At 69.2% G+C, this 112438-nt stretch carries 105 protein-coding genes, 1 tRNA gene, 1 pseudogene and 1 riboswitch (2 of these 108 cut by a window edge); of the genes and pseudogenes, 57 read left to right on the forward strand and 50 right to left on the reverse strand.

What is annotated here, in order from left to right:
* Nucleotides 1–1199, reverse strand: the 5' portion of a protein-coding gene (locus tag ACFSCV_RS16085; protein ID WP_378800577.1) for a ligase-associated DNA damage response DEXH box helicase. Its footprint begins 1336 nt before the window's first position; 1199 of the gene's 2535 nt are visible here — the first part of the coding sequence; the start codon lies at nucleotides 1197–1199; its stop codon lies off the left edge, out of view.
* Nucleotides 1200–1282: 83 nt separating this feature from the next.
* Here ACFSCV_RS16085 and ACFSCV_RS16090 point away from each other — a divergent pair, with 83 nt between their 5' ends.
* Both ACFSCV_RS16090 and ACFSCV_RS16095 read left to right on the forward strand, forming a co-directional pair.
* On the forward strand, nucleotides 1283–2320 hold the full coding sequence (locus tag ACFSCV_RS16090; protein WP_378800578.1) for a CobW family GTP-binding protein: 1038 nt from the start codon (nucleotides 1283–1285) through the stop codon (nucleotides 2318–2320).
* Nucleotides 2321–2446: 126 nt separating this feature from the next.
* Entirely contained in the window at nucleotides 2447–4258 is a 1812-nt protein-coding gene (locus tag ACFSCV_RS16095) for a long-chain-acyl-CoA synthetase (protein WP_378800579.1), read from the forward strand.
* 1 nt (nucleotide 4259) lies between these two features.
* Here ACFSCV_RS16095 and ACFSCV_RS16100 read toward each other — a convergent pair whose 3' ends face one another.
* Nucleotides 4260–4964, reverse strand: coding sequence for a L,D-transpeptidase (locus tag ACFSCV_RS16100; RefSeq protein WP_378800580.1), 705 nt, complete (start codon nucleotides 4962–4964; stop codon nucleotides 4260–4262).
* Nucleotides 4965–5177: 213 nt separating this feature from the next.
* Here ACFSCV_RS16100 and ACFSCV_RS16105 point away from each other — a divergent pair, with 213 nt between their 5' ends.
* From ACFSCV_RS16105 to ACFSCV_RS16115, 3 genes are all read left to right on the forward strand, one after another.
* On the forward strand, nucleotides 5178–5756 hold the full coding sequence (locus ACFSCV_RS16105; RefSeq protein WP_378800581.1) for a DUF924 family protein: 579 nt from the start codon (nucleotides 5178–5180) through the stop codon (nucleotides 5754–5756).
* A gap of 73 nt (nucleotides 5757–5829) precedes the next feature.
* On the forward strand, nucleotides 5830–8499 hold the full coding sequence (locus ACFSCV_RS16110) for a GNAT family N-acetyltransferase (RefSeq protein ID WP_378800582.1): 2670 nt from the start codon (nucleotides 5830–5832) through the stop codon (nucleotides 8497–8499).
* A complete protein-coding gene (locus tag ACFSCV_RS16115) occupies nucleotides 8496–9449 on the forward strand; it encodes a cupin-like domain-containing protein (RefSeq protein WP_378800583.1) in 954 nt (317 codons plus the stop codon). The genes ACFSCV_RS16110 and ACFSCV_RS16115 overlap by 4 nt, the downstream gene beginning before the upstream one ends.
* 123 nt (nucleotides 9450–9572) lie before the next feature.
* Here the strand turns inward: ACFSCV_RS16115 and ACFSCV_RS16120 are convergent, their stop codons facing one another.
* A complete protein-coding gene (locus tag ACFSCV_RS16120) occupies nucleotides 9573–11186 on the reverse strand; it encodes an AMP-binding protein (RefSeq protein ID WP_378800758.1) in 1614 nt (537 codons plus the stop codon).
* A gap of 87 nt (nucleotides 11187–11273) precedes the next feature.
* Between ACFSCV_RS16120 and ACFSCV_RS16125 the strand changes: the two genes are divergently transcribed.
* A complete protein-coding gene (locus ACFSCV_RS16125) occupies nucleotides 11274–11786 on the forward strand; it encodes a hypothetical protein (protein WP_378800584.1) in 513 nt (170 codons plus the stop codon).
* Here the strand turns inward: ACFSCV_RS16125 and ACFSCV_RS16130 are convergent.
* From ACFSCV_RS16130 to ACFSCV_RS16200, 15 genes are all read right to left on the reverse strand, one after another.
* A complete protein-coding gene (locus tag ACFSCV_RS16130) occupies nucleotides 11783–12289 on the reverse strand; it encodes an RNA pyrophosphohydrolase (RefSeq protein WP_378800585.1) in 507 nt (168 codons plus the stop codon). The two genes, ACFSCV_RS16125 and ACFSCV_RS16130, sit on opposite strands and share 4 nt — an antisense overlap.
* Complete coding sequence (locus tag ACFSCV_RS16135) at nucleotides 12289–13512, reverse strand: divergent polysaccharide deacetylase family protein (protein ID WP_378800586.1); 1224 nt, start codon at nucleotides 13510–13512, stop codon at nucleotides 12289–12291. The genes ACFSCV_RS16130 and ACFSCV_RS16135 overlap by 1 nt, the downstream gene beginning before the upstream one ends.
* A 118-nt stretch (nucleotides 13513–13630) precedes the next feature.
* Nucleotides 13631–14965, reverse strand: a complete 1335-nt coding sequence (locus tag ACFSCV_RS16140; RefSeq protein ID WP_465264212.1) for a S41 family peptidase — start codon at nucleotides 14963–14965, stop codon at nucleotides 13631–13633.
* On the reverse strand, nucleotides 14962–16230 hold the full coding sequence (locus ACFSCV_RS16145; RefSeq protein WP_378800588.1) for a murein hydrolase activator EnvC family protein: 1269 nt from the start codon (nucleotides 16228–16230) through the stop codon (nucleotides 14962–14964). Before ACFSCV_RS16145 ends, ACFSCV_RS16140 begins: the two co-directional genes overlap by 4 nt.
* Before the next feature lie 85 nt (nucleotides 16231–16315).
* Nucleotides 16316–16798 (reverse strand): 23S rRNA (pseudouridine(1915)-N(3))-methyltransferase RlmH, encoded by a 483-nt coding sequence (rlmH, locus tag ACFSCV_RS16150; RefSeq protein ID WP_378800589.1) that lies wholly within the window; start codon nucleotides 16796–16798, stop codon nucleotides 16316–16318.
* Between the two features lie 14 nt (nucleotides 16799–16812).
* Nucleotides 16813–17160, reverse strand: coding sequence for a ribosome silencing factor (gene rsfS, locus ACFSCV_RS16155; RefSeq protein WP_378800590.1), 348 nt, complete (start codon nucleotides 17158–17160; stop codon nucleotides 16813–16815).
* 183 nt (nucleotides 17161–17343) lie between these two features.
* Nucleotides 17344–17913, reverse strand: coding sequence for a nicotinate-nucleotide adenylyltransferase (locus ACFSCV_RS16160; RefSeq protein ID WP_378800759.1), 570 nt, complete (start codon nucleotides 17911–17913; stop codon nucleotides 17344–17346).
* 56 nt (nucleotides 17914–17969) lie between these two features.
* Nucleotides 17970–19253, reverse strand: a complete 1284-nt coding sequence (locus ACFSCV_RS16165) for a glutamate-5-semialdehyde dehydrogenase (RefSeq protein ID WP_378800591.1) — start codon at nucleotides 19251–19253, stop codon at nucleotides 17970–17972.
* Between the two features lie 96 nt (nucleotides 19254–19349).
* A complete protein-coding gene (gene proB / locus ACFSCV_RS16170) occupies nucleotides 19350–20474 on the reverse strand; it encodes a glutamate 5-kinase (RefSeq protein WP_378800592.1) in 1125 nt (374 codons plus the stop codon).
* 76 nt (nucleotides 20475–20550) lie between these two features.
* Complete coding sequence (gene obgE / locus ACFSCV_RS16175; RefSeq protein WP_378800593.1) at nucleotides 20551–21597, reverse strand: GTPase ObgE; 1047 nt, start codon at nucleotides 21595–21597, stop codon at nucleotides 20551–20553.
* A 215-nt stretch (nucleotides 21598–21812) separates the two neighbouring features.
* A complete protein-coding gene (locus tag ACFSCV_RS16180) occupies nucleotides 21813–22940 on the reverse strand; it encodes a GNAT family N-acetyltransferase (RefSeq protein WP_378800594.1) in 1128 nt (375 codons plus the stop codon).
* Nucleotides 22941–23071: 131 nt separating this feature from the next.
* Nucleotides 23072–23347 (reverse strand): 50S ribosomal protein L27, encoded by a 276-nt coding sequence (gene rpmA, locus ACFSCV_RS16185; RefSeq protein WP_378800595.1) that lies wholly within the window; start codon nucleotides 23345–23347, stop codon nucleotides 23072–23074.
* A gap of 25 nt (nucleotides 23348–23372) precedes the next feature.
* Entirely contained in the window at nucleotides 23373–23696 is a 324-nt protein-coding gene (gene rplU, locus ACFSCV_RS16190; protein ID WP_378800596.1) for a 50S ribosomal protein L21, read from the reverse strand.
* A gap of 231 nt (nucleotides 23697–23927) precedes the next feature.
* Nucleotides 23928–24434, reverse strand: a complete 507-nt coding sequence (locus ACFSCV_RS16195; RefSeq protein ID WP_378800597.1) for a prolyl-tRNA synthetase associated domain-containing protein — start codon at nucleotides 24432–24434, stop codon at nucleotides 23928–23930.
* A gap of 53 nt (nucleotides 24435–24487) precedes the next feature.
* Nucleotides 24488–24862 carry a hypothetical protein gene (locus tag ACFSCV_RS16200; RefSeq protein WP_378800598.1) on the reverse strand — a complete coding sequence of 125 codons (375 nt, stop codon included), beginning with the start codon at nucleotides 24860–24862 and terminating at the stop codon, nucleotides 24488–24490.
* Between the two features lie 172 nt (nucleotides 24863–25034).
* Here ACFSCV_RS16200 and ACFSCV_RS16205 point away from each other — a divergent pair.
* Nucleotides 25035–25109, forward strand: a tRNA-Gly gene (locus tag ACFSCV_RS16205).
* A 297-nt stretch (nucleotides 25110–25406) separates the two neighbouring features.
* Here the strand turns inward: ACFSCV_RS16205 and ACFSCV_RS16210 are convergent.
* The gene (locus ACFSCV_RS16210) at nucleotides 25407–26165 is read right to left on the reverse strand and encodes a GntR family transcriptional regulator (RefSeq protein ID WP_378800599.1); all 759 of its coding nucleotides are present in this window, start codon (nucleotides 26163–26165) and stop codon (nucleotides 25407–25409) included.
* A gap of 158 nt (nucleotides 26166–26323) precedes the next feature.
* Here ACFSCV_RS16210 and ACFSCV_RS16215 point away from each other — a divergent pair, with 158 nt between their 5' ends.
* From ACFSCV_RS16215 to ACFSCV_RS16265, 11 genes and pseudogenes are all read left to right on the forward strand, one after another.
* Nucleotides 26324–27331, forward strand: a complete 1008-nt coding sequence (locus ACFSCV_RS16215) for an ABC transporter substrate-binding protein (protein ID WP_378800760.1) — start codon at nucleotides 26324–26326, stop codon at nucleotides 27329–27331.
* Nucleotides 27331–28152 carry an ABC transporter permease gene (locus ACFSCV_RS16220; protein WP_378800600.1) on the forward strand — a complete coding sequence of 274 codons (822 nt, stop codon included), beginning with the start codon at nucleotides 27331–27333 and terminating at the stop codon, nucleotides 28150–28152. Before ACFSCV_RS16215 ends, ACFSCV_RS16220 begins: the two co-directional genes overlap by 1 nt.
* Nucleotides 28153–28156: 4 nt before the next feature.
* On the forward strand, nucleotides 28157–28924 hold the full coding sequence (locus ACFSCV_RS16225) for an ABC transporter ATP-binding protein (protein WP_378800601.1): 768 nt from the start codon (nucleotides 28157–28159) through the stop codon (nucleotides 28922–28924).
* A gap of 31 nt (nucleotides 28925–28955) precedes the next feature.
* Nucleotides 28956–29684 (forward strand): maleate cis-trans isomerase family protein, encoded by a 729-nt coding sequence (locus ACFSCV_RS16230; RefSeq protein WP_378800602.1) that lies wholly within the window; start codon nucleotides 28956–28958, stop codon nucleotides 29682–29684.
* Entirely contained in the window at nucleotides 29681–30715 is a 1035-nt protein-coding gene (locus ACFSCV_RS16235; protein WP_378800603.1) for an NAD-dependent epimerase/dehydratase family protein, read from the forward strand. The genes ACFSCV_RS16230 and ACFSCV_RS16235 overlap by 4 nt, the downstream gene beginning before the upstream one ends.
* Entirely contained in the window at nucleotides 30712–31506 is a 795-nt protein-coding gene (locus ACFSCV_RS16240) for an SDR family NAD(P)-dependent oxidoreductase (RefSeq protein ID WP_378800604.1), read from the forward strand. Before ACFSCV_RS16235 ends, ACFSCV_RS16240 begins: the two co-directional genes overlap by 4 nt.
* Before the next feature lie 314 nt (nucleotides 31507–31820).
* Nucleotides 31821–33035 carry an MFS transporter gene (locus tag ACFSCV_RS16245; RefSeq protein ID WP_378800605.1) on the forward strand — a complete coding sequence of 405 codons (1215 nt, stop codon included), beginning with the start codon at nucleotides 31821–31823 and terminating at the stop codon, nucleotides 33033–33035.
* Between the two features lie 227 nt (nucleotides 33036–33262).
* Nucleotides 33263–33772, forward strand: a complete 510-nt coding sequence (locus ACFSCV_RS16250) for an RNA polymerase sigma factor (protein WP_378800606.1) — start codon at nucleotides 33263–33265, stop codon at nucleotides 33770–33772.
* Between the two features lie 81 nt (nucleotides 33773–33853).
* A complete protein-coding gene (locus ACFSCV_RS16255) occupies nucleotides 33854–34792 on the forward strand; it encodes a FecR family protein (protein ID WP_378800607.1) in 939 nt (312 codons plus the stop codon).
* Between the two features lie 277 nt (nucleotides 34793–35069).
* Nucleotides 35070–37430: a TonB-dependent siderophore receptor gene (locus ACFSCV_RS16260; protein ID WP_378800608.1), complete on the forward strand. Its 2361-nt coding sequence runs from the start codon at nucleotides 35070–35072 to the stop codon at nucleotides 37428–37430.
* A 55-nt stretch (nucleotides 37431–37485) separates the two neighbouring features.
* A pseudogene (locus tag ACFSCV_RS16265) lies at nucleotides 37486–37682 on the forward strand (DUF4287 domain-containing protein); the annotation flags it as partial.
* 198 nt (nucleotides 37683–37880) lie between these two features.
* Here ACFSCV_RS16265 and ACFSCV_RS16270 read toward each other — a convergent pair.
* Both ACFSCV_RS16270 and ACFSCV_RS16275 read right to left on the reverse strand, forming a co-directional pair.
* Nucleotides 37881–38072, reverse strand: a complete 192-nt coding sequence (locus ACFSCV_RS16270; protein ID WP_378800609.1) for a hypothetical protein — start codon at nucleotides 38070–38072, stop codon at nucleotides 37881–37883.
* A gap of 186 nt (nucleotides 38073–38258) precedes the next feature.
* Nucleotides 38259–39125 carry a LysR family transcriptional regulator gene (locus ACFSCV_RS16275; protein ID WP_378800610.1) on the reverse strand — a complete coding sequence of 289 codons (867 nt, stop codon included), beginning with the start codon at nucleotides 39123–39125 and terminating at the stop codon, nucleotides 38259–38261.
* A gap of 169 nt (nucleotides 39126–39294) precedes the next feature.
* On the opposite strand from ACFSCV_RS16275, the gene ACFSCV_RS16280 reads away from it, so the two are divergent.
* Both ACFSCV_RS16280 and ACFSCV_RS16285 read left to right on the forward strand, forming a co-directional pair.
* Nucleotides 39295–40146 carry an oxidoreductase gene (locus tag ACFSCV_RS16280; RefSeq protein WP_378800611.1) on the forward strand — a complete coding sequence of 284 codons (852 nt, stop codon included), beginning with the start codon at nucleotides 39295–39297 and terminating at the stop codon, nucleotides 40144–40146.
* A gap of 42 nt (nucleotides 40147–40188) precedes the next feature.
* The gene (locus ACFSCV_RS16285; RefSeq protein ID WP_378800612.1) at nucleotides 40189–41670 is read left to right on the forward strand and encodes an MFS transporter; all 1482 of its coding nucleotides are present in this window, start codon (nucleotides 40189–40191) and stop codon (nucleotides 41668–41670) included.
* A gap of 456 nt (nucleotides 41671–42126) precedes the next feature.
* Here ACFSCV_RS16285 and ACFSCV_RS16290 read toward each other — a convergent pair whose 3' ends face one another.
* Entirely contained in the window at nucleotides 42127–42777 is a 651-nt protein-coding gene (locus tag ACFSCV_RS16290; protein WP_378800613.1) for a TetR/AcrR family transcriptional regulator, read from the reverse strand.
* 168 nt (nucleotides 42778–42945) lie between these two features.
* Here ACFSCV_RS16290 and ACFSCV_RS16295 point away from each other — a divergent pair, with 168 nt between their 5' ends.
* The 8 genes from ACFSCV_RS16295 to ACFSCV_RS16330 all read left to right on the forward strand — a co-directional run bounded on the left by ACFSCV_RS16295 (nucleotide 42946) and on the right by ACFSCV_RS16330 (nucleotide 50405).
* Nucleotides 42946–44001 carry a putative urea ABC transporter substrate-binding protein gene (locus ACFSCV_RS16295; RefSeq protein ID WP_378800614.1) on the forward strand — a complete coding sequence of 352 codons (1056 nt, stop codon included), beginning with the start codon at nucleotides 42946–42948 and terminating at the stop codon, nucleotides 43999–44001.
* Nucleotides 44002–44026: 25 nt separating this feature from the next.
* Nucleotides 44027–44845: an ABC transporter permease gene (locus ACFSCV_RS16300; RefSeq protein WP_378800615.1), complete on the forward strand. Its 819-nt coding sequence runs from the start codon at nucleotides 44027–44029 to the stop codon at nucleotides 44843–44845.
* Between the two features lie 4 nt (nucleotides 44846–44849).
* Nucleotides 44850–45665, forward strand: coding sequence for an ABC transporter ATP-binding protein (locus ACFSCV_RS16305; protein WP_378800616.1), 816 nt, complete (start codon nucleotides 44850–44852; stop codon nucleotides 45663–45665).
* Nucleotides 45666–45667: 2 nt separating this feature from the next.
* Complete coding sequence (locus tag ACFSCV_RS16310) at nucleotides 45668–46981, forward strand: NtaA/DmoA family FMN-dependent monooxygenase (protein ID WP_378800617.1); 1314 nt, start codon at nucleotides 45668–45670, stop codon at nucleotides 46979–46981.
* 19 nt (nucleotides 46982–47000) lie between these two features.
* Nucleotides 47001–47531, forward strand: a complete 531-nt coding sequence (locus ACFSCV_RS16315) for a flavin reductase (RefSeq protein WP_378800618.1) — start codon at nucleotides 47001–47003, stop codon at nucleotides 47529–47531.
* A 3-nt stretch (nucleotides 47532–47534) separates the two neighbouring features.
* A complete protein-coding gene (locus ACFSCV_RS16320; RefSeq protein ID WP_378800619.1) occupies nucleotides 47535–48938 on the forward strand; it encodes an amidase in 1404 nt (467 codons plus the stop codon).
* A gap of 214 nt (nucleotides 48939–49152) precedes the next feature.
* Nucleotides 49153–49626: an NADPH-dependent F420 reductase gene (locus ACFSCV_RS16325; RefSeq protein WP_378800620.1), complete on the forward strand. Its 474-nt coding sequence runs from the start codon at nucleotides 49153–49155 to the stop codon at nucleotides 49624–49626.
* Between the two features lie 11 nt (nucleotides 49627–49637).
* Complete coding sequence (locus ACFSCV_RS16330) at nucleotides 49638–50405, forward strand: SDR family NAD(P)-dependent oxidoreductase (RefSeq protein ID WP_378800621.1); 768 nt, start codon at nucleotides 49638–49640, stop codon at nucleotides 50403–50405.
* 186 nt (nucleotides 50406–50591) lie between these two features.
* On the opposite strand, the gene ACFSCV_RS16335 is transcribed toward ACFSCV_RS16330, so the two are convergent.
* The 8 genes from ACFSCV_RS16335 to ACFSCV_RS16370 form a co-directional block, all read right to left on the reverse strand.
* Nucleotides 50592–50813: a hypothetical protein gene (locus ACFSCV_RS16335; protein ID WP_378800622.1), complete on the reverse strand. Its 222-nt coding sequence runs from the start codon at nucleotides 50811–50813 to the stop codon at nucleotides 50592–50594.
* Nucleotides 50810–51217: a helix-turn-helix domain-containing protein gene (locus ACFSCV_RS16340; protein ID WP_378800623.1), complete on the reverse strand. Its 408-nt coding sequence runs from the start codon at nucleotides 51215–51217 to the stop codon at nucleotides 50810–50812. The genes ACFSCV_RS16335 and ACFSCV_RS16340 overlap by 4 nt, the downstream gene beginning before the upstream one ends.
* 374 nt (nucleotides 51218–51591) lie before the next feature.
* Entirely contained in the window at nucleotides 51592–52155 is a 564-nt protein-coding gene (locus ACFSCV_RS16345) for a hypothetical protein (RefSeq protein WP_378800624.1), read from the reverse strand.
* A 60-nt stretch (nucleotides 52156–52215) separates the two neighbouring features.
* On the reverse strand, nucleotides 52216–52794 hold the full coding sequence (locus tag ACFSCV_RS16350; RefSeq protein ID WP_378800625.1) for an alpha/beta hydrolase: 579 nt from the start codon (nucleotides 52792–52794) through the stop codon (nucleotides 52216–52218).
* Between the two features lie 96 nt (nucleotides 52795–52890).
* Entirely contained in the window at nucleotides 52891–54267 is a 1377-nt protein-coding gene (locus tag ACFSCV_RS16355; protein WP_378800626.1) for an NTP/NDP exchange transporter, read from the reverse strand.
* Nucleotides 54268–54388: 121 nt separating this feature from the next.
* Nucleotides 54389–55426 carry an NAD(P)H-binding protein gene (locus ACFSCV_RS16360; RefSeq protein ID WP_378800627.1) on the reverse strand — a complete coding sequence of 346 codons (1038 nt, stop codon included), beginning with the start codon at nucleotides 55424–55426 and terminating at the stop codon, nucleotides 54389–54391.
* 273 nt (nucleotides 55427–55699) lie between these two features.
* Nucleotides 55700–56671 (reverse strand): AraC family transcriptional regulator, encoded by a 972-nt coding sequence (locus tag ACFSCV_RS16365; protein ID WP_378800628.1) that lies wholly within the window; start codon nucleotides 56669–56671, stop codon nucleotides 55700–55702.
* Between the two features lie 417 nt (nucleotides 56672–57088).
* Nucleotides 57089–57988: a LysR family transcriptional regulator gene (locus ACFSCV_RS16370; protein ID WP_378800629.1), complete on the reverse strand. Its 900-nt coding sequence runs from the start codon at nucleotides 57986–57988 to the stop codon at nucleotides 57089–57091.
* Between the two features lie 218 nt (nucleotides 57989–58206).
* Here ACFSCV_RS16370 and ACFSCV_RS16375 point away from each other — a divergent pair, with 218 nt between their 5' ends.
* Nucleotides 58207–58701: a lipocalin-like domain-containing protein gene (locus ACFSCV_RS16375; RefSeq protein ID WP_378800630.1), complete on the forward strand. Its 495-nt coding sequence runs from the start codon at nucleotides 58207–58209 to the stop codon at nucleotides 58699–58701.
* A 72-nt stretch (nucleotides 58702–58773) separates the two neighbouring features.
* On the opposite strand, the gene ACFSCV_RS16380 is transcribed toward ACFSCV_RS16375, so the two are convergent.
* Nucleotides 58774–59706: a LysR family transcriptional regulator gene (locus ACFSCV_RS16380; protein WP_378800631.1), complete on the reverse strand. Its 933-nt coding sequence runs from the start codon at nucleotides 59704–59706 to the stop codon at nucleotides 58774–58776.
* 168 nt (nucleotides 59707–59874) lie between these two features.
* Here ACFSCV_RS16380 and ACFSCV_RS16385 point away from each other — a divergent pair, with 168 nt between their 5' ends.
* The gene (locus tag ACFSCV_RS16385) at nucleotides 59875–60867 is read left to right on the forward strand and encodes an MBL fold metallo-hydrolase (RefSeq protein ID WP_378800632.1); all 993 of its coding nucleotides are present in this window, start codon (nucleotides 59875–59877) and stop codon (nucleotides 60865–60867) included.
* A gap of 135 nt (nucleotides 60868–61002) precedes the next feature.
* Here ACFSCV_RS16385 and ACFSCV_RS16390 read toward each other — a convergent pair whose 3' ends face one another.
* Both ACFSCV_RS16390 and ACFSCV_RS16395 read right to left on the reverse strand, forming a co-directional pair.
* Entirely contained in the window at nucleotides 61003–61176 is a 174-nt protein-coding gene (locus tag ACFSCV_RS16390; protein ID WP_378800633.1) for a hypothetical protein, read from the reverse strand.
* A 69-nt stretch (nucleotides 61177–61245) separates the two neighbouring features.
* Nucleotides 61246–61941 carry a GntR family transcriptional regulator gene (locus tag ACFSCV_RS16395; protein ID WP_378800634.1) on the reverse strand — a complete coding sequence of 232 codons (696 nt, stop codon included), beginning with the start codon at nucleotides 61939–61941 and terminating at the stop codon, nucleotides 61246–61248.
* A gap of 270 nt (nucleotides 61942–62211) precedes the next feature.
* Between ACFSCV_RS16395 and ACFSCV_RS16400 the strand changes: the two genes are divergently transcribed.
* From ACFSCV_RS16400 to ACFSCV_RS16445, 10 genes are all read left to right on the forward strand, one after another.
* Nucleotides 62212–63570, forward strand: a complete 1359-nt coding sequence (locus tag ACFSCV_RS16400) for an SLC13 family permease (RefSeq protein WP_378800635.1) — start codon at nucleotides 62212–62214, stop codon at nucleotides 63568–63570.
* A gap of 133 nt (nucleotides 63571–63703) precedes the next feature.
* Complete coding sequence (gene mdcA, locus ACFSCV_RS16405; RefSeq protein ID WP_378800636.1) at nucleotides 63704–65356, forward strand: malonate decarboxylase subunit alpha; 1653 nt, start codon at nucleotides 63704–63706, stop codon at nucleotides 65354–65356.
* Between the two features lie 7 nt (nucleotides 65357–65363).
* Nucleotides 65364–66317: a triphosphoribosyl-dephospho-CoA synthase gene (locus tag ACFSCV_RS16410; protein WP_378800761.1), complete on the forward strand. Its 954-nt coding sequence runs from the start codon at nucleotides 65364–65366 to the stop codon at nucleotides 66315–66317.
* 4 nt (nucleotides 66318–66321) lie between these two features.
* Nucleotides 66322–66609 (forward strand): malonate decarboxylase subunit delta, encoded by a 288-nt coding sequence (locus ACFSCV_RS16415; protein WP_378800637.1) that lies wholly within the window; start codon nucleotides 66322–66324, stop codon nucleotides 66607–66609.
* Entirely contained in the window at nucleotides 66606–67448 is an 843-nt protein-coding gene (locus ACFSCV_RS16420) for a biotin-independent malonate decarboxylase subunit beta (RefSeq protein WP_378800638.1), read from the forward strand. Before ACFSCV_RS16415 ends, ACFSCV_RS16420 begins: the two co-directional genes overlap by 4 nt.
* Nucleotides 67445–68251, forward strand: coding sequence for a biotin-independent malonate decarboxylase subunit gamma (gene mdcE, locus ACFSCV_RS16425; protein WP_378800639.1), 807 nt, complete (start codon nucleotides 67445–67447; stop codon nucleotides 68249–68251). The genes ACFSCV_RS16420 and mdcE overlap by 4 nt, the downstream gene beginning before the upstream one ends.
* Nucleotides 68242–68853 carry a malonate decarboxylase holo-ACP synthase gene (locus ACFSCV_RS16430; RefSeq protein WP_378800640.1) on the forward strand — a complete coding sequence of 204 codons (612 nt, stop codon included), beginning with the start codon at nucleotides 68242–68244 and terminating at the stop codon, nucleotides 68851–68853. Before mdcE ends, ACFSCV_RS16430 begins: the two co-directional genes overlap by 10 nt.
* Nucleotides 68847–69779 (forward strand): malonate decarboxylase subunit epsilon, encoded by a 933-nt coding sequence (mdcH, locus tag ACFSCV_RS16435; RefSeq protein WP_378800641.1) that lies wholly within the window; start codon nucleotides 68847–68849, stop codon nucleotides 69777–69779. The genes ACFSCV_RS16430 and mdcH overlap by 7 nt, the downstream gene beginning before the upstream one ends.
* A gap of 335 nt (nucleotides 69780–70114) precedes the next feature.
* Nucleotides 70115–70759 (forward strand): DUF47 domain-containing protein, encoded by a 645-nt coding sequence (locus ACFSCV_RS16440; RefSeq protein WP_378800642.1) that lies wholly within the window; start codon nucleotides 70115–70117, stop codon nucleotides 70757–70759.
* 2 nt (nucleotides 70760–70761) lie between these two features.
* Complete coding sequence (locus ACFSCV_RS16445; protein WP_378800643.1) at nucleotides 70762–71769, forward strand: inorganic phosphate transporter; 1008 nt, start codon at nucleotides 70762–70764, stop codon at nucleotides 71767–71769.
* Between the two features lie 130 nt (nucleotides 71770–71899).
* On the opposite strand, the gene ACFSCV_RS16450 is transcribed toward ACFSCV_RS16445, so the two are convergent.
* A complete protein-coding gene (locus tag ACFSCV_RS16450) occupies nucleotides 71900–72661 on the reverse strand; it encodes an SDR family oxidoreductase (protein ID WP_378800644.1) in 762 nt (253 codons plus the stop codon).
* Nucleotides 72662–72691: 30 nt separating this feature from the next.
* The gene (locus tag ACFSCV_RS16455; RefSeq protein ID WP_378800645.1) at nucleotides 72692–73852 is read right to left on the reverse strand and encodes an MFS transporter; all 1161 of its coding nucleotides are present in this window, start codon (nucleotides 73850–73852) and stop codon (nucleotides 72692–72694) included.
* Between the two features lie 112 nt (nucleotides 73853–73964).
* Here ACFSCV_RS16455 and gcvA point away from each other — a divergent pair, with 112 nt between their 5' ends.
* Nucleotides 73965–74867 (forward strand): transcriptional regulator GcvA, encoded by a 903-nt coding sequence (gcvA, locus tag ACFSCV_RS16460; RefSeq protein ID WP_378800646.1) that lies wholly within the window; start codon nucleotides 73965–73967, stop codon nucleotides 74865–74867.
* Nucleotides 74868–75090: 223 nt separating this feature from the next.
* Here gcvA and ACFSCV_RS16465 read toward each other — a convergent pair whose 3' ends face one another.
* From ACFSCV_RS16465 to ACFSCV_RS16485, 5 genes are all read right to left on the reverse strand, one after another.
* Nucleotides 75091–76047 carry a FecR family protein gene (locus ACFSCV_RS16465; protein ID WP_378800647.1) on the reverse strand — a complete coding sequence of 319 codons (957 nt, stop codon included), beginning with the start codon at nucleotides 76045–76047 and terminating at the stop codon, nucleotides 75091–75093.
* A gap of 99 nt (nucleotides 76048–76146) precedes the next feature.
* Nucleotides 76147–76719 carry an RNA polymerase sigma factor gene (locus ACFSCV_RS16470; protein WP_378800648.1) on the reverse strand — a complete coding sequence of 191 codons (573 nt, stop codon included), beginning with the start codon at nucleotides 76717–76719 and terminating at the stop codon, nucleotides 76147–76149.
* A gap of 313 nt (nucleotides 76720–77032) precedes the next feature.
* Nucleotides 77033–77161 (reverse strand): hypothetical protein, encoded by a 129-nt coding sequence (locus ACFSCV_RS16475; protein WP_378800649.1) that lies wholly within the window; start codon nucleotides 77159–77161, stop codon nucleotides 77033–77035.
* Nucleotides 77162–77262: 101 nt separating this feature from the next.
* The gene (locus ACFSCV_RS16480) at nucleotides 77263–79548 is read right to left on the reverse strand and encodes a TonB-dependent receptor (protein WP_378800650.1); all 2286 of its coding nucleotides are present in this window, start codon (nucleotides 79546–79548) and stop codon (nucleotides 77263–77265) included.
* Nucleotides 79549–80045: 497 nt separating this feature from the next.
* Nucleotides 80046–80726, reverse strand: a complete 681-nt coding sequence (locus tag ACFSCV_RS16485; protein WP_378800651.1) for a GntR family transcriptional regulator — start codon at nucleotides 80724–80726, stop codon at nucleotides 80046–80048.
* A gap of 338 nt (nucleotides 80727–81064) precedes the next feature.
* Between ACFSCV_RS16485 and ACFSCV_RS16490 the strand changes: the two genes are divergently transcribed.
* The 6 genes from ACFSCV_RS16490 (at nucleotide 81065) to ACFSCV_RS16515 (ending at nucleotide 87490) form a co-directional block, all read left to right on the forward strand.
* On the forward strand, nucleotides 81065–81625 hold the full coding sequence (locus ACFSCV_RS16490; RefSeq protein WP_378800652.1) for a TRAP transporter small permease: 561 nt from the start codon (nucleotides 81065–81067) through the stop codon (nucleotides 81623–81625).
* Nucleotides 81622–82908, forward strand: a complete 1287-nt coding sequence (locus tag ACFSCV_RS16495; protein WP_378800653.1) for a TRAP transporter large permease — start codon at nucleotides 81622–81624, stop codon at nucleotides 82906–82908. Before ACFSCV_RS16490 ends, ACFSCV_RS16495 begins: the two co-directional genes overlap by 4 nt.
* A 62-nt stretch (nucleotides 82909–82970) precedes the next feature.
* Complete coding sequence (locus ACFSCV_RS16500) at nucleotides 82971–84089, forward strand: mandelate racemase/muconate lactonizing enzyme family protein (protein ID WP_378800654.1); 1119 nt, start codon at nucleotides 82971–82973, stop codon at nucleotides 84087–84089.
* A gap of 90 nt (nucleotides 84090–84179) precedes the next feature.
* Nucleotides 84180–85148, forward strand: a complete 969-nt coding sequence (gene dctP, locus ACFSCV_RS16505; protein WP_378800655.1) for a TRAP transporter substrate-binding protein DctP — start codon at nucleotides 84180–84182, stop codon at nucleotides 85146–85148.
* Between the two features lie 105 nt (nucleotides 85149–85253).
* Nucleotides 85254–86066, forward strand: coding sequence for an enoyl-CoA hydratase/isomerase family protein (locus ACFSCV_RS16510; RefSeq protein ID WP_378800656.1), 813 nt, complete (start codon nucleotides 85254–85256; stop codon nucleotides 86064–86066).
* A complete protein-coding gene (locus tag ACFSCV_RS16515; protein ID WP_378800657.1) occupies nucleotides 86066–87490 on the forward strand; it encodes a class I adenylate-forming enzyme family protein in 1425 nt (474 codons plus the stop codon). Before ACFSCV_RS16510 ends, ACFSCV_RS16515 begins: the two co-directional genes overlap by 1 nt.
* Nucleotides 87491–87532: 42 nt before the next feature.
* Here ACFSCV_RS16515 and ACFSCV_RS16520 read toward each other — a convergent pair whose 3' ends face one another.
* From ACFSCV_RS16520 to ACFSCV_RS16535, 4 genes are read right to left on the reverse strand one after another with little or no spacing between them, the layout of a single operon-like run.
* A complete protein-coding gene (locus ACFSCV_RS16520) occupies nucleotides 87533–88513 on the reverse strand; it encodes a FecCD family ABC transporter permease (RefSeq protein WP_378800658.1) in 981 nt (326 codons plus the stop codon).
* Nucleotides 88510–89391 carry an ABC transporter substrate-binding protein gene (locus ACFSCV_RS16525; protein WP_378800659.1) on the reverse strand — a complete coding sequence of 294 codons (882 nt, stop codon included), beginning with the start codon at nucleotides 89389–89391 and terminating at the stop codon, nucleotides 88510–88512. Before ACFSCV_RS16525 ends, ACFSCV_RS16520 begins: the two co-directional genes overlap by 4 nt.
* Nucleotides 89392–89396: 5 nt before the next feature.
* Entirely contained in the window at nucleotides 89397–91562 is a 2166-nt protein-coding gene (locus tag ACFSCV_RS16530) for a TonB-dependent receptor (RefSeq protein ID WP_378800660.1), read from the reverse strand.
* Complete coding sequence (locus ACFSCV_RS16535; RefSeq protein WP_378800661.1) at nucleotides 91559–92350, reverse strand: methyltransferase domain-containing protein; 792 nt, start codon at nucleotides 92348–92350, stop codon at nucleotides 91559–91561. Before ACFSCV_RS16535 ends, ACFSCV_RS16530 begins: the two co-directional genes overlap by 4 nt.
* A gap of 98 nt (nucleotides 92351–92448) precedes the next feature.
* Nucleotides 92449–92649, reverse strand: a riboswitch (cobalamin riboswitch).
* 437 nt (nucleotides 92650–93086) lie between these two features.
* Here ACFSCV_RS16535 and ACFSCV_RS16540 point away from each other — a divergent pair.
* From ACFSCV_RS16540 to ACFSCV_RS16570, 7 genes are all read left to right on the forward strand, one after another.
* The gene (locus tag ACFSCV_RS16540) at nucleotides 93087–94718 is read left to right on the forward strand and encodes an ABC transporter substrate-binding protein (protein WP_378800662.1); all 1632 of its coding nucleotides are present in this window, start codon (nucleotides 93087–93089) and stop codon (nucleotides 94716–94718) included.
* Nucleotides 94715–95650 (forward strand): ABC transporter permease, encoded by a 936-nt coding sequence (locus ACFSCV_RS16545; RefSeq protein ID WP_378800663.1) that lies wholly within the window; start codon nucleotides 94715–94717, stop codon nucleotides 95648–95650. Before ACFSCV_RS16540 ends, ACFSCV_RS16545 begins: the two co-directional genes overlap by 4 nt.
* Nucleotides 95647–96540: an ABC transporter permease gene (locus tag ACFSCV_RS16550; RefSeq protein WP_378800664.1), complete on the forward strand. Its 894-nt coding sequence runs from the start codon at nucleotides 95647–95649 to the stop codon at nucleotides 96538–96540. Before ACFSCV_RS16545 ends, ACFSCV_RS16550 begins: the two co-directional genes overlap by 4 nt.
* Nucleotides 96537–98225, forward strand: coding sequence for a nickel ABC transporter ATP-binding protein NikE (nikE, locus tag ACFSCV_RS16555; protein WP_378800665.1), 1689 nt, complete (start codon nucleotides 96537–96539; stop codon nucleotides 98223–98225). Before ACFSCV_RS16550 ends, nikE begins: the two co-directional genes overlap by 4 nt.
* A gap of 12 nt (nucleotides 98226–98237) precedes the next feature.
* Nucleotides 98238–99572 (forward strand): LLM class flavin-dependent oxidoreductase, encoded by a 1335-nt coding sequence (locus tag ACFSCV_RS16560; protein ID WP_378800666.1) that lies wholly within the window; start codon nucleotides 98238–98240, stop codon nucleotides 99570–99572.
* A 35-nt stretch (nucleotides 99573–99607) separates the two neighbouring features.
* Nucleotides 99608–100453, forward strand: coding sequence for a nitroreductase family protein (locus ACFSCV_RS16565; protein WP_378800667.1), 846 nt, complete (start codon nucleotides 99608–99610; stop codon nucleotides 100451–100453).
* A 104-nt stretch (nucleotides 100454–100557) separates the two neighbouring features.
* Nucleotides 100558–101664 (forward strand): LLM class flavin-dependent oxidoreductase, encoded by a 1107-nt coding sequence (locus tag ACFSCV_RS16570; protein ID WP_378800668.1) that lies wholly within the window; start codon nucleotides 100558–100560, stop codon nucleotides 101662–101664.
* Nucleotides 101665–101734: 70 nt separating this feature from the next.
* On the opposite strand, the gene ACFSCV_RS16575 is transcribed toward ACFSCV_RS16570, so the two are convergent.
* The 6 genes from ACFSCV_RS16575 to ACFSCV_RS16600 form a co-directional block, all read right to left on the reverse strand.
* A complete protein-coding gene (locus tag ACFSCV_RS16575) occupies nucleotides 101735–103654 on the reverse strand; it encodes an iron ABC transporter permease (protein WP_378800669.1) in 1920 nt (639 codons plus the stop codon).
* Entirely contained in the window at nucleotides 103651–104508 is an 858-nt protein-coding gene (locus ACFSCV_RS16580) for an ABC transporter substrate-binding protein (protein WP_378800670.1), read from the reverse strand. The genes ACFSCV_RS16575 and ACFSCV_RS16580 overlap by 4 nt, the downstream gene beginning before the upstream one ends.
* Nucleotides 104505–106964 (reverse strand): TonB-dependent siderophore receptor, encoded by a 2460-nt coding sequence (locus ACFSCV_RS16585; RefSeq protein ID WP_378800671.1) that lies wholly within the window; start codon nucleotides 106962–106964, stop codon nucleotides 104505–104507. Before ACFSCV_RS16585 ends, ACFSCV_RS16580 begins: the two co-directional genes overlap by 4 nt.
* Before the next feature lie 105 nt (nucleotides 106965–107069).
* Nucleotides 107070–107996: a FecR family protein gene (locus ACFSCV_RS16590; protein ID WP_378800672.1), complete on the reverse strand. Its 927-nt coding sequence runs from the start codon at nucleotides 107994–107996 to the stop codon at nucleotides 107070–107072.
* Between the two features lie 66 nt (nucleotides 107997–108062).
* On the reverse strand, nucleotides 108063–108557 hold the full coding sequence (locus ACFSCV_RS16595; RefSeq protein WP_378800673.1) for an RNA polymerase sigma factor: 495 nt from the start codon (nucleotides 108555–108557) through the stop codon (nucleotides 108063–108065).
* Between the two features lie 273 nt (nucleotides 108558–108830).
* Nucleotides 108831–110012: a thiolase family protein gene (locus ACFSCV_RS16600; RefSeq protein WP_378800674.1), complete on the reverse strand. Its 1182-nt coding sequence runs from the start codon at nucleotides 110010–110012 to the stop codon at nucleotides 108831–108833.
* A gap of 70 nt (nucleotides 110013–110082) precedes the next feature.
* Here ACFSCV_RS16600 and ACFSCV_RS16605 point away from each other — a divergent pair, with 70 nt between their 5' ends.
* The 3 genes from ACFSCV_RS16605 to ACFSCV_RS16615 all read left to right on the forward strand — a co-directional run.
* Nucleotides 110083–110718 carry a TetR/AcrR family transcriptional regulator gene (locus tag ACFSCV_RS16605; RefSeq protein WP_378800675.1) on the forward strand — a complete coding sequence of 212 codons (636 nt, stop codon included), beginning with the start codon at nucleotides 110083–110085 and terminating at the stop codon, nucleotides 110716–110718.
* On the forward strand, nucleotides 110715–112100 hold the full coding sequence (locus tag ACFSCV_RS16610; protein WP_378800676.1) for an MATE family efflux transporter: 1386 nt from the start codon (nucleotides 110715–110717) through the stop codon (nucleotides 112098–112100). The genes ACFSCV_RS16605 and ACFSCV_RS16610 overlap by 4 nt, the downstream gene beginning before the upstream one ends.
* A gap of 280 nt (nucleotides 112101–112380) precedes the next feature.
* Nucleotides 112381–112438 carry the 5' end (the start) of an efflux RND transporter periplasmic adaptor subunit gene (locus tag ACFSCV_RS16615; protein WP_378800677.1) on the forward strand. The gene runs 1028 nt beyond the window's last position, so the window shows 58 of its 1086 coding nt (coding positions 1–58); its start codon is at nucleotides 112381–112383; its stop codon lies off the right edge, out of view.

Consider the following 112438-nt stretch of genomic DNA (forward strand, 5'->3'; position numbering starts at 1 on the left):
GCGGCCTCCGCGTCCTGCTCGCCCGCGAGCGCCGCGGCCCGCGCCGCCTCGCACTCGATCACCTCGAAGCGGTTGGCGGGCACCATGATGGCCTTCGAGGGCTCGTCGAGCCGGTGGTTGGCGCGGCCCGTCCGCTGCAGCAGCCGCGAGGCGCCCTTCGGCGATCCCATGTGGACCACGAGGTCGACGTCGCCCCAGTCGATGCCGAGGTCGAGCGTGGAGGTCGCGACCACCGCCTTCAGCCGGCCCTCGCCCATGGCGGCCTCCACCTTCCGGCGCTGGCCGACGTCCAGCGAGCCGTGGTGGAGCGCGATCGGCAGCGTGTCGTCGTTGATGCGCCACAGCTCCTGAAACGTCAGCTCGGCCTGCGCACGGGTGTTGGCGAAGATCAGCGTGGTCCTGTGGCGCTTGATCTCCTCGTAGATGGCCGGCAGCGCGTGCCGCCCGCCGTGCCCAGCCCAAGGCAGGCGCTCGCCGGTCTCGTGGATCGTGATGTCCGGCGCCGCGCCGCCGCCGATCTCGACCAGTTCCGACATCGCGTGGCCGCTGCGCGGATCGACCAGCCAGCGGCGGAGCTCGTCCGGATCGCGGACCGTCGCGGACAACCCGGCGACGACGACGCCCGGCGCCAGCGCCCGGATGCGGGCGAGCGCCAGAGCCAGCTGGTCGCCGCGCTTGGTGGGGCCGAGCGCGTGCAGCTCGTCCACCACCACGCGCTTCACCGTCTCGAACAGCCGGCCCGCGCTGGGATCGCCGATCAGCAGCGCGATCTGTTCCGGGGTCGTAAGCAGGATGTCCGGCGGGCGCTCCTTCTGCCGCTTGCGCCGGGCGGCGGGCGTGTCGCCGGTCCTGCCTTCCACGCGGATGGGCAGACCCATCTCCGCGATCGGCCGCTCCAGATTGCGCGCGACGTCGACCGCGAGCGCCTTCAGCGGCGAGACGTAGAGCGTGTGGATTCCCGGAACGCCGATGTTCGAACGCCCGCCGGTCTCGGCTAGCTCCACCAGCGTCGGCAGGAAGCCGGCGAGCGTCTTGCCGGCCCCGGTCGGCGCGATCAGCAGCGCGGCGCGGCCGGCGCGGGCATGGGCCAGGAGTTCGAGCTGGTGGACGCGCGGCGTCCAGCCCCGCCCGGCGAACCAGCGCGCGAAACGGTCGGGCAGGACGGCGGCGGCGGCGGCGGGAGGCTGAAACGCGGTCACGCGCCTGAGATAAGCGCGCCGCGCGCGACGGGGAGTGGCGATGCGCGCTTCTCGCGGCGTGCGGCGCTTGTTACGACCGCGGCATGAACGATCCCCGCCGTCCGGCTCCCATTCCGCTCGTCCTGCTGACCGGCTTCCTCGGCGCGGGCAAGACGACGCTGCTCAACCGCATGCTGCGCGACCCGGCCCTTGCGGGCGCGGCGGTGGTGGTGAACGAACTGGGCGAGATCGGCGTCGACCATCTGCTGGTGGAGCACGCCGAGGAGGGCGTGGTGGCGCTCGCGGGCGGCTGCCTGTGCTGCTCGCTGCGCGGCGATCTGATCGTGACGCTCGAGGAGCTTCTGAAGGCGCGCGACAACGGCCGCATCCCGCCGTTCGACCGGCTGGTGCTGGAGACCACCGGTCTCGCCGATCCGGTTCCGACCCTCCAGACGCTGACCCTGCACCCCTACCTCGCGATGCGCTACCGGCTCGCCGCCGTCGTCGCGGTGGTGGACGCCGCGCGCGGCGCGGAGACGCTGGCCGAGCACCCGGAAGCCGCGCGCCAGGTCGCCATGGCGGATCGGGTGCTGCTGTCGAAGACCGACGTCGCGACGCCAGACGAGCGGGCCGCGACCGAAGGCCTGATCGCGAGGCTGGCGCCCATGGCCGAGCTCCGGACGGCCGCGGACGCCCCGACCGCCGCGATCGTCGCCGCCGTGGAGGCGCCGGCGCGCGATCTGGACGCCGCTCCGCTCGGTCATGGCGCGATCCGCTCCGTGGCGCTCGAGAGCGAGGCGCCGCTCACCCGTGGGGCCTACGATCTTTTCGTGGAGCTGCTGCGCTCCGCCCACGCGCCCAAGCTGCTGCGCCTGAAGGGTCTGGTGCGGCTTGCGGAGGAGCCCGACCGCCCCCTGGTGCTGCAGGGCGTGCGCCACGTCTTCGCCGAGCCGCGCTTCCTCGACGCCTGGCCGGACGACGATCGCCGCACCCGCCTCGTCGCCATCGGCGAGAACCTGGAGCCGGACCTGCTCGCCCGCCTCTACGCGGCGTTCGCCGGGCGCCCCGCCTCCGACACGGCCGACGCCGCCGCGCTGACCGCCAACCCCCTCGCGCCGCGGAGCGGCGGTCTGCTCGGCTAGCTTCTGCGATCAAAACCGTGTCGCGGGCTGGACTTCGCAGCGGCGACCGGGCTTCATTCGAGCCCAAAGCAGGACGCGCCGACATGACCGCTCACGGTCTCGGACAACGGCGCGCGGGAGGATCGCATGAACGCTCCGTCACGCCTCACGCGCGAATGGAGATTTCTCAGAGGCGCCATCAGAGCGCTGAAAGCGACAACGCACATCGGCCGCAACCGGACGCGGGTCTTCCCCCACGTCATCGCCGAACTCGCCGCGGCCCATCGCGACCGGCCGGCGCTGATCTCGGACAAGGAGAGCTTCAGCTACGCCGAGCTCGACGCCCGCGCCAACCGCTACGCGCGCTGGGCGGGGGCCAACGGCGTCGGCAAGGGCGACGTGGTCGCGCTGATGATGGCGAACCGGCCCGACTATCTGGCGTTCTGGATCGGCGTCACGCGGGTGGGCGGCGCGGTGGCGCTGCTCAACACCAATCTTGCCGGCGCGCCGCTCGCGCACTGCGTCTCGATCGTGCGTCCGAAGCACGTGATCGTGGGCGCGAGCCTCGCGCAGGCCTATGCGAGCGCGCACCCGCTGGTCGCGCTCGACCCGAAGCCCGCCGTCTGGGCCCATGGCGGCGACGCGGAGGGCTGGCCGCGCGTCGACGCCGCCGCCGAGGCGCTGTCCGGCGACCCGCTGCCGCCGCAGGAGCTGCCTGAGCTCTCGATCGACGACCGGGCGCTGTTCATCTACACGAGCGGCACCACCGGCATGCCGAAGGCCGCCAACATCAACCACTACCGGTTGATGGCGATCAGCCACGGCTTCATGGGCGCGATGGACATCCGCCCGGACGACCGCATGTACGACTGCCTGCCGATGTACCACACGGTCGGCGGAGTGATCGCGGCCGGAAGCCCGCTGCTCGCGGGCGCCTCGGTGGTCATCCGCGAGAAGTTCCAGGCCAGCCGGTTCTGGCGGGACGTGGTCGAGACCGAATGCACGCTGATCGAATACATCGGCGAGCTCTGTCGCTACCTCGTGCACACGCCCAGCTGCCCCGACGAGAAGCGGCACAAGGTCCGGCTCGCCTGCGGCAACGGCCTGCGGCCGGACGTCTGGCCGGCCTTCGCCGAGCGCTTCAAAATCCCGACGATCCTCGAATGGTACGCGGCGACGGAAGGCAACGTCGCGCTGTTCAACTTCGACGGCATGCCGGGCGCGGTCGGCCGCATCGCGCCCTATCTCCGCTGGAAGTTCCCGACGAAGATCATCCGTTTCGACGTCGAGGCCGGCGAGGCAGTGCGCGGCCCGGACGGGCGCTGCATCGAGTGTGACGTCGGCGAGGTCGGCGAGATCGTCGGCAAGATCCTGAACGATCCCTCCAAGCCCTCGATGCGCTTCGAGGGCTACGCCGACGCGGAGGCGACCAGCAAGAAGGTGCTGACCGACGCGTTCGAGCCCGGCGACCGCTGGTTCCGCACCGGCGACCTGATGCGGCAGGACGCGCAGGGCTATTTCTACTTCGTCGACCGGGTCGGCGACACCTTCCGCTGGCGCGGCGAAAACGTCGCGACCTCGGAGGTGTCGGAGACCATCTCGGTGTTCCCCGGCGTCGAGGAAGTGACGGTCTACGGCGTCGATCTGCCCGGCTATGACGGCCGGGCCGGCATGGCGCTGATCGTGCCCGCCGCCGGCGACAGCCTGGACCTCGAAGGCCTTTACGCCCATCTCGCGCAGAACCTGCCGGCCTACGCCCGCCCCGTCTTCCTGCGGATCGGGATCGGGCTCGAGATCACCGGCACGTTCAAGCAGCGCAAGGTCGAGCTCGTGAAGGACGGCGCGAACCCGGCCATCGTGCCGGACCCGCTCTATCTCGCCCATCCGGTCGAACGCCGCTACGTCCCGCTCGACGCCGAGCTCTACGACGCGCTCGCGACCAAGCGCGTCCGCCTGTAGCTCAGACCGGCCCGTAATCCGACGGCGCCTCGACCAGCGACGCCGGGCCGTCCTGAAGCACCACGACCGGCGTGTCGCGCGGCACGCGGGCGTAGAGATCGATGATGTCCTGGTTGAACAGCCGGATGCAGCCGCTGGAGACGGCCTTGCCGATCGACCAGGGTTCGGAGGTGCCATGGATGCGGAACAGCGTGTCGCGGTCGCCCTGGAACAGGTAGAGCGCGCGCGGCCCGAGCGGATTGTCGAGCCCCGGCTCGACGCCGCCGGCGTAGGGGCCGTAGCGCTCCGGCTCCCGCGCGATCATGTCCCGGGTCGGCGTCCAGCGCGGCCACTCGGCCTTGCGGCCGACGCGCGCGTTGCCCTCGAACTCGAGCCCCGCCTTGCCGACGCCGATGCCGTAACGCATCGCCATGCCGCCTTCCTGCACGAGGTAGAGGTAGCGGGCGCGCGTGTCGACGACGAGCGTGCCGGGACGCTCGTAGGTGTCGTAGGCCACGAGCTGCCGCAGCCACTTCGCGTCGACGCGCGAGATGTCGGTCGCGGGCAGCGGAAACCGCTCGTCGGGCATCGCGCCGTAGCGCGCCACCGTCGCCGGATCGTGTCGCGACGCGGAGACGGGCTGCTTGACGGTCGCGCAGGCCGCGAGGGCCATCGGCATAAGCGCAAGCAGCGCGGCGCGGCGGGACAGGACGGGCAGGCGGGACATCGGGATTCTCACACAGGCTGCGCCGGCGCGGGCGGCGTCATTCGGGGGAAGCGCTCAGTCGCGCCGGATTCGGGCGCCGCGCGGGCGCGATCGGAGCAGAACTAAGACGGACATCTTGAGGTTGCTTAAAGGACACACACATTTTTGGCCTGCTGCGGAAACCGCGGCGGAACGAACGCCGGACTTCCATGACGATTTCGTGAGGAATACTTGATGCCGATTGCAGACGCCGCGCCCCGTCGCCGCGCCACGCCGCGGGAGGCGCTCGCGGTGGTCGCGTTCTGGCGCGCCGCAGGTCGGTCCCGTTGGTTTGCGCAAGATGACGTGTTCGACCGGATGGTCCGCGCCCGGCTCGGCCGGCTGCGCGACGCCGCGGCGGCCGGGGCGCTCGACCACTGGGCGGACACCGCGCCGGGGGCGCTCGCGCTGCTCATCCTGCTGGACCAGGCGCCGCGCAACCTGTTCCGCGGCGACGCCCGGGCGTTCGCCACCGACGCGCTCGCCGTCGAGGTGGCGCGGCGGGCCGTGGCGCGCAGGTTCGACCGCAGGACCGCCCGGCCGATGCGCAGCTTCTTCTATCTGCCGTTCGAGCACGCCGAGGACCACGCGCTGCAGGCCCTCTGCGTCCGGCTGTTCTCGGCGGACGGAGATCGCGACGGCCTCGCCTGGGCGGAGCTGCACGCCGACATCATCGCCCGTTTCGGCCGCTTTCCTCACCGCAACCCGGCGCTCGGGCGCGAAACGACCGACCACGAACGCGAGTATCTCGAAAACGACGGCTTCAAGGGCTAGTTTCGTTTACGCTCTTCCCGAACCTCTCTTTAAGCGCGCATGGGTTAGATCGCCGCATCCGACAGGATGGGACATGGCCAAGATGCCGAGCGACGCCAGCGCGCCCTTCGATCAGGCGCACCGCACCGACCACGCCGCCGACCGGAGCCGCTTCGCGGCGCTCGGCGGGCGCGTGCGCCGGCTGCTGGCCGACCGATCGGACACCGCCGTCGCGAAGAAGGTCGCCGGCGGCGCCTTCCTGTTCCGCGTCGGCAACGCCGGCATCGCCTTCGCGTCGCAGATCCTGCTCGCGCGCTGGATGGGCGAGGGCGAATACGGCATCTACGTCTATGTCTGGACCTGGGTCCTGCTGCTCGGCGGCGTGACGAGCCTCGGCCTCGCCTCCTCCCCGCAGCGCTTCATCCCGGAATACGCCGACTCCGGCGAGAACGCTCTTCTGCGCGGCTTCCTGCTCGGCAGCCGCCTGCTGTCGATGCTGTTCGCGACCATCCTGACCACGGTCGGGCTGCTCGGGCTGTGGCTGTTCGGCGAACACCTGTCGAGCTGGGCCGTCATTCCGCTGTATCTCGCGCTGATCTGCGTGCCGATGTACGTGCTGACCGACGTCCAGGACGGCATCGCGCGCTCCCACAACTGGATCGACGTCGCGCTGGCCCCAGCCTATCTCGTGCGGCCGCTGCTGATCCTCGGGCTGCTCGCCATTCTGAGCTACGAGCACTACGCCCCGACCGCGGTCACCGCGATGGCGGCGACGATCGTGGCCACGTGGCTGACGGCGCTCGCCCAGCTCGCGTTGCTGGAGCGACGCCTGGCGGCCAAGGTCCCCCCCGGCCCGCGCGCCTACGCCCCGCGCCTCTGGATGAAGGTGTCGCTGCCGATCTTCATGGTCGAGGGCTTCTACCTGCTGCTCGCCTACACCGACATCCTCGTGCTCTCGATGTTCGTCGAGCCCCACCAGGTCGGCGTCTACTACGCGTCGGTGAAGGTGATGTCGCTCGTCGCCTTCGTGTCGTTCTCGGTTTCGGCGGCGGTGGCCCACCGCTTCACCGAGTACTCGGTCGCAGGCGACCGCGAGCGGCTGGAGACCATGGTGCGCGACGCCGCGCGCTGGACCTTCTGGCCGTCGCTCGCGGGCTGCGCGCTGCTGCTCGCTTTCGGCTGGCCGATCCTGTGGCTGTTCGGCGAGGCGTTCACCGCGGGCTATCCGCTGCTGTTCGCGATCGCGATCGGCCTGCTCGCCCGCGCCACCGTCGGCCCGCTCGAACGCCTGCTCAACATGCTCGGCCAGCAGAACATCTGCGCCGCGGTCTATGGCAGCGCCTTCGTGCTCAACCTCTCGCTGGCGCTCCTGCTGGTCCCCCGCTTCGGCACGATGGGCGCCGCCGCCGCCACCTCCATCACGCTGGTGATCGAGTCCGCGCTGCTGTTCCTGATAACGCGACGTCGGCTCGGCCTCGGCGCCCTGCCCTGGGGATCGGGCCCCCGCACGCCGCGCGAACCGCATCTGTCGAGCGACGCGGTGACGGACGCCGTCGCCCTGCCCTTCCTGTCAGGCGCCGATCTCGGCGAGGCGGCGGCGGATAGCCCCTCCAGCATGGTCCACGCCTACGAATTCCTGGACATCGAGACGATCGCCGCCCGCCGGGCGGACTGGGACGACCTCGTCGGCCGGGCGTTGGAGCCGAACGTGTTCTGCGAGCCGGAGTTCGCGATCCCGGCGGCGCGCGGGCTGTCGGCCATGCGCGACGTCCGTTTCGCCACAGTATGGCGCGCCGCGCCGGGCGAGTCGCGCCGCCTGGTCGCGCTCGCGGCCATCGTGCCGCTCCGGCTTTCCGGGCTGCGCGCGGTCTTCTCCACGACGCATTGGGCGTATTTCGGGGCGCTCGGCCAGCCGCTTGTGGCGGACGATCGGCCCGCGGCGGCGATCGAGGCGCTGTTCGACGGACTGGCCGCGGACGGGCACCGCGTGTTCCAGTTTCGCTTCCTGCCGGAGCACGGCGCGACCGCAGGCGCCATTCGCGCGGCGCTCTCCGCCTCCGGCCGCTCCTTCGCGCGCATCGACAGCCACGCGCGCGCCATGCTCGCGACATCGCTCGACGCCGAGGCCTACCTCACCCAGTCGCTGTCGTCGAAGAAGCTGAAAGAGCTGCGCCGTCAGCTCCGCCGCCTCGGCGATGACGGTCCCGTGGCCTTCGTGGAAAGCCGCGGCGAGAGCGACGTCGCCGCCGCGATCGAGCGCTTCATCGATGTCGAGGCCAAGGGCTGGAAGGGCGCCGTCCGCAGCGCGCTGAAGGACAACCCCCGCCAGACCGCCATGGTCCGTTCGCTGTTCGCCGAGCGGGCCCGCCGGGACGAGGCGCGGGTGCTGGAGCTGACGCTCGACGGCAAGACCGTCGCCATCGGCCTCGTGCTGACCAGCGGCCGCCGCGCCTGGTTCTACAAGATCGCCTACGACGAGGCGTTCGCGCGCTGCTCGCCGGGCGTCCAGCTCACGATCGAACTGACCCGCCGCCTGATCGAGGATCGCGCGATCGACGCGACGGACTCCACGGCGATCGCCAACCACCCCATGATCGACCATATCTGGCGGGAGCGTCTCGAACTCGCCGACTGGGTCGTCTCCACGAGACCAGGCCCGGCGCGCCTGCGGCTCGCGTTCGCCGTCCGCGCCGAACTTGGTCGACGCCGCCTCCGCGCCGCGCTGCGCGACCTCTATCACCGCGTGAAGGAAAGAGCACAATGACCGCCATGCTCCGCGCCGCAGCCGCCGACCTCTCCGAGCGCTACCCGCTGCGCCCGTTCCCGATCGAGCATCAGCTCGTGGGCCATCCGCTGCTGCAGCTTCCCCGCCTGATCGAGCTGACCAAGCAGCTCGAGAAGGACCGGATCGAGTACAATTCCGGTAAGCTGAACCCGAACCAGAAGGCCGAGGACACGCCCCTGGTCGACCTGCCGCCGGAAGAAGTCGTCGCGAAGATCGAGACCGCCGGCGCCTGGATGGTGCTGAAGCGGGTCGAAAGCGTGCCGGAATATCGCGCCCTGCTTGAGGAGGCGCTCGGCTCGCTCGCCCGCGCTCTCGGACATGCCAATCTCGACGCCGCCAACTTCCGCGACATCGAGGGCTACATCTTCGTGTCCTCCGCGAACTCGGTTACGCCGTTCCATTGCGACAACGAGGACAACTTCTTCGTGCAGGTGCACGGCCCGAAATTCTTCCACCTGTTCGACAACGAGGACCGCTCGCTGGTCTCCGAGGAGGATCTCGAGAGCGCGCCGTCGAAGCACCGCAACCTGACCTACGATCCGAAGTTCGAGAGCCGGGCCACGGTCTACGGCCTGAAGCCGGGACAGGGCGTGTTCGTGCCCTATCAGGTGCCGCACTGGGTGCGCACCGGCGACAGCTACTCGATCTCGATGGCGATCACCTGGCGCTCCGCCGCGGTGGTGCGGCACAACAAGCTGATCTTCATGAACGCCTGGCTGCGTGAGAAGGGCTTCCCGCAGGCCGCTCCCGGCGCAAAGCCGGCGCTCGACGGGCTGAAGGTCGCGGCCTACACCGCCGCGCGGTCGGCGCTTGAGCCGCTGCGCAAGAGCGAGCGCATGCGCCGCCTGCTCCGTTCGGTCGTCTTCGGCAAGAAGGCCAACTACTTCTACGAGGCGCAGAAGGCCGCCGAGCAGAAGAAGGCGGCCTGACGTCGAAACGTCGTCTTCCCGGACGGGCCACGCCCGATCCGGGATCGTCGTCCGCCGTGAGCCCGCAAGCGTCGGCGCCTCCCGAGAGCGATCCCGGCTCCGCTTCGCTGCCGCCGGGAGAGGTCACTCCCGTTCGCGAAGCAGCCGGCGGATCACCTTGCCCGTGGTGGTCAGCGGCAGCTCCGGCACGAACACGACCTCGCGCGGGTACTCATGGCTCGACAGCCGAGTCCGGACGAAGGCCTTGATCTCGTCGACCAGCTCCGGGCCTCCTTCGACGCCGGGCTTGAGCTGCACGAAGGCCTTCACGATCGAGGTCCGCACGGCGTCCGGCTTGCCGACGACGGCGGCGAGCGCCACCGCGGGGTGCCGGGACAGGCAATCCTCGATCTCGCCCGGGCCGATGCGGTAGCCCGACGAGGTGATGACGTCGTCCTCGCGGCCAACGAAGCGGACATAACCGTCCTCGTCCATCACCGCCTGATCGCCCGTCAGCAGCCATTCGCCGTCGAATTTCTCCGTTGTTGCCTCCGGCTTACCCCAATATTTCAGGAACGTGACGGGGTGTGGCTGGCGCACGCGGATCTCGCCGGGCTCTCCCGGTCCGCAGCGGCGGCCATCGGCGGCGAACAGCGCGACCTCGGCGCCCGGCGTGGCCTTGCCGATCGCGCCCGGCTTCGACACGCCGAGCGCGGCGGCCGACGACAGCACGTAGTTGCACTCCGTCTGGCCGTAGACCTCGTTGACGGTCAGGCCGAGGGCCTCCTTCGCCCAAAGGAACGTCGCCTCGCCGAGCTGCTCGCCGGCGGAGACGGCCGACCGCAGCGCGAAGCGGTGGCGCTCGCGCGGGCGCTCCACCGCCGACATCAGCCTCAGCGCCGTTGGCGGCACGAACACGTTGCGGAGCTTCGCCTCGTCCATGAGCGCGAAGGCGGCCTCGGGTTCGAACTTCGTCGTCGGCTGCGCGACCAGCGGCACGCCATAGTGCAGCGCGGGCATCGCGAGGTTGAGCAGGCCGCCTGCCCAGGCCCAGTCCGCCGGCGTCCAGGCCCGGTCGTCCGGGCGCGGAAGGAAGTCGTGGGTCAGCCGGAACCCCGGCAGATGGCCGATCAACACCCGCCCCCCATGCAGCGCGCCCTTGGGCGGCCCCGTGGTGCCGGAGGTGTAGATCATCAGCGCCGGGTCGTCGGGGCCGAGCGCGATCTCCGGCGGCGCCTCGCCGGTCGCGGTCAGCGCCGCATAGTCCAGCGCGTCTTCGTCCGCGCCGTCGACCGACACGACGGTTTCGAGCGCAGGCAGCGGCTCCGCGATCTCGCGGAGCTTCGCGAGCCCGGCCGCGGTGGTGACGATCGCCCGCGTTCCCGAATCCGCCAGCCGGTAGGACAGCGCGTCCGGCCCGAAGGCGAGCGCGAGCGGCATGGCGACGGCGCCGAGGCGCGAAGCCGCCACATGGGCGACGATCGCCTCCGGCCCCTGCGGCAGCAGCACGGCGATGCGGTCGCCGCGACCCAGGCCCCGCTTCGCCAGCGCGGCGGCGAGCGCCAGAGACCGGCGCCTGAGTTCGCCGTAGGTCGTGATGTCGAGCGCCACGCCCGGCCGTTTCAGCAGGATCGCGGGCCGGTCCGGCTCGCGCCGCGCGAAGCGGTCGCAGATCGCCTCGGCGATCGAGAACCGCTCCGGCAGACGCCAGCGAAAGGTCGCACTCAACCGCGCATGGTCACGTATCTCAGGCAGCATGCTCATGTCCGTCCTCGCCGCTGCGGGGTCTGCGCGCGGCGGCGGGAGATGGTATGAACCGGCGGAGAGCTCGCGAGAACCGGGACGATGAGCGAACGCATATGCGGAGAATGCACTCTCTGCTGCAAGGTGATGGCGATCTCCGCTCTCGGCAAGCCGATGGGGCGCTGGTGTCCGCATTGCGCGCCGGGGCGCGGATGCGGGACCTATGAGACGCGGCCGGAGGAGTGCCGCACCTTCCACTGCCTTTGGCTGTCGCGGGAGACGCTCGGCCCGGAATGGCGGCCGGACCGCGCCAAGTTCGTGATCTACGGCTCGCCGGAGCGCGACGCCCTGATCGTGCAGGTCGATCCCGGCGCGCCCTCGGCGTGGCGGCGCGATCCGTATCACCCGACCTTCCGGGCATGGTCGCGGGCCGCGGCCGCCGAGCGCCAGCATCTCGTGGTGATGGTCGGAGAGCAGGCGACCGTCATCCTGCCGGATCGGGACGTCCCGCTCGGGCCCGTGCGGCCGGGCGACCGCATCCTCTCGCGCCGGGTGGTCGTGAACGGCCGCGAAACGATCGAGCCACGGGTGGAGAAGGCTGTAGCCGGACTTTAAGGCGCGGCGGCCCGGCCGGCGAGATGGCCGAACGCCTTCACCACGCTGACATAGACCCCGCGCTTGAAGGGAACGATCAGCGTCGGCAGCTCCGACATGTCGGCCCAGCGCCACTCCGAGAACTCCGGCTTGTGGCCCGCCGGCGCCAGATCGATCTCGTCTGGCGCGCCGGTGAAGCGGAAGGCGAACCAGCGCTGGGTCTGACCGCCGTACTTTCCATTGCGGGTGCGCGCCAGCACGTCCGGCGGAAAGTCGTAGTTGAACCAGTCCCGGGCTTCCTCGATCAGCTCCGCCGAGGTGACGCCGGTCTCCTCCTGCAGTTCGCGGATCGCCGCCTGCAGCGGGGCTTCGCCTCGGTCGATGCCGCCCTGCGGCATCTGCCACTCATAGGCCGGCTCGCGCGGCTCGACGTCGCCGCCGCGACGGCGGCCGATGAAGACCTTGCCCTCGTGGTTGAGCAGCATGATGCCGACGCAGCGGCGATAGGGCAGCCGGGGCGCCATCACGACGGCCCTTGCGCGCCGGCCGCGGCGCTTACAGGCACGAGCGTCACGCCGCGCGCCGCGAGCCCTTCCCGCCACGCCGCGATGCGCTTCAGCGTCAGCGGCGAAGCGCCAAGCTGCCCCACCGAAACGACGCCCGGCTTCGCCTTCGCCTCGTTCTCCAGCCGCGCCAGCGCTGCGTCGATGGCGGCGGCGTCCGGCGCGCGGTCGATCGCGATCGCTCCGCCCCCGGCGTGGGGGAGCCCGGCCTGCGCGGCAGCGGCTTCGGACCGATCCCCGCGCCCGCCCGCGCCGACGAACATCAGGCCGCGGCGTGCGAGTTCAGCGAACATCGGCTGCAGGGCGTCCGCGTTCTCGAGGAAGCGTCCGCCCGCGAGCGGCGTGACGCCGACATAACCGGCGGCGCGGCCGAGAGACCAGCGCAGCCGCTCCAGATTGGCGGAGGCCGGGAGGCTCGTCAGCAGCGTCTGGGGGCCGGGATCGTTGGCGGGGAAATCGAACGGCTCCATAGGCGCCTGCACGAACACCTCGCGGCCGTCCTGGCGCGCCCGGCCGATCTGCTCCGCGACGTCGCCGGCGTAAGGCAGGAAGGCGGCGGACACTTCTGGCGGCAGCGCCCTCAGCGCCTCATCGGTGGCGTCGCGGCTGACGCCAAGCCCGGTCACGAGCAGAGCGACCCGCGCGCCTCCGCCGGCCGCGCTCGCCGCCGGGCGGGCATAGAGATCAAGCGGGCGCCGACCGTCCGGAGCGATGCGCGGCAAGGCGCCGTAACGGCTGTCCTCGAGCAGCGCCTTGTCCACAGCGCCGGGCCCAGACCGGCCGGAGCCCGAACGCGCCGCGCCGCCGGATGCGGACGCGCCGGCCGGACCGTCGTTCGCTCCTGGCACCGCGATGATCACCGGGCCTTTTTTCGGCATCGCGTCGCCGGGGCGGATGACCGGCACGCCGTCGCGCATGATAGGGGACGGCGCGCTTTCCGGGCCTGGCTTCGGCTCGGCCGACGCAGCCGCCGTGCGCGGAACACGGCGTTCGATCGAGGCGACGGCGGACGGCTCCCCGCCCATGGGATCGTCGACGAAAAGGATCCAGCCTCCGACGAACAGCAGGACGGAGCCGACGACGACCGCGGCGATCGTGACCGGATCTGGAAAGACGCCAGAGCGACGCGCCGCGCGGCCGGCGGCGCGCGGCGTCATCGGGCTCTCGATATCGTCGTGCGTCATTCGCTCTTGAGCCGGTTCGAATCGGCTGCGCCGAGGTCGAACCGAAGCATAGCGGATTCGCGCGACGGCCGCCCGGAGCATGACGCTCCGGGCGGCCGCGAGGCCCGTAGCTCTTGGCTCAGTTCGCGCTGGACGACTTCGCCGAGGGCGGGAAGTTCGCATTGCTCTGGATGCCGCGCAGCAGGTCGAGCGCGTAATTCAGCTGCTTGTCGTCCTTCTTGTCGGTCGGGACGTAGGCCGACGAGCCGGAAGCCTCGTCGTCGCCGTTCTTGAGGTGCCCCTTCAGCCCGGCCTCGCCCTTGGTCTCGTCCTTGCCCTTCACGTCCTCGGGAATTTCCTGGACGCTCTCGATGTCCGGAACGATGCCCTTGGCCTGGATCGACTTGCCCGAGGGCGTATAGTAGCGCGCCGTGGTGAGCCGGATGGCGCCGTTGCCGCCGAGCGGGATGATCGTCTGCACCGAGCCCTTGCCGAAGGAGCGCGTGCCGAGCACCGTCGCCCGGCGGTGGTCCTGCAGCGCGCCGGCCACGATCTCGGACGCCGAGGCCGAGCCGCCGTTCACCAGCACGATGATCGGCTTGCCCTTGGCCAGATCGCCCGGCCGCGCGTTGAAGCGCTGCGACTCGTCGGGGTTGCGGCCGCGGGTCGAGACGATTTCGCCGCGCTCGAGGAAGGCGTCGGAGACCGCGATCGCCTGGTCGAGCAGACCGCCCGGATTGTTGCGCAGGTCGAGCACGTAGCCGCGGAACTTGTCCTTGGCGATCTTCTGGTCCGCCTCGTCCAGCGCCTTCTTCAGGCCCTCGAAGGTCTGCTGGTTGAACTGGCTGACGCGGATGTAGCCGATGTCGTCGCCCTCGACGTTGAACCGCACCGAACGGATGCGGATGATGTCGCGGACGATCTTGATCTTGACCGGCTCAGCCGCGCCTTCGCGCGTGACGGTGAGCTCGATCGGCGTGTTGACCGGCCCGCGCATCTTCTCGACCGCCTGGTTCAGGCTGAGGCCCTGGATCGGCTGGCCGTCGAGGTGGGTGATGATGTCCTTGGCCCGCACGCCGGCGCGCGCGGCCGGCGTGTCGTCGATCGCGCCTTCGACGCGGACCTGATTCTCGAACATCTGGACTTCGATGCCGAGGCCGCCGAACTCGCCGTTGGTCTGGACCTGCATGTCCTTGAACGCCTTGGCGTCCATGAAGCTCGAATGCGGGTCGAGGCCGGAGAGCATGCCGTTGACGGCGCCCTCGATCAGCTTGGCATCGTCGGGCTTCTCGACATAGTCGGAGCGGACCCGCTCGAACACGTCCCCGAACAGGTTGAGCTGCTTGTAGGTTTCGGCGGAGCCGGCGGCTTCCGCGGGGGTGCCGCCGAAGAACGCCTTCGGCTGCAGCGCCATGCCGGCCGCGGACGCTCCGAAAACGGCCCCGAGCAGGACCAGAGAAACTTTCCGCATCATCCGCCCACCTTCTCGCCTGGGACGCCCGCCCACCATGGTGACGGGTCGATCGCGCCGCCGTTCTTGCGGAATTCGACGTAGAGAACAGGCCGGGATTCACCGGCGGCTCTCTCCGCCCCTGACGGATCGCCACGCATCGTCGCAACCGGTTCGCCTGCGAGGACGAACTGCTTCAGGCCGACCGTGATCCGCTCCATTCCCGCAAGGAGGACATGATAGCCGCCGCCGGCGTCAAGGATCAAGAGTTGGCCGTAGGAGCGAAACGGTCCGGCGTAGACCACCCACCCGTCGCAGGGCGCGCTGACCGGCGCGCCGGCCCGCGCCGCGATCGAAAGGCCCTGCGCATGGCCGCCGGAAGCGTCGGCCCGCCCGAAGTCGGTCAGCCGCCTGCCGGCGACCGGCAGCGGCAGTTTTCCGCGCGTGCTTTCGAACGGAGCGGCGGGCGCCAGCCGCGCCGCCTGCCGCAGCGAATCGGCGTCGCCCTTGCGGCGCTCGGCCTCGGCGGCGAGCTCGGCGGCGGCGCGCGCCTCGGCCGCCTCGCGCTCCACGCGGCCGACCAGCGCCTCGAGGTCGAGCACCTGCCGTCCCAGCGCCTGCGACGCCGAAGCCTCCGCCGCGAGATCGCTCTGGCGCTGGCCGAGCTGCCGCTGCCGCTCTTCGATCAGCGCTTCGAGCCGGGCGCGTTCGGCGCCGAGACCGTCGATCTCCCGCGCCAGGCGGTCACGCTCGTCGGTCATCATGCCCTTGAGGCGGACCATCTCGCGCAGGTCCGAGCCCAGCGCCTCGGCCTCGGCGCGCATGTCGGGCACCACGGCCCCCAGCAGGATCGCGGAGCGCACGGCCTCCAGCGCGTCGCGCGGTCGCACGAGCAGCGCCGGCGGCGGCTTGCGGCCCATGCGCTGCAGCGCGGCGATCACCTCCGCGAGCACGTCGCGGCGGGCGAGCAGCGACTGCCTGAGCTGGCGCTCCGATTCACTGAGCTCCGAAAGCTTGGCTTCGCTGGCGGAGACCTGCGGCTCGCGCTCGCGTATGGAGGCCGCGGCGGCGATCAGCGCCTCCTGCAGCTTGCCGCTCTCGCCCCTCAGCGCCTCCACCTCGGCCGCGACCCGCTCGCGCCGCTCCTCGGCCCGCTTCAGCGTCTCGCGCGCCTCGTCGAGCGCGCGCCGCTGGTCGGAGGCCTGCGGAGGCTCCTGCGCGAGCGCGGCGTGCGAGGCTGCAAGCGCGACGCCGAGGGCGCAGACGCGAAGAAGGCGATGACGGACCATGACGCTATTGGAGCCGGATCGAGGTTTACGTTTCGCTAACCACCTGACGGGTTTTGCGGCGCGTCGCAACGTCGTGCGCCGAGCGTCACGCGCGGTGATAGGGGTGGCCTGCGAGGATGGTCGCCGCGCGGTAGAGCTGTTCGGCCAGCAAAACCCGGACGATCTGGTGCGGCCAGGTCATCGCTCCAAAGGCGACGCGCGCGCTCGCGCGGGCCAGCAGGTCGGCGGCGAGCCCGTCGGCCCCGCCGATGACGAAGGCGACGCCCGCCGCCCCATCGTCTCGGCGACGGCCGAGATCGGCCGCGAAAGCCTCGCTTCCCGGCGACTTCCCGCCTTCGTCGAGGGCGTAGATCAGAAGCTTGGGATCGAGCGCCGCGGAGAGAGCCGCCGCCTCGTCGCGCTTGCGATCCTCAGGACGGCGCGCGCGGCTTTCGTCGAGCTCGATCACCTCGACCGGCCCGAGCGCCACGCCGCGGCCAACCTGACCCGCGCGCTCGAGATAGCGCGCCACAAGCTCCCGCTCAGGCCCGGCCTTCAGCCGGCCTACGGCCGCGACGACGACGCGCATCGGCGCTCAGACGATCAGGAGACCGCGCCCTCGACCGGGCGGCCGGACGACCACATCTTCTCGAGATTGTAGAACGACCGGACCTCGGGCCTGAACAGGTGGACGATCACGTCGCCCGCATCGATCAGAACCCAGTCGCAATGCGGCAGGCCTTCGACCAGAGCCTTGCCGTGGCCCTGCGTCCTGAGCTCCTCGACCAGCTTGTCGGCGATGGCCCCCACATGGCGGTTCGAGCGACCCGTGGCGATAACCATCTCGTCGGCCAGCGCGGATTTTCCGCGCAGGTCGATGACCACGGTGTCTTCCGCCTTGTTGTCGTCGAGCACATCGAGGATGAGATGAAGCAGCGCCGGGTTCGCCATGTCGGGCGAGCCGCCGCCGATATGAGACGTCGCGCGCGGCGTCTCCTTCAGCGCTGTGGTGGACAGAGGTCTGTTCCCTTCCGTCAGCTGTCCTCAAGCCGGAGTCATCTCCGGCTCAAAAAGATTAATGGCGAAACCGCCCGTTTTTCAACTCTCGCGACGCCGGTTTCGCTTTTCGGCCGTTCACTTCTTTCCGCGCGCGGCCCTCAGCGCGGTCGATGACAGCGCTGAGCGTGGCCCGTGCAGGAAGACCCAGGCCGGCGGAGCGAGCCGCGGCACGGCCGCCGCCAGCCGCTCCGGAACGCGGGCGTCTCCGAGTCTGAGCGCGGCCGGCGCCCGCTTGGAGCCGAGCGTGGCCCCGGGCCGGTCGACGACCGCGATCGGGGCGAGCTCGGCGATGGCGCGCCAGCGCTCCCAGCGGTGGAAGCCGCCGAGATTGTCGGCGCCCATGATCCAGACGAAGGCGACGCCCGGACACCGTCGCCGCAGCCACCCCAGCACGTCGAAGGTGCGCCGCGTGCCGAGCGCGGCCTCGACGCCGGTGACGACGATGCGGGGATGGTTCGCGATCCGCCGCGCCGCCGCCATGCGCTCCGCGAGAGGGCGCAGTTCGGCGCCGTCCTTCAGCGGGTTGCCGGGCGTGACGAGCCACCAGACCCTATCGAGCCGCAGCCGCCGCATGGCGACCAGCGCGGCGAGGCGGTGGCCCTCATGCGGCGGATTGAACGATCCGCCGAACAGGCCGATCCGCATGCCCGGAGCGTGCGGCGGCAGGACGACCCTCCCGCAGGCGGCGCCCGGGGCCGGTCTCACGGCCGCGTCTGGCCGGTCCCGCGCACGCGGTAATTGAAGATCGTGAGCTGCTCGACGCCGACAGGCCCGCGCGCGTGCAGCCGGCCGGTGGCGATGCCGATCTCCGCGCCGAAGCCGAACTCGCCGCCGTCGGCGAACTGGGTCGAGGCGTTGTGCAGCACGATCGCGCTGTCGACTTCGGCGAGGAAGCGCTCGGCGAGGCCATCGTCGGCGGTGACGATCGCGTCAGTGTGGCGCGAACCGTAAGCGTCGATGTGGTCAAGGGCTTCGTCGATCCCGTCGACCACACGTACGGCGATGATCGCGTCGAGAAACTCGGTGCGCCAATCATCCTCGGTCGCCGCCGTCACACGGCGATCGACCGCGCGCGCCTCGGCGTCGCCACGGACCGCGCAGCCGGCGTCGAGCAGATCGGCGACAAGCGGCGCGAGATGCGTCGCCGCCACGGCCCGGTCGACCAGCAGCGTCTCCGCCGCGCCGCAGACGCCGGTGCGCCGCATCTTGGCGTTGAGCACGATCGCGCGCGCCATGTCGAGATCGGCCCCCGCGGCGACATAGACATGGTTGTTGCCGTCGAGATGAGCGAACACCGGCACCCGCGCCTCGGCCTGCACGCGCGCCACGAGGCCCTTGCCGCCGCGCGGCACGATCACGTCGAGATTGCCTCCGAGACCGGCCAGCATCTCGCCGACCGCGGCGCGGTCCCTCGTGGGCACAAGCTGGATCGCATCCTCCGGCAGGCCGGCCTCGCGCAGGCCGAAGGCGAGCGCGGCCTGGATCGCGGCCGAGGAGCGGAAGCTGTCCGTGCCGCCGCGCAGGATCGCGGCGTTGCCGGCCTTGAGACACAGCGCGCCCGCGTCCGCCGTCACGTTCGGCCGGCTCTCGTAGATCACGCCGACGACGCCGAGGGGCGTGCGGACGCGCTCGATCGCAAGCCCGTTCGGCCGGGTCCACGCGGCCGTCACCTCGCCGACGGGATCGGCGAGGCCCGCCACCGTCTCCAACCCTTCCGCCATGCCGCGGATGCGGGCGGGCGTCAGCGTCAGACGGTCGATGAAGGACGCGGCGACGCCGGACGCGCGCGCGGCGGCGAGATCGGCGGCGTTCGCGGCGAGGATGTCCGCTTCGTTCTCGACGAGACGACGGGCGGCGGCGACAAGCGCGGCGTCCTTCGCCGGTCGCGGCGCGAGCGCCAGCGCCTTCGACGCCGCGCGGGCGCGCCGGCCCACCTCCAGCATGAGCGTGTCGATCTCGATGAGCCGTTCGGCGGCGGCGGACATTGCGGAACCTCCTGCGGAGGCCGGGATGTAGCGCGTTTCGGCCTTGGCGTCATTATGAGGGATCGCAGGGCCGGCCTGCGACGACGTCGGTTCCGATCACGCCCCGGTCAGCACCAGATCGTCGCGGTGGATGATGGCCGGCCGTCCCTTGAAGCCGAGCACCTGCTCGATCTCGGCGGTCGGCTTGCCGCGCAGGCGGTTCGCGTCGCCGGAATCATAGGACACCAGCCCGCGCGCCACCTCGACCCCGTCTGGCGCGCGCACGATCACCGCCTCGCCGCGCGAAAAATGGCCGTCCACCCGGACGACGCCGGCCGGCAGCAGCGAACGGCCCCGGTTGAGCGCGGAGGCCGCTCCGGCGTCGACATGGATCTCGCCCCGCGGAGCGAGCACGCCGGCGATCCAGCGCTTGCGGGACTGGGCCGGATTGTCGTGCGGCAGAAACCAGGTGCAGCGGCCGCCCTGCTCGACCACCGAAAGCGGGCTTTCGACCTTGCCTGAGGCGATCATCATGTGAATGCCGGCGCCGGTCGCGATACGGGCGGCCTCGACCTTGGTCCGCATGCCACCGCGCGAGAACTCGGACGCGGCGCCGCCGGCGATCGCCTCCACCGAGGCGTTCACGCGCTCGACGATCGGGATCAAAGTCGCCGTCGGGTCCTGCGCCGGGGGCGCGGTGTAGAGGCCGTCGATGTCGGACAACAGCACGAGGCAGTCCGCGCTCGCCATCGAGGCCACGCGGGCGGCGAGGCGGTCGTTGTCGCCGTAGCGGATCTCGGAGGTCGCGACGGTGTCGTTCTCGTTGACGACCGGGACCGCCTTCAGCGCCAGCAGGCGGGCGAGCGTGGCGCGCGCGTTGAGGTAGCGCCGGCGCTCCTCGGTGTCGCCCAACGTCAGGAGCAGTTGCCCAGCCGTGATGTCGTGGACGCCCAGCACTTCGGACCAGGCGCGGGCGAGCGCGATCTGGCCGACGGCGGCGGCGGCCTGGCTGTCCTCGAGCCGAAGCGGTCCGCGCGGCAGGCCGAGCACCGTGCGCCCGAGCGCGATCGCGCCGGACGAGACCACGATCACTTCCGCGCCGCGGGCGGCGTGCCGGGCGAGATCGGAGGCCAGGCTCTCGAGCCAGCGGCGCTTCAGCGCGCCCGCCACCTGATCGACGAGCAGCGCGGAACCGATCTTGACGACGATGCGGTTGAAGGAGGCGAGCGAGGGTGCGGTCACGGGCGGTACGCAGGTTCGATGCCGGGAAGCGGAGCGTCTATGAACCGGACGGACGCTGCGTCAAGGAAAGCCGCCGCTACGGTCGCCACGCTTCCTCGGCGATCTTCGGCATCGCCTCGGCCGCCTCGACGCCCTTGGCCTCGTCGATCACGGCGAGCAACTGGCGCAGCGTGACGTCGACCGCTTCGCGTGAGGCCGATGACAGCGCCACCGGCGTCTTCTTCGCCGCCCGCTTCAGCCGGGCGAGCTGCTGCTTGCGCAGTTCCGGCGACAGCGCGTCGACCTTCGACAGCGCGACGATCTCCGGCTTGTCCGTCAACCCCGCGCCATAGGCTTCGAGCTCGGCGCGCACGGTCTTGTAGGCTTCGCCCGCGTGCTCGGAGGTCCCATCCACCAGATGCAGCAGCACGCGGCAGCGCTCCACATGGCCGAGGAAGCGGTCGCCGAGCCCGACGCCCTCATGCGCGCCTTCGATCAGGCCGGGAATGTCGGCCATGACGAACTCGCGCCCGTCGACGCCGACGACGCCCAGGTTCGGATGAAGCGTGGTGAAGGGATAGTCGGCGATCTTGGGCTTCGCCGCCGAGACCGCCGCGAGGAAGGTCGACTTGCCCGCGTTCGGCAGGCCAACGAGCCCCGCGTCCGCGATCAGCTTCAGCCGCAGCCAGACCCAGCGCTCCTCGCCTTCCTGCCCGGGATTGGCCCGGCGCGGCGCGCGGTTGGTCGAGGTGGTGAAATAGGCGTTGCCGAAGCCGCCGTTGCCGCCCTTCGCCAGCACGATCGACTGCCCGACCTCGGTGAAGTCGGCGAGCAGCGTCTCCTCGTCCTCGTCCAGCACCTGCGTGCCGACCGGCACCTTGAGGACCACGTCCCCGCCCTTGGCTCCGGTGCGGTTCTTGCCCATGCCGTGCACGCCGGTCTTGGCCTTGAAATGCTGCTTGAAGCGGTAGTCGATCAGCGTGTTCAGCCCCTGGACGCATTCGACGATCACGTCGCCGCCGCGCCCGCCGTCGCCGCCGTCCGGCCCGCCGAACTCGATGAACTTCTCCCGCCGGAACGACACGCAGCCGGCCCCGCCGTCGCCGGAACGGATGTAGACTTTGGCCTGGTCGAGGAATTTCATCGGATCGATTCCGTTTCGAACATCGCCCCGCGCCGGTCAGAGGCTCGACGGCGCGAGATGGAAGGCGTAACGCCGCGGCTCGTCCGGGGCGCACACGCCTGAAACACGCGACGGGGGTTGCGCCCCCCCGCCTATCCCGGACGACGGCGAGCGCGCCGGGTCCCTTAGCACGACTTCCCGTCCGCCGGACAGCCGGCCCTGCGGGACGCCGACGCTCATCCGCCGAAGGCGCGGAAGGCCGCCGGGGTCCATTCCCGGAACGACTGGAACGTCTCCCGGTCGAGCCGGAAGCGGTCCGCCGCGACGGGTCCGCCGGTCGCGGGCCGCACGAGGCCGGAGCCTTCCCACTGGAATCCGCACCGGATGATGACCTGCCGCGAGGCCCAGTCCGTCGCCCGGCAGGTGGTGCGCACCGCCCGCACGGCTCCGGTCTGGAACGCGGCCTCGAGCGCGGCCCGCGCCGCCTCCGTCATCAGGCCCCGACCGCGATAGTCGACGCCAAGCCAGAACCCGAGATCGACCACCCCGGCCTCGCCCGCCCGCCAGCCGACGGTGCCGACCAGCGCCCCGCTGTCCTTGAGCCGCATGAGCAGCCGGAGGTTCGCCGGCCGCGGGTCGCGCGCCGCGCGCAGCACGAAGCCCCGGGCTTCGTCGAGCGCGCCGAGCGCAGGCGTCTGCGCGGTCGAGAGCCCAATCGGGCGATCCGCCGCCAGCCGCGCCGTCTCCTCCGCGTCCGCCATCGTCGGCGTCCGCAGCGTCAGCCGGTCGGTCTCGATGACCGGCAGGATCTCCGCCCATTCCGCGCGGCGCAGCCGGCACGTCACGTGCTCGACCGTCTCCCGGCGCGCGAGCGACCGCGCCCGCATCGCGCCGTACGGCCGGAACCCCGCCTTGGCCAGCACCCGGCCGGAGGCGGGATTGTCGACCATATGCGCCGCCTCGACGACCCCGATCCCGGTCGTGGCGAAGGCGAAATCCACGAAGGACCGGATCGCGAGCGTCCCGATCCCCCTGCCCCAGTACGGCGCGCCGAGCCAATAGCCGAGGCCGAGCGCGCCGGCGGCGGGCGTCAGCGAGACCACGCCGGCGAGCGCTCCGTCGACCGAGATCGCCGCCCGCAGACCCGAGCGGTCGGTCGCCAGGCCCGCGAGCCAGGCTTCGGCGTCGCCGAGCGTGTAGGGGTGGGGAACCCGGCCGAGATTGCGGGAGACCGCGATGTCGCCCAGCAGCCCGGCGATCGCCGGGGCGTCGGCGGCGGTGAGGCGGCGGAGACGGACGGACGGCTCCGCCGTCATACAGTCTTCCGCGAACAGGCTTTCGTCGAAATCGGGCGTCGGGGACATCGGGCCGGGCCTTCCGAAACGGAAACGGGGGAGTACGGTTCGCCCGTCTCCCCCGTCGCATCGGAATTCGCGGTCAGCGTCCGATCCGCCGGGGGTCTTGGGCCCGGCGGGAGCGTCGTGTCAGCCCGCCGTCATTCCGCAGCTTCGGCCGCCGTAGCGGTCGTGACGTTCACGTAGGTCCGGCCGTTGGCCTTGGATACGAAGAGCACCTTGCCCTCCGCGGTCGCGAACAGGGTGTGGTCCTTGCCGATGCCGACATTCGCGCCCGGATGCCACTTCGTGCCGCGCTGGCGCACGAGGATGTTGCCCGGGATGACGGCTTCGCCGCCGAACTTCTTCACGCCGAGGCGCCGGCCTTCGGAGTCGCGGCCGTTGCGGGAGGAGCCGCCTGCCTTCTTGTGAGCCATCGGAGTTCTCCTTCTCTACAGCCGCTCAGTTCTTCGACGCGCCGGTCAGGCCGACGATCTTGACGATCGTGTGGTCCTGACGGTGGCCGCGCTTGCGCTTCGAGTTCTGACGGCGGCGCTTCTTGAAGGCGATGACCTTCGCGCCGCGCGCATGCTCGACGATCTCGGCCGCGACCGAGGCGCCCGAGACGAAGGGAGCGCCGAACGACACGTCGTCGCCCGAGCCGATCGCGAGGATCTCGCCAAAATTCACTTTGGCGCCGGCCTCGCCCTCGAGCTTGCCGACGGTGATCACGTCGCCTTCGGCGACCCGGTGCTGCTTGCCGCCGGTCTTGATGACTGCGAACATCGTTTCATAGTCCCGTGTTCATAACGCGCTCCCGGGGCGGGATGCCCTTGGCGCGGCTTTTTGTCAGTCTGGGTCTTGCGCCCAAACGAATAAGGCGCCGGTGAGGGTGCCCCACCGCGCCAGCGCGTGTCTCTATAGCCAAAACAGGCGCCGGGTCAATCGGAAGCCGAGGTTCGCGGCTCCAAACCGGCGACGCGAGCCGTGTCCGGCTCGCCCCTCCGCCATGCGTCGTCAGGCCTCCGTGGGCGCCAGCTCCACGATGACCGGCTCGTGGCCGGTCGCATGCAGGAAGCGCAGCAGGTCGTCGGGCGCGAGCGCGGTCGTCGCGGTGTTCGTTAGCGGGTGCACGTTCACGAGCTCATGGCGCAGCAGCGAGGCGTCGAGTCCGACCGTCACCCGCCCCTCGGCGTCGTTGATCGCTCCGAACGGCGTGACGGAGCCGGGCTCCACGCCCCAGACGCTCACGAGCAGCTCCGGCGACCCGAACGAGAACCGGCCCGACGCGCCGAGCGCCGCCGCGAGCCATTTCAGGTCGATCGTCGCTTCGGCGTCGGCGGTGAAGAGGAACAGCCGTCCCTTCCTGTCCTTCAGAAACAGGTTCTTGGTGTGGCCGCCGGGCATCCCGGCCTTGAGCGCGCGCGATTCGGCGACCGTGAACACGGCCTCATGATCATGCGTGACCGAAGCGATCCCGAGCTCCGCCAGCCGGGCCAGAAGCTCGTCGCGCGTCGCCGGCATGTCTCTCGCCTCCTCCATGCGCTTCAGGCTTCGGGAAGAGGCTTATGGCCGGCTCAGCCGCGTTCGTCCATGTCCGCCCAGGCCACGCGCTTCGGCCGCAGGGCGGCGCGACCGCGCTCCTCCTTGATGTCGGCGATATCGTCGAGCATCCGGATGAGGGCGCGGATCGCCTTCTTCTCCGGCTCCGCCAGCTCGCGCTCGGGCCGGAAATGGGCGAGCAGCACGGCGAGCCCGTCTCCGATGCGGCCGAGCTGGGCGCCATAGCTGCCGACGTCCTGCAGCACCTCCTCCTCGACCTCCGGCGCCTTCGAGCGCCCCAGATTGATGTTGATGAGCCCGAACTGGCTGCCCGCCGCCGAGAAGGCCGACGTGAAGATGCGGAACGCCTGCGTCACGTCTCCGCCGAGCGGCAGTCTGAACGTCGCCATGGAAAGCCTCCCCCCGTCTGCGCCGCCTTCCATCACGCCGCACCGCGGGCTTGGCGTCCAGCGCCCCCACCCGACGGCCGTGAAAAAGGCGCGCGAAACCGCCTTGCATTCCTCCGGCGGCTGCGGCATAGGAAGCGCCTCGCCGGCCGACGCTGGCGGCGGACTGAAGCGGGCGGGCGTAGCTCAGGGGTAGAGCACAACCTTGCCAAGGTTGGGGTCGAGGGTTCGAATCCCTTCGCCCGCTCCAGGTCCACCAAACGACGAAAGCCGCGGATCGCTCCGCGGCTTTCGTCGTATCAGGGCCGGGCGATCCGGGGCGCTTCAAGAGATTTGCGGGCCGTCGCGGTTACAGCATGGTTACCCGCACCGGACGGCCCAGGAATCGAGCTCGTCGGACTTGGGACCCTCAAATCTCAGTTTCAAGTCGACCGCCGCTGTCCCTTACCGTGAGACGCCCAGCGCGTCGTCTTGCCGACGCCGTCGCAACCCCTGGCCGCCCCAACGGCTACGTCCGGACGCAACGCCAACGACATCGAGCGCGAGCTCAGGCTTGCGCCATGTCCTTCAGCCCGGCGACCACCGCGGCGCTTGTCAGGGCGGTGTGCTCGGCGAGCGCCTCCGCGAAGGCTTCGGCCCGGCCGGCGACGAACAGCGCGGTGAAGCGCTCGTGCTCGGCGAGCGAGGCGTCCCAGCGGCCGGGATCGAGGTTCGCCTGGGCGCGGGCGCGGTAGATCTTGGCGCTGAGGCCCGTCCACAGGCCGTCCAGCACCGGATTGCCCGCGAGCCGGGTGATCTCGCGGTGGATGTCCTGGTTCTGGCGGAAATAGTCCGGACGCGCGCCCGCATGGTGATGCGCGACGAGTTCGGCGTGCATGGCCTCGATGCGGCCGATGTCCTCCGCCGTCGCGGCGGCGGCGGCGCGGAGGCCCGCCAGCCGGTCGAGGGCGACGAGGACGTCGAAGGCCGCGGCGACCTCCGCCACGTCGACCGGCGCCACCACCGGCGTCCGATGCGGGCGCAGCAGGATCAGCCCTTCGGACGCCAGAACCTTGAAGCCCTCGCGCAAGGGCGTGCGCGACACGCCGAAGGTGTCGCACAGCATCTTCTCCGGCAGCGGACTGCCGGGCGCGAGTTCGCCGTCGAGCACCATCTGGCGCAGCCGCGCGGTCAATTGGTCGTGCAGGGACGCCGTGTTCAGCGGCGACGTGGCGGAGACTCCGGAGAGCTTGAGGCGGTCCGGCCGGAACTTCACCCGGGCGCGCGCCCGATCCGGCTTCGTCGCCGCCGCCTCTGATTTTGGCATTTGCCTAGACCCCCTGCCCGACAAATCGACACGACATTTCTATTTTGTGAGTTATCACGTTGATCTATCGAACGTAAATTCATATCGCATACCGAATGCGTCATGCGGCTACTCGGCGGCGGCGCAGCGGGCGAACCGGAGACCCGTCGATGAGCAGCATGCCCCTGTCCCGCTTCGCGCGTCGCCTCACGGCCGCGCTCGCCTTTGTGACGCTCGCCGCCGGCGCGGCGTCCGCGCAGGAGCCGATCAAGCTCGGCTACGCCAAGTGCGCGCATTGCACCCCGCTGACGCTGGTGCCGGAGAACGCCAAGGACGCCAAGGTCGAGGCGATCGGCTTCACCACCGGCAACGACGTGCTGACCGCGCTTGTCTCCAAGAGCATCGACGTGGCGCAGGTCACATATCTGCACTACGCGACCGCGCTCGACCGCGGCTTCGACGTGGTGGCGATCTCCGGCCAGGTCAGCGGCGGCTCCACCCTGCTCGCCGCGAACGACCTGCCGGTCGCCGCCGACGACTGGACCGCCCTCAAGGCGCTGATCGCCAAGCACAAGGAGGACGGCAAGCCGTTCCGCGTGGCGGCCTCGCGCGGCAACGCCCAGGACATCCACATGCGCGGCGCTTTCGCCAAACAGGGCATCGACGTCAACAAGGACGTCACCTTCGTCAACATCCCGAACCCGTCGGACCACATCCAGGCGCTGCGGCGCGGCGAGGTGGAGATGATCTGCACCGTGGAGCCGTTCGGCACGCAGATCCTGCAGTCGAAGGGCGCCAAGCTGTTCACGCACCCCTACGACCAGCCGGCCGGCAAGCTTACCAACCTGATGGTCACGCGCTCCGACGTGATCGCCTCCAATCCCAAGGGCGTGCAGGCCGTCGTTGGCGGCGTCGTGGCGGTCAACGAGAAGATCTCGGCCGACAAGGGCCTCTGGGCCGACGTGATCGTGAAGGTCACGGGCCTCGACCGGAAGATCGCCGAGGGCGCGATCGGCAACCTCTACCCCGACGCCCCGATGCACCGTCCCGAGGCGATCGCGATCGCCGGCATGATGCGCGACCTGAAGTACATCTCCAAGGACGTGACGGCCAAGGTCGAGGCCAACATGGACTACCGCTTCCTGGAGGCGGCGACCGGGAAGCCGAAGACCGAGCTCGGCTACTGATGGCGACCGCGGCGCCCGCCCGCTGGCTGCGCGTGCTGGAGCGCGCGGCCGTCCCCGTCCTGTTGGTCGCGGGGTGGGAGATCTTCTCCCGCTCGGGCGTGCTGCCGGAGTCCCTGCTGCCGGCGCCGTCGATGGTGGCGCTGGCCTGGGCCGACTGGCTTACGGGCTACAGCGGCGACACCCAGAGCCACAGCGGCGGCTGGCTCGCCGATACCGCCGCAAGCTCGGCCCGGGTGCTCGCGGGCTTCGCGATCGCCGCCGCGCTCGGCGTCGGCCTCGGCGTCGCGATCGGCTGGTCGCGGCGGATCGAGGCGGTGATCGAGCCGACGCTGCAGACCCTGCGTCCGATCCCGCCCGTGTCGTGGATCCCGCTCGCGATCATCTGGTTCGGCATCGCCGACAAGCCGGCGATCTTCCTGGTGTTCCTGGGCGCGTTCTTCCCGATCCTGCTCAACACCATCCACGGCGTGAAGAGCTGCGATCGCGACCTGATCCGCGCCGGCGCCATGGTCGGCGGAGACCAAGGCAAGCTGCTGCGCTTCATCGTGGTGCCGGCCGCCATGCCCAGCATCTTCGCGGGCCTCCGCATCGCGGTGGGCTCGGCCTGGATGCTCACCGTCACGGCCGAGATGGTCGCGGTGAAGAGCGGCCTCGGTTACGTGCTCTGGGATTCCTACTACTTCCTCCGCTACGACATCGTGCTCGCGGCCATGGCCTCGATCGGCCTCCTCGGCTTCCTCAGCGATCTCGCGATCCGTGCGGTGATGAACCGGACGCTGCGATGGCGGCGCGGGGCGACGCTGCGCGGCGGAGAGGGCTGATCCCATGGCGACCATCGACATTCGCGGCGTCTCGAAGCTGTTCCGGGACTCCAAGCGCAACGTGGACGTGGCGGCGCTCACCGACGTCGACCTCACGGTCCGGCGCAACGAGTTCATCTGCCTGCTGGGACCGAGCGGCTGCGGCAAGTCCACGCTGCTCAACATGATCGCCGGCTTCGAGACGCCCACCTCCGGCGAGGTGCTGGTCGACGGCCAGGCCGTCGCCGGTCCGGGCTCCGACCGCGGGGTCGTGTTCCAGCAGGCGAACCTTATGCCCTGGCTTCCCGTGTGGGAGAACGTGGCGTTCCACCTGAAGCTCCGCGGCGGCCTCAAGGCGGTCCGGCGCGAGCAGGCCCAGCGCTACATCGACTTAGTGGGCCTCACGGGCTTCGAGAACCACTACCCCTCGGAGCTCTCGGGCGGCATGAACCAGCGCGTCGGCATCGCCCGCGCCCTGCTCATGAACCCCGGCGTCATCCTGATGGACGAACCGTTCGGCGCGCTCGACGAGCAGACCCGCATGGACATGCAGACCGAGCTCATCCGCATCTGGGAGCGGCATCAGGGGACGATTGTGTTCGTGACCCACGGCGTCGACGAGGCGCTCACCCTCGGCACCCACGTGGCGGTGATGAGCGCCCGTCCGGGCCGGATCGCCGAGATCATCCAGATCGACCTGCCGCGCCCGCGCGACGTCACGGGCCCGCGCTTCAACGAAATGAAGCGCCACATCCTCCACCTGCTCCGCCCCGGCCGCGTCGCGGCCGCCTGAGCGCACTCCCGACTTCACAGGTTCAAGCATCATGACGCGACGCGTACTCCTCGGCATGCTCACGCCGTCCTCAAACACCGTGCTGGAGCCGGTCACCCAGGCGATGGTCGCGGGCCTGCCCGAGGTCTCGGCCCATTTCGGGCGTTTCAAGGTCACCGAGATCGCGCTTTCCGGTTCGGCGCTCGCCCAGTTTGAGGACGCCGAGATCCTGCGGGCGGCCGAACTGCTCGCACACGCCAAGGTCGACGTCATCGCCTGGAACGGCACCTCCTCGGGCTGGCTCGGCTTCGAGGCGGACGAGCGGCTGTGCGAGCGCATCACCGCCGCGACCGGGATCAAGGCCACCACCTCCATGCTGGCCCTGAACGAGATCCTGAAGACGACCGGCGTCACCCGCGCCGGCCTCGTCACCCCCTACCGCGACGACGTGCAGGCCAAGATCCTCGCGAACTACGCGAGCCTCGGCGTCGACTTCTCGAACGAGCGCCACCTCGGCCTGCAGGACAATTTCTCCTTCTCCGAAGTCACCGCCGACCAGCTCACGGAAATGGCGCGCGCCGTGGCCGCGGACGGCGTCCAGGCGCTCGCGGTGGTGTGCACCAACCTGCGCGCCGGACCGCTGGTGGAGGCGCTGGAGCGTGAGCTGAAGCTGCCGGTCTACGACACGATCGCGACGGTCGTCTGGAAGAGCCTGATCCTCGCGGGCGTCGACCCCAAGCGCGTCGAGGGCTGGGGCTCGCTGTTCCGCAACGTCGCGTGACAGCCTCGACCGGGAGCGCGGACGGCCCCGTCTTCGTCGCCGGGGGCTCCGGCTTCGTCGGCCTCGCGCTCTGCGAGGCCCTGCTCGAGGCCGGCGTCGCGGTGACGAGCTACGACCTCGCGCCGCCGCCGGCCGAAGCCGCCGCCGTCTTCGGTACGCTTCCCGGCGCCTTCGAGGCGGTCTGCGGCGACGTGCGCGACAGCGAGGCGCTTCTCCAGGCGATGACGCGCAGCGGCGCGGGGCGCGTGGCGTCGCTCGCGGCGCTGACGGCGGGACCGGAGCGCGAGCGCGCGACCCCGCGCGCGATCTTCGAGGTCAATGTCGGCGGGGCGCTCGCCGTGGCGGAGGCCGGCGCCGCCTGCGGCGCGGCGCGCGTCGTCCACGTCAGCTCGGGCTCAGTCTACGGCGCGAGCGGCCGCACCGCGGACGTCCTCGACGAGGACGCGACGCCGCTTGCGCCCGAAGGCCTTTACGGAATCTCCAAACAGGCGGCCGAAGCAGCCGTGCTCAGGTTTGCGGCGCTCCGCGGGCTGGACGTCCGCGTGGGCCGGCTCGGAACCTGCTTCGGCCGCTGGGAGCGCGCGACCGGCGCCCGCGACACGCCGAGCGCGCCGTTCCAGATTCTGGCCCAGGCGCTGAAGGGCGAGGAGATCGTCCTGCCGCGCCCGCACCCGCGCGACTGGCTCTACGCCCGCGACGCCGCCGCCGCGATCCGCGCGCTGCTGGACGCGCCCGCTCCGGCAAGGCGGATCTACAACCTCGGCGCCGGCCACGTCTGGCCGCTGACGGCGCTCTGCGAACGCCTGCGCGACCTCCGGCCCGGCCTCCGCTGGCGGCTTGCGGAGGCCGGCGAGCCTGGGACCGTCGCGCTCTATGCGCCCTATGACCGCGCGCCGATGACGATCGGCCGCCTCCGCGCCGACACAGGCTTCACGCCCGGCTTCGATCTCGACGCGGCGCTCACCGACTGGCTCGCCTTCGCCGACGCCAACCCCGCCCTCGTCTCCGCCTCCTGGGAAAGCGCCCCATGACCTCCGCCTCCCCTCCCGCCGGCCGCCTCGCGGGCCGCGTCGCCGTCGTCACGGGCGCCGCTTCCGGCATCGGCCGCGCCATTGCCCAGGCCTACGCCGCGGAAGGCGCGCGGGTCGTGATCGCCGACGTCACGGAGACCGTGATCGAGGGCGGCGCGCCGACCGCGGCGACGATCGCGGCGGAGGGCGGCCACGCGCTGTTCGTCGCGACCGACGTCGCCTCGCCGAAGGCCGTCGAGACGCTCATGGCGGAGACCGTCGCCCGGTTCGGCCGCATCGACGTGCTGGTCAACAACGCCTGCGTCCGCCACCAACGGCCGCTGCTGGAGCTCGATCTCGCGGCGTGGAACCGGCTGCTTGCGGTCAACCTCACCGGCGCATTCCTCTGCTGCCAATCGGCGGTCCGGCGGATGGTGGAGCAGGAGCCCTGCGGCGAGGCGCGCGGCCGCATCGTCAACCTGTCGTCGCAGCACGGCATGATCGCCGCGCCGGGCGACCTCGGCTACGGCGTCACAAAAGCGGCTGTCGATTACATGACCAAACAGATCGCGGCCGACTACGCGGCTCAAGGCATCGTCTGCAACGCGGTGGCGCCGGGCAAGATCGTCACCGGCCAGGGCGGGCACCTGCAGGCCGACCACGTTCTCGACCGCGCCCGCCGCCGGACGCCCTGGCCAAGGCTCGGGCGGGTGGAGGACGTCGCGAAGGCCGCGTTGTTCCTCGCAAGCGACGAAGCGAGCTTCGTCACCGGCGCGACGCTGATGGTCGACGGCGGCTGGATGGCGGCTTAGGCGCGTAAACGACCGCTGGTTATGGGAGGAGTACGAGACCCGGAGGCCGCCGCTCAGCTTGGCACGATAAGCTCGTGACCGAACGCTCACGTGACCCATAGTCGACGTCTGGAACGTCTGCTTTCCGGCTGCGCTGAGGCCGCGTCCTAGCCTCCCCATATCGTGACGCCTCGCTGAACATTCTGTTATGAGCCGCATCTGCGCCGAGGGCGGATTGCCACGGAATGACGATTGACGCCTAAACATCATCGGTCGACCCACGCGAGAACATGTCGCCTGCCGACGCTCATCGAGGTGCGGATCGCTTCCGCAACATGACGCTCGCGCGCATCGTGACGCTCTACGCTCCCGACGCGATGTTCTTCGGCTTCCTGCTGACCGTCGTGCCGTTCCAGTTACGCCTCGAAGGCGGCGGAGCGGCGTTGTCGGCCGCCGTGAGCTGGATCGCGCTTCCACTCGGCTTCGCGTTCTTCTGGGCGCCTTTCGTCGACGCGCGATCGCTGTTCGGCCTGGGGCGGCGATCCGGCTGGGCGAGCGTCTGCCAAGTCTCTGCAGGCCTGGCCTTCGCAGTGACCGCGCTTGCGTTTCAGCTCATGCCGGAGCATGCCGGCCCCATGGCGGCGCTTATTCCAAGCCTCGCGGCCGCGTTTCTGTTCGCGACCCGCAACATCGCGCTCAACGCCTGGATCCGCGAAAGCGTGCCGATGAGCGACATGGCGATCGCGGTCGGGGTTCGATGCGGCGGCGCCGCGGTCGGCAACGTGCTCGGGGCGGGCGCCCTCGCAGGTCGCTTCGACACGGTCGGATGGTCAGGCGCCTTCTGGGTTCTCGCAGCCGCGACGCTGCTGTCCGCGATCGCGCTCTGGCGGTTGCCGGGACAGTCGCTGCAGCCTGCGGCCGAAGAAACCGTGGGGCTCACCGCTACCATCTCCGGGATGCGCGACAGGCCGGGCGTCGTCCGCCGAGCTCTCTCCGTCGCGACGCTTTCGGCCGTTATGGCGCCGCCGGCGACGCTCGGCGTGGTGGTGTTCGCCGATAAGGGCTTCACCTCCGAGCAGCTCAGCTACGCGACCGGCTATGCAGGCGCTGCGGCGGCCACACTCGGAGCTTTTGCAGGCGGTAAACTCGCAAAAGTGTTCGGGCTGAGAGCGATGCTGGTGGCGACCGCCTTTTCACAGGGGGCGCTCTGCCTTGCATGGGCGGCGTTCGCGACGTCGTCCGCTGCGGGGCTCTATCCGATCGGTCTGTCGCTGACGGCCACGCAATACGGGCTGTTCGCCATGATGGCGTCCCTCTGGCTCACCGCGGTGATCCAGATCGCCTCTCGTGAACGCGCCGCCACCGAGCTCGCGCTGCTGAACGCGCTGCTGCTGCTCACGGGAACCTTCGCCCCGACGCTTGCTGGCACGTTTGCCGATCTCGCGGGAAGCGTGCCGCTCACGCTCGTCGCGCTGGCCGCGCTCGCCAGCGCCACGGCCTTTCTGGCCCCGGCGGTCGTAGGTCGCTCGCAGCCTGCCGTGCTGTTGTAGCCTCGCCACAAATCGCGACAGAACAGCCAAATTTTGAACCTGTCTAACATAAGCTCGACCCGCGCTCGCAGCCTGCAACCGATGCCGCTCTTGAGATCAGGCCCTATCTCCTTCGCAGCTTAGAATGCCTATAAATTATTGATCTACTTGATCTGTTTCTGATTCCTGTTTGTCTCAACCTGTTGCGGGCGGAGCTGAATCCAGCTCAGGGCTAAAGGTTCGAGACTATGGACGCGGCGGCGATCGACGCGCTGCATCGAAGCGAGGACGCCAAGCTCCAGCGCTTCCTGCTCAAACTGCTGGGCGACGCTTCGGACGCGGCCGACGCCGCGCAGGAGACCTATCTGCGTCTCATGCGCGCGCTGGGCCGCACCGAGATCGAGCATCCGCGCATCTTCCTGTTCTTCGTGGCGCGTAATGTCGCGATCAACCTCGGCAGGCGCCGGCGTTTCGAGAAGGATCTGTTCCGCTCGCTGTCGGACGACGCGCTGGGAGAGCTCTCGGACGGGCAGGCCCGCGCCGAAGCGCAAGTGATCGCGCGCCAGCAGCTCAAGCTCGTCGCGGCCGCCATCGACGAACTGCCGCCGCGCTGCGGCGAGGCTTTCCTTCTGAGCGCGTTCGACGGGCTGTCGAACGGCGAGATCGCGGCCCGGATGGGCGTCAGCCGCAACATGGTCGAGAAGCACCTGATGAAGGCGCTGCTTCACGCGCGCCGCCGCTGCAGCGACTTTTTCTGAAGTCCGAACGTCAGGATTTCACCCCGTCAGATGTCTTCTCCTTCAGGAGGACGAGGCGTTCGTCAACCTTGGTGACAGGACATGACCCAGCGCACGCCTGCGGATCTTCCTGAGGACGAGGACGATCCGGTCTATGAGCAGGCCGCGCTCTGGGTCGTGCGCCTCTCTTCGCCGGATGCGACGGCCGAGGACCGCCAAGCCTTCGAGGCTTGGCGCGCCGCCGACCCTGCGCATGCCGACGCCTATGCCGAGATGGACGAGTGGCGGCGCGCGATGGGGCGCGCGCCCGACCCGCGCCGGCGCAGGAGCCGACTTCCAAAGGGCCTTGCGGTCGTCGCCGTCGTCGGCCTCGCCGGAATGTTCGCCTATCAGCAAGGGCTGATCGACCGCTTTCAGGCCGACGCCTGGACCGGCGTCGGGGGCTTCGAGACCGTCATGTTCGAAGACGGCAGCCGGGCCGACCTCAACACCGACACAGCTCTCGCCTTGCGATTCACGCCGCATGAGCGCGGCGTCGAGCTTCTGCGCGGCGAGGCGGTGTTCGATGTCATGCCCGACCCCCGGCGCCCATTCGTGGTTCGCGGGCATGGCGTCAGCGCGCGCGCAGTCGGCACTCGTTTCTACGTGCGCGTCGACGATGACGCTCCGGTCGGCGTCGCCGAGGGCCGCGTCGAGGTGTCGACGTCGAACGGCGCGGTGGAGATTGGAGCCGGCGAAATCGCGTCCGCGATCAGCGGCCGTGCGCCCAAGATTGAAAAGGCCGACGTCGCCGAGGCGATAGCGTGGCGGGACGGAAAGCTGATCGTGTCCGGCAGACCACTCTCCCGCGTGGTCGCGGAGCTTGATCGCTACCGTTCCGGGCGGATCGTGTTGCTGGACGGCGCTCTCGCGGCGCGGCGTTTCAGCGGAACGCTCGACATCCGCGACACCGACGACGCGCTCGACGTGCTGGCCGCGAGCATGCGGCTCAGGGTCACCCGCGTGACGCCGTTCCTGGTCCTGATCCGGCCAGGCGCCTGATGGCGATTTCTTTTGTGCGCGACGTCAGGAGAAAGGGCTCTCGCCTGTCTATCCGATCAGGGACCTGACTGCAGACGGCGCGACGGCCCATTCGGGAATGAGCAGGGGCTCGAAAAAGATGGCGCGCGAAATGCGTGACGCATGGCGGCTTGGCGCGGCGGCGGGTTTGTCGCTCCTGACGACGGGGCACGCGTTCGCGGCGGAGAATCAGACCGCCGCTGAAACGCCGCCCCACGCCGTCGCCCGCAACGCGCCCAAGGGCGTCCCGCCCGCTCCCATGCGCGTTGTCGTCCCGGCCGGACCGCTCGAGGCGGCGCTCAACGCGTTGTCGAAGCAGACGGGCCTGAAGCTTGCCTATCCGACCGACATGACCGAGGCCCGGAACACGCGGGGCGTCGACGGTGACTTCCGGCCGATCGAAGCGCTCAGCAGGGTGCTGGCGGGTACGGGCCTCACCTATCTGCCGGCGGGCGACGCCACGATCACGCTGATCGATCCGCGTTTCGTCCGTCTCGACACCACATCCGAGGCTGCAACGACGCTGGAGGAGATCAATGTCGAGGGACGCGGCGACGAGGCCGGCGCCCCTCCCCCGACCGGCGTGGTCGGCCGCCCGCCTGCGCCTTACGCCGGCGGACAGGTCGCCTCCGGCGCACGGCTCGGCATGCTGGGCAACCGCTCGGTGTTCGACACGCCGTTCAACATCGCGGGCTACACCGACAAGCTGATCCGCGACCAGCAGGCGCAGGGGCTGATCGACGTCATCGAGAACGACCCCTCGGTGCGCGCCGCCTCGTCGCTCAGCGATGCGCCGGGCTCGACGCTCTATGTCCGCGGCTTCGAGCTCTATCCGCTCGACGTCGGCTTCGACGGGCTGTTCGGCGTCACCGACATCCGCCGGCCGCCGCTCTACAACATCGAGCGCGTCGAAGTGCTGAAGGGTCCGAGCACGCTGGTCAATGGCGGCGCCCCGAACGGCGGCGTCGGCGGCGCCATCAACCTGATCCCGAAGCGCGCCGCCGACGAGCCGCTGACGCGGATCACGCCGTTCTTCCATTCGAAGGGCACGTTCGGGACGGCCGTCGACGTCGGTCGCCGGTTCGGAGCGAACGGCGAATGGGGCGTGCGCCTTAACGGCGTCCTGCAGCGCGGCGAGACCTCGGTCGACAAGGAGAAGCTCGATCTCGGCTTCGGCTCGATCGGCCTCGACTACCGCGGCGAGCGCGTCCGCTGGTCGGTCGATTTCGCCTATCAGGACAGCGACTACGATCGGAACCGGACCTTCATCGAGTGGTTTCCGACCAACCCCGCCGACAAGATCCCCGACGCGCCGAAGCTCTCGAAGAACCTCGGTCGCCCCGACGAATTTCAGCGCATGAAGACGCTGATGGGCGCGACCCGCTTCGAATACGACCTCACGGAGAATACGACGGTCTTCGCCGGCTTCGGCGTGGCCGACACGTCCGAAAACGCCTTCGCAAGCTACAAGACGATCACCTCGGAAGCCGGTGACTTCAGCAATCTGTTCGTTCGACGTGTCACCGACTACCGGACCTACGCGGCCGATATGGGTGTGCGAACGCAGTTCGATACGGGCCCGATCAAACACGAAGCCAGCATCTCGGCGGCAGGCTTCTGGACCAAAACCGATTTTCCGGAGGCGCTGCAGTTCCTTCCCGGCGGCTCGGGCAACCTCGACAATCCCGGCGGCGTGACGGTTCCCGGCTATACGGACGATTCGAACGGAGCCCGGTTCAATTCGCAGGACTATCGCAGCGTCGGCATCGCCGACACGATGTCTATCCTCCACGGTCGCGTTTCGTTGACGCTCGGCGGGCGAGTCCAGGAGCTCGCGGCGAAGAACTACAATTTCAGGCAAGGCGGCGCGAACTACGACGAGCTCGCCTCAAAATACCGGGAGTCCGAGTTCACGCCCGCCGTCGCCCTGGTGGTGAAGCCAGTCGAAAACCTCTCGGTTTATGGCAATTATGTCGAGGCGCTGATTTCTCCGGCGGCTCCCGCCGGCGCGCTTCCGGGGCCTTCGCTTCCGCCGCTTGTGGCCAAGCAGAGGGAAGTCGGCGTGAAATACGACTTCGGCAGTTTCGGCGCCTCCGTCGCTCTGTTCGACATCAAGCGGCCGAACGCCGGCTTCGTCGGAGGCGCCTTCGCGGCGGACGGCTTCAAGCGTAACCGCGGCGTCGAGGTCAACCTGTTCGGCGAGCCCACGCCCGGCCTCAGGCTGACGGGCGGCGTCTCATTCATCCGCGGCAAGCTGCAGGACACCGCGACGGGTGACGCCGACGGCAATGTCGCGCCCGCCGTCCCAAGCTTCGCGCTCAACCTCTATGGAGAATACGACCTGCCCCCGTCGCTGCTCGACGGGCTGACGGTGACGGGCCGAATGATCCATACGTCGAAGCAGTATTACGACAACAACAACGACTACAGCATCCCGGCCTGGACGCGCTTCGACGCCGGCCTCCGCTACAGCTTCGATGGATCCTGGGGCAAGCCCGTCACGCTGCGCGCCAATGTCGTGAACGTCTTCGGCAAGGACTATTGGTCCTCGACCGGCGTCGGACTGCTGTCGCTCGGGAGCCCGCGGACGCTGCTGGTGTCGGCCCAGTTCGACTTCTAATCTGCATTGATGAGGAACCGAGCGACACGAGCATAGTGGCGAGACGGGCGATCCGAAGGTCAAAGGCCCGGCGTCCTATTTTCCCTCTCTCGAGAAGAAGTATGGCCGATCTCCGACTGGAGGGCGTTGGTGCGCGCCGTGCTTCCCGCCGAGCACATGGAGTTCGTCGCCATGCTGAAGGAACAGGATGGGAGGGGCCATGGTCACGCCAATGCGACCGTGGTCCGCCCCCTCGCCGAAGACGGCGCATAGGCCTTAGGCGCGCTTCCGCCGCGTCCCACTTCGTCCATCAGCATGTCACATATCCGTCCGCGAAGACCTGCCGATAGCTTGAGAAGAAAGACCCCGGGCTCCGGCGCCGGGCTGCTCGGACCCGAGCATCCGCCATTGCGCGGACCAGAACATCGGCGATCGCCTTCACGAGATCGGGCGCGAGAAAGGCATATTCCATCATGCGCTCGACGTGACGCCGACTGCAGCCATGCTGGTGGGCGAGTTGATCGAGATTGACGGAGCCCACACGTTCGCGCGCAGCGGAGCCACGCGGCCGATCGCGCTTCGCCAGCGGGCCTTCAGGGTCGCGAAGCCGAGCTCACCCAGGCGGGCCAGCCCGGCTTCCATCTTTACGGGATCGACGTGCATGTCCGGCGGCCGACGCCCGCCCAAACCCATGCAGGATTAGCGTCGCTCTCCGCCGTCCGTTGCGATCGTCCGGATCGCCACGCCCACGCGCAGCGCGATCTCATGTTCATCGCCGACGCCGGAGTTTCTCGTCTTCTCTCGGACACTGGCGACCAGCTCTCAAACTGAAGTCGCCGTCTGCAGCGTTCAACGTTGGAGTGCTGTCTTCGTAACGTGATCGGTCACGACGGTTATGAAGGCCCGCAGCCGCTGAAGGCGACGGATATCCCGGTGATAGCCCATCCAGATATCCCGTGAGGGCGGCTCGACAGGCAGATCGAGCTTGCGAAGACCCGCTATCTGACTTCCGACCACCTGCGGCAGGACGGCGACGCCGACGCCCTCGCGGCACATCCGCCCCTGCACGTTCCGGTTGTTCGACCGAAGGAGCGGCTTCGCGTTCGGAAAGCTCTCGGTGAGCCAGGCGATGTCCGGGAACTGGCCGGTCGAGGTGTCGTGGGTGATGAGCCGGAAGCCGGCTCCGTCGCCATAAACCGGCTCGGGCGCGCCCGCCGCAACGTAGACGCCGTAGGGCACGCGGACCAGCCGTCGCTGCACGACGTCGGGGCTGTCGAACGGGACGATCCGGAACGCGATGTCAGCCTCCCGCTGCGCGAGGCTGAACAGGCGGGTTCCGGTGAGAATTTCCAGATCAACGTTCGGGTAGGCCTTGGCGTAATCGTCGATGATCGGCGGCAGGACATAGGCGCCGAACCAGTCGGCCGAAGATATGCGCAAAATCCCTTGAAGGTTTTGCTCCTGCCCGGCCAGCCGCCGTTCGATGGTGAGAGCGCTTTCTTCCATCTGCTCAGCCAGAGCGATGACGGCGCTTCCTTCCTCCGTCGGAACGAAACCATCGGCCGTCCGCTGGAAGAGCGTCTGGCCGGTCGCTTCTTCGAGCGCCCGAAGCCGGCGTCCGACCGTGGGATGGCTCAGATGAAGCGCACGGGCGGCGGCGCCCAGCGTCCCGGCGCGGGCTATGGCGAGAAAGATCCTGACGTCGCTCCATTCCATCGCGCAGCCGCCAGACCCACAAAAATGAACGCCAAACGTACGATACTGTCAGTTATCGAACAAATCCAATCACCCACATGCGCCTCATCCCGCTGGGCTGCGGCGGCGCGCCGGCGGCTTGTCGCGTCGGCTTACGCCGGGCCCGGCGCCAGCGCTGAAGGAGAGCATGATGAAAACCTGGCTGATCACGGGATGCTCGTCGGGCCTGGGCCTGGAGCTTGCCGAAGCCGTCGCCGCGCGAGGCGATCGCCTCGTCGCCACAGCCCGTTCGACGGACAGCTTGAAATCGCTGTGCGACCGCTATCCCGAAACGGTGCGCAGTATTCCGCTGGACGTCACCCGCGCCGGCGACGCCGCAAAGGCCGTGGCCCTGGCCGAAAGCGCGTTTGGCGGCCTCGACGTCCTCGTCAACAACGCCGGCTTCGGCTTCATCGGCGCGATCGAAGAGGGCGAGCCCGACGAGTACCGCCCGATGTTCGAAGTGAACCTCTTCGGCTTGATCGAGACGACCCGGGCCGCCCTGCCCGCGCTGCGCAAACGCGCCGGCGCCCGCATCGTCAATCTCTCCTCCGGCGCCGGAATCGCCGGCTCCGCGGGGTTCGGCTTCTACAACGCGAGCAAGTTCGCGGTCGAAGGGCTGTCCGAAGCGCTTGCGCAGGAGCTTCGTCCGCTCGGCGTGCGCGTAATCATCGTCGAGCCCGGCCCCTTCCGCACCGCGTTTCTCGGTCGGTCGATGGCCACCGCCGCGCGAGAGATCGCCGCCTACGCCGAGACGGTTCCGGCGAGACGTCAGTACCGTCAGACCAATGACGGCCGGCAGGCGGGCGACCCAGCGAAAGCCGTCGCCGTGATGCTGCAGGCCGTCGATGCGGAGCATCCGCCGCTGCACCTCCCGATCGGGCCGCGCGCCCATGCGATCGCGGAGCAGAAGCTCGACGCCTTCCGCGCCGACATCGCCGCTTGGCGCGACGTCTCCATCGCCACCGACTTCGACGCGCGCAGCCAAATCGGCCCGAACTGATCGGCGGCGGCGAAGCTTGGGTTCAAGAACGGAATTATGCTCATGAGCGCGATGACGTCTGACGCCGCGGCCCCCTCGGCCGCTCTGGTCCGGAACGGCGACGCCCTGCTCGAGCCGCGACGCTGGACGATGTTCGTTGTCCTTCTCGTCGGCGCGTTCCTGCCGCCGCTCGATTTCTTCATCGTCAATGTGGCGCTCCCCTCGATCCGGGTAGACTTGGGCGCCTCCTCCTCCGCCGAGCAGCTTGTCATCTCCTCCTACGCCGCGCTCTACGCCGTGACGCTGACGACCGGCGGGCGGCTCGGCGATCTGTTCGGTCGCGGCCGGGTGTTCTTTCTCGGCCTGATCGGCTTCGCCGCTGCCTCGACGCTGTGCGGCTTCGCCTGGTCGCCCTGGGCCCTGGTCGCCGGGCGCGTGTTGCAGGGCGTCACGGCCGCCGTGATGGCGCCCCAGGCGCTCGCTTCGGTGCAGGCGATTTTCCCGGACAGGGAGAAACCGCTCGCCCTCGGCGTCTACGGCGCGATCTTCGGTCTGGCCGCCGTGATCGGGCAGGCCTTGGGCGGCGTCCTGATCGCGCTGGATCTGCTGGGGCTGGGATGGCGGGCGATCTTCCTGATCAACCTGCCGGTGGCGGCGCTCGTCCTGCTGTTTGGCGTTCCTCTGCTCAAAGAAACGCGCGCCCGCGACGCGCGCCGGCTGGATCCCGGTGGCATGGCGTTGTCGGTGCTCGCGCTCGGCGCGCTGCTCGTGCCCCTGATCGAGGGGCGCGAAGCAGGGTGGCCGCTCTGGTCCTGGCTCTCGCTCGCCGGGTCGCCGCTGCTGGCGTGGCTCTTCTGGCGTTATGAGACCCGGCTGGCGCGAGCGGGCGGCTCGCCTCTGCTCGACCCCAGCGTCTTGCGCGCGCCGGGACTGGGCCGCGCGCTGCTGATCGCGCTGTTGTTCTATTCGATCGGCGGCTTTTTCCAGCTGTTCTCCGTCTACCTGCAGGAGGCGCTGCACGTGACGGCGCTGCAGGCGGGCCTCGTGTTCCTGCCGTTCGGCGCCGGTTTCCTGCTTGGGCCGCTCTCGACGCCCTTTCTCCGCCGGTTCTGCGGCGCCTATGTCAATCCGATCGGCATGGGGCTGGAGGTTGTCGGGTTTCTGGGTCTCGCCGGGCTGCTCGCGGCGACGCTGAGCGGCGCGCATCCTGCGCCGACCCCGCTCGCCGCCCTCCTGTTCGTCATCGGCTTCGGTCAGGGGCTCGCGCTGCCGACCCTGATGCGGATGGTGACGGGCCGGGTCGCGCCCGCCTTTTCCGGCATGATCGCCGGCATCGCCAGCTCGACGCTCCAGGTCAGCACCGCGCTCAGCGTCGCCGTGATCGGCGGAATCTTCTACGAGGTGCTGGGCGCGCGAACCGATCCCGCCGCCATCACGCAGGCGCTCATCGTCGCCGTCCTGTGCATCGCCGTCTGTCTCGCTGGCGGAGCGGCTCTGAGCGTCACACTCGTCCGGCGAGCTCCCCCTCCGCACGGCGAGGCGTAGGGGCAGGTTTGATACCCTCTCGACGATGCGCGCCCAGAGGCGCCCATCGCCGATGACGCGATTGGAACTTCGTCGCTCGGCCGGGCGAACGACAGCCGGGATAGAAGATGATGTCTCCAGTGGGCCGTTCTCATTTCTCTGGCAGGGCCGCGGGTCATCGCCGGCCAGTGAACGTGATTGTCGTGACCTGATCCCCCGACGTCGGCGATGCCCGTATTCCGTCGAGGAGACGACCGGCCCTTGATCCAAGCCTTGCCGCCGCCCGAATGGCCACGATTGTCTCGGCATGGGTAAGCGGGGGAGCCGCCGAAGCGTCCGCTGTTCGGTATAGCTCCGGGGCCGGCATCCAGCGCATATCGACGCCGCCCCTGCGGTCGACCGCCCCGCGAGAAGCCTGCGTCGGGCATGACTTGACCGGGCGCGCCTGCATGCGTCTTGCGGAACGCCGCTGCGTCGTCAGGGATCGAGCAAGTCTGCGACAAGGCTTTTCAGGTCGGCGATGTCGCTGGCGATGCGATCGTCGCCGCGGCTCGACGACGCGTAGAAGATCCCGTCGAGCTGGAGGCTGATGGTCCGGGCCGTCCTCGCCACGTCCACCGCCTTGAAATGGCCGGCCGCGATCCCCCGGCCGATGCAGTCCTCCAGAAGGGCCTGCTCGAAGGCGTAGAACTGCGCGATGAGCGCGCCGGCGCCGGTCCGGTCGTCGTGCGAGGCGGAGTGGTCCGACATCAGCTGCGTCATGCGCGTGACCGTCTGGGCGATCGACAGGTGCATGTCGAGCCACGACATGATCTCCGCGCGCGGCGTGGTCGCGGTCTCGCGCACGGCGGCGAAGCCGGCGTAGAGCTGTTCGATCGCGTAGCCGAGGGCCCGACGGAACAGGTCTTCCTTGCTCTCGAAGTAGTGGTAGATGAGCGCCGGGTTGATGCCGCACGCGCCCGCGATGTCGCGCATGGTGACGTTGGAATAGTGCCTTTCGGCGAAGAGCTGCAACGCCTGTTCGAGGATCGCCTCCGTCCGCGCGGCGGGCGCGAGCCGGCGTCGCGTGGCCGTCGCGCGCCGTCCTCCCGCGCTGGGCGCCGAGCGCGCAGCCTGCGCCTTTCTCACGGGCGCCCCCTTCGAAAATGACCGGCTGACGTCACGTCACGGCGCCTCAACTTTGCGCTGCACAATAACCAAATTCCACGGCATATTAAACGGGCGTTTAATAGCGTCCCCGTGCGGGGCGCTGCGATCGGGGAGCCGATGATGAAGCGTTTTGCGCGATGCGTTGCGGTGGCTTTGGCGGTCGTGCTGGCCGCCGCCGCTCAGCTCTCCCTGCCGGCCGAGGCCGCGACCAAGAAGACCTTCAAGGTCGGCTACAACGTCTATGTCGGCTTCATGCCGCTCAATTTCATGCAGTCCTCCGGGATCATGAAGAAGTGGTCCGACAAGTACGGCGTCGACGTCGAGCTCGTGCTGATCAACGACTATGTCGCCGGCGTCAACCAGTTCATGGCCGGCGACCTCGACGCGGTCGCCCTGACCAACATGGACCAGCTCGTGATGCCCGCCGCCGGCGGCGTCGACAGCTCGCTGTTCCTCATCACCGACTATTCCAACGGCAACGACGCGATCGTCTCGAAGACCGCGAAGTCGGTGAAGGAGCTGGAGGGCAAAGACCTCCATTTGCTGCAGTTCAGCGTCTCGCATTACCTGCTGAACCGGGCGCTCGTGCTGAATGGGATGAAGCTGTCCTCGGTCAAGACCACCAACATCTCCGACGCCGAGATCGCGGCGGCCTTCGTCACGCAGCCGGCGATGGAACATGCGGTGGCGTGGAAGCCGATGGTGCCGGACATGGTCAAGGGCGCGAAGGGCTCCGGGATCATCTTCGACAGCTCGCAGATCCCCGGCGAGATCATGGACGTCGTCATCGCCAAGACCCAGACGCTCAAGGATAGCCCGGAGTTCGCCAAGGCGCTGGTCGGCGCCTGGTACGAGACGCTCGGCAAGATGAAGGCAAGCGGCGCCGAGGCGGCGCCGCTTGAGACCGCGATGGCTACCGCGCTTGGGACCGACGCGGCGGGGCTCAAGAGCCAGGTCGAAACCACCCATTTCTTCCTGACGGCGCAGGAGGCGGCCGAGTTCCTGACCGCGCCGAAGACCAAGGACATCTGGGACTATGTCCGCACCTTCTGCTTCGAGCAGGGGCTCTACGGGCAGGGCGCCGACAGCGTGGACTCGATCGGCATCCAGCATCCCGACGGCTCCGTCATGGGGTCGGAGAAGAACGTGAAGATTCGCATCGACCCGAGCTTCACGAAGCTCGCCGCCGAAGGAAAGCTCTGAGCGGCTGCCGACGGAGCCGACGCGGATGCGCCGCATCATCAACTACCCGCCGTCGCCCGGCGTCGCCCTTCTGCTCGGCGCGGCGCCCTTCGTCGCCGTGGCGGCGTTCTACCTCGCGGCGTCGGACGCGCGGCTCGCGGTCGACGCCGCCGACAAGCTGATGCCGGGCCTTTCCGCCTTCTATGCGCAGATGAGCCGGCTGATGACGCGGGTCGATCCCGCCGTCGGCCAGCCGCTGTTCTGGTACGACACCTGGTGGAGCCTGTCGCGGCTGCTGCAGGGGATCGGCTGGTCGGCGCTGATCGGAATCCTCGGCGGCATCCTGATCGGCTTCATCCCTTTCCTGCGCGCGACCTTCGAGCCGCTGATCTTCGCGCTGTCGCTGATCCCGCCGCTCGCCGTCCTGCCGATCCTGTTCATCGCCTTCGGCCTCGGCGAGACGTCGAAGCTGGTGCTGATCGTGTTCGGCATAGCGCCCTTCATCGTGCGCGACATCGTGCTTCTCGTGACCGCGATCCCGCGCGAGCAGATCATCAAGGCGCAGACGCTCGGCGCCTCGACCTGGCAGATGATCGTCGACGTCGTGCTGCCGCAGGCGCTGCCGCGGCTGATCGAGTCGGTGCGGCTGTCGCTGGGCTCCGCCTGGCTGTTCGTGATCGCGGCCGAGGCGATCACCGCGGAGGGCGGGCTCGGTTACCGCATCTTCCTCGTCCGCCGCTATCTCGCGATGGACGTGATCCTGCCTTACGTCGTCTGGATCACGCTGCTCGCCTTCCTGCTCGACTACGCGCTGAGGAAGCTCTCCGCCGCCGCCTTCCCCTGGGCGAAGCTCCGGGAGGCGTGAAGCGATGACCGAGATTCGGTTCGAGAAGGTCTGGAAAGAGTACGGCTCGGCGATCGTTCTCGAGAACGTCGATCTGACGCTCGCCGACCACGAGTTCCTCGTCGTGATCGGCCCGAGCGGCGTCGGCAAGACCACGCTGCTGCGCCTGCTGCTCGCGCAGGAGCGCCCGACGCGCGGACGCATCCTGCTCGACGGCGTCGAGATCGCCTCCGAGCCGACCGCGGACCGGGGCGTCGTGTTCCAGCGCTATTCGGTGTTTCCGCACAAGACCGTGCTGGCGAACGTCTTGCTCGGCCCGCAATGGGCCGGCTCTCCGCTGCTCGGGCGGCTGTTCGGGGCGCGCAAGCGCGCGCTGCGCGAGCAGGCCATGGCGTTGCTCGAGCGCGTCGGCCTCGCCGAGCATGCGAAGAAATATCCGGCGCAGCTGTCGGGCGGCATGCAGCAGCGCCTCGCGCTCGCGCAGGCGCTGATCAACAAGCCGAAGGTGCTGCTGCTCGACGAGCCCTTCGGCGCGCTCGACCCCGGGTCGCGGCGGGCGATGCATGTGCTCGTCCGCGAGCTCTGGGAAGAGCAGGCGATGACGATCGTGATGGTGACCCATGACCTGATGGAGGCGTTCCATCTCGGCACCCGGGTGGTCGCGATCGACAGACCCCGCCGCGACCCGCACGCGCCGGAACGCTACGGCGCGACCATCACGTCCGACTTCTGCGCCAAACCCCGCATCGTGCGCGACAGCTTCCGCTTCGAGGCCGCGCGCTTACGCGCCGCCGCGGAGCGCGAGTCGGAAACGCCGCTTCTTACCCGAGAGAAAGACTGACAATGGCCGACAAGCGCTTCCACCTTGGTTGGTTCATGAACTTCACGCCGGACGAGTGGCGCGAGCCCTTCGGCCAGGGAGGGCGGCCGTGGGACGGCCAGTTCTATGTCGAAATGGCGAAGTCGCTTGAGCGGGCATGCTTCGACTACATCATGATCGAGGACAAGCTGATGGTGCCGCAGACCTATGGCGGCTCCGCCAAGGCCTCGCTCAACCACGGCATGATGGTGCCGAAGCACGATCCGGCCCCACTCGCGGTCGCGATGGGCATGGCGACGCAGCGCCTCGGCGTGATCGCCACCATGTCGACGATGGCCTATCCGCCGTTCCTCATGGCGCGGCTGTGCTCGACCATCGACAGCCTGACCAACGGCCGGTTCGGCTGGAACGTCGTCACCTCCGCCGAAGACCTGATGGCGAAGAACTTCGGCATGGACCGGCTGCCGCCGCGCGATCAGCGCTACGAGATGGCGGACGAGTACATGGAGGTGATGGGCAAGCTGTTCGCAAGCTGGGATCCGGACGCGGTCGTGCTCGATCGCGACGCCGGCATCTACGCTGACGAGACCAAGGTCCGTCCCATCGATTTCGAGGGCAAGTACTACAAGGTCCGCGGCCCGCTCAACACGGTGCCGTCGCCCCAAGGGAGGCCGATCTACGTGCAGGCCGGCGCCTCGCCGAAGGGCCGCGACTTCGCAGCCACCCATGCGGACTCGATCGTCTCGGTCGCGAGCGGCGTCGAGGAGATGCGGAAGTTCCGCGCCGACATCCGCGAACGGGCCGAGAAGTTCGGGCGCGACCCGGACTCGATCAAGGTGATGTTCTGCGTGACCCCGACGCTCGGGGAAACCGACGAGGAAGCGCGGGCGAAGTACGAGCGTATGCTGAACTCGCCGCATTTCATCGTCGACACGCTGGCCTCGTTGTCCGCCATCACCGAGATCGACTTCGCGCAATACGATCTCGACAAGCCGCTGCCGGAAAAGCTCGTCACCAATGGCGAGTCCGGCACGCTCGACAAGTTCCAGCAGTGGGGCAGCGGCAAGACGCTGAAGGAGCTGGTGGTCGCCGGAGGCGGCGGGCTGGTGTCGTCCGTGGAGCTGGTCGGGACGCCCGACACGGTCGCCGACCGCATGGGCGAGGTGATGGAGGAGGTCGGCGGCGACGGCTTCCTGATCACGACGCCGGTGCTGCGCGTCAGCCGCCGCTTCATCACCGAAGTGACCGACGGGCTCGTGCCGGCGCTCCAGAAGCGCGGGCTCGCGCGCACCGCCTACGCGCACGAGAAGCTGCGCGACAACCTGCTCGACTTCTGAGACGCGGGAGGGGACGCCAATGGACGACGCAGCGGATATCGCCTGCGCGGCGCCGGTCACCAAGGAACGCTATCGCGACGCGATGGCGGCGCTCGCGGCCGCGGTCAACGTGGTGACGACCGACGGGCCGGGCGGCCGCGCCGGCTTCACCGCCACCGCGGTCTGCAGCGTGACCGACGCGCCGCCAACCCTGCTCGTCTGCGTCAAGCGCGACAGTTCGGTCGGCGAGGCGTTCCGGGCGAACGGCGCGCTCTGCGTCAACACGCTGGCGCCCGAGCACAAGCCGCTGTCGAACCTGTTCGGCGGCCGCACGCCCGTCGAGGAACGCTTCGCGGCGGCGACCTGGCGGCGCGGCCCGAGCGGCGCGCCGGTGCTCGAGGGCGCGCTCGCGCATTTCGACTGCCGAATCGACCGTGTCGTCGACGTCGGCACCCACGCCGTGCTGTTCTGCGAGGTGGTCGACATCGGGGTCGGCGAGCCCTGCGAGGCGCTGATCTATGTGGGTCGTCGCTACGACGCCGTGCCGGCCTGCGTCGGGGCGGCCGGCTGAGCCGTGACGCAGGACGCCCATCCGCTCGATCTCCCGGCGCGTGAGATCGCTTCGGGCGTCCGCGGCGGCCGGTTCTCGGCCGTCGACGTCATGCGGGAGTCGCTGGAGCGGGCCCGTGCGACGCAGGACGCCTTCAACGCCTTCGCGCTGATCCGGGAGGAAGCGGCGCTCGCCGCAGCTCGTGAGGCCGACGAGGCGGTGCGGGCCGGGCGGCCGACCGGCTTCCTGCACGGCGTGCCGTTCGCGGCGAAGGACCTGACGCCGACCACGGGCGACGTGACGACGCTCGGCTCCTGGAGCTCCGGCGACGTCGTCCCCGCCGAGACGGCGTTATGCGTGCGCCGCCTTCAGCAGGCCGGCGCCATCCTGATGGCGAAGACCACGACGCCCGAATTCGCGCATTCGAGCTTCACCTGGAGCCCGCGCTTCGGCGCGACCCGCAATCCACGCGATCCGAGCCGGACCTCCGGCGGATCGTCCGGCGGTTCCGCCGTCGCGGTCGCGACCGGCGTCGTTCCCTTCGCCGAAGGCTCCGACATGGGCGGCTCGGTCCGCATCCCCGCCTCGTTCTGCGGGGTCGTGGGGCTGAAGCCCAGCCTCGGGCGGATCCCGATGACGATCCTCCCGAGCGTGTTCGACGACATCTCGCATTTCGGCCCGCTCGCCCGAACGGTGGACGACGCAGTCGCGTTTCTCCAAGCGACCGCGGGCCCGAGCGACGAGGATATCCTATCGCTCCCGCTGACGTTCGAGCCCGAGCGCATCCGCGACGAGAACCTCAGGGGCAAGCGCTTCGCCCTTTCGATCGATCTCGGCTTCTACGCCGTCGAGCCGCAGGTCGAGGCCGCGATCCGGCGCGCGGCCGCCGCTATGGCGGATGCGGGCGCGGTCGTCGAGGAGGTCGCGCCGCCCTGGACGCGCGCCCTGGTCGACGAGTGGTACGAGATCTGGTGCGTGTTCATGTCGGCCTATTTCGGCGACCGGCTCGCCACCTTCCGCGACCGCATGGACCCCGCCATGATCGAGATCATGCGGCGTGGCTTCGCCAAGGACGCGACCAGCTACAAGCGCATCGAACTTCTGCGCACCGCGATGTGGCGCGACATGGCGAAGCTGTTCGAGACCTACGACGCGCTGCTCTGCCCGACCTGCGCGGTGACGGCGCCGCCGGTCGCGAAGAAGGACGGCGACTACTTCGGCGAGGACGCGGCGGGGCGCCTGATCGGCCTCGACATGACCTGCCCGTTCAACCTTACGCCGCAGTGCCCGGCGATTTCCATTCCGATCGGCGAGGCCGATGACGGACTGCCGGTCGGCTTGCAAATCGTTGGCCGGCGTTTCCAGGACGAAGCCATTCTTGGCGTGGCCCGAGGCGTCGAACGATTGCTGGGCCGCCGACGCGTCTGACGAGCACGGCCGGAGCCAAAAAACCATGGGCTGTTCGGTAGAGACAACGGACGGCAGGCCACGAACTCGTCCTCGACAAGGAGGGCGGGGGCCGGAAGCTCCACCTCTTCTGACGGAACTGGGCGACAGCACCCGTCTCGGCACGATCGGTGAGGCGGCCGCGTTCGGCGAGGTCGTCCTGTTTTCGGTCTACTGGCCTCGCGTCAGGGCGATCGTGAACGCCGTCGGCGACGCGCTCGACGGCAAGGTCGTGATCGAGACCGTGAACCCGCTCGGCGTCACCGCCGACTTCAAGCACTTCCATGACGTCGCGTTCATGCGCGAGAGCTCGACGGCCGAGGACCTTCAGAGGCGTTTCCCGAAGACGCGGGTCGTGAAGGCGTTCAGCATGCTGGCTGCGCCGATGCTCGAGGCGGTGGCCTGGGAGACAGCCCCGGCGCCGCCGGGCGTCCCCTACGCGACCGACGACGCGGACGCCGGGCGGATCACGCGGGAACTCATCGCAGACGCGGGATTCAAGCCGATCGCCGCGGGGCCGCTGAAGGGCGCCCGGCAGATCAAGCAGCTCGGCGTCTTCCTGCATCACGTCGCCGACCACGAATACGGCGGCGATCCCGACCTCATCCGTCTGGCCCTCGCGGTGGTCGAGGCCAGCCCTAGCCCGGTCGTTCGTGGACGTGTCGCCTGAAAGGAACGAAGATGTCCAAGTCACTGAACGGGAAGACAGCGCTCGTGACGGGCGGCTCGCGGGGCATCGGCCGAGCGATCGCAGAACGTCTCGCCAGGGACGGCGCGACGGTCGCGCTGATCTACAACGCGAGCAAGGACGGCGCGGACGAAGCCGTCGCGGCCATCGGGTCCACGGGCGGCAAGTCCTTCGCGCTTCGGGTGGATCTCGCCGACGCGGGAAGCATTCCCGCGCTGTTCGACCGGCTCGACCGCGAACTCATCGAGCGGAACAGCGACGGCGCGCTCGACATCCTCGTCAACAACGCAGGCAACGCCGGGTGGGGCGGCCTCGGCGACGCCACGCCGGAAGGCTGGGACACGATGATCGCAGTCCACGCCCGCGCCCCGTTCTTCATGGTCCAGTCGGCGTTAAGCCGGCTGCGCGACGGCGGACGGATCGTCAATGTCTCTTCGGCGCTTGCGACCCGGCCGGCTCCGATGGTCCCGATCTATTCAATGGCCAAGGCCGCCATCAACAACCTGACCCATGCGCTCGCCATGGAGCTCGACCCGCGCGGGATAGCGGTCAACGCGGTGGCGCCCGGCTGGATTCGGACCGACATGAACGCGGCCGTCCGCGAGAACCCCAAGATGGTGAAAGCGATCGAGGCGGACACGGCGCTCGGGCGCTTCGGCGAGACGTCCGACGTCGCGTGCGTCGTGGCCTTTCTTGCCTCTGATGAAGGACGGTGGGTCACGGGTCAGGTCATCGAAGCGAGCGGCGGATACAGGCTTTGACGCCAGCCCCCTTGCCGGAGGCTTGCCGAGACGACCGGTTGACAAGCGCCGTCCCGCTTAGGCTAAGCGGCCCATCTCAGGACCGCTTCCGTTATCACGCGCTTCGAGAGCGAATTACCTGCCGCCGTCGGCAACCGCCTGCTTCGGGCTCCGGATCGGCGCAAGACGGCCCTGCGGGCGCGGAATTCAGGCTTGAACCTGCTCCCGTCTGCGGACGATCATCCCCACCTTCACGACCCCGTCGCCATTCTCGGCATTGACGCCGCCTCCATGGATACGGGCGACGGCCGCGACGATGGCGAGCCCCAGGCCGTGACTATGCCCGTTGGAGGCCACGGCCGACGTAATTACGGTCACCACAGCGAACATGACGGCGAGATGCGCCGAAATGGACAGCACGCGCTTCATGGCACGTCCGGGTCGCGCCGGTGCTCCAGCATGTAGCTCATGCCCCGGACCGTGTGGATGAGCTTGTCCTCGCCGGGCAGCTCGAGCTTGCTCCTGAGCCGGCGGATCGCCACCTCGACGACATTGGTGTTCGTCTCGAAATTGATTTCCCACCCGATCTCGGCGATCGCGGTCTTCAGTACGATCTGCGACGGGCAGCGGGCCAGCACCTCGAGAAGCGCGAACTCCTTGGCGGTCAGCGTCAGACGCCGGCGCCCATGCGCGGCCCGCGCGAGCCCTCGAAAGCGCTTCGCGCCCGACGGCGGGATTGAGCTCGATGAGGAGTTGACCCTTTTCGACCCGGTCGCCGGCGTCGACCGCGATACGGGAGACCAGCCCGTCCCCCAGCGGGAATAGAGACGCATGGCGCTCCGCGGTCAGTGAGCCCGAAAGGGAGAAACGTGGGCCAAAGCTTGCCTCTTCCACGGCGCCGACCGTGACGCGAGCGCAGGCGGGTCCGGCTCCCTCGCCGTCATCTTCCGACGGCGAGCAGGCCGTGATGACGACGGCGGCGACAAGAGGCGCCAGCAGGGCGCTCGCCGGTCGGCGGCGGCGGAACAGCTTCAGGCGCGGCGGGCCGGAACGGTCAGCCGGTGGGGCACGGGAGAAGACGGTCATGGACAAGAGCGATAGCTGGCGGTCCGGTCGCTCCGCTTTCGTGAAGCTTACAATCCCGTCAGAATCCGAAACGGCAGGTCGGCGGCGGATGGCCTTCCGGCTTCAACGGCATGGCCGAGCGCTATTCGCCCGCTCGCGCGGACGCCGCCCCGATCTGGTCCAGCACCCCGATCATCACGTCGTTCTGCCAGCCGAAGCTGGGATTGAATGTGAGCCGCGCATGGATCTTCCCATCCTCTCGGTAGCCCCAGTCGGACAGCCACACGGGCGCGCCTCGCTCGCAGGCGGCGGTCGCTTCCGCGTCCTGCCCGTTCCAGCAGATGCGCAACCGACCCTTGCTTCCGTAGAGTGGGTTCTCGGGAGAGAACATCACGCCCATGTGCGAGTACTGGCTGATGCGCAGCTCCGGCAGGCGATCCGGCCGGACAAGCACGCGCCGGTCGTCGCCCGCCCGCTCTGGCGCCGCGCCATACCAGACGAGCCGGCTGGCGGGGTGGATGAAGCGAGCGCTGAACGTCTTGGCCAGATAGGCGGTGTCCAGAACCGAATCGTGCTCGGCGACCACCATGAAAACGGGCTTGTCGAACGGGGCGCGCTCCAGCGCGCGACGCGCCTGGCTGCTGCTGCGGTAGAATTGCGCGAACCCGTTCGTGGGCGCCATCATGTAGCGCACCGGGTTCTGCATCGGACGCACGCCGTCTGGCTCCCTTAGCCAGGGGCGCACCCACGCGACCCAGGGCGTCAGTCAGGCGTAGGCGCTGTCCGATCTGAACGCCGGCGAGAACAGCAGCAGGCCGGCGACGTCGTCATTCCGATAGGCCTGTTCGACAATCAGATTGGCGCCGGTCGAAAAGCCGCCAAGGACGATCAGGCCCACCTCGCTTCGCAGGGCGTCGGTCTGTGCCTCGACGACCCGGCGCCACTCCTCCAGCGTCACGTCGAGCAGATCCTCCGGACGCGTTCCATGCCCCGGCAGCAGGACCGTCCGCACGAGATAGCCGCGGGCGGCGAGCGCGGCGCCGATATCGCGGAAGGTCCATGGGGAATCGCCGAGCCCGTGAACCAGCAGCACGCCTGCGCGGGGGCGGCCGCGGGGCCGCCATTCCATAGGCGCGTTCCAAGCGAGCTCCCTCGCTGGGCCGGAGCCCTGAAACGCGCGGCGACGTTCCATCCCGTCCAGCGCGTCGCGCCGGTGGGTCTCGAACGACACGGTTCGCGACCGGGCGGACGCCGAGGCCGCGGATGTGCCGACGACCACCGCCGGCGTCTGCGCCGCGCATCCCATGGTCAGGGCGGCGGCCAACAGCAGCGCGGCGCGCCTCATGGCCGCCCGGCCTCGGCGGCGGTCTGCATCTTGAAGACCATTGAGCCCGCTATGGATGGCGGCGTCGGCGGCGTCACGTTCTGCAAATCGGATACCTCAGTTCAGCTTCGGCAGTTCGGGCGAGAGCGCATCCGCAGGCGATCGCTCGTGCGGCCCCAGGCCGCCGACCCCCGCAGTCGAGGAGTTTCGCTCAAGAAGCCTCTCCCGGCGGCCGAGAAAAAAACCGCAGAGGCCCCAGGCCGCCGCCAGACACGCGCCGAAAACCATCGCCGCCGCCGGGTTGCCGCTGACGAGGTCGATGCCGCTCTTCAGCCAGCCGCTGACGGCGTCGCCGCCGCGATAGACGACGGTGTCGATGAAGTTCTTCGCCTTGTACTTCTGCTCGGCCGGCAGGACCGTGTAGAGCATCTCACGTCCCGGGCGGATGAGCGCGTACTCGCCGACGCGCCGGACGACCATGACCACCACGAACACCGCGAAGATCGGGGTCAAGGCGAGCGCGAGAAAGCCCGCCGCCATCGCGACGGGAACGGCGACCAGCAGGACGCCGACGCCGAGCCGCTTGGCGATGTGACCGGTCACGAACGCCTGGATCACCAGCGACAAGCCCTGCACGACGGCGTCGATCGCGCCGAAGACCTGCGTCTGCGTCGTTCGGTCGGGGAAGTATTCGGCGACCAGCCTTGCCTGCTCGAAGTAGAGGAACGTGTTGACGCTCGCGAGCAGCACGACGAAGGCGGTGATGCCGAGGAGATAGGGAGACCGGAAGGTCTCGACCGCGCCGGCGAAGGGGCTTCCGCCGATTGGCCTACGCCTCGTGGCGTCCTCGGCGCGCGCCGAGGTCTCGGCCGGGTGCGCGTCGCGCCAGCGATGGAGCCAGATGGCGGCCGCGGCGCTTCCCGTCAGCATCAGGGCCGAAACCAGGAGCAGGCCGGCATGGCCGACCGGCGCCACCAGCACGGCGCCGATGATGGGCCCGGCCAGCCCGCCGATGCTGGCTCCGCTGGCGATCAGGGCGAAGGTCCGCTTGGCCTGCCCGGCCGCCAGCACATCGGCCAGCGTGCTCCAGGCCAGAGATATGGTCAGCAGGTTGAAGACGGACAGCCAGATGTAGAAGGCCCGCGCCGCCCAGAGGTTTTCAGGCGCAAGCTGGAAACCGATGGCGAAGCCGACGAGCACGATGGCGCAGCCGCCGTACAGCCACGGCAGCAGGGTTCTGCGCGGCAGTCTGGACGCCAGCCAGCCGAAGACCGGAAGCGCCGCCAGCGTGGCGACGAACGTTCCGGTGAAGAGCCATTGCAGATTATCCACGCCGCCCGCGACCCCCATGGTCTCGCGGACGGGACGAAGCATGAAGTAGCCGGCGAGCAGCAGGAAGAACATCAGCAGCCCGGCGATCACCGCGCCGGCCTCGTGCTGCTCGACGTTGAACAGCCTGGATATCCGACGCGGCCATGGAGATGAGACGGTCAAAGCGCTGTTTTCCTTAGATCACTGAACTGTTCGTCTTCGGACACGGAGACGCGTTCCGACGAGCCGCCGCCGCGCGGTTCGTCGGTCGCCGATTAGAGCGATGGGTCGGCTCGCAGAGGCCTTAGATGACGAGGGGCTTCAGCTCGTCCTCGCACCACTGGCGGAAGCTGGTGGGCGTCGTGTTTTCCAAGGTGCGGGGTTCGGCGTTGTCGAGACCCTCGTTCTTGGCTCGGGCCATGTCGGTCATTCCCTGGGCCATGCCGCCCGACATGCCGAACCGGACGAACATGGCCTTGTACGCCTCGAACGACATGCGTTCGAACCGGGTCGGCTTGCCGATCACCTCCGTCATGATCCGCGCCATGTCGTTGAAGGAGATGTCCTCCGGGCCGAGCACCGCGAGATGGCCTTGGCCGTCCCAGACGGGATCGAGCAGCAGGCGCGCGGCGGCGGCGGCGATGTCGCGGGTCGCGCAGGACGGCATTCTGCGATCCCCGTCAATCGGGGAGAAGAAAACGCCCTTATCTCTGATGACCGCCGCCTGCCGGGCGAGGTTGTCCATGAACGAGGGCATGGTCAGCGCCCGGAATCCCACGCCCGTGCTCGCGATCAGGTCGTCCATCGCCAGCGACGCCGTGACGAACCCGGCGCGGGCGGCCATCGGCGTGCCGCGGCCGAGAGCGGAAATGCCGACGACCCGCCGGACGCCCCGGCTTCTGATCGCCTCGGCCGCCGGCCGCGTGAAGCCGACATAGGCGTCCATGGGGGTCGCGGCCTGGTCGTCCGGCGGGCAGAGCCAGAAGACGGTGTCAGCGCCCTCGAAGGCGCGGTTCACGACGGCGGGGTCGCTGTGGGACCCCTGAACGACCTCGGCTCGTTCACGCACCTGCGCCGAGAGGCGTGAAGGATCGCGGGCGATCAGGCGAAGCCGCGCGCCGCTGTCGAGCACATTGTCCACGACCTGACGACCGATGCCGCCGGTGGGCGCGGTGACGACGATCGTCCGGTCGGCCGACATCGCTTCCTGCGCGGACGACAAACTGAAGTCGGCCATCATGGCGGTTGCTCCTGCGCCCGCGGCGAGGCCGCCGATGAAGTGGCGGCGGTCGATGCTGTGCGGTTCCCGGCCGGATACGGGATCGGATTGCTTCTGTGTCATGCGACGACGTCTCTCGAAGGACTGGATGTTTTCGTCTCAGGTCCAGGAGGGTAGTCGTGGGCATGGGGACGACCCATGCTGGAAAGTCCGCATTACCTTCGCGTCCGTCCGGAGAGCGACGCCAGACGCCGTCCGCCGCGCCTCGCGGCGGGCGAGCTGGAAATTGGCTACGGCCCGTCGGAGAAATCCCGCCTCGAGACGCGCGGCGACCTCGATGAGCTGCTGGACGAGCTCAATGGGTGAGCGGCGGCCGCATTCCTGGCCCGGGTGATCCTAACCCGCCAGAAGCTGCGCCGGAGACAGCGGCACGTGCGCATCAGTCCGCGATCCGGCCGGCTTCCGGGCCCGGCCATATTGCCGGGGCGAGCAGCCCATCACGCGCTTGAACGCCGTGCTGAACGCGCTTTCGGATTCGTAGCCGAGCTCAGGCGCGATGACGGAGACAGGATCGCCGCTGTTCTCCAGCCGGTCGCAGGCGAGCAGCATGCGCCACCGGCTGAGATAGTCCATCGGCGTTTCGCCCGCGGTCTCCTTGAACCGCAGCGCGAAGGTCGAGCGGGACATGCCGGCGGCCTCGCCGAGCTCCTGCAGCGTCCAGCGGCGAGCCGGATCGGCGTGGATGGCGTTGATCGCCTTGGCGAGCTGCTTGTCGGCGAGCGCGAAGAACCATCCAACGCCGAGCCCGGGTCCCTCCGCCAGATGAACGCGCAGCGCCTGGACCAGCATCATGTGGGCGAGGTGCTGGGCGACCAGATAGCCGCCCGGCTCGCCCTCGCGCAGCTCCTGCATCATCCGCTCGACCGACCATCGCAGCGCGGCCTGCTCAGAGGCCTTTCTAAGATGCACGACGGGCGGCAGCAGCGCCAACAGCATGTCGGCATGGCCGCCGCTCACGCCGAAACGGCTGCCGACCAGAAACAGGTCGCCGCCGCCGTTGAGGCGCACCTCGCCGCCCCTTCGGGCGGGCGGAAGGATTTCGGAGGCCGAAACGGACGGTAGGGTGAGATCGCTGGCGAGGCGAAAGGGCCGGCCGCTCGGCAGGACGAAACTGTCGCCTTCCTCGAGGGCCAACGGCTCGGGAAGCCCGTCGACGGCGAGCCAGCAGGAACCCGCAACGACCACGTAGCACTTGATGAGCTGGTGCTGGCTGCCGAACTGCACGGACCAGTCGCCGCCGGCATGGAAGCCGGAGGAAATGTAGCTCTGCGGTTTGAGCAGCGAGAGGACTTGCGACAGCGGGTCCATGAAACCCCGGACGATTGCGAAGATATCGCGCAGCGTACGGTATGGACCGTCTTTCGAACAAGGGATCGCTCGGCGCACGCATCGAGAATTGGCGCAGAGTGCGATCCGTTCGACATCTCTCGAACTTCGGACCGGTCGCGAGCTGGCGAGATGGATTTCGATACGGAGTCGGCCTCCGTCGGTCCGGCGGCGGCAAGGGGCGGCCAGACGCGGCCTCGGCTGCGACCGCCCCAGCGACGGGCCGGAACCGACGCCGCGCATTCCGCGTCATGTTTCGGCGCCGCCTCGCGCGGCGTCCCCATCAGATCTTTCTGACAGATTCGCAGGAATTGCGTCGCGCCTAGCCCGCAGAAACATGAAGCCCGAGGATACCCCTGAAGCTCTAACCGGGGGTGGTGCCGTTGGGCCTCGCGGCCGTCATCGGGTCCTGTCCAGCTGCTTCAACAGATCGATGAAGGCCCGCAACGGCGACGGCACGTGCCGGCTGCGCGGGTAATAGAGCGCCAAGCCCGGCGTCGGCGGGCACCAGTCATCGAGAACGGCCACAAGCTGACCTGATTTCAGAAATGGCTTGGCGAAATGCTCGGGGACATAGGCGACGCCGCGCCCGGCCACCGCCGCCTGCACGAGAAGATCATTGTCGTCGAGAGTGAGGCGGCCCGGCGCGTCGACCGCGATCTCGGCGCCGCGTTTGGCGAACTCCCAGCGATAGCGTTTGCCGCTGGGCAAGCGTTGACGGATGCAGCGATGCGCATGCAGGTCGTCGGGCGTCTTCGGCGTCGCGCGGCCCTTCAGATAGGACGGCGCGGCCACGGCGATGAAACGCACCTCGCCCCCGAACCTGACCGCGACCATGTCGCGCGGCACGGCCTCAAGCAGGCGCACTCCGGCGTCGAAGCCCCGTTCCACGATGTCGACGAGCTGTCCCTCCGAGACCAGATCGAGCTCGACTTCGGGATAGAGATCGAGAAACGGCGGCACGACCTCTGCCAGCAGGATGCGGGCGCCGCTCTTGTTCGCGTTGATCCGCAGCGCGCCGCTGGGGGTTCCGCGTTCGTCCGAGAGCGTATCGAGCGCCTGGTCGAGATCCTGAAGAACCGGATCGAGGCGTGCGAGCAGGCGTGCGCCGGCCTGAGTGAGCGACACGCTGCGCGTCGTTCGGTTGAACAGCCGGACGCCCAGCTTTCCCTCCAGGCCGATGATCGCGTGGCTGAGCGCGGAGCGCGAAACGCCCAGGACATCGGCGGCGCGGCGGAAACTCCGATGGTTGGCCACCGCTGCGAAAGCGGCCAGATCGTTCAGGCTCGGGCGGGCCATTCGTGACTAATTTTCACCCCATCATCCCATATTGAAGACCTTATATCACCATCCTCGATGATCTACCTCCGAAGGCGCGAAGGATGGGCGACGATCCTTGCGCGGCTGAAGACCCTTGAGGCGCAGCAGGAGACCGCGAATTACGCGGACTAAGAGCATCTGCGATGCAGCCGCGAGGGTTTGGACGCACAGTCCCCCATGAACAACAAAGGAAAGCCATGCTCAATCGCCCGATTACACTCGCTCTCGCCTTGAGCATCTCGTCTTCCGCCTTGGCGCAGACCGCCGCAGAGAACCAGGTCGTGGGGACCTGGCGGATGATGTCGGCGACGATCGACCCCGGGGGGAAAAACATCGCCGCCTATGGAGACAAACCGAACGGTCTTCTTGTCTTCACTCCCGACATGCATTTCGTCGAAGTTCTTACTGACGCTGACGTCCCGCGGTTTGCTTCCGATGCTCGCGGCCAGGGAACGGATGATGAAAACCGCATGGCCATGTCGCGCAGCATCGGGTTTTTCGGAACCTACACCGTCGACGAGAAGGGCGAATTCAGCGGGAACCGGGTGGAAGGCTCGACATTTCCGAATTGGGTGGGCGGCGTCCGGACTCGTGACGATCTGAGTCTGGTGGTCGATGGCGACCGTATGACCGAGCATTTTCGGCGACCGGACGGGACGAGAATCAAGATCGAATTCCAGCGCGTCAAATGAAGCCTGAAAGACGCGCGGTTTGGACAGGGTCTTCGACCTTGCGCCCGCTGTGCTTGATATGGCTGCGGCCCGCTACGGCATGACCTTGGGTCCCCGGTCCGCCGCTCCGGCCTGCCAGTCGTAGCTCCTGACGTAATCGAGAAAAGCGCGCATGGCGGCGCTCGGGAGACGTCGGCTCGGATAATATAGAAACCAGTGCGGCAATGTCGGGCTCCAACCGGAGAGGAGCTCGACGAGTCCGCCGTTCAGGATATGGGGTTTGGCGTAGTCATCGAAGATGTGGGCTATCCCCCTGCCGGCCAGCGCCGCCTGCAACTCGTTATGCGCCGAACTCACCATGAGGCGGCCCGTGGGAGTGACCTCTATCTCTTCGTTCCCCTTGGCGAACCGCCAGGTGACCAGAGCGCCCCCGGGAAACCTGCGCTTGACGCATTCGTGACGGACGAGATCGTGCGGCGTCTGCGGTCGGCCGCGCCTTTCGACGTAGCCCGGCGAAGCGACGATCGCATAGCGAAGCGCGGGCCCAAGCGGCAGCGCGATCATGTCCTGCGCCAGCTGCTTGCCGAATCTGACGCCGGCGTCGAAGCCCTGCTCCACGATGTCGATGACCGCGGCGTCGCTGATGATTTCAATGTTCACCTCGCGATAGGCGTCCATGAAGTCGAACGCCAGCGGGCAAAGAACATGGTCGACCGCCGGCGCCGGGGCGTTGATCCGGAGCGTGCCGGACGGCGTGTCCCTCAACGCGCCGACCTCCGCGATCGCCAGCCGGATGTCGCCCAGCGCGGGCGCCAACCGTTCAAGGAGACGTTGCCCGGCTTCCGTGGGCGACACGCTTCTCGTCGTGCGATTGAGCAGCCGGATGCCGAGGCTCTCCTCGAGCGCGTGCATCGTCTGGCTCAGGGCCGATGACGACACGCGGCGCTCGAGCGCCGCAGCGCGGAAGCCGCCACAACGCACGATCGAGACGAACACATCAAAGCTGTCGAGCCGGATGGGGTTCATTAAGAAGTTTTTCTAATCAAGCTGATCCTGATTGCGCATCTTATCGCTTGAATGACGTCATGTCATGGTCGCCGCCGCCGTAACCGCCGCGCCCGGCTTGCTTCCTCTCGCCGGCTCCTCGGGACCCCGACGGAATGAGGCGCGGAGCCCACACGGAAGGGAAGACCGATGAACGCCTTCACCCTCAACCGACGCGTCATCATGCTGTCCGCCGTCGCCGGCGCATCAAGCGCGGTCGTCCCGGCCATCGGCGGCTCCGGCGGCGCGAAGGCTCAAGGGGCGCTCTCGCTGAGCGGCAATTTCGGCTGCTACCGCTTCCGTGTCGGCGACATCCGGGCGACCGTCCTGAGCGACGGCGTCATCGGAGGTCCGCCGCGCGTCTATGCGAGCGACGCGCCCGAGGCGGAGCTTCAGGAGGCGCTGCGACGCGCGTTTCTTGCCCCCGACCACATGACGCTCAACCTCAACACGCTGCTGATCGAGACCGGCGGGCGGCGGATCCTGATCGAGGCGGGCGCGGGCAAGACGATGGGCCCGAACGGCGGCCGCATTTTCGAGAACCTGGCGGCGCTTGGACTTGGCCCCGCCGACATCGACGTGATCGTCGTGTCGCACACCCATCCCGATCATGTGGGCAATCTGAGAACGGCGGACGGCGGCAAAGCCTTTCCCCGCGCCACGGTCTTCGTCCCGAAGGCGGACTGGGATTTCTTCGTCCGCGCCGACCCGGACCTATCCTACATGCCCGTCCCGCAGGATTTCCGCGTGCGCTTCGCGGCGGCCATCAAGAACAGCCTCGAGCCGGTGAAGAACGATCTCACGCTCTATGAGGCCGGCGCCGAGATCGTGCCCGGCCTTACGACGATCGTCGCGTCCGGCCACACGCCGGGCATGGCGACGTTTCTCGTCCATTCCGGCGACGATCAGCTGCTGCTGACGGCGGACCTCGCCTATCACCCGGTCGTCAACGTGGACAGGCCCTGGATTCCCGGCCCGGACCGCGACAAGGAGGCGGCCCTCGCCTCCCGCCGGCGCATCTTCGACCGGGCGGCGGCCGACCGCATACCCGTGCTTGGCTTCCACTTCCCGTTCCCCGGCCTCGGTCGGATGCTCAAGACCGACGCCGCCTACGCCTGGGTGCCCGCCAACTGGCAGTTCTGACGCGCAAGAAAAGGAGGAGCTCGTGGACCGGTTGAAGATCGACCGACGCGTTCGCCTCGTCACGCGGGCCCGGCGGCGACAGGCGCTCGGCGTCGCCGTCAAGGCGACGGCACGGGCCAAAGGGGGCGCTCGGGCCTAAAGGACGGACACGGTCTCGCCCGCTTCGGATTCCGATCCGGATGCGCTGATCCGCGCGTCGCCGCGCATCCAGCCGGCCGATGAGGGCTGCTGAAGGATTTCGAGAAGGTCGCCGATCTTGAGGTCGTGCTGAAACGCGGGATCGTCGCCGAAAGCGAAAAGCAGGCTCATGGCGAAGACGACGCCGCAGGACGTCGACACGCCTGCGCAGCTGTGGCGTCAGGCTCTCGCTGATCGCCGCTAGGCGGACGTCGAGCGCTCGAAGGCTGCGAGAAAGTCGTTCAGGCGGTCGCCTTGGACGAGGATGTGGTTCTTGAGCTCGCGTTCGGCGCTCGCGGAATCGCCGGCAAGGATCGCCTCGGCGATGCGCTCGTGCTCGGCGAGCGAGACGCTGACGCGCGCGCCAGCTCTCAGCTGCAGGCGTCGGTAAGGCTTGAGCCGCTGGTGCAGCCGGCGCGCCTCGTCGCCCAGGAAGGCGTTGTGCGCCTGGGCGTAGATGACGAGGTGAAAGCTCTCGTTCGCGAGGTAGTAGCTGTCGCTGTCGCTGCGCTCGGCCTCGTCGCGGCAGGACTGCAGAGAGGCTTCCAGATCGCGGCGGCCCGGACCGTCGATCCGGCGCGCCGCGAGGCTTCCGGCCATCGCCTCGAGCGCCGCCATGGTCTCGAACCGCTCGATGATGTCGCGAAAGCCAAGCGTCGCGACGAAGGCGCCTCGTCGCGGCATCAGCGTCACGAGGCCCGTCGCCGCCAATTGGCCGAGCGCTTCCCGCAGAGGGGTGCGCGACACGCCGAACCGATCCGCGAGCGACTGCTCGTCCAGCCTGTCGCCCGGCTTGAAACGGCCGGTGACGATCGCGTTCTCGAGCTCCAGGCGCAGGGCGTCGGCCCGGCGGCCGGTTGGATCGAAGGCGAGGGGCGCGGTCGCTGCGGCGGTCATTTTCAGCGTGGCCTGGCGATGGCGAGGAAGAACGCAGGAAATTTAGGCGCCCCTGCTGAAACGCACAACCGAGGTTTTTGTATACGAAATTATTGACAGCGTATTTTTGTGGGCGTTCCATGGATGCAACGAGAGCCGAAAACGGCCTTGCCCGTGGAGGAAATGCCATGAAAGAGCTTGAGCTCGCGCCCCTGCGGCGCGGGGGCTGCGGCTTTGCGCGAGCGGCCTGTCCAGAAGCGTCAAATCTCACCGGACGCGGGAGGGCGGCCCATGTCGCCTGAGATCCTGTCGATCCTCGGCCTTGGCCTGATGTTCGTCGTGGCGACCGTGCTGCCGGTGAATATGGGCGTCATCGCCTTCACCGGGGCCTTCCTGCTCGGAACGCTCGTCGCGGGCCTCACGAGCAAGGCCATTCTCGGCTTCTTCCCGACCGGCCTCTTCCTGACGCTCGTCGGCATCACCTATCTGTTCGCCATCGCGCAGACGAACGGCACCATCGACTGGCTGGTGCGGATCGCGGTGCGCGCCGTGAAGGGCCGCGTCGCCGCGATCCCGTGGATCATGTTCTTCGTCGCGGCGGCGCTGACCTCCGTCGGCGCCGTCTCGCCCGGCGCGGTCGCCATCATCGCGCCGATCGCGCTCGGCTTCGCGATCAAATACGGAATCTCGCCGCTTCTGATGGGCCTCATGGTCATCCACGGGGCGCAGGCCGGCGGCTTCTCGCCGATCTCGATCTATGGCGGCATCACCAACGGCGTCGTGGCCAAGGCCGGCCTTCCGCTCGAGCCGATGGTCACCTTCCTCGCGAGCTTCGCGGTCAATGGCGGCGTCGCGCTGCTGCTGTTCTTCGTGCTCGGCGGCCGGAAGCTGTTCGGCGCCCGGCTCGCGCCCGCGGGCGGTCCGTCCAACGCCGACATCGTCGACGACCGGGCCCGTCCGGCCGAGACGCCGGAGCGCTATGGCGACGCCGAAACCGAGGCCCTGCTGGCCGAGGAGGACATCGCCCACAACCGGAAGCCCGAACATCCGATGGCCGACAGCCGGCCCTACCAGATCGCGACGCTCGTCGGCATCGTGGCGCTCGCCGTGCTGACCCTCGGCTTCAACCTCGACATCGGCTTCTGCGCGATCGCGATCGGCCTCGTCCTGTCGCTTATCTCGCCGACCCTCCAGCGCAAGGCGGTCGCGCAGGTCACCTGGCCCGAGATCGTCCTCATCACCGGCGTGTCGACCTATGTCGGCGTGATGGAGAAGATGGGCACGATCGATTTCGTCGCGAACGGCGTGACGCATCTCGCCTCGCCGATCTTCGTCGCGCTGCTGCTGTGCCTCATCGGCGCGGTGGTGTCCGCCTTCGCCTCGTCGACCGCGGTGCTCGGCTCGCTGATCCCGCTCGCGGTGCCGTTCCTGCAAGGCGACACGGGCGTCGGCGCGATCGGCTTCATCGCGGCCATGGCGGTCTCGTCCACGATCGTCGATGTCTCGCCTTTCTCGACCAACGGCGCGCTGGTGCTGGCGAATTCGCCGGAAGGCTCCCGCGACGCCTTCTTCAAGCAGTTGCTCGGCTACGGAGCGCTCGTCACGGCGATCGCGCCCTTCGTGGTCTGGTTCCTGTTCGTGGCGCTGTGAGCGCGATGAGGCCGGCGGTCCCGCGCGCTTCGGGGAGCCTCGGGCGTGCGCCCGAAGCTCCCCGGCGTGAGGACGCGACGCCGGCCGTCGTCTCGAAGCGCGCGCTGCGCCTGATGAAGGTTTGAAAGACGCCATGACGCAATCGACCGAGACCGGCCGTTCCTGGACCGCCCGCCGCGACGACAAGGCGGAGCGGCTGCGCGGGACCCAAGCCTTCGCGGACGGCAAGACGCTCGACGCCGCGAAGATGGTCGAGGCGCTCGAAGCCGTGCTGCGTCCGGGCGACCGCGTCGCGCTCGAGGGCGACAACCAGAAGCAGGCCGACTTCCTCTCCCGCTCGCTTGCGAAGGTCGCTCCTGCGAAGGTCCACGACCTTCATCTCCTGATCTCGTCGATCTCCCGTCCCGAGCAGATCGACATCTTCGAGACCGGGGTCGCGAAGAAGATCGACTTCGCCTACGCCGGCCCGCAGTCGCTACGGGTGGCGCAACTGCTTGAGGACGGGCTGCTCGAGGTCGGCGCCATCCACACCTATGTCGAGCTCTACGCCCGCATGTTCGTGGACCTGACGCCACGCGTCGCGCTGGTGGCGGCCGAAAAGGCGGACCGGCGCGGCAATCTCTACACGGGCGCGAACACCGAGGACACGCCCACCATCGTGGAGGCCTGCTGCTTTGGCGGCGGGATCGTGATCGCGCAGGCGAACGAGATCGTCGACGAACTGCCGCGCGTTGACATCCCCGGAGACTGGATCGACTTCGTGGTGAAGGCCGACCGGCCGGCCGCGATCGAGCCGCTCTTCACGCGCGATCCGCGCCTCATCACCGAGCAACAGGTGCTGATGGCGATGCTCGCGATCCGCGGGGTCTACGAGCGCCACGGCGTGGTCTCGCTCAATCACGGCATCGGCTTCAACACCGCGGCGATCGAGCTGCTGCTCCCGACATACGCCGAGCGTCTCGGCCTCAGGGGCAAGATCTGCCGGCACTGGACGTTGAACCCGCATCCGACGCTCATTCCCGCGATCGAGAGCGGCTGGGTCGACAGCGTGCATTGCTTCGGCGGGGAGGTCGGGATGGAGGACTACATCGCGGCGCGATCCGACGTGTTCTTCACCGGCCCCGACGGGTCGCTGCGCTCGAACCGCGTGTTCTGCCAGCTGGCCGGGCAGTACGCGGTCGACATGTTCATCGGGGCGACGCTCCAGATCGACGGCGACGGCAACTCCTCGACCGTCACCGCCGGACGCCTCGCAGGCTTCGGCGGCGCGCCCAACATGGGCCACGACCCGCGCGGTCGACGCCATTCCAGCAAGGCCTGGCTCGACATGAAGACCGACCCCTCGCCGACGGCCCGGGGCAAGAAGCTCGTCGTGCAGATGGCCGAGACCTTCCAGAAGGGCGGCGTGCCGACCTTCGTGGAGGAGCTCGACGCGGTCGGCGTCGGGCAGGCCGCCGGCATGCCGATCGCGCCGGTCATGATCTATGGCGACGACGTCAGCCATGTCGTGACCGAGGAAGGCGTCGCCTACCTTTATCTCGCGGCCGACGAGGACGAGCGCCGCGCCGCCATCGCGGCGGTCGCAGGCGTCAGCCCGATCGGGCTTCGCCATGACGCCCGGCGAACCGACGACCTGCGGCGCAAGGGGATCGTGGCCTATCCGGAGGATCTCGGCGTCGACCCTGCGGAGGCGACCCGCTCGCTGCTCGCGGCCCGCACCGTCGAGGATCTGGTCGACTGGTCGGGAGGGCTCTACCGGCCCCCGGTGAAGTTCAGGAGCTTTTGAGATGGCGATGTCCTGCCTCGCGGTCGCTGACGATACACGGTCGGCGGCGCCTCTCTCTCCTCCCCTCGGTGGGGAGGGGTCGGTTCAGAAAGAAGCGAAGGGCGCGAAGCCGCTTTACGCGGACGCGTCGCGCCCCGTTCCGCCTACTGGCGGCCTTGCAGACCTCGCCGTCTCCGCTCTGATCGCCGAGGCCGAACTCTCACCGAAGCCTGGCCTCGTGGACGCTCGCGGCCCCGGCGCGCACGCCGACGTAGAGCTCGGCCATTTCCTGGCCTCCGCGCGAGCCTTGCGGCCGACCTTTGCGTCGCTCGAAGCGGCGGCCCGGGGCCGCGCCCCTTCCCAGACGTTGCGCGAAGACCTCGCAGCGATCGGTCGCGCCGGCGAAGCCGCGATGTTCGCCGTGACCGGAGGGGTCAACACGCACCGCGGAGCGATCTTCGCGCTCGGCCTGCTGGTCGCGGCGGCCGCCATTCGACCCGGCGCTTCGGCGGACGAAATCCGCGCGACCGCGGGCGAGATCGCCCGGTTTCCCGACCGCGCCGCGCCCCCGCTCGACCTCAACGGCGCCCGCGCCTGCAGGCGGTACGGCGTGGCGGGCGCGCGCGGCGAGGCCGCGGCGGGCTTCCCGCACGCACAAGCGGCGCTCGACATGCTCCAAACGCGCCGGGCCCAAGGCGCTTCCGAAACCGTTGCGCGCCTCGACGCGCTGCTCGCCGTGATGACGAGCCTCGACGACACCTGCCTCCTGCATCGCGGCGGACGGCTCGCGCTCCGCGTGACGCGTCTCGGGGCCCGCGCTGTGATCGCGGCCGGCGGCGCCACGACGCCGGCCGGCATGGCGGCGCTGCGGAGCTTGGACCGCCGCCTTCTGGCGCTCAACGCCTCGCCCGGAGGCGCGGCGGACATGCTCGCCGCCGCGCTCTTCCTCGATGCGCTCGACCGCGCGAGCTGGGAGGCCTGAGCCGATGGAAAGCTTCGAACTCCGTTTTTCCGGAAACGCGCCGCTCGCAAAGCGCGCCCATGTGGGCGTGGTCGGCTCGGGCGATCTCGAGGTGCTGATGGAGCCGGCGAACGAGACCGTCGTGTCCGTGCGCACCAGCGTGGACGGTTTCCAGCCGATCTGGCGCGCCACGCTCGAACGCTTCTTCGTCCGCAACCCGATCGCGGCGAAGATCGACATCAATGACTTCGGCGCGACGCCGGGCGTCGTTTCGCTGCGTCTCGCCCAGGCGCTCGAGGAGACCCGGCGATGAGCCGCCCTGCGCTTCTCGACCGCGCCAGCTTCGTCGAGCTGCGCGCCCGCGCGCGCGCCGAAGCGTTGCTCGATCCCGGCACGTTTCGGGAGCTGCTCGGGCCTTTCGACCGGATCGAGTCGCCCTGGCTCGCCCGTCAGGGGGTCGTTCCTCAGGCCGACGACGGGGTGGTGGTGGCGCGCGGAACGATCGGCGGCGCGTCGGCGGTCGCCATCGCGATCGAAGGCGCGTTCCAGGGCGGATCGACCGGCGAGGTGTCGGGCGCCAAGATCGCCGGCGCGCTGGAGCTCGCGCTCGATGACTGCAAGGCCGGACGGCCGGTCCGTCCCGTCATCGTTCTCGATACGGGGGGCGTGCGCCTGCAGGAGGCCAATCTCGGCCTTGCGGCCATGGCCGACGTCCACGCCGCCGTGGTGGCGCTGCGCGCCCATGTCCCGGTCGTCGGCGTGATCGCCGGCATGGTGGGCTGCTTCGGCGGAATGGGCATCACCGCGGGGCTGATGAGCCGCCTCATCGTCACGCGTCAGGGGCGGCTCGGCCTCAACGGCCCCGAGGTGATCGAGCAGAACGCCGGCCTCGAGGAACTCGACAGCCGGGACCGGCCGCTGATCTGGAGCCTGACCGGCGGAGAGCAGCGGCGGGCGGTCGGCCTCGCCGACGAACTCGTGGCCGACGACGCCGACGCGATCGCCGAGGCGGTCCGCAAGGCCTTCGAGGCCGGGCGCCCGCTCGAACATCGCAGCGAGCGGATCGACTTCTGGCGCGACCGGCTCAGGAGGCTCCCGGCGGAGCCCACGGGCCCGGCGCTTCGCGCGCTTTGGACGGGAGACGAGAGATGACCGAAGCCGGCTTGAGCCGTGGACGCGTCTGGTTCGAAGCGCTCGCCGCCGGCGCGCCTCTTCTCGCCGGCGGTCCGGCCTCGGTGCTCGCGGCCGACGTGGAGCTCGGCGGCGAGCGCGTTCGGATGATCGCTGTCGCTCCCGATCCCGACAACCGGTTCCCACGTGCGCGAACCGGCGAGGTCGGGCTCGACGAAGGCTGGGGCGTCGCGGCGCGCGTCCGCGAAGCCATGGACGGCTCCGGGCGTCTCATTCTCGCGATCGTCGACGTGCCGAGCCAGGCCTATGGCCGCGCCGAGGAGCTTTACGGCATTCATCTCGCCTGCGCGGCCGCCGCGGACGCCTATGCGAGCGCCCGGCTCGCCGGGCATCCCGTCGTGTCGCTGATCGTCGGCCGCGCGCTCTCCGGCGCGTTTCTCGCGCACGGTTATCAGTCGAACCGGGTGCTGGCGCTCGACGACGCGGGCGTGTCGATACATGCCATGGGCAAGCAGGCTGCGGCGCGCGTCACCAAGCGCACGGTCGAGCAGCTGGAGAAACTCGGCGAGGAGATCCTGCCGCTCGCCTATGACGTGCGCTCCTTCGCGAGGCTCGGGCTGATCCACGAACTGATCGACGGCGTCGACGCCGACGCGCCGGGCGACACGGACGTAGCCAAGGTCGCCGGGCGCGTCGCGGCCGCCGTCGCGGACGCCCGCCAGGGGCCGCGCGATCTCTCGAGCCGCCTCGCGTCCGTGGCGGCCCGGGAAAACCGGGCCGCCTCCATCCGGGTGCGGGAGGCGTTGAGACGGCAATGGGCCTGAAGTGCCACGATCTGCTGCGTCTGGCGTCGCCCTTGGCGCTTGAGGGCGCGGACGCGTCGCCCTGGGTCGCGGCCTCCCTCGCCGAGACGCCTTGGGTCGTCGTCCGGCGTGGCGGCGAAGCGGGAGGGCGCGTCGCCGTAGGCGTCCGTGGCGCGACGCGAGCCGAGCGGTTCGCCGCGATCGTCCGAGCCGAAGACGTGGTCGAGGCCGTCACCCCTGCGGACCTCGCCGGCCGCGCGCCGCCGCGGCCCCATCCGGCGTTCGACGCGCTCGCTTCGCTACGACCCGCGCTTGAGGCGACCGGCGCATCCTGGGGGCCGGCCGGCGCCGCGGGCTTCGAACTCGCGGCGTCACGCGCGACCCTGACCACCAGCAGCGACCTGGATCTTGTGCTGCGTGTCACCCGCCGACCTGAGCGGCGGACGCTCGATCGGCTCGCCGCTGAGGCGGATCGCGCGCCGCTGCGGGTCGACGTCCTGCTCGAACTCGCGGAGGGGGCGGTCTCCCTCGACGAGTATCTCGGCGGCTCGGTCGACGTCCTCCTCAGAACCCGGGAAGGCCCGCGGCTCGTCGCGCGCGACGAACTCGCGCCCCTATGCTGAGAACCGCGCTGCTTTTTCCCGGCCAGGGCTCCCAACGGCCGGGAATGTTGTCAGGCCTGCCGGACCATCCCGAAATCCGCGCGGCGCTCGAGGAGGCGGCCGACGCGCTCGGCCGCGACTGGCGCGACTTCGACGCCGCCGAGACGCTCGCGCGCACCCACGGCGCCCAGCTGGCGCTTACGATCGCAGGCGTCGCGGCCGCGAGGGCGCTGCTCGCGGAAGGCGCGCGCGTGGACGTCGTGGCCGGGCACTCGGTCGGGGCGTTTCCCGCCGCGGTGACGGCCGGGGCGCTCACGTTTCGGGACGCCCTGCGTCTGGTCGCGTTGCGCGGCGGATTGATGGCGGAAAGTCACCCGCAGGGGTACGGCATGACCGCGATCGTCGGGCTGCGCGAAAGCGTCGTGGCGGCCCTCGTCGAAGAGGCGCGGCGCGACGGCGACCTCTACGTCGCCAACCGCAACGCCGAGCTCCAGATCGTCGTCTCCGGCGCCGAGGCCGCACTGGCGCATGTCGAGTGGCTCGCGGTCGAGCGCGGCGCCCGCAAAGCGGAGCGGCTGAACGTGCGGACGCCCTCCCATTGCCCGCTCGTCGCGCCGGTCGCGAGCTGCCTTCGCGACGCCTTGAGCGGCGTCGAACTTCAGCCGCCCCGCCGCGCCATCGTGAGCGCGCGCACGGCGCGTCGTCTGTCGACGCCGCAGGCGATCGCCGAGGATCTGGCGCGCAACGTGGCCGAGCCGGTCCGCTGGCGAGATGCCGTGCGGCTTCTTCTCGAACTGGGCGTGACCTTCGCCATCGAGGTTCCGCCGGGGTCGACCCTGAAGGATCTCGCCGCGGACGTGATGGGCGAAGCCTATCTCGCGACGGTCGAAGGCGGTTCGCTGACGTCGCTGGCGCAAGCGACGCAAAGGCTCGCCGGCGAGCCTTGAGCCACGACTATCGTCTCAAAGGCGCGCGTGACCTGCGCTAAGCGTATAGCGCCGACATGGAAATTTGTTTTCAACGACGATCATTCGTTTTGCTTGCGGCGCTCAGCGGCGGCGGTTCACTGACCACTTATGATCCATCTCAGACCTTAGGGACGTCCACTTCTGGATCAGTCTGATCCGCGCATTCCCGTGCGCTCCGCGCCATCGCCAGGATAGCCCCCTTCGGCGCGCTTTTGGGGGGAAGTTGGTTTTCGTCGGCGACATCGGAACGCCGATGACGTAGTTGCGATCCGTCTGGGCTGGTCCAGTTAGGGCCCTCACGCGCCGGAGGCCTGATGCTGACGTTTTTCCGCCGACTGATGCCGAAGGAGGACCGGTTCTTCGAGCTCTTTGAGCAGCACTCGAAGATCCTGGTCTCCGGCGCCGCCGCCTTCCAGAAAATGCTTGAAGGCGGCGATGGCGTGCCGGCCCACGCGGCGGAGGTCGTGCGCCAAGAGAACTTGGCCGACGAAGTCGCGCGCGAGGTCCAGCAGGCGCTGCGCCGCAGTTTCGTTACGCCCTTCGACCGCGCGGACATCGCCGAACTCATCCAGGCGATGGACGATTCCATTGACGAGATGAACAAGGTGGTGAAGGCGGTCACCCTCTATGAGCTCAGGACCTTCGATCCGATCATGCAGGAGATCGGCGTGACCATCGTCGAAGCCGCTCGCCTGACCGCCGAAGCGATACCGCTGCTCTCGTCGCTCGGGCGAGACGCGGACCGGCTCGTCGTGCTGGCCGAGACGATCATCGCCATCGAGAACCGCTCCGACGACCTGCACGATCAGGGCGTGAAGGAGCTGTTCCGCACCGTCGGCCAGACCGACCCGATGGCCTACATCATCGGCCGCGAGATCTATGACGGGCTCGAGGACGTGGTGGACCGTTTCGAGGACGTCGCGAAGAAGATCAGTGGCGTCGTGGTCGAGAACGTCTGACCGTGGGCGACGCGGCTCTCTCGCTTCCGTTGCTGATCGCCCTCATCGGGGTGGCGCTGGCGTTCGACTTCCTGAACGGTCTGCACGACGCCGCGAACTCGATCGCGACCATCGTGTCGACGCGCGTCCTGCGTCCGCGCTACGCCGTGCTGTGGGCGGCGTTCTTCAACTTCATCGCCTTCCTGTTCTTCGGCCTGCATGTCGCCGAGACGATCGGGCGCGGCATCATCGACGCCGACATCGTCACCCCCGGCGTGGTGTTCGCCGCCCTCATCGGCGCGATCGTCTGGAATCTGCTGACCTGGCGGCTCGGCATCCCCTCCTCGTCGAGCCATGCGCTGATCGGCGGACTCGTGGGCGCCGGCCTCGCCAAGATCGGGTTGTCGTCGATCGTGTGGGCGGGCCTCCTGAAGACTGCGGCCGCCATCGTGCTGTCGCCGGCGGTCGGCTTCGTCCTCGCGCTTCTGCTCGTGCTCGCGGTGACCTGGGCGTTCCTGCGCCAGACGCCTTTCATGGTCGACCGCACCTTCCGCATCGGCCAGTTCGTTTCGGCCTCGCTCTACTCGCTCGGCCACGGCGGCAACGACGCGCAGAAGACCATGGGGATCATCGCGGTGCTGCTCTATTCGTCCGGCTACGGCTCGGGCGAGTTTCACGTGCCGCTCTGGGTCGTGCTGTCCTGCCAGGCCGCGATGGCCCTCGGCACGCTCTCGGGCGGCTGGCGGATCGTGCACACGATGGGTTCGCGCATCACGCGGCTCAAGCCGATGCAGGGCTTCTGCGCGGAGACGGGCGGCGCGCTGACGTTGTTCGGCGCGACATGGCTTGGCGTTCCAGTCTCGACCACGCACACGATCACGGGCGCGATCGTCGGCGTCGGAGCGGCGCGGAGGACCTCCGCCGTCCGCTGGGGCGTCGCGAGCAACATCGTGGTCGCCTGGGTGCTGACGATGCCGGCTGCGGCCACGATCTCCGCCTGCAGCTACTGGTGCGTCTCGCTGTTCGAATGACCGGCTTATCGCGCACCGTCCGTCCTGCGCGGCCACGCGGGAGAGGACGACACTTATCCCGCCGCGCCACGACAGCGCGATCCCGACCTGATCCAGCGAGCCACCGGATCAGGTCGGGGCGTCCGACGCCTCACTTTCCTCCGGTCACGTCCAGGAACGCGCCCGTGACGAAGGACGCCTCTTCGCCCGCGAGCCACAGGATCGCTCGCGCGACCTCTTCGGGCTGGCCGCCACGTCCCATCGGGATCGTGTCCTTCACTCGGTCGACCCGGCCCGGCTCACCGCCGCTCGCGTGCATGTCCGTGTAGATGTGCCCGGGGCGGACGCAGCAGACTCGGATTCCCTCGCGCGCGACCTCCTTGGCGAAACCGGTCGTGAAGGTCTCGAGCGCGCCCTTCGAGGCGGCGTAGTCGACATATTCTCCGGGGCTGCCGAGCCGCGCCGCCGCGGAGGACACATTGATCACGACCCCGCCCCGGCCGCCATGGCGATGCGACATCCGCCTCGCGGCCTGCTGGGCGCACAGGATCGGGCCGATCGCGTTCACGGCGAAGATGCGCTGCATGCGTTCGAAGCCGAGATCCTCCAGCCGGGACTGGCGAGCGAGCATCGCGGCGTTGTTCACCAGCACGTCGAGCCGACCGAAGGTCTGGTCGGTGGCCGCGAAAAGGTCCGCGACCTGGGCCGGGTCGGCGCTGTCCGCGCGCATCGCCAGCGCCCGGCGACCGGCGGTCTCGACGTCCGCCGCCACCGTGCGAGCGGCGGCCTCGTCGGCGACGAAGCTGATCGCCACGTCGTAGCCTCGCGCGGCGGCGAGACGGGCGGTCGCGGCGCCGACGCCGCGGCCTCCGCCCGTGATCAGAATGACAGGCGCCTGGGCGGCGGTCTCCATGTTCGAACCTCCGGATCGAGAAGCGGCGCGTCAACGCGCCGTCAGGCGTGGGGCCAGCAGAATGGCGAGCGGCAGGGTGGCCAGCGCTGTCGCCGCGGCGCTCGTCATGCCCCATGACCAGCCGCCGACGTCGCCGAGCGCGCCATAGAGCACCGGGGCGGCCGCCCCCGCGCCGATGACGAAGGTGTAGAAGACCGCGAAGGCGTGCTCGACCCGACCGGTCGGCGCGAGCTCCGGCACGGTTCCGTAGAGAACGGACGACGTCCCGTTGAGCGCTACTCCGACGAATGGAAGAAGCGCGAAAGCGAGGCCCAGAGGGGCCGCCATCGCCATGACGATAAGGCAGACCGTGGCCCCCTCGGTCAGCAGCGTCGCGCGCAGCACGCCGACCCGCTGGCCGAGCCATCCGCAGGCGAACTTTCCGAGCGCGCCGCCGATGAACACGACCGCGAACGCCGTACCGATCGCCGGCAGGCCCGCGCCCTTCGCCTGCAGCATGAAGGGCAGGAAGGTGAGGAAGCCCATCCGGGCGGCCGTATCGAGCCCGCCGATGGCGCACAGCAACCGGAAGCCCCCGCGGCCTTCGCCGGACGGCGCGGCCCCCTCAACCTTCGGCGCGGAGATCTTCGGCATGATCACGACGGTCGCCGCAATCACGAGCCCAAGCGCCGCGACGAGCCAAAGCGCATGACGCCAGGGCATTGCGACGACCAGCAGCGAGGTGAGCGCCGGGAGCGCGGCCTTCCCGAGATCGCCCGTGAAGTTGTAGGTCCCGATCGGCCCTCGCGCCGCAGATCCGTAAGCCCGGGAGACCGCGGCCGACGCCACGGGATGCTGGACGCTCGATCCGGCGCCCGACAAGGCGAGGCTCGCGCAGAGCCCCAGCGCGCCGCCGGACAGGCCGGCCAGCAGATAGCCGATCGCGGCCAGGACCGTGCCCGCCGCGAGGATCACGCGCCCATCGATCCGTTCGGCGAGACGGCCGGCCGGCACCTGCAGAGCGGCCATCGCCCCGGCGTAGAGACCACGCAGCACCGCGAGCAGGCTGTAGCTGAGACCGAACTCGGCCTGCCAGATCGGCAGCAGCACATAGATCAGGTCGGTGTAGCCGTCGTGCAGGGCGTGCAGCAGGCCGGAGACGGCGAGCGTGCGGTTCGCGCGACGTCGATCGGGGGCGTCCAGAACGGTCATCGGGATGCGTGCGCAGGAGGCTAGCGTGAGAAGGTGACTCACACGTTGCCCGCTGGAAGACCTCGCGACAAACGAGTTATCCTGACGTTTCATGTGAGGAAAACTGACGCAGATGAGCCGCCGCCTTCCGCCGCTGAACGCGCTGCGCGTCTTCGAGACAGCGGGGCGGCGGCAGAGTTTCACCGAGGCCGCGCAGGAGCTCGGCCTCACCCATGGGGCCGTCAGCCGGCAAGTGCGCCTGCTCGAGGACTGGCTGGGACACGCGCTGTTCGCGAGGAGCCATCGGCGCGTCACGCTCACCGAGCGCGGAGCCGCCTACCTCGGCGAGATCGGCCCGGCATTGGACCGGATCGCCGCCGCGACCGCCCGGCAGATCGAGCAGCGCTCGTCGCGGCTGCTGCGGGTCAACGCGCTCGCGACCTTCACGCTGCGCTGGCTGATCCCCCGACTGTCCGCGTTCCAGATGGCGCATCCCCATCTCGAGGTGCGCCTGACCACGTCGAACGCCCGGATTCCCGATCTGAAGGACCCCTATGACGTCGCGATCCGGGGTGGCCCGGACCTGGTTCCGGGCCACGTCGCCCAGGCGTTCCTGTCCGAGACACGGATTCCGGTCTGCAGCCCGGCGCTGATCGATCGCCAGCCTCTTTCATGTCCGCAGGATCTCGCCCGACACACGCTTCTGCATTCCGCGACGCTGCCGGGCGTCTGGGCGCAATGGCTGGTGGCGGCGCGGGTCCCGGATCTTGAGCCGGCTCGCTCCATCACGCTCGAGCACTTCTACCTGACGCTCCAGGCGGCGCTCGACGGCGTCGGGGTCGCCATGGGACCGACCGCGCTTGTCGCCGACGATGTCGCCGCGGGACGGCTCGTCGTCCCCTTTGACCAGCCCGCGCTGCCGGCGCGCAGCTATTACGCCTACGTGCCGGAGAGCTTTGCGGACGATCCCGCGGTCCGATCGTTCTGCGGATGGCTCCGTCGGACCGCTCAAGGCTCCAGAACCGCGCAGGCCTGAACGTCCGTTTTGGCTGGAGTCTGGATGGCCGCTTTGGCGCACTGCGACGCTACGCGAGCCACCAGGGTCAAGCGTTGGCGGGGCTTGTTTTTGGTCGGGGCGGGCCTTCGCAAAGTCAGCTTTGACTTGCGGCAGGCGCCCATCAGCCTGTCGGACGCGCGCGTCGCTTCCCGCGCTAAACGACGACGCGCCGCTCGATAAATATCTATCGGGCGCGCCGGGATCAGCTGTGAATTATGATGAGCGGGCCAAGGCGCGTCACGCCGATACCGAGAGACTGTTTCAGAAATTCCAGCGTGGCGTCCGTGTCGGCGATGGCGATCGTGCCGCTCACCCGCCGCTGCGCCAAGCCGCCGCCGGAAAGGACGATCCGACCGGAAAAGTGGCGCCCCATCTCCTCGATCACATAGGCCAGCGGCGCGTCGTCCACGACGAGCCGCCCTCGCCGCCACGCCAGCGCGAGATCTCCGTCCGTGGCCCGGCTGCGGACCGTTCGCGTCTCACGGTCGATCACCGCCTGCTGGTTCTGCCCGATCCGGGCCGGGCCGGCCGCGCCGTCTTGGAGCTCGACCTGAACTGCGTTGTGCGTGACCGTCACGTCTGTCTCGGTCGCGCCCAGACGCACGTCGAAAGCCGTGCCGAGGGCCGTCACGCGGACCTGCCCGGCCTCCACGGTGAAGGGACGTGCGGGATCGGGCGCGACGTCAAAGAACGCCTGCCCCCGCAGAAGCCGCACGATCCGGCGGCCGCTATCGTAATCTTCAGCAATGGCGGACGAGGCGTTGAGCTGCACGATCGTGCCGTCGGAAAGCGTCAGCGTCGGCGTCGTTCCGGTTCCGGCGATCGCATCCGCGCGAAGCCGCATCGGTCCGTCCAACATCACGAAGAGAGAGCCGGAGAGGAACAGCGCGAGAGCGGCGGCCACGATCGGCTTGATCCGCGGACGGGGATCGGTCCCGAACTCCCGCAGCGCCGGATCCGACCCGATCGCCATGGGCGCGTCCGCCATGAGACGCTCCGCGAGCTCATAGACGCGCCGCCCGTCCGGGTTCGCCTCGAGCCAGCGCATGAAATCGGCGTCGTCCGCTCCGGCGCGTCCGCCCTCGCGATGTTTCAGCGCCCAGCCGGAGGCTTCATCATACAGTTTTCGCTGCGAGCGCGTCGCGCGAGTGTCCCCCATGGGGTCCGCCTCTCGTCCTTCCTCTCATCTTGAAGACGAGCGAACGGCCGTCCCCGGGACGTACGCGGAGCGCAAGCGCGACCATCAGACGGCTGAAAATCAGCGGCTCCACGACCAGACGGCCAGCTCGATCTCTACCGCCACCAGCCGCTCCAGACAATGCGACAGCGCCTGCCGCAGGTGACGGTCGACCATGTTGCGGGTGATGTTAAGTCGGGTCGCGATGTCATCCGCCGTCAGTCCGTGGAAACGGTGGAGGATGAACACCGCGCGCCGGCGCGCCGGCAGTTCGGCTATGGCGCCCCGCAGGATCGCGATGCGCGCCTCGACCTCCAGCATGCGCTCCGGCGATGCGTCTTCGGCGACAAGCGAGGCCTCATGCTCGCCCCCCGAGAACAGCGCCGCCTCGAAACGGTCGCGGCGGAAGCGGTCGATGCCCAGATTGGCCGCCGCGCGGCAGAGGTAGGCTTTGAGGGAGCGCTTGTCGCGCAGCACGCCCGGCTGGGCCGCGAGCTTGAGATAGAGGTCGTGCACGATGTCGAAGGCGTTGACGCCGCTTCGACGCGCCGCCGCCGCGACGATCTCATGGTAGTAATCTTCGATCGCCCGGTTGAGAAGCTCGGCGCCGTCGAGGTCGCTCACGCGGGGCGCTGAGCCCGTCAGTGTTGGCATAGCTTCGTCTTCGTCCACGGCGGGTTCGCAGCGAGGGACCGCCGCCCGTCTGCGTCGCGCATACTGGCGCTCAAGCAAAACACGCGCAAGAACAATGACTTAGAACGAGTCTAGACAGACGCCCGGAACAAAGAAACAAGGCTTGAGACGAACGGGCGATCGTTTGATCCCACTCGGCTTTTCGACGGCGGGCCGTTTGGCGATCGCACGCGACCCAAGCGCCAAACACCGCGCGAGTGACCACGCTGCAACACGCGATCGAGCCCGTCGGCGCCCAGACGAAGAATCCGCTCCCCGTTGGGCGCTCCGGTCTTCAGCGGTCGGCCAGCACTTCGCCGGCCGCACTGTGGGGAGCATCTTCCAGATGCGGGTTGGCGAACGTCTCCGCCGTCAGCCTGTCGCCCTGCGACGGATCGTACCCGCTCACCACCACGAGCAGCACGTCGCCCTGAAGACCATCGGCGCCGCTGTGATCTTCGGGGACGTCCTTCTGCGCCGATCGAACAGTCGAGGCGGAGCCGTGCGGCTCCGCCTTCTTCGACGTCAGAACTTCACCTTGACGTTCATTCCGACGGATCGGCGCGGCCCAAGCGTGCCGTAGCGTGGCGACGCGTCGCGCTCGATGAAGGTGAGGTAGCGTTCATCGAGCAGGTTTTCGGCGAAGGCGTTGATCTCCCAGTTGTCCTTCCGGTAGCCGGCCTGGGCGTTGACGATGATGCGGGGGTCGACCCGATCGGGCGGACCGACCTCGAGACGGCTGAGGTAGCTCGAGGTGTACTTGGCGTCGCCGCCCACGTAGACGCCGTTCTCGAACTGGTAGCGGCCGCCGAAGCCTAGGGACCATTCCGGCGCCTCCGGGAACGGTTTTCCGGATAGGTCGCCGTGGCTCGCGTGCGTGAAGTCCTCGAACTTGGTGTTCAGGTAACCCAGCGACGCGTAGACGCTGAGCCGCTCGCTGACCCTGAAGGTCGGCTCGATCTCGAAGCCCCAGGAGCGCGACGACGCGGCGTTCACCGTCTCGCGAAGCCACGGCCTGCTCGGATCGGACAGCACTTCGATCTGCTGATCTTTGTACTTGGTGAAAAACAGATTCATGTTGAGCATCAGCCGGTCGTCGAGGAAACGGCCCTTGTAGAACACCTCGTAATTTCGCGCTCTTTCCGGGTCATAGTATCTGGATTCCCGTGTCTCGGAATCGAGATAGTAACCGCCGGTGCGGAAGCCTTCCGCATAGACCACGCCGACCTTGTGGCCTTCGGCGACGTCTTTCGACAGGCCGACCTTCGGCACGAAGTTGACTTCGTCAAATGCGGCGCGGTCGTCGTAGGGAGCGGGCGTTCCGCCATAGGGGTAGGTGTCGGCGCCCTTCTGGACGGTCTTCTCGCGCAGGTAGTCCACGCGGCCGCCCAGCGTGACATGCCAGGTGGGAAGCACCTCGTAGGTCGCCTCGCCGAAGGCCGCGAAGTTGGTCGTCTTGCGGTCGAAGTCCTCGGCGAGCTCGAGATACGGCACGATGGCGGCGCCGAATACGGAGTCGTAGTGCTGGTAGCTGCCGAACACGCCGGCGACCCATTTCAGGCGATCATGCTCGTAATTGAGGCGGAGCTCCTGGGAAAACAGGGTGTCCTTGACCGTGCCGTCGATGCCGTCGGCGAGGCCCTCCGTCCCCGTGTCGATGGAAAGGCGCCGCGTCCGTCCGTAGTTCAGGCCAGACTGCGACGTCAGCTTTAGGGCGTCCGTAATCTCGTGTGAGGCCTCGAGGCCGAGATTGTGCACCTTGATCTGCCGGAACTCGGCGTAGGTGGGGAAGGCCTGCCAGTCGCCGCGCTCGTCATCGAGATCGAAGCCGGCCCCGGCGCCGATCAACCGCTCGTTCGGACGGTCGTTCGAGAAGGAGTAGCTGAGGATCGCCCGGGTTCCCGGCAGCTCCTTCGGCTCGAAAAGAACCTTGGCCCGGACGCTCTGGCTGATCTCCGTCCGGAAGTCGTCGTAATTCTTGAAGTGTCGGTAGCTCGGATAGTCGATCGTGGTCTTGCCGCGCTCGAAGGCGCCGGCGACGCGGACCGCGATTTGGTCCTGGACGACCGGCGCATTCAGCACGAAGGCCGACCCGATGGTCGCGTTGTTGCCGACGGTCGCGGAGACCTCGCCGCCGGGCTGGAACGTGGGGTCCTTCGTGCGCACGTAGATCGCGCCGGCGGTGGCGGCGCGGCCGCTCAGCGTCGTCTGCGGCCCGCGATAGACTTCGACCTGCTCCGCGTCCCACAGGTTGCGGGCGCCGAAGCGCGCGCTGTAGCGGGTCTGCAGGATGCCGTCCACGTAGAGCGAGCCCAACGGCGCGCCCGCCGGGGTGAAGCCTTCCGAGCTCATGCCGCGGATGACGAACCCGGAGTTGGCGAAGGCGGCGTCCATGACGTTGCCGAGGCGCCGGTACGACTCCTGTAAGGTGCGTATCTGGCCGTCCTCGATCTCCGACGCCGTCACCACCCCGACGCTCGAGCTCGTGTCCTGAAGGTTGGTCGTGGTCTTGGCCCCGTAGACCGTGATCGGTTCGAGGGCGATGGCGTCCTCGCCCGCCTCCCCGCTCGCGGCCGCCGGGGCCGGCGCGCTCTCGGTGGTGAGCACGACCCTGTCCACGCCGGCGAAGCTCGCGTGCAGCCCTGTCCCCGCGAGCAACGCGGACAGCGCCTGCTCGGACGTCAGGCGGCCGCTCACGCCTTTGGTCGTCCGCCCCTGCGTCAGCTTGGCGTCGAACAGGATCAGGAGGTTCGCCTGCGCGGCAAGCCGGTTGAGAGCCTGCGTCAGCGGACCTGGGGGGATGGCGATCATATCCGCGGAGGCGCGCGCCGGCGGCGCCTCCGCGCGGGCGGCGGATGGGGCCCCCATCGTGGTCGCGAGAAGAGCGCCGGCCAACACGGCGAGCCGCCGCCCTCCCGACCTCTTCGACATCGAACGCGTCAGCGTCTGCGCAGACATGAGAACCCCCCGGTTCGGGCGGCTCCCGCGCGCCGCCATCTGATCCTGCGAGCGGCGTCCGTTTCGCCCGCTCAACAGGTTCACGATCGGAGGGCGGCGATTGGGACATCGGCCAAAACTTTTTCCGCCAAAGCCGGCTCTTGCGTCCGTCTGCGGAGCGGATGGGGGTGGGTCTTCAAAGCCCACACCTGCGTGCAGGCGTCCCGTTCTACGCTCGAGGCCTTGCTACCAGAGCTGTCGTCGCGGGACGGCGGCTCCCGGATCGGACGGGACAAACAGGAACGACCTCCCTCCGCTCACGGCTGACGCCATCGCGGCGCGGCTGAATGACGGGAGGGCGCCGGCGAACGTCAGAGCGGCGTGCGGATTTCCAGGGGGCTTTCCGTTTTCTCCCGGCCTTTCTCGCGGAGATAGGCCACGATCTCTGCGCCGCTCCGCATGCTGTGGGCCTTGGCCGCGATTTCGGCGCCTGCGACGTCGCCTCTGAGGACCGGATCGATCAGATCGAAGTGACGCTCGACCACGGTCGGGGCGCTCTTCACCACGACCGTCGAAGAGGCGATGTAAAGCCGCACCTGATTGGCGATCATGTCGTAATGGTCGCCGAGGCGGCGATTGCCCGAGAGCGCCACCAGCGTGCGGTGAAGCGCCATATCGGCGTCGACCAGTTCGTCGACGCGCCCGTTCTCGGCCGCGACCCGCAGCGCCTCGAACGCCGCCTCGACGGCGCGGCGGCCGTCGGCATCGATCCGCTCCGCGCCGAGCCGCGCCGCGAGCGCTTCGAGGCTTGAACGCAGCGCCGACAGCTCCTCGGCGTCCTCGGCGCTCAGCGCCGCGACGTCCCAGCCGCTATAGGGCCGCTGCACCACGAGCCCTTCGGTCACGAGGCGCTGGAGCGCGGCGCGCACCGTTCCGCGCGAGAGGCCGAACTGCTCGGCGAGCTTGACCTCGGTCAGCCGCGAGCCCTGCTCGAGAGCGCCGCTCACGATCGCGCTGCGCAGGCTTTCGGCCGCCGCACGATCGAGGCTCACCTTTTTCGGCGCCTTAAGAGCGCTCAGTCCCGTCATGCCGCCGTCCTTGCGGCAAAGCCGCGTGCCCCGACTCGATGGGTACACCATCGCCCATGAAATTGTCGACAATCAAGATTGTTCGCCGTCTCTTATGAGCCCGCGAAACCTGTCTCGGCCAGCCAATCATAATAGTTCAAACTCCCGGCTTATGACGCGTTCATGATCAGCGTCGCCCGCCTTTTGGGCTTGACCTGAGCTTCCACAGCCAATTGTCTGATTGTCAACAATCTGGCTTCGGACCTTCCAATGACGGATTTCGGCTTGTCCCTTTCCCGCCCCGGCGGCGTCGGAAGCGCCGCGTGACGGCGGCGGCCGGCAGCAGAGCGGCGGGCTCAGCGCTTTCGGCGGTGCGCGCGGTCGACCGGGCGGTGCTCGGCGTCAACCGCGCCTTCATGATCGCGGCGCTCGCCGCCATGGCCGTGATGGTCTTCGTCAGCGTCTCGCTGCGCTACCTCACCGACGACGCGATCCTCTGGGCCGAGGAGCTCAGTCGCTATCTGATGATCTGGCTCTGCCTGATCGGCGTCGGGCCGGTGTTGCGGCTCGGGGGCCATGTGGCGGTCGACAATCTCCATGTCGCGGTCCCGCCCGCGGCGGCGCGCGCGCTGCGTGTCGTGGTGGTGGCGATCGTGGCGGGCTTCGCGCTTTACATGGTCTGGGCCGGCCTCGGCTACGTCGCGCGTTCCTGGCGGCAGACGACGCCCGTGCTGCACATCCCCTTCGCCTATGTCGCGATGGCCGTTCCGGTCGGCTTCGGCCTCAGCGTCTGGCACCTCCTCATGATCCTCGTGCCGTATGTGCGAGACGGCGCCTTCGAGGCGTCCGAGGACCTCGATCCGGAAGAGGCGTCCGCGGCATGACGGCCGGCGTTCTCTTCGGCGGGCTGGTCCTGTTTCTGGCGCTCGGCGTGCCGATCGCCTTCGCGCTGGGCGCGGCGACCCTGACCGCGGTGCTCGGCGCCGGCCTCAATCCGATCGCCGTCACGCAGAAGCTGGTCTCGGGGCTCGACAGCTTTCCGCTGATGGCGATCCCGTTCTTCCTGCTCGCCGCCGAACTGATGACGAGCGGCGCGCTCGCTGAAGTGCTGCTGCGCTTCGCGTCGATGTTCGTCGGGCACAAGCGCGGCGGCCTCGGGCACACCAACATCCTGACCATCACGTTCTTCTCCGGCATATCGGGCTCCGCGCTCGCGGACGCCGCCGGCCCCGGCTCGCTGCTGATCCGGATGATGCGCAAGTCCGGCTATCCGCCGGCCTATGCGGCTGCGCTCACCGCGGCCGCCTCGATCGTCGGGCCGATCATCCCGCCGTCGATCGTCATGATCCTCTATGCGCTCGCCGACGAGGGCGTCTCGGTGCTGCGCCTCTTCATGGCGGGCGTCGTGCCGGGCCTCATGATCTCGGCGGCGATGATCGGCTACAACGCCTGGGCCAGCCACCGCCGTGACTTCCGGGGCGAAGGCGAGCCCCCCGGCCTCAACGAGATCCTGCGCACGAGCTGGCGCGCGATCCCCGCGCTGCTGCTGCCGACGCTGATCGTGGTCGGGGTTCATTCCGGGGCGTTCACGCCGACCGAAGCCTCCGTGATCGCGGTGTTCTACGCGCTGTTCTGCGGCATGGCGATTTATCGCACGATCAGCTGGTCGATGCTGCCGCAGCTCATCGCGCGCACCGCCTTCATGAGCGCCGCGATCCTGCTGATCATCGCCGCGTCCTCGGCCTTCGCCTGGATGCTGACCTATACCCAGACGCCGCAGGTGCTCACCGCCTGGATCCAGGGGCTCGGCCTGTCGCCGATCATGTTCCTGCTGGCGGTCAACGTCTTCCTGCTGCTGTTCGGCATCTTCATCGAGCCGCTGCCGGGCGTGCTGGTGGTCGCCCCGATCCTCGCCCCGATGGCGGCCGCGCTCGGCATCGACCCGACGCATTTCGCCATCGTGGTCATCGTGAACCTCAACCTCGGGATGATCACGCCCCCGGTCGCGAGCCTGCTCGCGGTCACCGGCATGATCGCCAAGGTGCGGATGGCCGATCTCAACCGCGAGATCTACCCGATGCTCGCGATCCAGATCCTCGTGCTGCTGCTGCTCACCTTCGTGCCCGTGCTCAGCACCGGCCTGCCTGACCTGATGGGCGCCAAATGAGCGCCCTTCGCATGACCCCTCGGAGTATCGACGTGAACATCGCCCAGCGTAGCGGCGCGGACATGAGCGCGACTTCGGCCGCCGGCCGGATCGCCAAGGCCGAATGCATCCTCGTCACCATCCCGTTCGACAGCGGCGGCCTGCCGGTCTGGAGCTTCACCAGCAATCCGAAGAACACGTTCGACGTGATGCTGGTGCGGATCGAGACCGACACCGGCCTCGTCGGCTGGGGCGAAGCGTTTTCGCGGGCCGAGGACGTGGCCCTCAGGAGCCTCATCGAGACCCGCATCTTCCCCGTGATCATCGGGGAGGAGGCGAACGCCATCTCGAAGATCAAGCACAAGCTCGAATTCGGCCTGCAGAACTTCGGCCGCGTCGGCCCGACCATGTACGCGATCTCGGCGGTCGACATCGCGCTCTGGGACATCGCGGGCAAGGCCGCCAAGCTTCCGCTCGTCGACCTGATCGGCGGTCCCTTCGCGAAGGACGTCGAGGTCTACGCCAGCCTGCTGCGCTACGGCTCGGCCGAGGGCGTCGCCAAGGCGACGCGCAAGGCGATCAGCGAGGGCTACCGCTACGTCAAGCTGCACGACATCAAGTTCGAGGAGGTCGCGGCGGCCGTCGAGGAAGCGGGCGACAAAGCCGCTGTCATGCTCGACGTCAACTGCCCGTGGACGGTTTCAGAAGCCCTCGCCATGGACGCGCGGCTTTCGAAGCTGAACCTGCTTTGGCTGGAAGAACCGATCTTCCCGCCGGACGACTATCGCGGCCTTGCTAAGATCAGGGCGACGGGGCGTCATCGCATCGCGCTTGGCGAGAACGCGGGATCGCTGCGCGACTTCGTGGCGATGGCCGACGCCCAAGCGATCGACATCGCCCAGCCCGACGTCGCCAAGACCGGCGGCGTGACGGAGCTCCTCAAGATCGCGGCCTTCTGCGACGCGAGCGCGATCGAGTTCATTCCGCATTGCGCGATCTTCGGGCCGGGCCAGCTTGCGACCGTCCACATCAACGCCGCGCAGCGCGCGACGCCGCTGCTCGAGCGCCTCTACTTCGATTTCGAAGCCGAGTTGTACGGCGACGCGATGCTGCCGAAGGCCGGCAAGCTCGCCGTCCCGACCGGGCCCGGCCTTGGCTTCGATCCCGACATGGGCGTCGTCGACAGGTTCCGCGTCGCCTGACCCTTCAAGAACCATGGCCCGCGGGGACAAGCCGGCGGCCGAACGGGAAGCGCACTGAAGTCCAAACGTCCCACGATCGGAGAAGCACAGATGAAAGCCCTTTTTGTCGCCGCGGCCATGCTGATGGGCTTCGCGGCTCCGGCGGTGGCCCAGACCACCACCCTGAAATACGCCTTCGTCAACCCGATGAGCAGCCACTTCGGCGCGGCCGCGACGACCTTCAAGGAGTTCGTCGAGAAGGAAAGCGCCGGCAAGATCAAGGTCGACATCTTCCCCGGCGGCGCGCTTGGCGGCGAGCGCGAGATCGTCGAGAGCCTGCAGCTCGGCACGGTCGACATGGCCATGACCGGCACCTCGATCATGGGCAACTTCGTGCCCGAAGTGCTGCTCTATGACGTCCCGTTCCTGTTCAAGGACACCCGCCAGGCCCGCGCCGTGCTCGACGGCCAGATCGGCAAGGACGTGCTCGCGAAGTTCGAGGACAAGGATCTTGTCGGCCTCGGCTACGGCGAGAACGGCTTCAAGATGCTGACCAACAACAAGAAGCCCGTGCTGAAGCCCGAGGACCTCGTCGGCATGACGATCCGCGTGCAGGAGAACGAGATCCACATCGCGGCCTTCAAGCAGCTCGGCGCCCGTCCGACCCCGATCGCCTGGCCGGAGCTCTACGCCGCCCTCCAGCAGGGCGTCGTCGACGGCCAGGACAACCCGATCTCGAACGTGCTCTCGGCCAAGTTCTTCCAGGTGCAGAAATACGGCACGCTGCTGCGCCACGTCTTCGCCCCGACCGTGATCACCATGTCGTCGGCGACTTGGGGCAAGCTCTCCGACGCCGACAAGGCGATCGTGCAGGCGGCTGTGGCCAAGGCGGTCGCGACCCAGCGCGCCGCGGTCGACGAGTACGAGACCAGCGGCCTCGCCAAGCTGAAGGAAGGCGGCATGCAGATCGTCGAAACGGTCGATACGGCGGCCTTCGTCGAGAAGCTCGCGCCAGCGAACGAAATCTTCGCCAAGCGCTTCGGCCAGGACAAGTTCGACGCGATCCGCGCCATGAACTGAGAATCGCCGGGCGGCGATCGAACCCTCGATCGTCGTCCGGCGCCGGCGCCATCCGCGTTCCTCCCGCGGGTGGCGTCCATTTCCTCTCCCGCTCAAGGCCGTTCGATGAACTACCGGACGATCCGTTACGAGGTTCTGGGGCCGGTCGCGCGGCTGACGCTGAACCGGCCCGAGCGCGCCAATGCGATCAGCGCGGAGATGCTCGACGAGATTTCGGCTGCGATGGACGCGGCCGAGGCTGACGATACCGTCCGCGCTGTTGTGGTGACGGGGGAAGGCGGAAACTTCTCGTCCGGCTTCGACCTCAAGGACCAGATGGAGCGCCGACCGACCGGCGTGGCCGACTGGCGCCCGATCCTGCGCAAGGATTTCGACGTGCCGATGCGGTTCTGGCGCTCGGCGAAACCGACGATCGCTTCCGTGCGCGGCGCCTGCATGGCGGGGGCCTGCGAGCTGGCGCTCGCCTGCGACATGACGATCGCGTCGGAAACCGCCTATTTCGGCGAGCCGGAGCTGAAGTTCGGCGCCGGTATCGTCGTGATGCTGCTGCCCTGGATCGTCGGGCCGAAACTCGCGAAAGAGATCATCCTGACGGGCGAGGATCGGATCTCCGCCGAACGCGCCCGAGAGATCGGCATGGTCAACCGCGTCGTGGCGGACGCCGGGCTGGACGAGGCCGCGCTGGCGCTCGCGCGCCGCATCGCTGTGATCGACCCGATGGTCGTGCGCGAAACCAAGCGAGCCCTTAATCGCCAACTCGAAGCGCGCGGCATGCTCGATGCGCTGGAGGCCGCGCTCGAGATCGACCTCGCGATCGAGGGCGAGGGCTCGGTGGACAAACGGGACTTCATGGCGGTCGCCCGCGAGAAGGGCATGAGGGCCGCGATCGCCTGGCGCGACGCGAGGTTCGACGCCTGATGGCGCGGGCGCTGCTTCGCTTTCTGGAGACGAGGCTCGCGCGCAGCGCGGGCGTGGTCCAGGACGGAGACGCAGCGCCGCTTCGGGCGACCGAACTCCTTGAGGCCGCGCATGAAATCGCCGCGACGCTGCGGCGCGGCGGGCTTGGCGAGAACGAGCCGGTCTTCGTCGTGGTCGGTAACCGCAGTCTCGATCTCGCGGCGTTCCTCGGCGTCTGGATGGCGGGCGGCGTCGTCGCGCCGGTCCATGTCTCGGCGTCCGAGATCACGTGGACGGCTGTGCGCGCGTCGCTTGGCGCGCGTGTGGTGGTCGAGCGTGGCGAGACGCTCTTCGAGCAGGACGCCCCAGCGCCAGCGCCGCGGCGCGAGCTCGACGACGCCGCGGTGGTGGTCTTCACCTCCGGCACGACCGGCGCTCCGAAGGGCGTGGTGATCCGCCATCGCGGCTTCGCCGGCAAGCTCGCGGCGCTCGAGCCGGTGATGCCATTCGGTCCCGGCGACGTCGTCGCGATCCCGTTGCAGCTCACTTTCATCTTCGGCCAGTGGACGGCGTTCCTAGCGCTCTGCGCGGGAGCAAGCGTCTCGCTCGTCCGGAAGTTCTCGCCGCAGGTCTTCGACGCTCTTCATCTGCGGGACGCTACCGCGCTCTGCGTTGTGCCCTCAATGCTGCGCGCCATGGAGCACGGGCCGCGCCCGCTCGATCGGCTGAGGACGATCGTCAGCGGCGGCGAGCCGCTCGGCGCCGTGCTGTCGGAGACCACGGTCGTCCGTTGGCCGGGCGCCCGGATCTTCGACTGCTACGGGCTGACCGAGACCGGCGCGGCCGACTTCTGCTCGATCTCGACCGCGGGCGAACCGCGCGGCGCATGGATCGGCCGACCGACCGGCGGCGTCCGCTACAGGATACTGGACGAGGACGGCGCCGCGGTTTCGAAGGGCCGGTCCGGCGAACTCCAGATCCGGACCGAGCATGGCATGGCCGCCTATCTCGGCGAGCCGGAGCTGACGGCGGCGGCCTTCGCGGACGGCTGGTTCCGCACCGGCGATCTCGCGGTCGAAGATCCGGACGGCGAGGTGCGCCTCGTCGGGCGGATCAAAGAGGTCATCTCGCGCGCGGGCAACAAGATCTATCCCGCCGAGATCGAGTCCACGCTGCTGCGCCACCCGGATGTCGCGGCCGCGCTCTGCACGGGCGTTCCGGACGAACGGATTGGCGAGCGCATCCACGCGACCGCCGTCCTGAGGGACGGAGCTGCGGCCACCGCCGGCGAGCTTTGCGACTGGCTCGCCGGGCGGCTCGAACGCTACAAGGTCCCGGACGCCCTCGTGATCCGGGACGCCGTCCCGCTCGGGCCGACCGGCAAGGCGAGCCGCGCCGCGCTGCGCGAGATGGCTGTAGGGGAAGCCACGAAGCCGGCGGGCTGACACCCGCGCCGGGTCGAGATCCCCTTCCGCGCCTGAGAAACGTCAGGCCCGTCGCCGGTTGCGCAGGAGCACGAGGAAGAACGGCCCGCCCGCCACGGCCGTGACGAGGCCAAGCGGGATTTCCGCCGGAGGGAGCAGAGCGCGCGCCAGCCCATCGCAGACGAGCACGAGGCTGGCGCCGACGGCCGCGGAGGCGGGAAGCAGCCGGGCGTGCCGCACGCCCACCGTCCACCGGGCGATATGCGGCGCGATGAGGCCGACGAACGCCACCAGCCCGCCCCAGGCGACCGCGCAGGCGACCGCGGCCGCGCCGACGAGCACCGCCGCGCCCAGAAAGCGTTCAGGCGACAGGCCGACGCCGCGGGCCTCGCCTTCGCCGAGGCTGAGCAGGTCGAGCCCCCGCGCAAGCATGGCGGAGACCGCGATCATTCCCGCTGTGAGCACAGCCAGGACGCCGAGCCCCGGCCAATCCGGCGTCTGGATGCCGCCCAGCGTCCAGCTCAGCACGACCTGCAGATTTACGGCGTCGTCGGACAGGGCGAGCATGAGGAAAGAACGGACCGCGCCGAGAATGGCCGCGACGGCGACGCCCGCCAGCAGCAGCGTCGCCGCGTCGAGGCGCCCTCCGCCCGCCGCGGCGAACAGGACCAGCCAGGTCGCGCCCCAGGCGCCGAGAAACGCCAGCGCGGCCAGCGTCGGGCCCGAGGGCAGGCCAAGCGGCACGAGAAGCGCGACCGTGGCGCCGATGGCCGCTCCGCCAGACGCGCCCAGAAGGTAAGGCTCCGCGAGAGGATTGCGGAACACGCCTTGAAAAATCGCGCCGCTCAAGCCCAGCAGCCCGCCCACCAGCGCCGCGGCGAAGGCCCTCGGCATCCGCCATTCCGTCAGCAGGCGGCCGCGCAGACTGTCGTCGCCGACGACGGCCCTCAGGACCGCGGCCGGGGAGGCCCAGTCATGCCCGGCGCAAAGGGCGAAGGTCATCGCGACCAGGCCCGCGGCCGCAAGCAGCGCCGCGGCTCTCACCGCGAAGCGCCGTCGAGCAGAGCCGCGAGCTTCTCGACGCCGTCGACGGTTCGCGGGCCGGGAATGAGAAACTCCGCCCGCGACACCACATGGGCGCGGCCTTCGCGTACGGCGCGCAGCAGGTTCCAGCCCGGCCGGCCCAGCAGGGCGTCCAGATCCTCGCGGCGCCCCGCGAACAGCAGCACGTCCGGGTCGGCTGCGGCGATCGCCTCCACCGAGGCCTGCGGCACGGGCGCTTTGGTTTCGATCGCGAGACGCGCTCCGGCGCGCCGGAGCGCGTCTCCGGTGTAGGTGTCCGCGCGCGCGAGCAGGACCAGGCCGGCGCCGACCGCGCCTGTGATCAGCGCGACGCGAGGGGCGTAACGCCCCGCGCGGGCGCGCGACACCGTGGCGAGCCGCGCCTCCAGCGCCGCCGCGACCGCCTCGCCTCGGGCCGCCTCGCCGGTCGCTTGTCCCACCAGACGGAGATTGACGAGCACCTCGTCGACGTCGCGGGCCAGCAAGACCATCACCGGCACGCCGAGCCGCTCCATGGGCGACACGAGCTGGTGCATGGCCTGCCGGGCGGGCGTCACGATGACGAGGTCCGGGGCGAGATCCACGACGGCGTCGACGGAGAAACCAAGCCGGCCGCCGACCTTTGGTCGCGCGGCGAGTTCCGGCGGATAGCGCGTGAACGCCTCCACTCCGACGATGCGGTCGGCCAGCCCCAGCGCCGCGACCAGTTCGGCGTTGGAGGAGAAGATCGGAACGATGCGCCGGGGCGCGTCCGGCAGCGTCACCGTCCGGCCGGCCGCGTCCACGATCGTAATGGGCTCCGCTCCCACGGGCGCCGACCACGCCGCGATCAGCAGGAAGAGAACGGCCAGCCGCGGCATGCGCTTCAGAACCGGGCGGTGAGGCCGACGATCGCCTCGCGGCCCGGCATCGAGGTGCCCCGGCCGCCATTGGCCAGCGCGGCGTCCAGCAGATAGGGCTGCTTGTCGAGACCGATGAAGATCGGATGCTGGTTCTTGTTGAACACATTGTTCATCGCGGCGAACAGAGACACGCCCTTCGCCACCTCGACGTCGCCCCGGACGTTCCAGACCATGAACGATCCCTTGCGATGGATGTAGCTACGGGTCGGCTCGGCCCCCGCGACCAGGTTCTCTTCGGTGTCGTACCACATCGGCCCGCGCAGCACGCCCTGCGCCTGGAACGACCAGTCGTAGGCGACCCCGGTCTGTCCGAAGCGCGTGCCGATGGCGGCCTGGGTCCGGTACATGCGCTGCGGCCGGTCGGTGTTGGCGGTCGCCGACGCGCCCTTGTCCTTCATGTGGAAGTTCCAGGCGCCGTTGGCGTAGCCGGTCCAGAACCACGGGCCGGCCTCGCGGCCCGCAAGGCGCAGCAGGTTGGCGTCGAACTGCAGCTCCAGCCCGCGCACGACGATATCGCCGGAATTGTTGACGTAGTCGGACGTGTTGGAATTGTCCGAACGCAGCCGTGTGGTGATGCGATCGGCGATCACGTTCTGGAACAGCGCCGCGTCCAGGTTCCAGCCGTCGCCGCCATAGGCCGCGCCGATCTCGACCTGACTGCTGGTTTCGGGATCGAGGTTCGGATCGCCGAAAATCCGGCCGCCGCCCAGGGTGTTGAAGTCGGCCGCGAGTTCCGTGGCCGTGGGCGCGCGGAAGCCGGTGGAGTGGCCGGCGCGCAGGACGAGACGCTCGGTCGCCTGAAAGGTGGCGCCGAGCGAATAGGTCACGGCGTCGTACTCCTCCGTCCGGGTGAGCTGGTTGGCGAGGTTCGGCGTCCGGTCGAAACTGGTCTCGCCCCATGTGCCGCGCACGCCCGCGCGTAGGGTCAGGCGGTCGTCGAGCAGCTTCTGGGAATCCTCGGCGTAGAGCGAATGGACGCGCTCGGTCTGGTTGTTGTCCTGCGGCGAGACCTGTGCGAGCGGATTGCCCGGAACGCCGACGCGGTAGCGGTCGGAGCGCAGCCTGCTCGTCTCCCAGTCCCAGCCCACCAGCAGGTCGTTGCCGGTCCAGAGCGTCGCGCTCGGCTGGAGCTTCGCGCCAAAAATTTCAAGCTCGCGCCTGTTGTGGTCGAGCGCGGCGCCGGGCACCGGCCTGCCGTCGGAGCCGCGGATCACCGGCGAAGCCCAATGGAAGTCGTCCACGTCCTGCACGAAATAGGTCTGCGCGTTCCAGCGCACGCGGCCGCTCGGCATTTGTCCGCTCCAGGCGAGGTCCAGCGAGCGGTTGTAGCGGTCCTCCTCGCTGTGCTCGTTGGCCCCCGATCCCCGGAAGCCGACGTCGTAGACGCCGTCGGCGCGCGCCATGACGTCGACGCGATGGTCCTCGTTCAGCTGAAGACCAAGCGCCGCCGTGGCGCCGCCTCTTTTCCACGCGGTGTTGTCCATCCGGCTTCCGCCCTTGCCGGAATGGTAGTCGCCGCGCCGGCCGCCAGAGACGCCCACATACCAATCGACGCTTTCATAGACGCCGCCCGTCTGCGCCCTCCCCTGCAGCAGGCCCCACGAGCCGCCGGACGCCTCCAGCCTGACGCCGGGCGCGGTGCGGCCGGTCTTCATGATGACGTTGATCACGCCGCCGATGTTCTGGCTGCCGTAGATCACGGAGGCGGGGCCGCGGACGATCTCCACCCGCTCCACGTCCGCCGGCGAGAGTTTGGACAGATTGGCGGTGCCGGCGCGGCGGCCGTTGATCAGCACCAGAACCTGGCTGCGAAAATCCTTGCCCTGTCCGTCGGTCGCGCCGCCGCGGATGTTGATCGAGGTCTGCCCCGGCGTCCATTCGCTGAAGAAGCCGACCGCGTTCTCGGCGAGGAGATCGGTCATCGACCTCGCCTGGGAGCGCTCGATCTTCTCGCGGTCGAGCACCTGCACCGTGCCGGCCACGTTCTTGCGCGCCTCGGGACGGCCGGTCGCCGTGACCACGATGTCGTCCAGCACGATCGCTTCGTCGTCGGCGCGGGCGGGATCGGCCGCGCCGCAGGCGAGCGCGGCCGCGGCGCCGATCAGCGCGAGAGGGCGACGAACGGTCATGTCAGACTCCAGATCAGGATGGCCGAGCGGCGCGGAACGGAAAGGCGCAGGACGCCTTGCTCCGGCCGCGCCTGGGCCGCGAGATGGTTGAAAAGGACGGGCCGGCGCGGGTCGGCCTCGGGCCAGCCAAGACGGCCGGCGAGATAGGCCGCGAGCCGCGGCAGATCGCTGACGATCAGGGAGAAGGTCCAGCCGATCTCGGCCGTGACCGGCGTCCTGTCGGCGGGCGCGAGGCCCGCCATGACGATGTCGACGCCGGGGGTCTCGTCCTCGCCGTGCCACTCCCTCGGCAGACAGCCGGCGAGGCAGAGGCCGCGCGGGCCGTTCTGCGCCGGCACGACCCAGACGACGCGGCGCCGGGCGAGGTTTCGGCAGCGGGCCAGGAACGACGCCGGTTCAGTCAGCGGCGCCGGCATGTTGGCGGCCAGCACGGTGTCGGCGGGAGCGACGCTGGCGTTCTCCCAGCCGGCGGCGACGATCTCGGGGGCCGGATCGAGGCGCGCCAGCCTGTCCCTCATGGAGGCCGACGGCTCCACCGCCGTCCAGCGCCGGCCCTGCTGGCGCAGCGCCGCGCCAAGCTGACCGCCACCCGCGCCGAGGTCCAGAAGATCGCCTACGGAGGGAATGAGCCGACGCAATGCGCCGCCCACGCCCGCCACATAATCGGACGTGTCGATGCCGCCGGCGTACAGCGCCAGCGGATCGATGGGGCTCGCGCCGACCGCGTCGAACGGCGGCGGCGCGGGCCGCGGAAGCGAGACGACGTGTCCGTGACGAGACGACTTCATTGGACCCCGAACGCAGATCGCGTCGGGCGAACGAAGGCGTCCCCGCAACCACGGAGGCGCCCGCGGCCGGAGCGCCCCGCCGGACACCCCGCCCGCGAGACAGATCACACGCGACGGCAGGTCTCCTGGCTCGCGGGTCGCCGCGCTTGCGTCGCCTTCCCAGGTTCTCGAAAGACCCAGTGGCCGATGACGAAGCGCTCGCCGCTCACAGTTGCGGGGGCAGCCGCGGCTTCCGGGCGATCAGCCCGCACCGCGTTCCCTTTTGATCCCCAAGGGGAACCGTCGGATGCTCGATTACGGCAACGCTGCGGCCAGGACAAGGCTACAATATGTCTCGGGAAGCCGTCGTTACGGGTCACGTGGCCCGAGACCGGCCGTCAGCTTCAATTGAAACGCCTCGGACGCCGACAGCGGCCGTCGCGGTCTTACGAGCGCCTACCGCCATCATTGGCGGCGCAGTCAATAGACGACACGGCGACTTAGGGCCTCCGCTCCATGCCCTCATTGGCGTACGCCCAAAAATGAGGCGGCGAGCACGTTGACCAAATCATTCCACTTAATCTATCTGATTGATGTACATATCTGGGCGGAGCGGCTTGGCGCCTCTTCGTCGGGGAGAGGCGCCTCAGGCGCGGGCGGCCGGGCCTCGGCCGGCGGGACATGGAACGGACGCTCGTCGCCACGGCCTCGCTTGCCTCCGATTTCTTTCACAACACACCTCGAGACGAGCCGATCGATGATCGCAACCTTTCTTCACCAGCGCGCTCCGCGGCTTGCTTTCGCAACATTCGCCGTGGCGCTCGCCAGCGCCGGCGCCGCGCATGCCGAGCAGCCGAGATCCGGCGGGGAGCTGACGTTCGGCGTCACGACCGAGCCGGCCTGCTTCAACCCGCATCGCTCGGAGCAGCAGAACTCCTTCATCGTCATCCGCAACTTCATCGATTCGCTGATCGCGAAGGGCGCTGACGGACGGTTTCTGCCCTGGCTCGCCAAGGAGTGGACTGTCTCGCCCGACGGCAAGACCTACGACTTCAAGCTGCGCGACGGCGTGACGTTCCACGACGGCGCGCCGTTCGACGCTGAGGCGGTCAAATTCAACCTCGACTTTGTCAAGAACCCGGCCAACACCAACTCGGCCGGCCAGCTGCTGCTCGCCTATCAGAGCTCGGAGGTGATCTCGCCGACCGAGATCCGGCTGACGCTGTCGCGACCGGATTCGACGCTGCTCGAGTCGCTCGCCAGCATCCGGCTCGGCATCGTCTCCCCGAAGGCGTTGCAGTCCGGCGACCGGCTGTGCTCCGGCGGCCCCGCGCTCGCGGGCACGGGACCGTTCGTGTTCCAGTCGTACACGCGCGGGCAGTCGGTCCAGCTTGTGAAGAACAAGGACTACGCCTGGGCGCCGGGCTACGCGGCGAACCAGGGGCCGGCCTATCTCGACAAGGCGACCATCCGCTTCCTTCCGGAATATTCGGTTCGGGCCGGCGCGCTGTCGTCCGGCCAGATCGACGTGATCGAGGGCGTGCAGCCGACCGACGTGTCGCTGTTCAAGGATCAGCCCGGCTTCCAGTTTCTGGTCGGGCCGTCGGGCGCGCAGACCTCGTTCACGCTCAACATCAACTACACGATCCCGCCCGCGACCGACGTCCGCGTCCGGCAGGCGCTGCGCGACGGGGCCGACATCGGCGCGCTGGTCGAGAGCGTCTACCTCGGCACGGTGCGCCGCGCTTGGTCGAACATCGGCCCGGAAAACCCGTTCTATAACAAGGCGCTGGAAGGGACCTGGGGCAACGACGCCGCAAGGGCCAACGCCCTGCTCGACGAGGCGGGCTGGACCGTCCGGGACGCCGAGGGCTTTCGCACCAAGGATGGCAAGCGCCTGACGATCGAAGTCGGCTATCCTCAGCCCTTCGTGCGCGACAACCGCGACGTGCTGATCCAGGGCGTGCAGGCGCAACTGCGCAAGAACATCGGGTTCGACCTCAGGCTCCGCATCAACACCGCGGGCGACTGGGCGCAGCAGAAGGAGAAGGGCACCTGGACCATCTACCCCAACACCTATCTGCCGGCCGACGCCGCGCAGGAGCTGCAGGGCAACATCGGCGAACAGGGCTTCATCAAAGCGGTCGCGGACAAGGGCGACAAGGAGCTTTTCCGCCTGATCAACGAGGCGCTGCAGGCGACTGACGTCGAGGCCAAGAAGCAGCTGGTCGACGCCGCCCAGAAGCTGGCGGTGGATCAGGCGTACATCGTCCCGCTGTTCTCGGCCAACTACCAGCTCGCCGCCAAGGACACCGTCCGCGGCCTTTCGTTCGAGGCTCAGCTTGACTCGCCGGCGAGCCTCCACGGCGTCTGGCTCGCGAGCCAATGACGGCTCGAAGCGCCATCTGGAGCCGCGTGCTGTCGCGGCTCGGGACCAGCGCGCTGGTCGCCTGGGGCAGCATAACGGCGGCTTTCGTGGCGCTTCACGCGCTTCCCGGGCGGATCGAGGACATTCTGGCGGGCGACCTCGACTATCCCGGCCTGCGCGAGGCCATCGCGCAGGAATGGGGCCTCGACCGAAGCCTGCCGGAGCAATATGTCGACTTCGTCGCGCGGATCGCGACCGGCGACTTCGGCGTCTCCTACGCGCTGCGCCAGCCGGTCGCCGAGATCGTCGGATCGCAGGTCATGCCGACGGTCCAGCTCGCGGGCGCCGCAGGCGCGCTCGCGATCATCCTCGCGGTGGTCGCCGCCACGCTGACCGCCGGTCGCGGGCGGATCGCGCGCGGCGCGGCCTCGCTGATCGAGCTCACCTGCGCGTCCGCGCCGGTGTTCTGGATCGGCATCCTTCTGCTGATGGCGTTCTCGTTCTCGCTGCGCTGGTTCCCGGTTTCCGGCGGCCAGGGCTGGAAATCGCTCGTGTTGCCCGCCGTCGCGCTGGCGCTGCCGACGGCCGGGCTGCTCGCGCAGGTGCTGCGGGAGGCGATGGAGAAGACGCTGGAGCAGCCCTTCATCGTCACTGTGCGGGCGCGGGGCCTCGGCGAAAGCCTGATCCGGGTCCGGCACGTGCTGCGCCATGCGGCGCTGCCGGCCGTCACTCTCGGCGGCTGGCTGATCGGCGGCCTGCTGGGGGGCGCTGTGATCACCGAGAAGGTCTTCGGCCGGCCGGGCCTTGGCACGGTCACGCTCAACGCGGTGCTCACCCACGACGTGCCGGTCGTGCTCGCGGTCGTGCTGCTCGCCGCCTTCATCCATGTGGCGGCCTCGACGCTGCTCGACATCGCCTACGTGGTCATCGACCCGAGACTGAACGCCCAATGACCGAGACGCTTCCCTTTCCCGACTCCTCCTCAGCGGGAGCGCCCGGCCGCCTCGCGCGCCCGAGACTCGCGGGCGCGGCGCTGCGACTTCCTCGCGCGGCCACAATCGCGGCGGCCGGTTTCGTCGCGGCGCTCGCGGTCGCGGCGTTCTTCCCGCAGCTTCTCACGCGCTACGACCCGCTCGCGGGCGACGTTCTGGCCTCGCTCAAGCCGCCGAGCGCCACGCATCCGTTCGGCACCGACAGGCTCGGCCGCGACGTGCTGGCCCGCGTGCTCTACGGCGCGCGCTACTCGCTTCTCATTGGCCTCGCGAGCGCGGCGATCAGCGTCGTGTTCGGGGTGCCGCTCGGACTTCTGGCGGGCCTTCGGAGCCGTTTGCTCGATGAGGCGATCTGCCGGCTGTTCGACGTCATCTCGTCGTTTCCGGGCGTGCTGCTCGCCATGCTGGTCGTGACGTTTCTCGGCGCCGGCATGGAGAACATCGCGGTCGCGGTCGGAATCGCGGGCGTTCCGAAGTTCGGCCGCATCGTCCGCGCCCAGACGCAACTGGTGCGCGACGCCGATTACGTCACCCACGCCAGCATCTACGGACGCGGGCGGATCGACATTTTCGTCCGCCACCTGCTGCCGAACGTGCTGACCGCGGTGCCGGTGGTCGCGACGGTCTATGTCGGGACCACGATCCTCGCGGTGTCGGGCCTCAGCTTCCTGGGCCTCGGCCCGCAGCCGCCGACGCCGGAATGGGGCGTGATGCTGGCCGAGAGCCGCGACGTGCTTCGCGTCGCGTGGTGGCCGGGCGTGTTTCCCGGCGCGGCCATCACCTTGACGGTCATCTCGTTCACCGTCCTCGGCAACGTTCTGCAGCGCCGCTTCGAAGGGCGCGCGTCGTGAGCGCCCCGGCGAGCGGCCCGCTGGTCGACATACAGGGCCTGTCGGTCCGGTTCGGCGCGACGGACGCGCCGGCGGTCCGTGACGTCGACCTGCTGATCCGGCCGGGCGAATGCGTCGCGCTCGTCGGCGAGTCCGGCTCCGGAAAAAGCGTCACGGCCCGCAGCCTCATCGGGCTCGCCGGATCGCAGTCCCGGATCGAGGCGAAGCGGTTTCTGATCGACGGCCGGGACGCCCGCAATTTCACCGAACGCGACTGGAGGGGCCTCCGCGGCACGTTCGCGGGGCTCGTCATGCAGGACGCGCTGACCTCGCTCGACCCTTTGCGCACCATCGGCCAGGAAGTCGCCGAGGTTGCGGTCCATCATCGCCTCCTGAAACGGGGGGACAGCGTCGACCGTCTCGTCGTGTCGACGCTCGCGCGCGTCGGGGTGCCGGAGCCGGAGGCGCGCGCGCGGCAATACGCCCATCAACTGTCCGGCGGCCTACGCCAGCGCGCGCTGATCGCGGCGGCGATCGCGGGCGGCCCGCGCCTGATCATCGCCGATGAACCCACGACCGCTCTCGACGCCACGGTCCAGGCGCAGGTGATCGGGGTGCTGAAGGCCCGCATCCGCGAAGGCGCCGCCGTGCTTCTCATCAGCCACGATCTCGCCGTGGTGGCGGGCGTCGCTGACCGTGTGCACGTCATGCGCGACGGCCGCGTGGTCGACGCCGGCGCGACCGCCGACGTGCTTGCGAGACCGCGCCACGCCTATACGCGCCAGTTGATCGCGGCTTCCCCGTCCAAGGACTCGCGCGGGGCGCGGCTGTCCTCGGCGCGGTTCGCGTCAGGCGAGGACGAGGCGATCCGCATCGTGCGCGATCCCCTGCCCGTTCGTCCGCCGATCGCCGACACGGTGGTGCTCGAAGCCTCCGGCCTCACGAAGCGCTATCGCGCCCTAAACGGCGGCCGGGGCGAGGCGTTCACGGCGCTCGACCACGTCTCTTTCCGCATCCGCGCCGGAGAGGTCGTCGGCCTCGTCGGGGAATCGGGCTCCGGCAAGTCGACCTGCGCGAAGATCGTGCTCGGCCTGATCGAGCCGGACGAGGGCCATGTGCGTCTGCTCGGCAAGCCCTGGTCAGGCGTGTCTGAACGCGAACGGCGGACCTTGCGGTCGAAGCTGCAATACATTCCGCAGGATCCGCTCAGCAGCTTCGACCCGCGCTATCGCGTGTCCGACATCATCGCCGAGAACGTCGCGGGCCTCGACCGTCCGGCGCGGGCGAAGCGGATCGAGGCCCTGCTCGAGCAGGTCGGGCTCGACCGCAGCGTCGCCGCGCGACGCCCCCTGTCGCTGTCGGGCGGCCAGCGCCAGCGCGTCGCGATCGCCCGGGCGCTCGCGGCGGAGCCGGCGCTCATCGTCTGCGACGAGCCGGTTTCGGCGCTCGACGTCTGCATCCAGGCGCAGGTGATCGACCTGATCGCGGAGCTGCAGTCGCGGCTCGGCACGGCGCTGCTGTTCATCTCACATGATCTGGGTCTCGTCCGGCACGTCGCCGACCAGGTGGTCGTGCTGAAGGACGGGCGCGTGGTCGAGCACGGCGAGGCCGACGCCGTCTTCCGCGCCCCCAGCCACGCCTACACGCGCGAACTCATCGCCTCGTCGCCGGCGGCGCTGGTCGCCGCCGCGAACCCGCTTCACTGAAGGGACAGCGCCATGGCGGATCGTCAGCTCCATCTCAACGTCAACCTGCTGAACGCCGGCTTCTACGGCTCGGCGTGGCGGGCCTCGGAGGGGCGCCCCGACGCGTTCCTCGACATCGCGCATTACGTCCGCTCCGCGCAGATCGCCGAGCGCGGAACCTTCGACGCGGTGTTCCTCGCCGATGTTCCGGCGCTGAGCGACCGGCCGGAGTACCGGCCGTTCCATGCGCTGGAGCCGACGATCCTGCTGACGGCGGTCGCCGCCGCGACCGAGCGGATCGGCCTGATCGCGACCGCGTCGACCACCTACAACGAGCCCTACAACATCGCCCGGCGCTTCGCCTCGCTCGACCTCGTGAGCGGCGGCCGGGCGGGCTGGAACGTCGTGACGACGGCGGACGCCGCCGCCTCGCGCAACTTCGGCTTCGACAATGTGACGGCGCACGCCACGCGCTACGAGCGGGCGGCCGAGTTCACGGAAGTGGTCACGGGGCTCTGGGACAGCTGGCAGGACGACGCGCTGGTCGGCGACAAGGAGACCGGCGCGTTCCTCGATCTGTCGCGGGTCCACCCGATCCATCACGCCGGCCGCCACTTCACGGTGAAAGGTCCCCTGAACGTGCCACGCTCGCCGCAAGGCTATCCGGTCGTCGTGCAGGCCGGCGGCTCGGAGGACGGACGGGAGCTCGCCGCCCGCCACGCCGAGGCGATCTTTTCCGTCGCTCTCACCATCGAGGACGGACAGGCCTTCGCGGCCGACATAAGACGGCGAGCGGCGCGCTACGGCCGGCGCGGCTCCGACATCGTCACCCTGCCGGGGCTCGCGACCGTGATCGGCTCCACGGAGGAGGAAGCGCGGCGGCGGGAGGAACGGCTCTGGTCGCTGATCCCCGGCGACTACAGCCTCGTCAGGGTCGCCGGCATCTTCAAGCTCGATCCGGCGAGCCTCGACCTCGACAGGCCGCTGCCGGACGAGATCGCCGTCCCGGTCGACGGCTCGCAGACGTTCTTCCGCGCGATGGTCGACACGGCGCGGCGTGACGGCCTGACGGTCAGGGAACTGCTGCGCAAGCTTGGCGGAGGCACCGGCCATCGCGTGCTGGTCGGCTCGCCCGAGCAGGTGGCCGACGACATCGAGCGCTGGTTCCGCGCAGGCGCCGCCGACGGTTTCAACCTCATGCCGGACGTGCTGCCGGACGGCCTTGAAACCTTCGTAGATCACGTGGTCCCGATCTTGCGCCGGCGCGGGATTTTTCGTTCGGAATATGCGGGCCGCACGCTGCGCGACCATTTCGGACTGCGGCGCCCGGAGAACCGAAACGTCGCAGCGACCTCCGTGGCGGTCTGAGCGCCCTCCCCGACCTGAAGTGACGAGATGTGCAGATGACCGCGACTGTCGCCGCCGCCCCCGTTTCATCATTCGCCGCCGCCCTGTCGGAGCGCTACGGCGACGACGACCTGGCGACGGACGGCGTTTGGAACGAGACGCTCGCGACCCTGCTCGGACATCGCAGCGTCCGTTCCTACCTGCCGGACCCGCTGCCCAAAGGCTGGCTCGAAACAATCGTCGCCGCCGCGCAGTCCGCGCCCACCTCGTCCAACTCTCAGGCCTGGAGCGTCGTCGCGGTCGAGGAGCCGGAGCAGAAATCGCGGCTGGCCAGCCTTGCGGGCGAGCAGGCCCATGTGCGCGCCGCGCCGCTTCTGCTGGTGTTCGTGGCGGATCTGTCCCGGGCGGCCCGTCTCGCCACCGCGCAGAACAGCCCGTTGGAAGGCGCGGACTATCTCGAAGCCTTTCTGATCGCCGCCCTCGACGCGGCGCTCGCGGCCCAGAACGCCGTCGTCGCGGCGGAGTCGCTCGGTCTCGGGACCTGCTATCTCGGCGCGCTGCGCAACCATCCGGAAGCGGTCGCGCGCGAGATCGGCCTGCCGCCCCGCGCCGCCGCCGTGTTCGGGCTCACCGTCGGGTTCCCCGATGCGACAGCCCCGGCGGCGATCAAGCCTCGCCTGCCGCAGGAGGCCGTCCTCCATCGCGGACGCTACGGGCTCGGAGCGGAACAGCGGGCCGTCTCCCGACACGACCGCGCGAGCGTGGCGTTCCGCGCCTCGCAGGGGCTCGACTCGACGCCGTGGAGCGCGCTCGCGGTCGACCGGCTGCGCAGCGTCGCCGCGCTCAAGGGTCGCCATACGCTCGGCGCCTCGCTCCGCGCTCTAGGATTCCCCATTGTCTGAGCGTCGTTTCGCGGATCGGCGGACACGAGTACGAAACCGAGGGCGACGGACGTCAGCCGGGCGCGGCGCCGACCTGACCTCGGGCATGAGTGAGGCATCTGATCATGAGCGCTGAGTTTCTCTGGTACATCCCGAACGACGTGGTCGCCGGCCATCGTGGCGACGCCGTCTCGGAGGGCCACAACTCCCTCGAGACCTTGACCGCGCAGGCCAGGGCGATCGAGGCGAACGGCTGGAAGGGCGCGCTGATCGGCACCGGCTGGGGCCGTCCCGACACCTTTACATTGGCGGCCGCGCTCGCTGCGCAGACCAGCGTCTTCGAGCCGCTCATCGCGGTGCGGCCGGGCTACTGGCGGCCGGCTCATTTCGCCGCCGCCACCGCCACGCTCGACCACCTCACCAAAGGCCGCGTGCGCGTCAACGTCGTCTCGGGGCAGGACGACTTCGAGGCGTACGGCGACAGCGAAGGCGATCAGGCCAAGCGCTACGCGCGGACGAAGGAGTTCATCCAGATCGTCCGCAAGCTATGGACAGAAGAGAAGGTCACCTATCAGGGCGAGCATTTCCAGGTCGCGGATTCGACGGTCGCTCCTCCCATCGTCGTCAGGGAGGGTCGACGGCGGCCGAAGATCTATTTCGGCGGCGCGTCCGAGGCGGCCGAGCGCGTCTCGGTCACCGAAGCCGACGTCCAGCTGTTCTGGGGAGAGACCATCGGCGGCATCGGCGAACGGATCGAGCGCCTGAAGTGGCTGAGCGCGGACCTGCGCGAAGACCTGCCGCCGCTTGAGTTCGGCCTGCGGATCACGACCTTCGTGCGGGACACCACGGAGCAGGCCTGGGCCGAGGCCGAGGAAAAAGTCGCCGAAATGGCGCGAGCGCACGGCCGTGGCTGGAACGACCATCGCCGCAAGGTGGCGGTAGGACAGCAGCGCCTGCTCGATCTGCACGAGCGCGGCGACGTCCTCGACGACAACCTCTACACCGCGCCGGGGAAGTTCGGCGGAGGCGGCGCCGCCACCACCTGGCTCGTCGGATCGGCCGAGGACGTGGCGCGTTCGCTGCGGAAGTATCAGGCTCTCGGCGTCTCCCACTTCATCCTGTCGGACACGCCGTATCTGCGCGAGGTCGAACGTCAGGGAAAGCAGCTTCTTCCCCTGCTTCGGGGTCCTGCGACGGTGTCGGAGAACGCGCCAGATCTCGTCCGCGGCTAAGCGATCGTACGGCGTTCCGGCCTTCGCGCGTCGCCTCGCGAAAGAACGGATCGCCGCGATCCTGCGCCAGTCATCGCGAGAGAGCGATGAGCGCCGCGGCGCCTCCGAGAAGCATGGCGATGACGCCGGCGGGAATCTCATAGGGGAACAGCGCGACCCGCCCGATCCAGTCCGCGGCGGCGAGGAGCGCGCCTCCGATGAGGGCCGATCCCGCGAGCAGGCTCGCGGGCGAGCGGCATCCGGCGCTGCGCGCGGCGTGGGGAGCGATCAGGCCGACGAAACTGAGGGGGCCGATCACCAGCGTCGCGGTCGCGGTGAGGACGCTGGCGAGCGCGAGCGTCAGCGCCTGCGCCTGGCCGACGGGCAGGCCGGATGAGCGCGCGACCGATCCGAGCGGCAGCAGTTGCAGCGGGCGGGCGAGAGCGAGCCCCGCCGCGAGGCCGCCGGCCGCCACGACGAGGATGACGAGCGCCCGGCCCGTGTCCGCAAGGTAGGTGGAGCCGCTGAGCCAGATGACGGCGAGCGCCATGCGCGGATCGCCGCTGGCCAGCAGAAACGAGACGACGCCCGTGAAGGCCGACGCGACGCCGACGCCAAGCAGAAGAGGCTGCTCCGGCGGGGCTCCGCGCCCGACGCCTTTCAGCGCCCAGACCGCGGCGACGCCCGCGCCGAGCGCGCCCGCGACGAGTTGAGAGCCTGCGCCCGCCATGGGCGCAGCGTAGAGCAAGGCGAGGAACCCCAAAGCGGCGCCGGCGCTCACGCCGATCATATCGGGGCTCGCCATCACGTTTCCGGTCATGCGCTGGAGCAAGGCGCCCGCGACCGCGACCGCCGCGCCGGCGCCGAACGCCGCTAGGACGCGCGGGACGCGATAGACGAACGTCTGGTCCAGGGTCGCCAGGGTCCAGCCGTCCGCCGTGCGCTCGACGACGAGCGCCACCGCCACAGCGACCAAGACAGCGATCAGCAAGGCGCCCCATCGCGGATGCAGTCGCTTGGGCGGCGCGGAGAGCGACGTCAGCGTCAGCGACGGACGGCGCATGCGGGCGGCGAGCGCCATGAGCAGCGGCGCGCCGAGCAGCCCGGTCGCCGCCCCCGTCGGCAGATCGAGCGGGACGAGTTTCACCAATTCATCGGTGAGCCACAGCAGACCCGCGCCGTAGATCGGGGACCACAACAGCCGCGCGGCGACGGTGCGGGCGCCTGTCGCGCGGGCGAGATGCGGCGCGGCGAGGCCCACGAAGGCGATCGCCCCCACCTCGGCCGTGGTCAGCGCCGCAAGTCCGGCGGCCAGCGCGAGACCCGCCAGGCGAATGACCTTCGGGTCGGCACCGAGCGCGGCGGCCCCCGCGTCGCGCAGCGCGGCGAGCGTGAAGGCGCGGACCAAGCCTGCGGCCGCAAGCCACGAAACCGCCAGAAACGCGAGCAGGTTTGCCGCGGCGGACCAGTCGTTCTGCCGGAGCGAGCCGGAGCTCCAGAGGAAGAGAGCCCGCATCCACTCGTGGTTGAACAGCGCGATCAGCGTCGTCGCCGCGCTCGCTGCGAAGCTCAGCACCAGGCCGGCGATCACGATGGTCGCCGGCCTCATGCCGCCGCGGGACGCGAGCCCGAGCGTGAACCCAACCGCCGTCAGGCCGCCGGCGAGCGCGACCAGCGACTGCGACGCGCCGCTCAGCCCCGCCGGCCCACACAGGGCGAGCGCGAGCACGGCGCCCGCCGAGACGCCGGTGGTCGAGGGCTCGGCGAGCGGATTGTCGAGCGCGATCTGTAGGACGAGGCCGGACAGCGCGAGCGCCGCGCCGGCGGCCAGCGCGGTCGCCGCGCGGGGGAACAGGGTGTAGTGGGCGATCACCGCGGACACGTCGCCGGAGTCGGGCGACAGCAGCGCGGAAAGCCACTCGGCGGGGGGCAGCAGGCGCGCCGCGCTCAGCGCGAACAGTGCCGCCGCGGCCGCGAACAGCGCGGCGGCGAGGAGCGAACGCGGCGTCACCGCGCGCGCCCGCTTTCGAGCGCGTCGGCGAGGAGAGTCGCGAAGCGCGCCATGCTGGCGAGCCCGCCATAGACCCACACGGGCGGCAGGGCGACGACGTCATGAAACGCCGGCAAGGCCCGCCACAGCGCGCTTTGGGCGAGCGAAGCTGGAGGGCCGGGCGACAGCGCCACGAGTCTGGCGCCCTCAAAACGGGCCAGGCGGTCGAGCCCGAGCGTGGCGAAGCCCCACATGTTGGTCGGGCCGGCATAGGCGTTCGTCAGTCCCATCCGCTCCAGCGCGGTCTGGAACAGCGAGCCTTGGCCGAACACGTCCGCCCTGCGATCGTCCGCGAAATTGGCGATCAGGACGGGCCGCTCGTTGCGCCCGGCGAGGCGGGCGGCCGCGCGGGCGAGCGTGGCGTCGAGACGCGCCAGCACCGCCGGCGCCTCGGCGGCCGCGCCGCAGGCGTCTGCAAGGCGAGCGAGCGCCTGAAGCGATCGATCGTAGGGACGCCGGTCGGCGTCATAGATCGCAAGCTCCAGCGTGGGCGCGATGGCCTCCAGCCGCGCCTGCGGCGGCCCGTAATGACGCAGGCGGACGATGAGGTCCGGCTTGAGGCTCGCGATGAGCGCCAGGTTCGGTTGCGACCTGAGGCCCACGTCCGCCACCGTCGCCGGCAACTGCGGCGTCGCCACCCGCGTCCGGTAGTACGGGGCCTCGGCGACCGCAGCCGGCGTCGATCCGAGGAGGAGCGCGAGCTCCGTCAGCGCCCAGTCAAGCACCACCAGGCGCGGAGCGGCCGCGTGCGACCGCGCCGCCCCGGCCAGAGCCAGAGCGGCGCCCAGGACGGACCGCCGCGTCCAGCGGCTCACCACCTGTATTTCATCGTCGCGTAAACGGTGCGCCGGTCGCCGTAATAGCAGCCATAGGCGGCGAGGCAGGTCGCTACATACTTCTTGTCCAGAAGATTGCTCGCGTTCACCTGCAGCGAAACGCCCTGGAGCCGCGCGATCTTGCGGCCGAAGTCGTAACGCAGCGAGGCGTCGAACAGGGTCACGCCGGGGGTCTTGAACTCGTTGGCCTCGTTGCCGAAGGACGCTCCAAAATACCGCGCTCCGCCGCCGAGGCTGAGGCCCTCGGCCGCTCCTGCGCCGAAGGCGTAGTTCAGCCAGGCCGCCGCCTGATGCTTCGGCACAAAGGCCGGGCGATTGCCAACCTGGTCTACAGCGGTCGTGCGGGTGATCTCGGCGTCGGTGTAAGCGTAGGAGACAACGCCCTCGAGGCCATGGCCGAGATCCGCCTTGCCCTCGAACTCGACGCCTTTGAGCTCGATCTCGCCGGTTTGGCTACGGAGGCCGCCGGGACCGGCAGTGACCGCATTCGTCTGCGTGAGGTGGAAGGCCGACAGGCTGACGAGGCCGGGAAATCCGTCCGGCTGGTATTTTACGCCAGCTTCAATCTGCTCGCCCTCAGATGGCTCGAACGGTTCCAGCGACGGTTTAGACGGATTACTGGACGGTTTGACGCCGGCCACAGGCAAGAACGAGGTCGAGTAGCCGATGAAGGGCGCAAAGCCGTTCTCGAACCGGTAGCTCAGCCCGATATTGCCGGTGAAGGCCTCGTCATCGCTCGTGACGGGCCGCGGGTCGCCGCTAGCAGGCCCGCTCCTGTCCGTGCTGTTCTTCGCCCAGTCGTAGCGAACGCCGGCCTGCAGCGTCCACGCGTTCCACTTGATGGTGTCTTGGACATACAGGCCGAGCTGACGCTGAACCGTGTCGATGCGCAACACGACAGGCGGCTCCGTAACGGAAAGGCCGGAGCCGGGATCGAACGCGTCGTAGTCTCCGACGTTTAAGGACTTCAGATCGGACTCGCGATAGCCGGCCTTCTCACGGGTGAAGTCGGCGCCGAAGAGCAGCGTGTGCTCCAGTTCGCCCGTCGAAAAACGGCCCTCGGCCTGGTTGTCGACAGTGAACATCTGCGACCGCTCGGGAAACGCCCAAGCATAGCGGGAGAGATTGGTCGGCACGCAGGACGCAGCTGAAAGGCAATAGTTCTGGACGCGCCTGGTGTGGGTGTCGACTTCGCCATAGCGGAGGTTCTGACGGAGCGTCCAGCCTTCGGTCAGCTCATGGGAGAGCTTGTAGCCCAAGAACCACTGTTCGTTGACGAAGCGATCGTAGGAGGGCTCGCCGGTGAATGTGCTCGTTGGGAGCTTGCCGTGGCCAGGATAGGGGTAAAGCGTCCCGAGCGCCGGCAGAGCCGTCGGAGCGCCGCCCCCTTTGTCGTCGACCTTCTGATAGTGCCCCAGGATCGTCAGCGTGGTGCTGTCCGTGGGCTTCCAGGTGAAGCTCGGCGCGATGAAGAGCTTGTCGTCCTCCACGTGGTCGACCTGGGTGTTCGCGTCGCGGACCAGACCGATCAGCCGGTAAAGGAACCGCCCCTCCGGGTCGAGCGGGCCGGAGACGTCGAAAGCCGCCTGCTTGCGGTCATGGCTGCCGCCGAGCAGTTCGATCTCTCCCCGCGCGGTCTCGGTCGGGGTCTTGCTGGTCATGGCAAGAAGACCACCTGGGTTGCTCTGGCCGTAGAGGCCGGACGCCGGACCTTTTAGAACCTCGACGCTTTCAAGCAGGTGCGACTCGATGCGGGCCTGGGAATAACCTTGGGCGCCGAAGGGCAGCCGCAAGCCGTCGAGGTAGCGCCTCGGCGCGAAGCCCCGGATCGTGAACCAGTCGTAGCGCGAGTCCGTGTCGCCATACTGCGAAACGACGCCCGGGGTGTAGCGCAGCGCCTGGGTGACGCTCTGCGCGCCCTGATCCTCGATCTGCTTGCGCGTGACCACGTTGACGACGCGCGGGGTCCGGACCAGCGGCGCGCCGGACTTGGTGGCGCCAAAGCTGAAGCTCGCCGCGTAGCCCTGAGCCTGAGCGCCCTGACCCGCTCCCTCGACCGAAATCTCCGCGAGTTCGGTCGTGTCCTCGGCCGTGAGAGCGCCCTCGCGGCGCAGTTGCACCAGCGTCACGGCGTGCGGATCGATGTTCTCGTAGGAAAGGCCGGTGCCCTTCAGGAGAACCCGCAACGCTTCCGCCGGCGGAAGGTCTCCCCGCACGCCGGATGTCTTGACGCCCCGCAGCGCCGATCCGGACGAGAGAAGCTTGCGGCCCGAAGCCTCGGCCCACTGCGTCAGCGCCGCCCCGAGGGGCCCCGCCGGAATCGCGAAGCGAACCCGATCCTCCGCCCGCCCCGGGCCGGCCGCCGCGCACAGGCTTGCGCCCGCCAGCGCAAAGGCGGCCGCACGCCGTCGCCATGTCCCCGTCCGTCCCGCCATTTCTATCCCCGTTCGCCGTCGAGGCCGCGCGCGGCGGCCTTACCGACGAAGACGCCGGCGGACGGGACTTCGACACCGGCGGCCCCGAAAAAAGATTCCGGACGCTCACTGCGCCGCTGATCGCACGATGGTCAGGAAGGGCAGCCGGGTGACGTGGACGGGAAGCGCCGCGGCGATGGCGTCCAGCAAGGCGGGGGCGTCATTGGTGGGAAAGGCGCCGGTCAGCCTCAATCGGCCGGCGTCGCCGAGCACGATGATCCGTCCCCCCACGTAGCGGCTGACTTCATGGGCGACCTGGTCCAGCGGCTGGTCGTCGAAGACCAGAAGTCCCCTCCGCCAAGCGGTCGCCGCGCGCACGTCGACGGCGCGCGGCGCCAGGAGGCCGCCGTTTCGGATCTCCGTCTCCTCCCCCTCGCCGAGCTCGGCCTGATCGCCGGTGCGGACATCGCTCGCCCGAACCCGCCGCTCGGTGACCAGCACGCTGGTCACGTCGTAGGCGTGCTCGACCTCGAAAGCGGTGCCGAGCGCCCGCGCCTCGAGATCGCCCGCCGCGACGACGAAGGGGCGAGCGGCGTCCGGCGACACCGCCACATGGATGCGGCCCGAGTAGAGCTTCAGCCTGCGCTCGCCGGGCGTCAGATCCACGTCAAAGCTCGTCGAGGCGTCGGCCTCTACGGTGGAACCGTCCGCGAGGGAGATGGTTCGCCGTTCGCCGGCGGACGTGCGTTCGTCCGCGAAGAAGGCTCTGGGCGGACCGAACGCTCCCACCGCGAACGCGCCGCCGAGGCCGATCGCCAGCGCCGCGAAGATCGCCACGGTTCCGCCGCCGCGCCGAGGCTTCAACGCCGGGCCGAGGCGCGCCCACAGGAGTTCGGCCCGTTCCGCCGCCGCCCGACGCTCCGCGCTCGAGGCCTTCCAGTCCTCATAGGCCTCCCAGTCCTGCGCGACGGCGGCGCCGGAATGCAGGTGGACGATGCGCTCCAGCGCCGCCTCCGTCAGGGCGTCCAGCGTGTTCTTGGCGTCGTCCGTCATCGCCTGCGCGCTCTCCCCGCGGTCTTCCTGTCTTTAAGACGTCCGGGGAGCAAAAGCCGACAGGGATCAGCCGGCCGCAGGGTCAAGACTTTGGAGGCAGACCTTGAGCGCCTTCATGATGTGCTTGCTGACCATGCTCGGCGAAATGGACAGCCGCGCCGCGATCTCCGCATGGGAGAGGCCCGCCACGCGGTTCAGCAGCAGCGCCGTCCGCGTCTTGGGCGGCAGGCCGTCGAGCGCGGCCCTCAGCCGCGCGAAATCCTGCCGGGCGATGAGGCTTCGATCCGCGAGCGGCGCGGCGTCCGCCAGCGTCGCGGCCTGCTCCAGCGGCAAAGCGCGCCCCTGGCGACGCTCCCGGCGCACGAGATCGACGATCAGATTGCCGGCGATCCGCCAGAGGAAGAACTGGGACGCGGGAGAGCCGGAGCGCTCGCCGCGCTGGCTCGCGACATAGCGGAGAAACGCTTCCTGCGTCAGATCGGCCGCCGCCTCCCGGTCGCGCAGGCGCCGGTAGGCGTAGCGCCTGAGGTCGTCGCTATAGGCGCGAAAGAGCGCGTCCATGTCGGCGGGCGCTTCCGTCCCGCCCCGAAACGAAACATTCATGATGCCGCCCTCAGCCGAGGGCTACATACCCAAATGACGAAAACCCTTCAAGATCAATGTTTTATATGAATTCCAAACTGCAGTGGAACATCCTCATGACTCATGTGAGGCCCTGCGCAACGCCACTGCGTCGCCGACGAGAGCGCGGCGCGTTCGACCGCCGTTTGGGCGCTGGTGAAGCGCTGACCGATCTCAAGGTCTTCGAAGCGGCGCGCGCGACATCGCCATGGGTCAGGCCGCCTCGAACGCCAGCGCGATGCCCTGGCCGCCGCCGATGCAGAGCGTCACTATCCCGCGACGCAGGCCGTCGCGCTGCATCGAATGAAGCAACCGGGTCGTTAGCACGGCGCCCGTCGCGCCGATCGCATGACCGTGCGCGATCGCGCCGCCCTCGACGTTGACGACGTCCTCCGGCAGGCCGAGCTCCTTCATCACGGCGAGCGGGACCGCCGCGAAGGCCTCGTTGATCTCGATCCGGTCCACGTTGCCGATCGACCAGCCGGCGCGCTCCAGCGCCACGCGGACTGCGGGGACCGGGCCGAGGCCGAACAAGCCGGGCTCGACGCCCGCGACGCCGTAGGCGACGAGACGGCCAAAGGCCTCAAGGCCGTTCCTGTCGGCGAAGCTGCGTTCGGCGAGCACCATCGCCGACGCGCCGCTGTTGAGGCCTGGCGCGTTGCCGGCCGTGATCGTGCCGTCCTTTCGAAATGCGGGCTTCAAGCGCGAAAGAGATTGCGCCGTGGTGTCAGGGCGCGGCGCCTCGTCGACCACGAAAACCTCCTCGCCCTTTCGCCCCTTGATGGGGACCGGCGTGATCTCCGCTTCGAAAAGAGCCGCATCGCGGGCCGCCGAGAAGCGCTGTTGCGAGCGCGCCGCCCAGTCGTCCTGCGCCTCGCGCGTAAGCTGCGCTCTCGTCACGAGGTCCTCGGTGTGCCAGCCGGAATGCTCGCCGGAGAAGGCGTCGTCGAGACCGTCGGTCAACAGGCTGTCGAGGACCTCCGCCGGGCCCATCCGGTAGCCCCATCGGCCGCCCTCCATGAGGTAAGGGGCGCGGTCCATGTTCTCCATACCGCCCGCCACCGCGGCCTCGTGCAGACCAAGCGCTAATTCCTGCGCCGCGGTGACGATCGCCTGCGCGCCGGATCCGCAGACGCGGTTGACCGTCATGGCGGGAACCTCCACGGGCAACCCGCCGCCGACCGCGGCCTGACGCGCCGGGTTCATGCGGTTGCCCGCCTGAACGACATTGCCGAGCACGACCGAGCCGACCTTCTCAGCGGCGAGCCCGGACCGCTTCAGAGCGGCGGAAACCACAATTGCGCCGAGCTCGATTGCAGGCACGCCCTTGAGTGATCCGTTGTAGGCGCCGATCGCCGTCCGGACCGGCGCGGCTATGACGATGTCCCTGGTCACGGCATGCCCTCCTCGCATATGCTTTGAAATGACGATCGTAACATGATATTATAATCATAATTCATCAAGCGTGAATCTGCGGCGGCTGCGTCGCTGTTCGCGATGCCGAGGAGATCCGCACATGCCGCTGAGCAAGGAGCACAAGGCCGCGACGCGCGAACGGATCCTGGCGCAAGCCTCCGCGCTCTTCCGGCGCGATGGGGTCGACGGCGTCAGCGTCCCGGCCTTGATGAAGGAGGCGGGGCTGACCCATGGCGGTTTTTACGCTCACTTCCCCTCCAAGGACGCGCTGATCGCCGAGGCCGTGACGCGCTCTCTGGAAGAAAAGACCGACCATATGGTCGCGACCGCAGGCCGGTCTGAGGGGTCGCCAAGGGACCGGGCGGCGGCGGCGATCGACGAGTATGTGAGCCGGGGTCATCGCGACCATCCGGAGACCGGCTGCGCGATCGCGGCGCTGGGAGCCGAGACCTCGCGCGGCGACGCCGTAATCCAACGCGCGATGGCCGACGGCGCCCGGCAGGCCGTGGAGCGTCTCAGCGAAACGCTGGGGCTCGGCGAACACGCGAGCGACGAGGTTCTCGCCCTCTACGCAGGCATGATCGGCGCGCTGGTGCTGGCCCGGGCCTGCCGGGAGGACAAGGAACTGTCGGACCGCATCCTGGAGGTCTGTCGCGAACGCCTGAAGAAGAGCTTCGCGGCATGAGCGATCAGGCGGCCGCGGCGCCAGCCGTCACGTTCACGCTCGATCCTCGAACCCGGGCGATGCTCGATGGGTCTATCGCGCCGCTGATCCTGCGGATGGCCTGGCCGAACCTGGTCGTGATGCTGCTTCAGGCGGCGACCGGCCTGATCGAGACCTACTGGGTCGGACGGCTCGGGCCGGACGCGCTCGCCGGCATGGCGCTCGTGTTCCCGCCCTTCATGCTGATGCAGATTCTCTCGGTGGGAGCCATGGGAGGCGGCGTGTCGTCGGCTGTGGCGCGGGCGCTCGGCTCCGGACGACGGGACGACGCCGACCGGGTCGCGTTGCACGGCGTGGCGCTGTTCGGCGCGATCGGCGCGGCGTTCTCGCTGCTCGCGCTCGCCTTCGGACGCCCATTCTACGCCATGCTGGGCGCCGAGGGCGGCGCGCTCGAGGCGGCCGTCGCCTATTCGAACGTCGTCTTCGCCGGCAACGTGCTGCTCTGGATCATGAACGCGCTTGCGAGCGCGCTCCGCGGCACGGGCGACATGCTGGTCCCGGCGGGCGTCACGTGTTTCGGCGTTCTGTTGATCGTCCCGCTCTCGCCACTGCTGATCTACGGCTATGGACCCGTGGCCGGGCTCGGCGTGCCAGGCGGCGGACTGGCCATCGTGATCTTCAACGCGCTCGGCTGCTTCTACCTCGCCTGGCACGTGCTGTCGGGACGGAGCCTCGTCCGGCTCAAGCGCGGCCCTCTGGAATGGCGGTTCTTCGCCGACATCCTCAAGGTCGGCGCGCTCGCTTCGCTGACCTCGGTCCAGACCAACCTCATCTTCATCACGGTGACGGCCGTCGCCGGCCGCATGGCGGGCGCCGCGGCGCTTGCGGGCTACGGCACGGGGGCGCGGCTCGAATACCTGCTGATCCCGCTGTCCTTCGGCCTCGGCGCGCCGCTTGTGCCGCTCGTCGGCACGAACGTCGGCGCGGGCGACGCAGCCCGCGCCAAGCGGATCGCGTTCACGGGCGCGGCCTTCGCCTTCGTGGCCGCCGAAGCCATCGGGCTGGCGGCCGCCGCGGCGCCGGCGGCCTGGCTCGGCATCTTCGGCGCGGAGCCGGACATGATCGCGGCCGGATCGAGCTACCTGACGATCGCGGGGCCGGCCTACGGCTTCTTCGCCTTCGGGATGGCGCTCTACTTCGCGGCCCAGGGCGCGGGACGGCTGGGCAGACCGCTCGCCGTCACGCTCGGCCGGACGGCGATCGCGATCGGCGGGGCCATGCTCGCCGCGGCGCTCGGCGCGCCGTTGTGGACGGTCTTCGCGGCGGTGGCGATCGGCCTCGTGTTCTACGGCGTGGCGATGGGCGCTCTCACGGCCACCGCGGACTGGGGCCGCCGGGCCTGAGCCGAAGCCTCCTGCTCGGGTCTCCGAACACAGAACGGACCGCAGCGAAATCGTGGAGCTCTCGACGGGCCGGAGTCGCGTGCGCAGGTCGCTGCGGCCGACCCCCGACCCGGATCCGGTGGGTCGCGAGACGTACCCGCGCCGGAGCCGGCCGCAGCAGCGAAGCCGCGCGTGGATCTCGACCCTCGGAGGGAGGCGGCCGAAGAATCCGCTTGCGGGCGACGCCAAGCCTTTTTATATGATGATCATCATTTGTAAAGGGACCTCGGGGACGAAGCCGATGATCACCGCCCGCACTGCCGGCCTCATGGGCGTCGCGACCGCGGCGCTCGCCCTTG

The sequence above is a fragment of the Methylopila henanensis genome, from assembly GCF_042681025.1.
Lineage (GTDB): Bacteria > Pseudomonadota > Alphaproteobacteria > Rhizobiales > Methylopilaceae > Methylopila > Methylopila henanensis.

Coding starts and splice junctions, on each gene's coding strand:
- ACFSCV_RS16090 (WP_378800578.1), top strand. CDS start 1,283: ATGAACGATCCCCGCCGTCCGGCTCCCATTCCGCTCGTCCTGCTGACC.
- ACFSCV_RS16095 (WP_378800579.1), top strand. CDS start 2,447: ATGAACGCTCCGTCACGCCTCACGCGCGAATGGAGATTTCTCAGAGGC.
- ACFSCV_RS16100 (WP_378800580.1), bottom strand. CDS start 4,964: ATGTCCCGCCTGCCCGTCCTGTCCCGCCGCGCCGCGCTGCTTGCGCTT.
- ACFSCV_RS16105 (WP_378800581.1), top strand. CDS start 5,178: ATGCCGATTGCAGACGCCGCGCCCCGTCGCCGCGCCACGCCGCGGGAG.
- ACFSCV_RS16110 (WP_378800582.1), top strand. CDS start 5,830: ATGGCCAAGATGCCGAGCGACGCCAGCGCGCCCTTCGATCAGGCGCAC.
- ACFSCV_RS16115 (WP_378800583.1), top strand. CDS start 8,496: ATGACCGCCATGCTCCGCGCCGCAGCCGCCGACCTCTCCGAGCGCTAC.
- ACFSCV_RS16120 (WP_378800758.1), bottom strand. CDS start 11,186: ATGCTGCCTGAGATACGTGACCATGCGCGGTTGAGTGCGACCTTTCGC.
- ACFSCV_RS16125 (WP_378800584.1), top strand. CDS start 11,274: ATGAGCGAACGCATATGCGGAGAATGCACTCTCTGCTGCAAGGTGATG.
- ACFSCV_RS16130 (WP_378800585.1), bottom strand. CDS start 12,289: ATGGCGCCCCGGCTGCCCTATCGCCGCTGCGTCGGCATCATGCTGCTC.
- ACFSCV_RS16135 (WP_378800586.1), bottom strand. CDS start 13,512: ATGACGCACGACGATATCGAGAGCCCGATGACGCCGCGCGCCGCCGGC.
- ACFSCV_RS16140 (WP_465264212.1), bottom strand. CDS start 14,965: ATGATGCGGAAAGTTTCTCTGGTCCTGCTCGGGGCCGTTTTCGGAGCG.
- ACFSCV_RS16145 (WP_378800588.1), bottom strand. CDS start 16,230: ATGGTCCGTCATCGCCTTCTTCGCGTCTGCGCCCTCGGCGTCGCGCTT.
- rlmH (WP_378800589.1), bottom strand. CDS start 16,798: ATGCGCGTCGTCGTCGCGGCCGTAGGCCGGCTGAAGGCCGGGCCTGAG.
- rsfS (WP_378800590.1), bottom strand. CDS start 17,160: ATGGCGAACCCGGCGCTGCTTCATCTCATCCTCGATGTGCTCGACGAC.
- ACFSCV_RS16160 (WP_378800759.1), bottom strand. CDS start 17,913: ATGCGGATCGGCCTGTTCGGCGGATCGTTCAATCCGCCGCATGAGGGC.
- ACFSCV_RS16165 (WP_378800591.1), bottom strand. CDS start 19,253: ATGTCCGCCGCCGCCGAACGGCTCATCGAGATCGACACGCTCATGCTG.
- obgE (WP_378800593.1), bottom strand. CDS start 21,597: ATGAAATTCCTCGACCAGGCCAAAGTCTACATCCGTTCCGGCGACGGC.
- ACFSCV_RS16180 (WP_378800594.1), bottom strand. CDS start 22,940: ATGTCCCCGACGCCCGATTTCGACGAAAGCCTGTTCGCGGAAGACTGT.
- rpmA (WP_378800595.1), bottom strand. CDS start 23,347: ATGGCTCACAAGAAGGCAGGCGGCTCCTCCCGCAACGGCCGCGACTCC.
- rplU (WP_378800596.1), bottom strand. CDS start 23,696: ATGTTCGCAGTCATCAAGACCGGCGGCAAGCAGCACCGGGTCGCCGAA.
- ACFSCV_RS16195 (WP_378800597.1), bottom strand. CDS start 24,434: ATGCCGGCGACGCGCGACGAGCTTCTGGCCCGGCTGGCGGAGCTCGGG.
- ACFSCV_RS16200 (WP_378800598.1), bottom strand. CDS start 24,862: ATGGCGACGTTCAGACTGCCGCTCGGCGGAGACGTGACGCAGGCGTTC.
- ACFSCV_RS16210 (WP_378800599.1), bottom strand. CDS start 26,165: ATGCCAAAATCAGAGGCGGCGGCGACGAAGCCGGATCGGGCGCGCGCC.
- ACFSCV_RS16215 (WP_378800760.1), top strand. CDS start 26,324: ATGCCCCTGTCCCGCTTCGCGCGTCGCCTCACGGCCGCGCTCGCCTTT.
- ACFSCV_RS16220 (WP_378800600.1), top strand. CDS start 27,331: ATGGCGACCGCGGCGCCCGCCCGCTGGCTGCGCGTGCTGGAGCGCGCG.
- ACFSCV_RS16225 (WP_378800601.1), top strand. CDS start 28,157: ATGGCGACCATCGACATTCGCGGCGTCTCGAAGCTGTTCCGGGACTCC.
- ACFSCV_RS16230 (WP_378800602.1), top strand. CDS start 28,956: ATGACGCGACGCGTACTCCTCGGCATGCTCACGCCGTCCTCAAACACC.
- ACFSCV_RS16240 (WP_378800604.1), top strand. CDS start 30,712: ATGACCTCCGCCTCCCCTCCCGCCGGCCGCCTCGCGGGCCGCGTCGCC.
- ACFSCV_RS16245 (WP_378800605.1), top strand. CDS start 31,821: ATGACGCTCGCGCGCATCGTGACGCTCTACGCTCCCGACGCGATGTTC.
- ACFSCV_RS16250 (WP_378800606.1), top strand. CDS start 33,263: ATGGACGCGGCGGCGATCGACGCGCTGCATCGAAGCGAGGACGCCAAG.
- ACFSCV_RS16255 (WP_378800607.1), top strand. CDS start 33,854: ATGACCCAGCGCACGCCTGCGGATCTTCCTGAGGACGAGGACGATCCG.
- ACFSCV_RS16260 (WP_378800608.1), top strand. CDS start 35,070: ATGCGCGTTGTCGTCCCGGCCGGACCGCTCGAGGCGGCGCTCAACGCG.
- ACFSCV_RS16270 (WP_378800609.1), bottom strand. CDS start 38,072: ATGCACGTCGATCCCGTAAAGATGGAAGCCGGGCTGGCCCGCCTGGGT.
- ACFSCV_RS16275 (WP_378800610.1), bottom strand. CDS start 39,125: ATGGAATGGAGCGACGTCAGGATCTTTCTCGCCATAGCCCGCGCCGGG.
- ACFSCV_RS16280 (WP_378800611.1), top strand. CDS start 39,295: ATGAAAACCTGGCTGATCACGGGATGCTCGTCGGGCCTGGGCCTGGAG.
- ACFSCV_RS16285 (WP_378800612.1), top strand. CDS start 40,189: ATGAGCGCGATGACGTCTGACGCCGCGGCCCCCTCGGCCGCTCTGGTC.
- ACFSCV_RS16300 (WP_378800615.1), top strand. CDS start 44,027: ATGCGCCGCATCATCAACTACCCGCCGTCGCCCGGCGTCGCCCTTCTG.
- ACFSCV_RS16305 (WP_378800616.1), top strand. CDS start 44,850: ATGACCGAGATTCGGTTCGAGAAGGTCTGGAAAGAGTACGGCTCGGCG.
- ACFSCV_RS16310 (WP_378800617.1), top strand. CDS start 45,668: ATGGCCGACAAGCGCTTCCACCTTGGTTGGTTCATGAACTTCACGCCG.
- ACFSCV_RS16315 (WP_378800618.1), top strand. CDS start 47,001: ATGGACGACGCAGCGGATATCGCCTGCGCGGCGCCGGTCACCAAGGAA.
- ACFSCV_RS16330 (WP_378800621.1), top strand. CDS start 49,638: ATGTCCAAGTCACTGAACGGGAAGACAGCGCTCGTGACGGGCGGCTCG.
- ACFSCV_RS16335 (WP_378800622.1), bottom strand. CDS start 50,813: ATGAAGCGCGTGCTGTCCATTTCGGCGCATCTCGCCGTCATGTTCGCT.
- ACFSCV_RS16340 (WP_378800623.1), bottom strand. CDS start 51,217: ATGCGTCTCTATTCCCGCTGGGGGACGGGCTGGTCTCCCGTATCGCGG.
- ACFSCV_RS16345 (WP_378800624.1), bottom strand. CDS start 52,155: ATGCAGAACCCGGTGCGCTACATGATGGCGCCCACGAACGGGTTCGCG.
- ACFSCV_RS16350 (WP_378800625.1), bottom strand. CDS start 52,794: ATGAGGCGCGCCGCGCTGCTGTTGGCCGCCGCCCTGACCATGGGATGC.
- ACFSCV_RS16360 (WP_378800627.1), bottom strand. CDS start 55,426: ATGACACAGAAGCAATCCGATCCCGTATCCGGCCGGGAACCGCACAGC.
- ACFSCV_RS16365 (WP_378800628.1), bottom strand. CDS start 56,671: ATGGACCCGCTGTCGCAAGTCCTCTCGCTGCTCAAACCGCAGAGCTAC.
- ACFSCV_RS16370 (WP_378800629.1), bottom strand. CDS start 57,988: ATGGCCCGCCCGAGCCTGAACGATCTGGCCGCTTTCGCAGCGGTGGCC.
- ACFSCV_RS16375 (WP_378800630.1), top strand. CDS start 58,207: ATGCTCAATCGCCCGATTACACTCGCTCTCGCCTTGAGCATCTCGTCT.
- ACFSCV_RS16380 (WP_378800631.1), bottom strand. CDS start 59,706: ATGAACCCCATCCGGCTCGACAGCTTTGATGTGTTCGTCTCGATCGTG.
- ACFSCV_RS16385 (WP_378800632.1), top strand. CDS start 59,875: ATGAACGCCTTCACCCTCAACCGACGCGTCATCATGCTGTCCGCCGTC.
- ACFSCV_RS16390 (WP_378800633.1), bottom strand. CDS start 61,176: ATGAGCCTGCTTTTCGCTTTCGGCGACGATCCCGCGTTTCAGCACGAC.
- ACFSCV_RS16395 (WP_378800634.1), bottom strand. CDS start 61,941: ATGACCGCCGCAGCGACCGCGCCCCTCGCCTTCGATCCAACCGGCCGC.
- ACFSCV_RS16400 (WP_378800635.1), top strand. CDS start 62,212: ATGTCGCCTGAGATCCTGTCGATCCTCGGCCTTGGCCTGATGTTCGTC.
- mdcA (WP_378800636.1), top strand. CDS start 63,704: ATGACGCAATCGACCGAGACCGGCCGTTCCTGGACCGCCCGCCGCGAC.
- ACFSCV_RS16410 (WP_378800761.1), top strand. CDS start 65,364: ATGTCCTGCCTCGCGGTCGCTGACGATACACGGTCGGCGGCGCCTCTC.
- ACFSCV_RS16415 (WP_378800637.1), top strand. CDS start 66,322: ATGGAAAGCTTCGAACTCCGTTTTTCCGGAAACGCGCCGCTCGCAAAG.
- ACFSCV_RS16420 (WP_378800638.1), top strand. CDS start 66,606: ATGAGCCGCCCTGCGCTTCTCGACCGCGCCAGCTTCGTCGAGCTGCGC.
- mdcE (WP_378800639.1), top strand. CDS start 67,445: ATGACCGAAGCCGGCTTGAGCCGTGGACGCGTCTGGTTCGAAGCGCTC.
- ACFSCV_RS16430 (WP_378800640.1), top strand. CDS start 68,242: ATGGGCCTGAAGTGCCACGATCTGCTGCGTCTGGCGTCGCCCTTGGCG.
- mdcH (WP_378800641.1), top strand. CDS start 68,847: ATGCTGAGAACCGCGCTGCTTTTTCCCGGCCAGGGCTCCCAACGGCCG.
- ACFSCV_RS16440 (WP_378800642.1), top strand. CDS start 70,115: ATGCTGACGTTTTTCCGCCGACTGATGCCGAAGGAGGACCGGTTCTTC.
- ACFSCV_RS16450 (WP_378800644.1), bottom strand. CDS start 72,661: ATGGAGACCGCCGCCCAGGCGCCTGTCATTCTGATCACGGGCGGAGGC.
- ACFSCV_RS16455 (WP_378800645.1), bottom strand. CDS start 73,852: ATGACCGTTCTGGACGCCCCCGATCGACGTCGCGCGAACCGCACGCTC.
- gcvA (WP_378800646.1), top strand. CDS start 73,965: ATGAGCCGCCGCCTTCCGCCGCTGAACGCGCTGCGCGTCTTCGAGACA.
- ACFSCV_RS16465 (WP_378800647.1), bottom strand. CDS start 76,047: ATGGGGGACACTCGCGCGACGCGCTCGCAGCGAAAACTGTATGATGAA.
- ACFSCV_RS16470 (WP_378800648.1), bottom strand. CDS start 76,719: ATGCCAACACTGACGGGCTCAGCGCCCCGCGTGAGCGACCTCGACGGC.
- ACFSCV_RS16480 (WP_378800650.1), bottom strand. CDS start 79,548: ATGATCGCCATCCCCCCAGGTCCGCTGACGCAGGCTCTCAACCGGCTT.
- ACFSCV_RS16495 (WP_378800653.1), top strand. CDS start 81,622: ATGACGGCCGGCGTTCTCTTCGGCGGGCTGGTCCTGTTTCTGGCGCTC.
- ACFSCV_RS16500 (WP_378800654.1), top strand. CDS start 82,971: ATGAGCGCGACTTCGGCCGCCGGCCGGATCGCCAAGGCCGAATGCATC.
- dctP (WP_378800655.1), top strand. CDS start 84,180: ATGAAAGCCCTTTTTGTCGCCGCGGCCATGCTGATGGGCTTCGCGGCT.
- ACFSCV_RS16510 (WP_378800656.1), top strand. CDS start 85,254: ATGAACTACCGGACGATCCGTTACGAGGTTCTGGGGCCGGTCGCGCGG.
- ACFSCV_RS16515 (WP_378800657.1), top strand. CDS start 86,066: ATGGCGCGGGCGCTGCTTCGCTTTCTGGAGACGAGGCTCGCGCGCAGC.
- ACFSCV_RS16525 (WP_378800659.1), bottom strand. CDS start 89,391: ATGCCGCGGCTGGCCGTTCTCTTCCTGCTGATCGCGGCGTGGTCGGCG.
- ACFSCV_RS16530 (WP_378800660.1), bottom strand. CDS start 91,562: ATGACCGTTCGTCGCCCTCTCGCGCTGATCGGCGCCGCGGCCGCGCTC.
- ACFSCV_RS16535 (WP_378800661.1), bottom strand. CDS start 92,350: ATGAAGTCGTCTCGTCACGGACACGTCGTCTCGCTTCCGCGGCCCGCG.
- ACFSCV_RS16540 (WP_378800662.1), top strand. CDS start 93,087: ATGATCGCAACCTTTCTTCACCAGCGCGCTCCGCGGCTTGCTTTCGCA.
- ACFSCV_RS16545 (WP_378800663.1), top strand. CDS start 94,715: ATGACGGCTCGAAGCGCCATCTGGAGCCGCGTGCTGTCGCGGCTCGGG.
- ACFSCV_RS16550 (WP_378800664.1), top strand. CDS start 95,647: ATGACCGAGACGCTTCCCTTTCCCGACTCCTCCTCAGCGGGAGCGCCC.
- ACFSCV_RS16560 (WP_378800666.1), top strand. CDS start 98,238: ATGGCGGATCGTCAGCTCCATCTCAACGTCAACCTGCTGAACGCCGGC.
- ACFSCV_RS16565 (WP_378800667.1), top strand. CDS start 99,608: ATGACCGCGACTGTCGCCGCCGCCCCCGTTTCATCATTCGCCGCCGCC.
- ACFSCV_RS16570 (WP_378800668.1), top strand. CDS start 100,558: ATGAGCGCTGAGTTTCTCTGGTACATCCCGAACGACGTGGTCGCCGGC.
- ACFSCV_RS16585 (WP_378800671.1), bottom strand. CDS start 106,964: ATGGCGGGACGGACGGGGACATGGCGACGGCGTGCGGCCGCCTTTGCG.
- ACFSCV_RS16590 (WP_378800672.1), bottom strand. CDS start 107,996: ATGACGGACGACGCCAAGAACACGCTGGACGCCCTGACGGAGGCGGCG.
- ACFSCV_RS16595 (WP_378800673.1), bottom strand. CDS start 108,557: ATGGACGCGCTCTTTCGCGCCTATAGCGACGACCTCAGGCGCTACGCC.
- ACFSCV_RS16610 (WP_378800676.1), top strand. CDS start 110,715: ATGAGCGATCAGGCGGCCGCGGCGCCAGCCGTCACGTTCACGCTCGAT.